Origin of the sequence: Halomonas sp. GT, from assembly GCF_002082565.1 — a bacterium.
GTDB lineage: Bacteria > Pseudomonadota > Gammaproteobacteria > Pseudomonadales > Halomonadaceae > Vreelandella.
Window position 1 is genome coordinate 227,582 of the sequence record NZ_CP020562.1, and the last position, 113,248, is coordinate 340,829.

The 113,248-nt window shown below is 52.8% G+C and carries 108 protein-coding genes, 1 tRNA gene and 1 other RNA gene (2 of these 110 cut by a window edge); 58 read left to right on the plus strand and 52 right to left on the minus strand.

Going from position 1 to position 113,248, the window contains the following annotated elements; all coding sequences use genetic code 11:
• The 5 genes from B6A39_RS01110 to B6A39_RS01130 form a co-directional block, all read right to left on the minus strand.
• Positions 1-16, minus strand: the 5' end (the start) of a protein-coding gene (locus B6A39_RS01110; protein WP_083000480.1) for a metal ABC transporter solute-binding protein, Zn/Mn family. It extends 1,016 nt beyond the left edge of the window; 16 of the gene's 1,032 nt are visible here — the first part of the coding sequence; its start codon is at positions 14-16; its stop codon lies beyond the left edge, outside the window.
• Positions 17-46: 30 nt separating this feature from the next.
• Entirely contained in the window at positions 47-937 is an 891-nt protein-coding gene (locus B6A39_RS01115) for a metal ABC transporter permease (protein ID WP_083000483.1), read from the minus strand.
• On the minus strand, positions 921-1,655 hold the full coding sequence (locus B6A39_RS01120; protein ID WP_083000485.1) for a metal ABC transporter ATP-binding protein: 735 nt from the start codon (positions 1,653-1,655) through the stop codon (positions 921-923). Before B6A39_RS01120 ends, B6A39_RS01115 begins: the two co-directional genes overlap by 17 nt.
• Before the next feature lie 340 nt (positions 1,656-1,995).
• Positions 1,996-2,658 (minus strand): hypothetical protein, encoded by a 663-nt coding sequence (locus B6A39_RS01125; protein ID WP_083000488.1) that lies wholly within the window; start codon positions 2,656-2,658, stop codon positions 1,996-1,998.
• Positions 2,659-2,780: 122 nt separating this feature from the next.
• Positions 2,781-3,095: a hypothetical protein gene (locus B6A39_RS01130; RefSeq protein ID WP_083000491.1), complete on the minus strand. Its 315-nt coding sequence runs from the start codon at positions 3,093-3,095 to the stop codon at positions 2,781-2,783.
• A 141-nt stretch (positions 3,096-3,236) separates the two neighbouring features.
• On the opposite strand from B6A39_RS01130, the gene B6A39_RS01135 reads away from it, so the two are divergent.
• Positions 3,237-4,859 carry a sensor domain-containing diguanylate cyclase gene (locus B6A39_RS01135; protein ID WP_083000493.1) on the plus strand — a complete coding sequence of 541 codons (1,623 nt, stop codon included), beginning with the start codon at positions 3,237-3,239 and terminating at the stop codon, positions 4,857-4,859.
• Here B6A39_RS01135 and B6A39_RS01140 read toward each other — a convergent pair.
• Positions 4,832-5,767, minus strand: a complete 936-nt coding sequence (locus B6A39_RS01140; RefSeq protein ID WP_083000496.1) for an alpha/beta hydrolase — start codon at positions 5,765-5,767, stop codon at positions 4,832-4,834. The two genes, B6A39_RS01135 and B6A39_RS01140, sit on opposite strands and share 28 nt — an antisense overlap.
• 117 nt (positions 5,768-5,884) lie before the next feature.
• Here B6A39_RS01140 and B6A39_RS01145 point away from each other — a divergent pair, with 117 nt between their 5' ends.
• Positions 5,885-6,910 (plus strand): acyltransferase family protein, encoded by a 1,026-nt coding sequence (locus B6A39_RS01145; protein WP_083000499.1) that lies wholly within the window; start codon positions 5,885-5,887, stop codon positions 6,908-6,910.
• A 30-nt stretch (positions 6,911-6,940) separates the two neighbouring features.
• Here the strand turns inward: B6A39_RS01145 and B6A39_RS01150 are convergent, their stop codons facing one another.
• Positions 6,941-7,564, minus strand: a complete 624-nt coding sequence (locus tag B6A39_RS01150) for a hypothetical protein (RefSeq protein WP_083000502.1) — start codon at positions 7,562-7,564, stop codon at positions 6,941-6,943.
• A 471-nt stretch (positions 7,565-8,035) separates the two neighbouring features.
• On the opposite strand from B6A39_RS01150, the gene glnA reads away from it, so the two are divergent.
• The 4 genes from glnA (at position 8,036) to glnG (ending at position 12,837) form a co-directional block, all read left to right on the plus strand.
• Positions 8,036-9,442, plus strand: a complete 1,407-nt coding sequence (gene glnA, locus B6A39_RS01155; RefSeq protein ID WP_083000504.1) for a glutamate--ammonia ligase — start codon at positions 8,036-8,038, stop codon at positions 9,440-9,442.
• A gap of 201 nt (positions 9,443-9,643) precedes the next feature.
• Positions 9,644-10,159 carry a DUF4124 domain-containing protein gene (locus B6A39_RS01160; protein ID WP_083000506.1) on the plus strand — a complete coding sequence of 172 codons (516 nt, stop codon included), beginning with the start codon at positions 9,644-9,646 and terminating at the stop codon, positions 10,157-10,159.
• 192 nt (positions 10,160-10,351) lie between these two features.
• Positions 10,352-11,410 carry a nitrogen regulation protein NR(II) gene (gene glnL, locus B6A39_RS01165; protein WP_083000509.1) on the plus strand — a complete coding sequence of 353 codons (1,059 nt, stop codon included), beginning with the start codon at positions 10,352-10,354 and terminating at the stop codon, positions 11,408-11,410.
• Positions 11,407-12,837: a nitrogen regulation protein NR(I) gene (gene glnG, locus B6A39_RS01170; protein WP_083000512.1), complete on the plus strand. Its 1,431-nt coding sequence runs from the start codon at positions 11,407-11,409 to the stop codon at positions 12,835-12,837. Before glnL ends, glnG begins: the two co-directional genes overlap by 4 nt.
• Before the next feature lie 94 nt (positions 12,838-12,931).
• On the opposite strand, the gene B6A39_RS01175 is transcribed toward glnG, so the two are convergent.
• From B6A39_RS01175 to B6A39_RS01185, 4 genes are all read right to left on the minus strand, one after another.
• On the minus strand, positions 12,932-13,780 hold the full coding sequence (locus B6A39_RS01175) for a ChaN family lipoprotein (protein WP_083000515.1): 849 nt from the start codon (positions 13,778-13,780) through the stop codon (positions 12,932-12,934).
• A 12-nt stretch (positions 13,781-13,792) separates the two neighbouring features.
• On the minus strand, positions 13,793-13,969 hold the full coding sequence (locus B6A39_RS18855; protein WP_156886185.1) for a DUF6435 family protein: 177 nt from the start codon (positions 13,967-13,969) through the stop codon (positions 13,793-13,795).
• A gap of 224 nt (positions 13,970-14,193) precedes the next feature.
• On the minus strand, positions 14,194-14,706 hold the full coding sequence (locus B6A39_RS01180) for a YqiA/YcfP family alpha/beta fold hydrolase (protein ID WP_083007824.1): 513 nt from the start codon (positions 14,704-14,706) through the stop codon (positions 14,194-14,196).
• Positions 14,707-14,711: 5 nt separating this feature from the next.
• Positions 14,712-14,846 (minus strand): entericidin A/B family lipoprotein, encoded by a 135-nt coding sequence (locus B6A39_RS01185; protein ID WP_083000516.1) that lies wholly within the window; start codon positions 14,844-14,846, stop codon positions 14,712-14,714.
• A 1,071-nt stretch (positions 14,847-15,917) separates the two neighbouring features.
• On the opposite strand from B6A39_RS01185, the gene B6A39_RS01190 reads away from it, so the two are divergent.
• Positions 15,918-18,188, plus strand: coding sequence for an acetate--CoA ligase family protein (locus tag B6A39_RS01190; RefSeq protein ID WP_083000518.1), 2,271 nt, complete (start codon positions 15,918-15,920; stop codon positions 18,186-18,188).
• On the opposite strand, the gene B6A39_RS01195 is transcribed toward B6A39_RS01190, so the two are convergent.
• Complete coding sequence (locus B6A39_RS01195; RefSeq protein ID WP_083000521.1) at positions 18,173-18,712, minus strand: phosphatase PAP2 family protein; 540 nt, start codon at positions 18,710-18,712, stop codon at positions 18,173-18,175. The genes B6A39_RS01190 and B6A39_RS01195 overlap by 16 nt on opposite strands.
• Positions 18,675-19,886 carry a glycosyltransferase family 4 protein gene (locus B6A39_RS01200; RefSeq protein WP_083000523.1) on the minus strand — a complete coding sequence of 404 codons (1,212 nt, stop codon included), beginning with the start codon at positions 19,884-19,886 and terminating at the stop codon, positions 18,675-18,677. Before B6A39_RS01200 ends, B6A39_RS01195 begins: the two co-directional genes overlap by 38 nt.
• 459 nt (positions 19,887-20,345) lie before the next feature.
• Here B6A39_RS01200 and B6A39_RS01205 point away from each other — a divergent pair, with 459 nt between their 5' ends.
• Positions 20,346-21,347, plus strand: coding sequence for a porin (locus B6A39_RS01205; RefSeq protein WP_083000526.1), 1,002 nt, complete (start codon positions 20,346-20,348; stop codon positions 21,345-21,347).
• A 151-nt stretch (positions 21,348-21,498) separates the two neighbouring features.
• Here B6A39_RS01205 and B6A39_RS18860 read toward each other — a convergent pair whose 3' ends face one another.
• On the minus strand, positions 21,499-21,639 hold the full coding sequence (locus B6A39_RS18860) for a hypothetical protein (protein ID WP_156886186.1): 141 nt from the start codon (positions 21,637-21,639) through the stop codon (positions 21,499-21,501).
• A 76-nt stretch (positions 21,640-21,715) separates the two neighbouring features.
• Between B6A39_RS18860 and B6A39_RS01210 the strand changes: the two genes are divergently transcribed.
• Complete coding sequence (locus tag B6A39_RS01210) at positions 21,716-23,338, plus strand: bifunctional metallophosphatase/5'-nucleotidase (RefSeq protein WP_083000528.1); 1,623 nt, start codon at positions 21,716-21,718, stop codon at positions 23,336-23,338.
• Between the two features lie 81 nt (positions 23,339-23,419).
• On the opposite strand, the gene B6A39_RS01215 is transcribed toward B6A39_RS01210, so the two are convergent.
• From B6A39_RS01215 to ugpB, 8 genes are all read right to left on the minus strand, one after another.
• Complete coding sequence (locus B6A39_RS01215) at positions 23,420-23,788, minus strand: DUF1428 domain-containing protein (RefSeq protein ID WP_083000530.1); 369 nt, start codon at positions 23,786-23,788, stop codon at positions 23,420-23,422.
• Positions 23,785-24,162, minus strand: coding sequence for a YciI family protein (locus B6A39_RS01220; protein ID WP_009723839.1), 378 nt, complete (start codon positions 24,160-24,162; stop codon positions 23,785-23,787). Before B6A39_RS01220 ends, B6A39_RS01215 begins: the two co-directional genes overlap by 4 nt.
• Positions 24,159-25,004, minus strand: a complete 846-nt coding sequence (locus B6A39_RS01225) for a VOC family protein (protein ID WP_083000532.1) — start codon at positions 25,002-25,004, stop codon at positions 24,159-24,161. The genes B6A39_RS01220 and B6A39_RS01225 overlap by 4 nt, the downstream gene beginning before the upstream one ends.
• Positions 25,005-25,099: 95 nt before the next feature.
• The gene (locus B6A39_RS01230; protein ID WP_083000534.1) at positions 25,100-26,326 is read right to left on the minus strand and encodes an RNA polymerase sigma factor; all 1,227 of its coding nucleotides are present in this window, start codon (positions 26,324-26,326) and stop codon (positions 25,100-25,102) included.
• Positions 26,327-26,466: 140 nt separating this feature from the next.
• Positions 26,467-27,519 carry a sn-glycerol-3-phosphate import ATP-binding protein UgpC gene (locus B6A39_RS01235; protein WP_083000536.1) on the minus strand — a complete coding sequence of 351 codons (1,053 nt, stop codon included), beginning with the start codon at positions 27,517-27,519 and terminating at the stop codon, positions 26,467-26,469.
• Between the two features lie 2 nt (positions 27,520-27,521).
• Complete coding sequence (gene ugpE, locus B6A39_RS01240; RefSeq protein WP_030074162.1) at positions 27,522-28,364, minus strand: sn-glycerol-3-phosphate ABC transporter permease UgpE; 843 nt, start codon at positions 28,362-28,364, stop codon at positions 27,522-27,524.
• A 31-nt stretch (positions 28,365-28,395) separates the two neighbouring features.
• The gene (gene ugpA / locus B6A39_RS01245) at positions 28,396-29,280 is read right to left on the minus strand and encodes a sn-glycerol-3-phosphate ABC transporter permease UgpA (RefSeq protein ID WP_083000538.1); all 885 of its coding nucleotides are present in this window, start codon (positions 29,278-29,280) and stop codon (positions 28,396-28,398) included.
• Positions 29,281-29,378: 98 nt separating this feature from the next.
• Positions 29,379-30,704: a sn-glycerol-3-phosphate ABC transporter substrate-binding protein UgpB gene (gene ugpB / locus B6A39_RS01250; RefSeq protein WP_083000540.1), complete on the minus strand. Its 1,326-nt coding sequence runs from the start codon at positions 30,702-30,704 to the stop codon at positions 29,379-29,381.
• Between the two features lie 202 nt (positions 30,705-30,906).
• Here ugpB and argE point away from each other — a divergent pair, with 202 nt between their 5' ends.
• The gene (gene argE / locus B6A39_RS01255) at positions 30,907-32,076 is read left to right on the plus strand and encodes an acetylornithine deacetylase (protein WP_083000542.1); all 1,170 of its coding nucleotides are present in this window, start codon (positions 30,907-30,909) and stop codon (positions 32,074-32,076) included.
• A 106-nt stretch (positions 32,077-32,182) separates the two neighbouring features.
• Here argE and B6A39_RS01260 read toward each other — a convergent pair whose 3' ends face one another.
• Positions 32,183-32,494, minus strand: coding sequence for a hypothetical protein (locus tag B6A39_RS01260; protein ID WP_030074158.1), 312 nt, complete (start codon positions 32,492-32,494; stop codon positions 32,183-32,185).
• A gap of 154 nt (positions 32,495-32,648) precedes the next feature.
• Here B6A39_RS01260 and B6A39_RS01265 point away from each other — a divergent pair, with 154 nt between their 5' ends.
• Entirely contained in the window at positions 32,649-33,122 is a 474-nt protein-coding gene (locus B6A39_RS01265) for a YchJ family protein (RefSeq protein ID WP_083000544.1), read from the plus strand.
• Positions 33,115-33,414 (plus strand): GIY-YIG nuclease family protein, encoded by a 300-nt coding sequence (locus tag B6A39_RS01270; protein WP_083000546.1) that lies wholly within the window; start codon positions 33,115-33,117, stop codon positions 33,412-33,414. Before B6A39_RS01265 ends, B6A39_RS01270 begins: the two co-directional genes overlap by 8 nt.
• A gap of 27 nt (positions 33,415-33,441) precedes the next feature.
• Here the strand turns inward: B6A39_RS01270 and B6A39_RS01275 are convergent, their stop codons facing one another.
• The 7 genes from B6A39_RS01275 to B6A39_RS01305 all read right to left on the minus strand — a co-directional run bounded on the left by B6A39_RS01275 (position 33,442) and on the right by B6A39_RS01305 (position 40,654).
• On the minus strand, positions 33,442-33,846 hold the full coding sequence (locus B6A39_RS01275; RefSeq protein WP_083000548.1) for a universal stress protein: 405 nt from the start codon (positions 33,844-33,846) through the stop codon (positions 33,442-33,444).
• An 85-nt stretch (positions 33,847-33,931) separates the two neighbouring features.
• On the minus strand, positions 33,932-35,410 hold the full coding sequence (gene nhaC / locus B6A39_RS01280; RefSeq protein ID WP_083000551.1) for a Na+/H+ antiporter NhaC: 1,479 nt from the start codon (positions 35,408-35,410) through the stop codon (positions 33,932-33,934).
• A gap of 62 nt (positions 35,411-35,472) precedes the next feature.
• Positions 35,473-36,660, minus strand: coding sequence for an acetyl-CoA C-acyltransferase (locus B6A39_RS01285; RefSeq protein WP_083000553.1), 1,188 nt, complete (start codon positions 36,658-36,660; stop codon positions 35,473-35,475).
• Entirely contained in the window at positions 36,657-37,940 is a 1,284-nt protein-coding gene (locus tag B6A39_RS01290; protein WP_083000555.1) for an ArgE/DapE family deacylase, read from the minus strand. The genes B6A39_RS01285 and B6A39_RS01290 overlap by 4 nt, the downstream gene beginning before the upstream one ends.
• On the minus strand, positions 37,940-38,593 hold the full coding sequence (locus tag B6A39_RS01295) for a 3-oxoacid CoA-transferase subunit B (protein ID WP_083000557.1): 654 nt from the start codon (positions 38,591-38,593) through the stop codon (positions 37,940-37,942). Before B6A39_RS01295 ends, B6A39_RS01290 begins: the two co-directional genes overlap by 1 nt.
• Complete coding sequence (locus B6A39_RS01300; protein ID WP_083000559.1) at positions 38,583-39,284, minus strand: CoA transferase subunit A; 702 nt, start codon at positions 39,282-39,284, stop codon at positions 38,583-38,585. Before B6A39_RS01300 ends, B6A39_RS01295 begins: the two co-directional genes overlap by 11 nt.
• 5 nt (positions 39,285-39,289) lie before the next feature.
• Positions 39,290-40,654, minus strand: a complete 1,365-nt coding sequence (locus B6A39_RS01305; protein WP_083000562.1) for an aminotransferase family protein — start codon at positions 40,652-40,654, stop codon at positions 39,290-39,292.
• A 111-nt stretch (positions 40,655-40,765) separates the two neighbouring features.
• Here B6A39_RS01305 and B6A39_RS01310 point away from each other — a divergent pair, with 111 nt between their 5' ends.
• The 11 genes from B6A39_RS01310 (at position 40,766) to B6A39_RS01360 (ending at position 52,818) form a co-directional block, all read left to right on the plus strand.
• Positions 40,766-41,671 (plus strand): LysR family transcriptional regulator, encoded by a 906-nt coding sequence (locus tag B6A39_RS01310; protein WP_083000564.1) that lies wholly within the window; start codon positions 40,766-40,768, stop codon positions 41,669-41,671.
• A gap of 199 nt (positions 41,672-41,870) precedes the next feature.
• Entirely contained in the window at positions 41,871-42,218 is a 348-nt protein-coding gene (locus B6A39_RS01315; RefSeq protein WP_083000567.1) for a hypothetical protein, read from the plus strand.
• Positions 42,219-42,250: 32 nt separating this feature from the next.
• Positions 42,251-44,008 (plus strand): VRR-NUC domain-containing protein, encoded by a 1,758-nt coding sequence (locus B6A39_RS01320; RefSeq protein WP_083000569.1) that lies wholly within the window; start codon positions 42,251-42,253, stop codon positions 44,006-44,008.
• A complete protein-coding gene (locus B6A39_RS01325) occupies positions 44,005-46,338 on the plus strand; it encodes an ATP-dependent DNA helicase (protein WP_083000571.1) in 2,334 nt (777 codons plus the stop codon). Before B6A39_RS01320 ends, B6A39_RS01325 begins: the two co-directional genes overlap by 4 nt.
• A 16-nt stretch (positions 46,339-46,354) precedes the next feature.
• A complete protein-coding gene (locus tag B6A39_RS01330) occupies positions 46,355-47,137 on the plus strand; it encodes a sulfite exporter TauE/SafE family protein (protein WP_083000580.1) in 783 nt (260 codons plus the stop codon).
• 455 nt (positions 47,138-47,592) lie between these two features.
• Positions 47,593-48,663, plus strand: a complete 1,071-nt coding sequence (locus B6A39_RS01335; protein ID WP_083000583.1) for a nucleoid-associated protein — start codon at positions 47,593-47,595, stop codon at positions 48,661-48,663.
• A 5-nt stretch (positions 48,664-48,668) separates the two neighbouring features.
• Positions 48,669-50,114: a hypothetical protein gene (locus B6A39_RS01340; protein ID WP_083000586.1), complete on the plus strand. Its 1,446-nt coding sequence runs from the start codon at positions 48,669-48,671 to the stop codon at positions 50,112-50,114.
• A 317-nt stretch (positions 50,115-50,431) separates the two neighbouring features.
• On the plus strand, positions 50,432-50,797 hold the full coding sequence (locus B6A39_RS01345) for a hypothetical protein (RefSeq protein ID WP_083000589.1): 366 nt from the start codon (positions 50,432-50,434) through the stop codon (positions 50,795-50,797).
• A 6-nt stretch (positions 50,798-50,803) separates the two neighbouring features.
• Positions 50,804-51,253: a hypothetical protein gene (locus B6A39_RS01350; protein ID WP_083000591.1), complete on the plus strand. Its 450-nt coding sequence runs from the start codon at positions 50,804-50,806 to the stop codon at positions 51,251-51,253.
• 121 nt (positions 51,254-51,374) lie between these two features.
• Positions 51,375-52,064, plus strand: a complete 690-nt coding sequence (locus B6A39_RS01355) for a DNA adenine methylase (RefSeq protein WP_198036750.1) — start codon at positions 51,375-51,377, stop codon at positions 52,062-52,064.
• 142 nt (positions 52,065-52,206) lie between these two features.
• Positions 52,207-52,818, plus strand: a complete 612-nt coding sequence (locus tag B6A39_RS01360; protein WP_083000594.1) for a hypothetical protein — start codon at positions 52,207-52,209, stop codon at positions 52,816-52,818.
• Between the two features lie 165 nt (positions 52,819-52,983).
• Here the strand turns inward: B6A39_RS01360 and B6A39_RS01365 are convergent, their stop codons facing one another.
• From B6A39_RS01365 to ispB, 3 genes are all read right to left on the minus strand, one after another.
• Entirely contained in the window at positions 52,984-53,247 is a 264-nt protein-coding gene (locus tag B6A39_RS01365; protein ID WP_083000597.1) for a hypothetical protein, read from the minus strand.
• A gap of 114 nt (positions 53,248-53,361) precedes the next feature.
• Positions 53,362-53,438, minus strand: a tRNA-Pro gene (locus B6A39_RS01370).
• Positions 53,439-53,564: 126 nt separating this feature from the next.
• Entirely contained in the window at positions 53,565-54,569 is a 1,005-nt protein-coding gene (gene ispB / locus B6A39_RS01375; RefSeq protein WP_083000599.1) for an octaprenyl diphosphate synthase, read from the minus strand.
• A gap of 285 nt (positions 54,570-54,854) precedes the next feature.
• Here ispB and rplU point away from each other — a divergent pair, with 285 nt between their 5' ends.
• The 4 genes from rplU to proB all read left to right on the plus strand — a co-directional run bounded on the left by rplU (position 54,855) and on the right by proB (position 58,011).
• Entirely contained in the window at positions 54,855-55,166 is a 312-nt protein-coding gene (gene rplU, locus B6A39_RS01380) for a 50S ribosomal protein L21 (protein WP_030071396.1), read from the plus strand.
• 30 nt (positions 55,167-55,196) lie between these two features.
• On the plus strand, positions 55,197-55,454 hold the full coding sequence (gene rpmA / locus B6A39_RS01385) for a 50S ribosomal protein L27 (RefSeq protein WP_009097313.1): 258 nt from the start codon (positions 55,197-55,199) through the stop codon (positions 55,452-55,454).
• Between the two features lie 141 nt (positions 55,455-55,595).
• The gene (cgtA, locus tag B6A39_RS01390) at positions 55,596-56,789 is read left to right on the plus strand and encodes an Obg family GTPase CgtA (protein ID WP_083000601.1); all 1,194 of its coding nucleotides are present in this window, start codon (positions 55,596-55,598) and stop codon (positions 56,787-56,789) included.
• Positions 56,790-56,850: 61 nt separating this feature from the next.
• Positions 56,851-58,011 (plus strand): glutamate 5-kinase, encoded by a 1,161-nt coding sequence (gene proB, locus B6A39_RS01395; protein ID WP_232318764.1) that lies wholly within the window; start codon positions 56,851-56,853, stop codon positions 58,009-58,011.
• Here proB and B6A39_RS01400 read toward each other — a convergent pair.
• Entirely contained in the window at positions 58,008-59,006 is a 999-nt protein-coding gene (locus tag B6A39_RS01400) for a DUF1853 family protein (RefSeq protein ID WP_083000604.1), read from the minus strand. The two genes, proB and B6A39_RS01400, sit on opposite strands and share 4 nt — an antisense overlap.
• 206 nt (positions 59,007-59,212) lie before the next feature.
• Positions 59,213-59,689 carry a PepSY domain-containing protein gene (locus tag B6A39_RS01405; RefSeq protein ID WP_083000606.1) on the minus strand — a complete coding sequence of 159 codons (477 nt, stop codon included), beginning with the start codon at positions 59,687-59,689 and terminating at the stop codon, positions 59,213-59,215.
• Between the two features lie 186 nt (positions 59,690-59,875).
• Here B6A39_RS01405 and B6A39_RS01410 point away from each other — a divergent pair, with 186 nt between their 5' ends.
• The 11 genes from B6A39_RS01410 (at position 59,876) to B6A39_RS01460 (ending at position 71,144) form a co-directional block, all read left to right on the plus strand.
• Positions 59,876-60,250, plus strand: a complete 375-nt coding sequence (locus B6A39_RS01410; RefSeq protein ID WP_083000609.1) for a PepSY domain-containing protein — start codon at positions 59,876-59,878, stop codon at positions 60,248-60,250.
• Positions 60,251-60,261: 11 nt separating this feature from the next.
• Positions 60,262-60,936 carry a winged helix-turn-helix domain-containing protein gene (locus B6A39_RS01415; RefSeq protein WP_009723795.1) on the plus strand — a complete coding sequence of 225 codons (675 nt, stop codon included), beginning with the start codon at positions 60,262-60,264 and terminating at the stop codon, positions 60,934-60,936.
• The gene (locus B6A39_RS01420) at positions 60,933-62,297 is read left to right on the plus strand and encodes a sensor histidine kinase (RefSeq protein WP_083000611.1); all 1,365 of its coding nucleotides are present in this window, start codon (positions 60,933-60,935) and stop codon (positions 62,295-62,297) included. Before B6A39_RS01415 ends, B6A39_RS01420 begins: the two co-directional genes overlap by 4 nt.
• A gap of 33 nt (positions 62,298-62,330) precedes the next feature.
• Entirely contained in the window at positions 62,331-64,250 is a 1,920-nt protein-coding gene (locus B6A39_RS01425) for an alkaline phosphatase D family protein (RefSeq protein WP_083000613.1), read from the plus strand.
• Positions 64,251-64,396: 146 nt separating this feature from the next.
• Positions 64,397-66,163: a bifunctional diguanylate cyclase/phosphodiesterase gene (locus B6A39_RS01430; protein WP_083000615.1), complete on the plus strand. Its 1,767-nt coding sequence runs from the start codon at positions 64,397-64,399 to the stop codon at positions 66,161-66,163.
• A 132-nt stretch (positions 66,164-66,295) separates the two neighbouring features.
• Complete coding sequence (phnD, locus tag B6A39_RS01435; RefSeq protein WP_083000618.1) at positions 66,296-67,273, plus strand: phosphate/phosphite/phosphonate ABC transporter substrate-binding protein; 978 nt, start codon at positions 66,296-66,298, stop codon at positions 67,271-67,273.
• Between the two features lie 91 nt (positions 67,274-67,364).
• On the plus strand, positions 67,365-68,240 hold the full coding sequence (gene phnC, locus B6A39_RS01440) for a phosphonate ABC transporter ATP-binding protein (protein ID WP_083000621.1): 876 nt from the start codon (positions 67,365-67,367) through the stop codon (positions 68,238-68,240).
• The gene (phnE, locus tag B6A39_RS01445; protein WP_083000623.1) at positions 68,237-69,064 is read left to right on the plus strand and encodes a phosphonate ABC transporter, permease protein PhnE; all 828 of its coding nucleotides are present in this window, start codon (positions 68,237-68,239) and stop codon (positions 69,062-69,064) included. The genes phnC and phnE (B6A39_RS01445) overlap by 4 nt, the downstream gene beginning before the upstream one ends.
• A 31-nt stretch (positions 69,065-69,095) precedes the next feature.
• A complete protein-coding gene (phnE, locus tag B6A39_RS01450; RefSeq protein ID WP_083000625.1) occupies positions 69,096-69,911 on the plus strand; it encodes a phosphonate ABC transporter, permease protein PhnE in 816 nt (271 codons plus the stop codon).
• Between the two features lie 24 nt (positions 69,912-69,935).
• Positions 69,936-70,565 carry a histidine phosphatase family protein gene (locus B6A39_RS01455; RefSeq protein WP_083000628.1) on the plus strand — a complete coding sequence of 210 codons (630 nt, stop codon included), beginning with the start codon at positions 69,936-69,938 and terminating at the stop codon, positions 70,563-70,565.
• 99 nt (positions 70,566-70,664) lie between these two features.
• Positions 70,665-71,144, plus strand: coding sequence for a C40 family peptidase (locus B6A39_RS01460; protein ID WP_083000630.1), 480 nt, complete (start codon positions 70,665-70,667; stop codon positions 71,142-71,144).
• Positions 71,145-71,195: 51 nt separating this feature from the next.
• Here B6A39_RS01460 and B6A39_RS01465 read toward each other — a convergent pair whose 3' ends face one another.
• Entirely contained in the window at positions 71,196-71,819 is a 624-nt protein-coding gene (locus B6A39_RS01465) for a putative metalloprotease CJM1_0395 family protein (protein ID WP_083000632.1), read from the minus strand.
• Between the two features lie 117 nt (positions 71,820-71,936).
• Between B6A39_RS01465 and B6A39_RS01470 the strand changes: the two genes are divergently transcribed.
• From B6A39_RS01470 to B6A39_RS01490, 5 genes are all read left to right on the plus strand, one after another.
• Complete coding sequence (locus B6A39_RS01470; RefSeq protein WP_083000634.1) at positions 71,937-72,164, plus strand: DUF2835 family protein; 228 nt, start codon at positions 71,937-71,939, stop codon at positions 72,162-72,164.
• A gap of 89 nt (positions 72,165-72,253) precedes the next feature.
• Positions 72,254-72,556 carry a hypothetical protein gene (locus tag B6A39_RS01475; protein WP_232318741.1) on the plus strand — a complete coding sequence of 101 codons (303 nt, stop codon included), beginning with the start codon at positions 72,254-72,256 and terminating at the stop codon, positions 72,554-72,556.
• A 142-nt stretch (positions 72,557-72,698) separates the two neighbouring features.
• Positions 72,699-73,277, plus strand: coding sequence for an antibiotic biosynthesis monooxygenase (locus B6A39_RS01480; RefSeq protein WP_083000639.1), 579 nt, complete (start codon positions 72,699-72,701; stop codon positions 73,275-73,277).
• Positions 73,278-73,509: 232 nt separating this feature from the next.
• A complete protein-coding gene (locus tag B6A39_RS01485; RefSeq protein WP_083000642.1) occupies positions 73,510-74,181 on the plus strand; it encodes a glutathione S-transferase in 672 nt (223 codons plus the stop codon).
• An 86-nt stretch (positions 74,182-74,267) separates the two neighbouring features.
• A complete protein-coding gene (locus B6A39_RS01490; RefSeq protein ID WP_083000645.1) occupies positions 74,268-76,784 on the plus strand; it encodes an EAL domain-containing protein in 2,517 nt (838 codons plus the stop codon).
• A 68-nt stretch (positions 76,785-76,852) separates the two neighbouring features.
• Here B6A39_RS01490 and nhaD read toward each other — a convergent pair whose 3' ends face one another.
• Positions 76,853-78,331 carry a sodium:proton antiporter NhaD gene (gene nhaD, locus B6A39_RS01495; RefSeq protein ID WP_083000647.1) on the minus strand — a complete coding sequence of 493 codons (1,479 nt, stop codon included), beginning with the start codon at positions 78,329-78,331 and terminating at the stop codon, positions 76,853-76,855.
• A gap of 454 nt (positions 78,332-78,785) precedes the next feature.
• On the opposite strand from nhaD, the gene B6A39_RS01500 reads away from it, so the two are divergent.
• Both B6A39_RS01500 and B6A39_RS01505 read left to right on the plus strand, forming a co-directional pair.
• Entirely contained in the window at positions 78,786-79,763 is a 978-nt protein-coding gene (locus B6A39_RS01500; RefSeq protein ID WP_083000650.1) for a TAXI family TRAP transporter solute-binding subunit, read from the plus strand.
• Between the two features lie 87 nt (positions 79,764-79,850).
• Positions 79,851-81,653 carry a TRAP transporter permease gene (locus tag B6A39_RS01505; protein WP_083000653.1) on the plus strand — a complete coding sequence of 601 codons (1,803 nt, stop codon included), beginning with the start codon at positions 79,851-79,853 and terminating at the stop codon, positions 81,651-81,653.
• Here the strand turns inward: B6A39_RS01505 and B6A39_RS01510 are convergent.
• The 3 genes from B6A39_RS01510 to B6A39_RS01520 all read right to left on the minus strand — a co-directional run bounded on the left by B6A39_RS01510 (position 81,558) and on the right by B6A39_RS01520 (position 84,231).
• Complete coding sequence (locus tag B6A39_RS01510; protein ID WP_083000655.1) at positions 81,558-82,193, minus strand: hypothetical protein; 636 nt, start codon at positions 82,191-82,193, stop codon at positions 81,558-81,560. The two genes, B6A39_RS01505 and B6A39_RS01510, sit on opposite strands and share 96 nt — an antisense overlap.
• A 10-nt stretch (positions 82,194-82,203) precedes the next feature.
• Complete coding sequence (locus tag B6A39_RS01515) at positions 82,204-83,160, minus strand: calcium/sodium antiporter (protein WP_083000658.1); 957 nt, start codon at positions 83,158-83,160, stop codon at positions 82,204-82,206.
• Positions 83,161-83,262: 102 nt separating this feature from the next.
• The gene (locus B6A39_RS01520; protein ID WP_083000661.1) at positions 83,263-84,231 is read right to left on the minus strand and encodes a LysR family transcriptional regulator; all 969 of its coding nucleotides are present in this window, start codon (positions 84,229-84,231) and stop codon (positions 83,263-83,265) included.
• A gap of 272 nt (positions 84,232-84,503) precedes the next feature.
• Between B6A39_RS01520 and ggt the strand changes: the two genes are divergently transcribed.
• From ggt to B6A39_RS01540, 4 genes are all read left to right on the plus strand, one after another.
• Positions 84,504-86,243: a gamma-glutamyltransferase gene (ggt, locus tag B6A39_RS01525; protein ID WP_156886187.1), complete on the plus strand. Its 1,740-nt coding sequence runs from the start codon at positions 84,504-84,506 to the stop codon at positions 86,241-86,243.
• A 256-nt stretch (positions 86,244-86,499) separates the two neighbouring features.
• Positions 86,500-87,441 carry a sodium-dependent bicarbonate transport family permease gene (locus B6A39_RS01530; protein ID WP_083000664.1) on the plus strand — a complete coding sequence of 314 codons (942 nt, stop codon included), beginning with the start codon at positions 86,500-86,502 and terminating at the stop codon, positions 87,439-87,441.
• 548 nt (positions 87,442-87,989) lie between these two features.
• The gene (gene nhaC, locus B6A39_RS01535) at positions 87,990-89,522 is read left to right on the plus strand and encodes a Na+/H+ antiporter NhaC (RefSeq protein WP_083000667.1); all 1,533 of its coding nucleotides are present in this window, start codon (positions 87,990-87,992) and stop codon (positions 89,520-89,522) included.
• A gap of 173 nt (positions 89,523-89,695) precedes the next feature.
• Positions 89,696-90,958 carry an NAD(P)/FAD-dependent oxidoreductase gene (locus B6A39_RS01540; RefSeq protein ID WP_083000670.1) on the plus strand — a complete coding sequence of 421 codons (1,263 nt, stop codon included), beginning with the start codon at positions 89,696-89,698 and terminating at the stop codon, positions 90,956-90,958.
• A 78-nt stretch (positions 90,959-91,036) separates the two neighbouring features.
• Here the strand turns inward: B6A39_RS01540 and B6A39_RS01545 are convergent, their stop codons facing one another.
• The 3 genes from B6A39_RS01545 to smpB form a co-directional block, all read right to left on the minus strand.
• Positions 91,037-92,353, minus strand: a complete 1,317-nt coding sequence (locus B6A39_RS01545) for a TonB-dependent receptor (protein WP_083000673.1) — start codon at positions 92,351-92,353, stop codon at positions 91,037-91,039.
• Between the two features lie 225 nt (positions 92,354-92,578).
• Positions 92,579-92,957, minus strand: a transfer-messenger RNA (tmRNA) gene (ssrA, locus tag B6A39_RS01550).
• A gap of 45 nt (positions 92,958-93,002) precedes the next feature.
• Entirely contained in the window at positions 93,003-93,494 is a 492-nt protein-coding gene (gene smpB, locus B6A39_RS01555) for an SsrA-binding protein SmpB (RefSeq protein WP_009723766.1), read from the minus strand.
• 126 nt (positions 93,495-93,620) lie between these two features.
• Here smpB and B6A39_RS01560 point away from each other — a divergent pair, with 126 nt between their 5' ends.
• A complete protein-coding gene (locus tag B6A39_RS01560; RefSeq protein WP_038480655.1) occupies positions 93,621-94,055 on the plus strand; it encodes a type II toxin-antitoxin system RatA family toxin in 435 nt (144 codons plus the stop codon).
• Complete coding sequence (locus B6A39_RS01565) at positions 94,045-94,356, plus strand: RnfH family protein (protein ID WP_083000676.1); 312 nt, start codon at positions 94,045-94,047, stop codon at positions 94,354-94,356. Before B6A39_RS01560 ends, B6A39_RS01565 begins: the two co-directional genes overlap by 11 nt.
• A gap of 1 nt (position 94,357) precedes the next feature.
• Here the strand turns inward: B6A39_RS01565 and B6A39_RS01570 are convergent, their stop codons facing one another.
• Positions 94,358-94,828 (minus strand): outer membrane protein assembly factor BamE, encoded by a 471-nt coding sequence (locus B6A39_RS01570; protein WP_083000679.1) that lies wholly within the window; start codon positions 94,826-94,828, stop codon positions 94,358-94,360.
• A gap of 72 nt (positions 94,829-94,900) precedes the next feature.
• Between B6A39_RS01570 and fur the strand changes: the two genes are divergently transcribed.
• Positions 94,901-95,353: a ferric iron uptake transcriptional regulator gene (gene fur / locus B6A39_RS01575; protein ID WP_009723762.1), complete on the plus strand. Its 453-nt coding sequence runs from the start codon at positions 94,901-94,903 to the stop codon at positions 95,351-95,353.
• A 108-nt stretch (positions 95,354-95,461) separates the two neighbouring features.
• Here the strand turns inward: fur and recN are convergent, their stop codons facing one another.
• Positions 95,462-97,135, minus strand: a complete 1,674-nt coding sequence (gene recN, locus B6A39_RS01580) for a DNA repair protein RecN (protein WP_083000681.1) — start codon at positions 97,133-97,135, stop codon at positions 95,462-95,464.
• Between the two features lie 202 nt (positions 97,136-97,337).
• Here recN and grpE point away from each other — a divergent pair, with 202 nt between their 5' ends.
• The 4 genes from grpE to B6A39_RS01600 all read left to right on the plus strand — a co-directional run bounded on the left by grpE (position 97,338) and on the right by B6A39_RS01600 (position 102,442).
• The gene (gene grpE / locus B6A39_RS01585) at positions 97,338-97,967 is read left to right on the plus strand and encodes a nucleotide exchange factor GrpE (RefSeq protein WP_083007826.1); all 630 of its coding nucleotides are present in this window, start codon (positions 97,338-97,340) and stop codon (positions 97,965-97,967) included.
• Between the two features lie 170 nt (positions 97,968-98,137).
• Positions 98,138-100,072 carry a molecular chaperone DnaK gene (gene dnaK / locus B6A39_RS01590; protein ID WP_083000683.1) on the plus strand — a complete coding sequence of 645 codons (1,935 nt, stop codon included), beginning with the start codon at positions 98,138-98,140 and terminating at the stop codon, positions 100,070-100,072.
• 110 nt (positions 100,073-100,182) lie between these two features.
• Complete coding sequence (gene dnaJ / locus B6A39_RS01595) at positions 100,183-101,337, plus strand: molecular chaperone DnaJ (RefSeq protein ID WP_083000686.1); 1,155 nt, start codon at positions 100,183-100,185, stop codon at positions 101,335-101,337.
• A 202-nt stretch (positions 101,338-101,539) separates the two neighbouring features.
• Complete coding sequence (locus tag B6A39_RS01600; RefSeq protein WP_083000688.1) at positions 101,540-102,442, plus strand: DMT family transporter; 903 nt, start codon at positions 101,540-101,542, stop codon at positions 102,440-102,442.
• On the opposite strand, the gene B6A39_RS01605 is transcribed toward B6A39_RS01600, so the two are convergent.
• Genes B6A39_RS01605 through B6A39_RS01615 form a run of 3 tightly spaced genes read right to left on the minus strand, consistent with a single transcriptional unit; the run spans position 102,420 to position 105,350 of the window.
• Positions 102,420-103,169: an ABC transporter ATP-binding protein gene (locus B6A39_RS01605; protein ID WP_083000691.1), complete on the minus strand. Its 750-nt coding sequence runs from the start codon at positions 103,167-103,169 to the stop codon at positions 102,420-102,422. The genes B6A39_RS01600 and B6A39_RS01605 overlap by 23 nt on opposite strands.
• The gene (locus B6A39_RS01610) at positions 103,163-104,233 is read right to left on the minus strand and encodes a FecCD family ABC transporter permease (RefSeq protein ID WP_083000694.1); all 1,071 of its coding nucleotides are present in this window, start codon (positions 104,231-104,233) and stop codon (positions 103,163-103,165) included. Before B6A39_RS01610 ends, B6A39_RS01605 begins: the two co-directional genes overlap by 7 nt.
• Complete coding sequence (locus B6A39_RS01615) at positions 104,223-105,350, minus strand: ABC transporter substrate-binding protein (RefSeq protein ID WP_083000696.1); 1,128 nt, start codon at positions 105,348-105,350, stop codon at positions 104,223-104,225. Before B6A39_RS01615 ends, B6A39_RS01610 begins: the two co-directional genes overlap by 11 nt.
• Before the next feature lie 274 nt (positions 105,351-105,624).
• On the opposite strand from B6A39_RS01615, the gene B6A39_RS01620 reads away from it, so the two are divergent.
• Together B6A39_RS01620 and dapB are read left to right on the plus strand one after the other, a co-directional pair.
• Entirely contained in the window at positions 105,625-105,906 is a 282-nt protein-coding gene (locus B6A39_RS01620) for a DUF2218 domain-containing protein (RefSeq protein ID WP_009723756.1), read from the plus strand.
• Between the two features lie 139 nt (positions 105,907-106,045).
• Entirely contained in the window at positions 106,046-106,852 is an 807-nt protein-coding gene (gene dapB / locus B6A39_RS01625; protein ID WP_083000698.1) for a 4-hydroxy-tetrahydrodipicolinate reductase, read from the plus strand.
• A gap of 136 nt (positions 106,853-106,988) precedes the next feature.
• Here the strand turns inward: dapB and guaD are convergent, their stop codons facing one another.
• The 4 genes from guaD to B6A39_RS01645 all read right to left on the minus strand — a co-directional run.
• Positions 106,989-108,338: a guanine deaminase gene (guaD, locus tag B6A39_RS01630; RefSeq protein WP_083000700.1), complete on the minus strand. Its 1,350-nt coding sequence runs from the start codon at positions 108,336-108,338 to the stop codon at positions 106,989-106,991.
• Between the two features lie 35 nt (positions 108,339-108,373).
• Positions 108,374-110,785 carry a xanthine dehydrogenase molybdopterin binding subunit gene (gene xdhB, locus B6A39_RS01635; protein ID WP_083000702.1) on the minus strand — a complete coding sequence of 804 codons (2,412 nt, stop codon included), beginning with the start codon at positions 110,783-110,785 and terminating at the stop codon, positions 108,374-108,376.
• On the minus strand, positions 110,769-112,253 hold the full coding sequence (xdhA, locus tag B6A39_RS01640) for a xanthine dehydrogenase small subunit (RefSeq protein WP_083000704.1): 1,485 nt from the start codon (positions 112,251-112,253) through the stop codon (positions 110,769-110,771). Before xdhA ends, xdhB begins: the two co-directional genes overlap by 17 nt.
• A gap of 104 nt (positions 112,254-112,357) precedes the next feature.
• Positions 112,358-113,248, minus strand: partial view of an NCS2 family permease gene (locus tag B6A39_RS01645; RefSeq protein WP_083000706.1) — the 3' portion only. The gene runs 468 nt beyond the window's last position; 891 of the gene's 1,359 nt are visible here — the last part of the coding sequence; its start codon lies off the right edge, out of view; it ends in the stop codon at positions 112,358-112,360.

Consider the following 113,248-nt stretch of genomic DNA (forward strand, 5'->3'; position numbering starts at 1 on the left):
AAGAGAAAAGCGACATGCAACGCTCCTTCAAAAAAATAACAAAGAGTTATGACGACTGTTCAAGCGCCAGCGGCGTTGTCTTACGCCGCAGCTTAGCGGCTAAGCTGTGATAGCGGCCGAACAGTGCCGACAGTAGATAACCCACCCCAGCCAGCAAAATAATGCTCGGCCCTGACGGGGTATCAAGATGAAACGAAATCAATAGCCCGCCGGTACTGGCGATCATGGCCAATACCACGGCAATACCTATCAAGCCTTCCAGCCGCTTACTCCAAAACCGCGCCGCAGTGGCAGGCAGCATCATTAAGCCCACCGCCATTAACGTGCCCAAGGTTTGGAACCCCGCGGTTAAATTCAGCACCAATAGCCCTAAAAAAACGCTATGTACCCAGCTGCTACGGCGGCTTTGCCCACGCAAAAACAGCGGGTCCAAACACTCTACGACCAACGCGCGGAAAATAATCGCCAGAATCACCACAATCAGCGTGCTGATAGAGGCAATAAGCAGTAGCGCTGTGGAGTTAATCGCCAAAATTGAGCCGAACAGCACATGGGTTAAATCCACACTGCTGCCACCCATGGAAATAAGTAACACCCCGGCCGCCAGCGAGATAATAAAAAAACTCGCCATAGCCGCATCTTCCCGCTGGCCGCCCATTTTCGACACAGCCCCAGCAAGTAAGGCCACCATTACGCCGAACAAAACGCCCCCGGCGCTCATCACCGGCAGAGAGAACCCTGCGAGTAAAAAACCCAGCGCCACCCCAGGCAAAATAGCGTGCGCCATCGCATCGCCAATCAGGCTCATGCCTCGTAGCACCAAAAACACGCCCAGCGGCGGGGCAGCCAGCGAAAGTGCCAAGCCACCCACGACCGCACGTCGCATAAAACCATAATCAAAAGGCGCAACAAACCATGCATCAAGCAGTGCCAGCATGACGACCTCCCAAAGCAAACGGCACTACCTTGGCCGATGCATGTTGGTGGCTAAGCGCACTAGGCGCCACCCAGCGACCATGGCCACCATTTAGCATCAAAACTTCATCGGCTAGGCGGCTTAGATGATCCATGTCGTGCAGCACAATAATGATTGTCACGCCTTCATCAGCCATTTGGCGCAAAATACGAATCAAGATATCCACCGTATCGCTATCCACGTTGGCAAACGGCTCATCCAGTAACAAAAGCTCCGCTTCCTGCATCAACGTACGGCCAATCAGTGCCCGCTGGCGCTGGCCACCGGAAAGCTCACCCAAAGGGCGGTGGGCCAAATGAGAAATGCCCAAGCGCGCCATGATGTCGCGCCCCTTGCGATAATGCGCGGCACAGTAGCCTTTCAACGCCCCGTGGCTTGGCCAACTTCCGGTCATCACCAGCTCTTCCACGCTCATCGGAAACGTAAGGTCCAGGGCCAATTGTTGCGGTAACCAGGCGCGGCGTGCTTTATCAACGGTGCAAATCACGTTGCCACTAATAGGCCGAAGTTCGCCCATAATTGCCTGGATCAACGTGCTTTTGCCCGCCCCGTTAGCGCCGATAAGCGCCGTAATAGCACTGGGTTTTATGTCACCATCGACATGCTCAAGTACCGTGCGTCCGCCTTGGGCAAGGTGCAGGTCATGCAACTGCAGGCGTGAAAGTGAACGCTCACTCATAGCGGCCACCCACTTGCCCACAAAACTAACCCCCATAAACCCAGCAATGGCAGTGACACTAAACCCAACCGTTTCGCGGCAGATAACGACATCAGCGAAAAATGACAAGGACCTTCCTTGTTATGGCGATGCATATGCTCACTCATTGAGTGTCCTCGCTAACCAATAAATAAGTTATAACATAACAATTAATGAAACCAAAAAAGAGGCCAATATTTTACGCGCTCCTGGTGTGCTGACAATCCTGTCGTACTGACAATGTTAAATCGTGCTGACAGCACCCAGTGCGCGAATAAATGTGCCTCTTATATTGGCATGGTATGCGGCGACCACTACGCGGCTAATAGCGCCAAGCAGCGCCAATTTGCTGGGGTGAGACAAGCAGGGCGTATTCACCGTTCAACGTGACAGGCCCAACTGAGAGGCGAGCAGGTTGAAAACGGTTAATTGCGCTAGAAGCCTGGTTGGGCTGCGTCCAAATCTGCAGCTCATTGATCAGCATGCCGGTGGCAAAGTTCACGGCACCATCCCGTTCACGGCCATCGGCGGCAATCACGGCCCCAGCAAGGCTATTGACCACCAGTGAACTAATGCGTGCATCAAACCCACGGCGCTCACGCTCCGCCTGGGCAAGCGCCAAGCCAAGTGCCTGTACGCCACTTAACTCACCACGTGCCTTCAACCGTTCAAACTCAACCAATGCCGCCTGGTGCGGCTGCCGATCGGTCAGCATACCCCCCAGCGCCAACGCCGACTTTACCACCCCCACCCGCGCATCAAAACGGTCATCACGGCTACTTGCTTCGCTCGATTGGTAAGCATTCAGCGCAAAACTTGCCGCATAAATGCCCGTCCAGCCTGCCTCCCACCACGCTGCGTGGTTCGCCCCACGCTCAAACACGTCATCGTAAGTCGTCCAGTCAGTAGACGATTGCGCCTGAGCTTGCGTAGACAGCGTGAGTAGCACCAGCGCGGAAGCCGCCAACACACGAAAAATCGGCATAGCGAATCACCCGAATAAGAAAAAGTAACGCGAAGCGTAGCACGTGCTTTGATAGAGAATAAAAGCGTTGCCGCCCAAGCGGTAAGAAGATGAACCTCTGGGGCGGCATGAGACCAAGCCCGTTACTCTTTGTCGTCCTCGTCGTCTTCCCAGCGTTCCATGGCGCGTTTGTCGTCGGGAAGTCGGACAATATCGCCAATCTTGAGTTTATGGTGGGTGTCGTGGTGGTGCCCTTGGCGGTCAAGTATGGCGGCGACGCTGCCGATGCTGACGGCATCTTCTTCGCGGTAGGCTTCTACTTTTACGCGCACAATGCGGCCTTGGTAACGGGCGGAGAGCATGGCGCCTGGGTAGGGTGGTTTATGATCCGGGTCATTTTTAAAAAACTCTGCGACGCTTGCGCTGCCTGGTTCATCCCATTCGATATGCTGATGCATTGTCAGTGTCCTTTTGCTGAGCGGTATCACGTAGCGTGAGGTTTAAGTGTAGTGTGCGTTGATGTAATAGAGCCAATGCACATAGACACTGGTTTGGTGGGGGCTTAACGTGGCTGTTCAAGAGATAGTGGAGGAGCTTTGATGACCAATCATCATGCGCTATTTGAACAGTCGGTGACGCCATTTTTTGTCGTTGAGCGTTCAATGCCTCGTTCGTCTAATGTGCATGGCAATAAGGCTTTTCGGCGTGTCGTTGGTTGGTTGTCGGAAGAGAGTGAGACGGCGCTGGGCCGTTGTTTTCCTCTTGACCATGCGACGGTGATGGCTGCCATTGACGCTTGTGATGAACAGCAAGAGCCGCAGTGGCTAAATGTCAGTTGGGGTAAATCATCGCGGGGATGGCAGTTGCAGCTCTCTCCAGTGGTCGAGGGTGATTACCGTGCGGTACAGGGGGCGTTGTTTCAGGCGTCACTGCCGTTCGGTGAATCGCTGGATGAGCTTCTTAAGCAACTACCTGGGTTTGTTTATCAGCTTCGTTATTCGTCAGATGACACATGGTGCTATAGCTATGTGGGTGAACGCGTAGAGGAGCTGTTTGGGGTGAGCGTGGCGGATGCGCTTGCTGATGCACAAACGTTGCTAGCCAATATCCACCCTAGTGATAGAGATGCAGTGATCGAAAGTTCGCTGGAGAGTGCGCGTACCCAGAGGCCTTGGCAGTACGAATTCAGAATGTTTCATCGTAATGGCAACATGATATGGGTAGAGGCGAATGATAGGCCGCACCGCCAGCCAGATGGCAGCGTGATTTGGACAGGCTACGCAAACGATATTACGCAACGTAAAGTGTTAGAAGCGGCATTAAAAGCCAGTGAGCAGCGCTTTCGCCAATTGGTAGAACAGGCTAACGATATTATCTACACCCTGAATGCGGCTGGGGACCTTACTTATGTATCGCCTAATTGGCCGCGTATTCTGGGGCATCGCGTGGAAGAAGTGCTGGGGCGCAATATGAGTTTTGTGCTTCATCCTGAAGATCTGGACGCTTGCCGTCACTATATTGCCAACGTGTTTCATACGGCTGAGCCGCAGGGAATGATTGAGTATCGGGTGCAGCATGCCAATGGTGAATGGCGTTGGCATTTTACGAATGGTGCGCCGGTGCTGGATGAGCAGGGGCAGGTCACCAGCTTTTTAGGTATTTCGCACGATATTACTCCGCGCCGCGAAATGGAGGAGCGGGTGCGCCGTTTGGCTCAGCAGGATTCCTTAACGCAATTGCCCAACCGGGCGCAGTTTTTTGCGCACTTAGCTGACGCGCTTGAGGGGTGCGAGCGGGAAAACCGCCAATTGGCGCTGCTGTTTATTGATTTGGATAATTTTAAACCTGTAAATGATCAGATGGGGCATGCGGTTGGCGACCAGCTATTAGTGCAGGTTGCTCAACGTATGAGACATCGGTTGCGTGTGGATGACTTGGTTGGGCGAATTGGTGGCGATGAATTTGTGGCGATGCTGAGTGGGCCAATAATGGCTAGCGAAGCGTTAGGTGTCGCTAGCCAACTGTGCGATTCATTAGCAGAGCCGTATTTACTGGATGGTTGTCAGGTCATTATTTCGGCAAGTATTGGTGTTGCCGTTTATCCGCTGCACGCCAGTGAAGAAGCAGCCTTGGTGCACTGTGCCGACCAAGCGATGTACGTTGCAAAAGCCAACGGTCGTAACCAAGCGGTACTTTATTCAGCCACGTCATCGGCAGGTTGATCGATATGCTGAAACATAAAGTTTAAGGCGGCAGGGAGGCTGGCTCGCCATACGCGCCAGGTGTGGCCACCGGGGTAAAGATCAAGTCGCACGTCGCCCGGTTGAATGCGTTCCATCGTTTGGCGTAACAAGCGGGCGTGAAATTCTGCATCGTAAACATCGCTACGCCCCGCACTGATATAAAGCGGCACGGGCGATATGTCGCGCTTTCCCGTGGTTCGCGGCGTGACGTGTAATCGGTAATTTTCTAGGTGGGCCGTGTAATTAAGCGCTTCCCAGCGTTCGCGGTCAAATTGACCTTGTTCATTTAAAAATGCTGGGTGTCGGCGTGCTGATGAATTAGCAGGCGGCGTTGGTGCGTAACTGGCCGGGCTTAGGGCGGCAGCGGCTGCGAACAGCTCGGGGCGCTCTAGGGCAAAATTAAGCGCGCCGTAACCGCCGGCAGACAATCCCGCAACGCCTCGCAAGTGGCGTTCACTCCCGACATGGTAGGTGCTTTCAATATGCGGCAGTAAGTCGTCAAAGAACGCGCTGCGTGCTGCCTCGTTGTAACCATCTACCCACCAACTGCGGCTGCCGGGCATGATAAATACCGTCGGGGGCAGGTGGCCAGCTGCGATTAAGCGGTCAGCTGTTTGGGGGAGTTTGCCCCGTGTCACCCAGTCTTTCTCGTTTCCAAACGATCCATGAAGTAAATAAACCACTGGGTAAGGCGTAGACGCTTCCGTGTCATAGTTATCAGGTAAATACACGGTATAAGGGTAGTCATGGCCTAAGGTGGGCGAGAAAAACTGTTGGTAAGAAACATCGCCTGCTAAGGCGTGAGTGCTTAATAAAAGCCAACTCACTAGGCCCGTAATATGTCGTGTTAGCAGGGTAACGGGTCTTGCTGTTGATGTTCCAAACACGAAGCCTCCCGGAATTTAATGGCGTTAGTGTAGTCGGACAACGCAGAGTGAGTCCCTGTTCAATTTACTGAAGGTAGCAGCCAACGGACTGATGCCAAGGAATCAGAGAGGGAGCGGATGCAAAAAATCGAGGAGATTTATTGGCTGCGTGCTTACGGGTGTATCGCGGTATTCCTGTTTCATTGGTTGGATCACTTGAATCAGCGCGTTGATAATGTAGTCACCGACCTAATGCGACTTCCTCTGGTGCTGGGTACACCCATATTTTTGTTTATCTCGGTGTTTGTTTTTGCCGTTCGATACGATAAACAGGTACCTCCTGGTTTTCTTCTTCAGCGCGTTAAATACGTCATGCTGCCTTATTTGGTGTACGGCTTTATTTACTCGACGGCAGAGTGGGTGCGGTTAGCGAATAGCGATAACCCTGTTGGTTTTATAAACAATGCTAAAGAGTATTTTATTTATGCGGGATGGCATGGCTATTTTTTGATTATTGCCATGCAGTTTTACGCGGCTTATTGGTGCTATACCCACTTCCGATTGTGGCGCTTTAATCCTGTGCCGTGGCTCTGGGGTGGGTGCTTAGTTAGCATGGCATACTGGGGGTTGGCGTATTGGTTGGACGTTGAGCCGCCTGGATATCTGTTATGGATTGCGCCGTTGGGGTGGATATATCTGTTTTTTCTGGCGCTGGTGTTAGTTCGCTATTACCCGCTGGCCCCTCAAGCTGATCCGTTTGAGCAACCTAAATGGATGCAAAGCTTGTCGCATCCCTTTTGGCTACTTGGGTTTGTGGCGTTGATTGTTGCGCTCACGTTCGCAGGTTGGATAACTTTCTCTTCAAAAGAGGTGTGGGTAATACCTTTCTTTGTACTGTTTACACTCTGGTTAATGCATTACTTAAAAGGTCGTAAAGCGCCACGCTGGATACGTTATATCAATGCGTATTCGTTCGGTATTTATTTGGCCCATCCTATGTTTTTTGCCTTAACTGATGTCGTCGTTGGACCTTTTACATTGCCGCTCATAGCCTATGCTGTGCTGTTAATTCTTGTCGGCGGTATTGGCTCTATCGTGTTGAATAATATGGTTAACACCACGACGGTGGGGGCAATGCTATTTGGCAAGCGTTTGAACGTCTAAGCAGCAGGAGATCTTAAGCCATAAGAGACGTTAAGTATCCGTATGTGAGTTCGGGGGAGGACGAGAAGGCTTATTACTCCTTGATGGCGAGTCACGGGTAAGTCCTGATGCTTCTAGGCTGAAGGTTTGTAAGCGGGTAGGACACGCATAAAGACGCTGTAATAAATCAGCAAGTGCTGTTTCATCTAGCTCTGGGTCTAAGCCTCCTAAGCGTTCTAACCACGTGCGCCGGATGGCTATGTAGGGAGGAACAGCAACACCAGAGCCTAGGAAGCACTGAAGTAACCGTTCTGATAGGCGGGGAGGTTCGCTGCCAATCAAAAAAGCATCCAGCGTGTACGTGTCTAGCTGGGGGTAGAGTAAACACCACAGTTTGGCTGCTAACGCCCGCTGCTGCATCGCAATCAGCAGCCAATCAGCTTGGCTGAGATACGCTGCTTGATTGATCCTTGCGCCTAATGGCTGGGAAGGCGTAACCAGAAAGTGAACGCGGTAGCGTTGCTCAATGTCTGGAATGCGTAGATCGGCGGTGGCGCTGGTCACGATAATGGGAAGTATGTGGTCTGCTAAGCCTGTTTGCCGAATAGCGCGTAGGTGACGTGGTAAAAGGGCACCTGTGACTGACGCATCAACAATAAAGCAGACCGTGCCCATGTGAGTGGCTTCCTGTGTTATGAAACCTGTTTGTTATAAAGCCTATCTATTTGTAATCAATTGTAGGTGTGAGTTTCTTTTGGTATCAAGCTAAAGTTTACGGTGATGAGGAAAATAATTGGCGCTTATGATGCACTATATTGGTGCTTATCGGTCTCTGATTGATCTTTATTGGTGCGATTTTCTCAGTAACGTGATTTTTTAGGGCTGGATCCGTTCTTTCTCAAAGCATTTTGCTACATGAAGAAGCACGATGTTTTCTTTTTTATTTTTTATAAAACAATGGCTTGCTATTTTTTTATGCCATATTGGTGCAGAGTTGGCATGTTCCGTGCTTTGTATTAGCCAGCGGCTAGCGGGTCGTAGGCAGATGCCTCTCGGCGTGCTACAACGATAGCCGGTTTGTTTAATAACTTTTTTATCGGTAGCTTACTGTCACAAGCTTAAGCCACGTTCATACCGGAGGACACTATGTCAGCCAAGACTCTCGCGCTAATCGAAGAACATGATGTTAAATGGGTAGACCTGCGTTTCACCGACACGCGCGGTAAAGAGCAGCACGTCACCGTACCGGCACGGGACGTGGACGAAGAGTTTTTCGAAAATGGTCAGATGTTCGATGGTTCCTCTATTGAGGGCTGGAAAGGCATCAACGAATCCGACATGATTCTGCGCCCTGAAGATGGTACTGCTTTCCTCGACCCCTTCACCGAAGACGCTACCCTTATCTTGCGTTGTGACATCATTGAGCCTGCTACTATGCAGGGTTATGACCGTGACCCGCGTTCCATTGCCAAGCGCGCAGAAGCTTACCTGCAGTCCACTGGCTTAGGCGACACCGCTTTCTTTGGCCCTGAGCCTGAGTTCTTCATTTTCGACGAAGTCCATTGGAAATCTGACATTCAGGGTTCCATGTACAAAATTACGTCTGACGAAGGCGCTTGGGCGACCAGTAATCAGGTGGAGGGCGGCAACTTGGGTCACCGTCCGCGCGTTAAAGGCGGCTACTTCCCCGTTCCCCCGGTTGATAGCTTCCACGATATTCGTGGTGCAATGTGTAACACCCTGGAAGCGATTGGCCAGACCGTTGAAGTTCACCACCACGAAGTAGCTAACGCGGGTCAGAACGAAATCGGCGTTAAATTCAATACGCTGGTGAAGAAAGCTGACGAAGTTCAGGAAATGAAATACGTGATCCACAACGTGGCCCACGCTTACGGCAAAACCGCTACGTTCATGCCGAAGCCGCTTGTAGGCGACAACGGGTCTGGTATGCACGTACACCAGTCGTTCTGGAAAGATGGTCAAAACCAGTTCGCGGGTGATGAATACGCTGGTCTTTCTGAAATGGCGCTTTACTACATTGGTGGTGTTATCAAGCACGCCCGTGCTCTGAACGCTTTCACCAACGCATCGACTAACTCGTATAAGCGTTTGGTGCCAGGCTTCGAAGCGCCGGTTATGCTGGCTTACAGTGCTCGTAACCGTTCTGCCTCTATCCGTATTCCGTATACCGCTAGCCCGAAAGGCAAGCGTGTAGAAACACGTTTCCCTGATCCGACGGCTAACCCGTACTTAGCATTCTCTGCCTTGTTGATGGCGGGTATCGACGGTATTAAAAACAAGATTCATCCTGGCGATGCTATGGATAAGAACTTGTATGACCTGCCGCCTGAAGAAGGTAAGTCAGTACCGACCGTTGCCAACAGTCTGGATCAAGCGTTGGAAGCACTCGATGCAGACCGCGCGTTCTTGACAGAAGGTGGCGTGTTCACTGATGAAATGATCGATGCATACATCGACCTCAAGATGGAAGAAGTAGAGCGCATTCGCATGACTACTCATCCAATTGAGTTCGATATGTACTACAGCTGTTAATAACGGCTATTAAGAGCAGGTTCTAAGAACAGTTTTTAAGAATAATGGCTTTTAAGAACGGCTTTTATGAACGGCTTTTAAGAAAGAACCGCTGCTAAAATCACCTTTGCGGTGTGATTAGCCTGAAAACCCCGCCAAGGCGGGGTTTTTTTATGGTAGTAAGCCAAGAAGGTGCGCCAGTAACGATGAGGGGGCTACGTTATGCAATATAAAGTGTGTTTATCCACAGGGGCTACGCTACTGCTATGCCTGTGGGTAAGCGCTGCGCAGTCGCAAACGGTGTACCGCGTGGTAGATGAGCAGGGTAATGTGACGTTTACCGATAACCCTGAGCGTGGCGGCGAAGTGATGACGCTTGCGCCATTGCCCAGTGTCTCCACGTCACCGCCCCCCGTCACATCGTCACCACGTCGACAAGGTCATCCTGGGCAGCCGTTTATGCCCTACGACCGTTTTGTGATCGAGGTTCCCCGGGCAGAGGCGTCACTTCAGAACGACCATACCGCGGTGGTGGTAAATGTTGCCCCACCGCTTCGAGAAGATCATCGTATTCAACTGCGGGTGAACGGTGAGATAAGTCAGTCGGCGCTGCATAGTGATGCTTTCTGGCTTGCAGGTTTAGCGGCTGGCCAGCACCAGCTGCAAGCAGAGCTACTAGACAGTGCAGGGCGTGTTCAGCACCGCACTGTTCAGGTGAGTATTTTTATTGCTGATTAGCCATATGCACTATAATGGTGCAATGGGTAGCGAGCTGACAGCCCGGACTGCGCTATAACAGCTCGCTACACCCCCGCCCCCTGCTCATTAGCCGTGCAAATCGTCGTTTGTGCTGAATTGGCGCGCTTTTTGCAGTTTCTCTTTCATACGCTCGATAACGCTAATTTTTACAGCGATGCTTCAGGATACGTCATGTACCAGCGCTTACTTGAACACCTCACCACCGCAGTCTTACTGCTAGACGGTGAACTCCGCGTTTGCTGGATGAACCCGGCAGCGGAAGCGCTGCTAGCGGTGAGCTTTAGCCGTGTGCAGGGCATTAGTTTAGACACGCTGCTAGGGGGCGATGAGAGTATTGATGATGTCCTCGCCAAGGCGCGGGATGCCTTTCATCCCTATACCCAGCGCGAAGCACGCATTACGCCGCTGAACAGCGAGTCATTGACGGTGGACTACACGGTGACCCCGCTTTCTGCCGATGAACTATTACTTGAAGTAGAGCCCCGTGATCGGCTAATGCAGATCTCCCGGGAAGAAGCGCTGACCACCCGGCAAGAGACGATCAAAGTATTAGCGCGGGGCTTGGCTCATGAAGTTAAAAACCCCTTAGGTGGGATACGCGGTGCTGCCCAATTATTGGAGCGCGATCTAGACGACCCTGCACTACGTGAATTTACCCACATTATTGTTGAAGAGGTGGATCGGCTGCGAGATTTGGTCGACTCCATGCTGGGCCCCAATCGCATTGTCAAACATGAGCCGGTCAACATCCATAAGGTGTTAGAGCGGGTGCGAGCACTGCTGATTGCCGAGCATCCTCATGTTGAAATTCGTCGTGACTATGACCCAAGTCTGCCGGATCTGTCTGGCGATGAATCTCAAATGATCCAAGCGTTATTGAATGTGGCACGTAACGCGGTACAGGCCATGAGTGATGCAGCAACACCTTCGCCGGAGCTTACGCTGCGCACCCGAGCACGCCGCCAATTTACGCTGGGGGCTGAACGCCATCGTTTAGTCAGTGAAGTGGGGGTCATTGATAATGGCCCTGGCATACCTGAAACGTTACGTGAAACGCTTTTCTATCCCATGGTTTCTGGGCGCGCTGAAGGTAGCGGCCTAGGGCTATCGATTGCTCAGTCGATTTTGCACCAACATCAAGGATTGATCGAATGCGACTCACGCCCTGGACATACCGAATTTCGTTTACTGATTCCATTGGTTGTTAATTTCACCGGAGAAGCGTCATGACTGAGGCGACACAAACCGATGTAGCACGAGTGGTTATTGTCGATGATGACCGCGCCATCCGTTGGGTATTAGAGCGGGCCTTAGCGCAGCCAGACCTGAAGGTAGAGTGTATTGAGCGTGCGGATACCGCGCTGGAGCGATTGTTAGAAAATCCACCGGATGTATTGGTGACTGATATTCGTATGCCTGGCATTGATGGGCTGGATTTAATGTCCCGGGTACGTGATGCGCACCCTGACTTGCCTGTGATTGTGATGACCGCGCATTCGGACCTCGACAGCGCCGTGGCCTCTTACCAAGGGGGGGCATTTGAATACCTGCCTAAACCTTTTGATGTGGACGAAGCGCTGGCGCTGGTGCGACGTGCGGTAGCTCATGCAAGAGAGCGTCAGCGCCCGGTCAGCGTGCCGGAAGGATTGAGCGCAGAGATTATTGGTGAAGCACCTGCTATGCAGGAAGTGTTTCGCGCCATCGGGCGGCTTTCCCACTCCCACATCACGGTGTTAATTAACGGTGAGTCTGGCACCGGTAAAGAGCGTGTTGCTCAGGCGCTGCATCAGCATAGCCCCCGGGCAGGCAAGCCGTTTATTGCGCTGAATATGGCGGCGATTCCCCGCGACTTGATTGAGTCCGAACTATTCGGCCATGAAAAGGGTGCGTTTACAGGGGCAGCGCAACAGCGCCAAGGCCGCTTTGAGCAGGCTAATGGTGGGACGCTGTTTCTTGATGAAATTGGCGACATGCCCGCTGAAACGCAAACGCGCTTGCTTCGTGTGTTAGCGGATGGTGAATTCTATCGCGTGGGCGGCCATACGCCTGTAAAAGTCGATGTGCGTATTATTGCCGCTACCCATCAGAATCTGGAATCGTTAGTTGATGATGGACGGTTTCGAGAGGACTTGTTCCACCGCTTAAACGTGATTCGCGTTCATCTGCCGCGCCTGTCCGAACGTCGGGAAGATATTCCACGTTTAACGCGTCATTTCTTAGCGGAAGCTGCCAAAGAGCTGACCACAGATATCAAGGTGTTAACGCCAGAAGCTGAAGCGCACCTTACCCGTTTGCCGTGGCCGGGTAATGTTCGTCAATTAGAAAATATTTGCCGTTGGCTAACCGTAATGGCTTCTGGCCGCGAAATTCTCATTGAGGACTTACCTCCTGAACTGCGTTCAGTCAATGCGTCTGAAAGCAGTGTTCATGGCGATTGGCGTTCCGCGTTCAGAGATTGGGCTGATCACGCCCTGGCAGAAGGCCATACCCATCTGTTGGAAGAAGCCGTGCCGGATTTTGAACGCATTCTGATTGAAACCGCGCTAAAACATACCGGTGGTCGCAAAGGGGAAGCCGCCGAATTACTCGGCTGGGGACGCAATACACTTACCCGTAAATTGAAAACACTGCTGCCTGCGCTAGCAGATGATGCCTAACCGGTCATACTTTGAGCAAACAACTTGGTAGCAAATAACCTGGTAGCGACCAATCTATTCGCAACCAATCTATTCGCAAACAAGCTGTTAGCGGTTAATCCGCCGCTGGCAGTAAAAAAACCGCATCTGCTAATGCAGGATCGGGTGGTTCACAGGCGTCTGTTGACCAGGGCAGTAAGCTGAAGGTGTGATCCACCCCTAGCCCATCAAGTTGATGTGGCACACCATCGTGATAAATGACATGGCCCAACCCCATTAAGCCAACGGCCAATTTACCCTCAGCGGCGGCGTTAGCCAGCCCTTCGGCCATAGCGACGTCCCAGCTAAGTTGAGCCTGTAAAAAGCGGTTCAGCATAGCGGGATCGTCGTCACCCATTGCATGCTGCTCAAAGACTTCTTTTAATCGCATTTCATAGCCATCACTTGGCGGTAACGGTGCAGGTATATGATGCCGCTGGTCGGCAGGCACGCTGCTAAAGCCGTCACGAGCTAAGCGCTGACGCAGTTCGGGAGTAATGTTTAGAGCAATCAGCGGAATCTGTTGAACACGCGCGAAATGGAAAATGGGTAAGTAAAGGTCAGCATCAAACCCCCAGGTTTCCTCCCAGCGTGACTTTTCCAACAGCTCTTCTTCGGATAACAAGCCTGCAACCCAATCATCAAGTACGGGTTGCGTTGCCCTGGGCAGCATTTCGAGCCCGATGACCATATCATCACGCAACGCGTGAAGCCCCGCTAGGGTGTGCAACTGCCAGCGGTGGTGGTCAACGTCATCATGTTGCTCGCCTAAGAGAACAACCTGGTGCTGTGTTGCTTGGGCCAAAACAGCGCTGTTAGCAACGACATGTTGCGATTGCCACCACTGGCCGGGAAGGGGGCAGCCAGCATGGGCTGCTAAAGGTAGCCAGCCTAGTGCCACGGCAGCGATGAAGTGGTGGCGCATGGGCGTTATGTCCTAGCGTTCTTCTGCTTTAAGGCGATTGATCTCAGTCAGAATAGCCTCTGCTTCTTCCGTTAATGTGGCGTTAGCTCTCATGTCACCATTGCGTGAAGCTTCCATTGCGGCCTGTAATTTACGCTCGTAATCTTGCTGGAGTTTTTTCTTGGGATCGCGCTTAAATAGATCAAACATGAGCATTCTCCTGTGACTTGTACACCATTTGTATAGCTTTGTTTGGCGTATGTCGACTATTTGTTGTAACACTTCGTTAGCAGAAGTGCGTTTACAGTCCACGTTGGGCTGAATAGCGCGGTTTTTAAGAGTAATGCCAGTCAGTTAAGGCTGACTGGTAATAGGCTTTAAGAACGCTATTGTCAAAGGCATCGTTTTTAATGACATCGTTTTTAATGACATCGCTATTGAAGACATAGCTCTAAAAACCGCTCGAAATCGGAAAGTATTGTATCGAGACTGTTCTGCAGGCGGTGATCATCGTCAATCATGCGTAGCGAAAGTCGCTGACAGCGGGCATGCTCAATGACTGGGCCGGGTGGCACGACATCATCTCGCCATCCATGAATGATATGCGTGTGTTGCGCTTGCAGTGTGATAGAGGTTTGCGGGTAATCTGGTAGGCCAAGGGCAGGGGCTAATAAAAAGCAGCCTAGCACGGGTTCATGAGCACTCACCGCTGCACTTAACCATCCGCCGAGGCTGGAGCCCGCCATAACGCAGTTAGCAAGCGTGTCGTTTCGCTCATCAATCACGGCAAGTAAATGCTCTAAACGCTCCTGCGGCTCCTTTAAACCACGGTAGTCCATGACGACGGGGACGCAGTTCTCAAACTTCTCAGCAACTCCTTTCAGCGCTTGCACCTTCAGGGCGCCAGGCCCGCTTTCCAGGCCGTGTGACAGGTAAACAGTCATCATGGCCATTAACTACTTGCAGAGCGCTGAATAGCTTCGCCGCCTCGTTCAATATCTTCGCCTGCGCCGCGAATAGTATTGCAGCCACTTATGACCAGAAGTGTCACCATCATCAATAAACTGATCGCCGTTGCACGCTTCATCGAATGAATCCTCATCAGCTGAGTGCTTGTAGAGCGGTTTTAGGTACGCTGTCATTAAAAATAATCGTTGCAAGCAGTTGGTGCCATCGTTTTCCCATCGTTTGAGCGCTTGCTGGCCGTGCGTTTTTGTCGCATGTGTCAGTTTTAGCCATGAAATAGCGACGTTTACCTCTGATCTTGGCACTGTTTATATATTTTAAGGCATTGTTATTTAAGTTTTTTTTAATTAAAGATGGCACTTGGCCTATTGTCTGCAACAACCTGACTATAGACGTAATGTTGTCACTTTTAATTTTTAAGTGAAATTGATCGCCAAAACGCTTCGCAGCAATTTGAGTAGTAATTATTTAGTAGTAATGAGTAAACAGCGTGAGCAGGCTGATAGGTAATTAGGGAAGGCATGGAGCCATATCAGTAAAAGGATGTGAAAGGACAATTAGCCTGCTCACCCTTATCAGTGTAAGGAAACGCTGATCATCACCGCCAGGGAATAGCATTGATGCAAAATCACCATCTCGTGAAAGCGGGGTGGTTTTTTTGCGTCAATTAATTCTTTTTAACACTTTGATTCTTATGAATATTTAACTTTGCCTGATTTTCTGGACAGCTTTTGTATCAATGGGCGTGACATTTTGGTCTATCCTCTGGTGTAAACCAAAATTCAGCGGTTAGAAGACGTCAACGTAGCAGCCGCACACTTCCAGGGACAAGCGCTATGGCGATGGTATTGATGTTATGCATGTTTGTGCTGTTTCTAGGGTTTTCGGGAGTCGGTCTTTACATGATGTTCAAGACATCATTTATGACCACAATAGAGGATCGTGACGACATGCCTCCCGATATGTGAGCCATCGACTACTTGTATTAAGATTTTCCACTAATGCCCGCTATTGCGGGCATTTTTGTTTGATGATGGCGACGTTTCCTTGCCATTTTCATCACCCATAAGGTCAAAAATTAAACAAAGTAAACTTGGCTTTTCTTCACTGTATACCTTAATACTCTATGTTATAAGAGTGTCCCGCATCGCTAAGCTGTTGTATCCGCTCGTTGATCGTTAGGTAAGCATTTATGTCTCAGAACCCACCCGCTGACCCTTCCTCAGCATCCAAGGCTTCGTCCTGTCATGTGCGTTTGGATCTTAGCGAGTTGCGCGCCACGCAGGGAGCAAGGGGGACGTTGGTGGAGCCAACGCTTACCTGCAGGGTCAAAATAAGTGGCAACATGGTACGCGCTGAATTACTGCATCAGCGGTTGCGCTTGATGGTACCGACACTTTGGCCTAGCCAGCCAATTTTGGAGGCACCGCCTGAGGTTTGGCCGCAGCATTTCATCGTCGCTGGCCAGCAGACTAGGTGGGTACAGGCATCACCAGATGACGTGGTTATGCACGAGACCCTTTGGGCGCTGGGCGAGTGGTTAGTTGCCTTAACGGTGGCTCTGCAGCGCACTGCTTACCAGTCTACCTATCAGGGGCAGGTGTTAGCCATTGAGAAAAATACGGTATTGATAGCCTTGCCATGGGCACGTTTGGCAACGGCGAAAGAGGCTTTGCGTTGGGCGGCACAGCACTTGATTGCGTGGTCAGCCACGGGTGGATCTGCGGATGATGAACCATGGCACAAGGACTTCCACGAGTGGTTAAAAAACGCTCAACAACGTGGCAATAATATCATTACCCAAGGTTTTATCATGGCGGCGCGGCAGCGCGAGCTGCCGGTCACTCGATTGTCGCCCGATGCTTTTCAGCTAGGCTGGGGGAGTGCTCAGGTGCACTGGGAGAGCTCTTGCTTCCGGGATTCAATGGTGGCCGGACGAATGGCCAATTATAAACACTTATCAACCCGGCGGCTTGAACAGGTCAGTATTCCTGTGCCGAAAACCCATGTGGTCACTACGCAAGAGGCTGCCGCACAAGCCGCTGAAATCTTGGGATACCCGGTTGTGGTTAAGCCCCTGAATAATGATCGTGGCGAGGGCGTCTTTTCCAACCTGCATAGCCAGGCTGAACTGATTAGTGCTTTTAAAAAGGCGGCAGAGTTTAGTTCGAATATTATTGTTCAGCGCCATGTGCAGGGTGAAGATTACCGTCTGCTCGTCGTCAACGGAAAATGCTTGGTTGTTACACGTCGTGACCCGGCAGCGGTGGTCGGGGATGGAAAGCATACTATTAAAGAACTGGTAGATATCGCCAACCAGGATCCTCGACGAGGTGATTCAACTCGCAGCTATCTGATTAAGTTGGCGTTGGACGATATCTCTCTTGAGGTGTTAGCACAGCAAGGTATCGAGGCAGATACCATTCCTGCAAGCGGTGAGAAAGTTCTCTTGCGCCAAATAGCTAATTTTTCTACCGGTGGCACGGTAGAAGATGTGACCGACCGAGTGCACCCTGATAATGCTCTGCTGGCCGTTCGTGCTGCTCGTGCCATTGGCTTAAGTATCGCGGGCGTGGATCTACTAATTTCTGACATTGAGCGTTCATGGCGCGAGGTGAACGGGCATATTATTGAAGTCAACGGTGGCCCAGGGCTTCGTTTGCATTGGCTGGGTAACCCGACGCGGGACCTTAACGGCGAAATTCTTGATCAAAGTCTCGGCAAACATCAGCTGAGAATTCCTACTGCCGCAGTGCTGGGCTTGGCCCGCAATGGTTGCGAAAATCCCGCCGCGCGAATTTGTCGAATGTTGCATCATTTACTTGTTGCTAACGATGGCAGCCCAGGGACTACTACATCACAAGGTGTTTTCATCAACAGTGAGCAAATCAGCACTCAAAGCTCTGTCTCTTCCGGAACAGTACCTGCGGCGTTGTGTGATGCCAGCGTTGATGCTGCTTTCTTCGAGCTATGGCCTACTCTATTGGAGGCATACGGCCACTTCTGTGATCGCTATGAGGTGCTGGCGCTGTACGAGGCGGATGAATCGCTTAGCAATAACGTGTCTGATTGTTTGGCCCGTGCTGGCCATTCAGTGGTGATTAATGCCGACTCAGAGAGTGTGCGGGCACTGCGTAAAGAGATATCGGCAGGCTGTCAATCAGTGTTGGTTTCTATCACCGCGGATAACCCTGACCTAGTCGCTCATCGTGCACAGGGTGGAGAAGGGCTCACCATTGCGTTTCACCAGGGAGCGCGCTGGATAGTGGCATGCCAAGGTAACGACGAGAAGCCACTGTTGTCAGTCAATGTCTTAAGCTACTTACATGATGCCTTGGGAGACGCTGGTTTACGCGAGGCGATGGTTGCGTTAGCGATTGCCCATGCCCTTGGTATGCGCTGGGAAAACCTGATTATGCCGATGGTCTCTTTCCCTTTGAAACAGCATTATCCCATCCAATAAAGGCTCAGTAGCGCAAAACCATAGCCCATCGCCGCGCCAGCAATGACATCACTGACATAGTGCAGTCCAAGCCCCACTCGTGAAATGGCGATCAGTAAGCTAAGAGGAATCACAATAGGTAGCAACCAGGGGGTATGAGCGGCGACTAACACGCTAAACATAACCGCATGCATGGTGTGACCACTGGGGAAACTGTATTTGTCTCGAGCAGGCTCGCCACAGTGGACGCCGCCTAGGTAGGTGATAAACGGACGTTCGCGACACAGCCGCGTTTTGACCAATTTATAAATAGCGACTGCGAATAGTGCGATGGCGCTGTACTGCATGATGCGCCAAGCGCCGTTAGGTTGTAACCAGGGCTGAGCAGCGATTAATAATACCCAGGCAGGCCAGTCTCCTAGCTTACTTGCCGTTTGCAGCGTTAGCCGCCAAGGGCGATAAAGCGTTAGGTGTGTTACCCGCTGGCAAAGCTGCCATTCAAAGACATCAAGACGATCGAATACGACAAGCGGACGCGGACGCATGGTGGGTCTCCTGAACGTTTTTTAAATAACGTAAAAGCTGCTCTGCGATTCCCGACCAGCTTTGCTCTAGCGCGCGTAGCCGAGCGACTCTACCTAGTCGGGCGTAGTCAGCAGGGTGTTGGCATAACGCGACGGCAGCCTGCTGAAAGGCAAGCGTATCGCCAGGGGGGACGGTGATGCCGTTATGCCCATTTTGGATCAGCTCAGCGCTGGCAGCATGGCGATAAGCCACGACTGCCAGCCCGCTGGCCATGGCTTCGGTCACCACATTTCCCCATGTTTCCGATTGAGAAGGGAAAATAAACATATCGGCACTGGCATAGTGACGTGCTAACGCGTGTTTATTCACAAAGCCGGTGAAGTGGGCGTCTGGTAGCGCTTTTTGCAACTGAGCGCGGCCTGGGCCATCGCCGACGATGACGTGTGCCATATCGGGGCGCACGTCACTCATGGCCTGCAGCGTTTCTTGTAGCAATGCCAGGTTCTTTTCCGGGGCTAAGCGTCCTACATACAGCGCTACCGGTTGATGTTCGCTAACCCCCCACTGTTTACGAAGGGTCTCGTCGCGGTGGGTTGGGGAAAAGTTATCGCCATCAATGCCTCGTGAGAGCACCTTTACAGCGTGGATATCCTGAGCGCGTAGTGCTTCAGCCTGCTGGTGAGTGGGCACAAGGGTAAGGTCACAACCGTTATGGAAGTAGCGTAAATATCGCCGTGTGGCAGCCGCTAGCCAGGGGACTCCATAATCATGGCAGTAGTGATCAAAGTTGGTATGCCATCCCGCCACCAAAGGTATGTTCAGTTGACGTGCTGCATGCCGAGCTGCCCAGCCCAGCGGACCCTGGGTTGCCAGGTAAATATAATTGGGACGCTGCTTCTGCCAGAAATGGCGAAGTTTTGAGGGACTGGCAAGGCCAATCTGCACATCGTTATAACCGGGTAGGGCTAGCCGCCGTACCTGAAGCTCTTGGGAAGGTTCTTGAGTAGGCTCTTGAAAAGGCCCTTTAGAAAGCTCTTGAGTAAGATTGTTAGTGCTAACAGCCATCTTGGATTTAGGGCGAATAACATCCACTGTTACCCCTAACTGCGTGAGTTCACGACATAGCCTATTCAAGGTATGCGCAACACCATTTATTTCTGGTGACCATGTTTCGCTAACGATACAGAGTCGCATGGGCGATCCATCCCTTTATCACGTTTTATCTCACTGTTTCATGCACTGTTTCATGCACTATGCGCAGTGACAGTGACACTGCCAAGACAGCCTAGTGAACATGAGATGACAGGCTGCCAGTTTTGTTGGTGATGTCCCAAGTGAAGGGATGATTGCTTAGCAGATAAAGATGTCGTTTAGATTGCAATTTTATAGTTATTATAAAAATTAGATAAAAAATAAAACTTTAAGGAGAATGAAATATAACACCTTTAAGGTAGCCAGCGACGAGGTAATCATCTCCTCGATTGTGCCTTCGCAATGCGCAATTAAAAACAAGTGAGAAGTTTTAATAATAATTTTTGTTTATCTAATTAGGCTTAGATCTAAAATAAACAAAATTATAATTATTTGGTATCTAGTTTAAATTGAAGTTGAAAGTGCTAATAAAAAGCACTAACTACCTTAATGGGATCAATTATGTTTAAAAAGACGACACTTGCTCTGGCTATTAGTGGTTTGTTGGGTGCCTCTGCTGCTCAGGCAGCGATGGTGTATGACCAAGACGGCACGACGCTGGATATCTACGGCCGCATCGCCATGGGGTTTGAGGGCGGTGGTGAAAAAGATGGCGTTGATAATGGAGAAGAATTCCGTAATTTTGGTTCTCGTTTGCGCTTTACAGCGGGCCACCAAATTAACGCCGACCTGCGAGCGTTTGCACGGGTAGAGTGGCGCTTTACTGGTGATGAGCGCAGCCGCCCGGGCTTTGACGAGGTGCGGAATAGTTACCTTGGTTTAGAGAGTAAACAGTACGGTACGTTCATGGCGGGTAACTACGACAGTTACTACGATAGCTACGTTATGACGCCGTTTGATGTGTATGTAGAGCGTGGCTATGAATTCGCTGGGGGTGGCCTTCAGGCGCGTGGCGACTCGATTGGCTATAAAACGCCTGAAATTAACGGTTTTCAGGCCGTTTTCTCAGCGAAACACTTTTCTGAGCGTGGGCTCACCGAAGCACAGCAGTCTAGCGACGGTAGCGTTATCGCCACCCAAGGTGGCGTCGTTTACGCGACAGGCCCCGTACGTTTAGCACTTGGCTATGTAGAAGATACCGTTCGTGGCGGTGGCAACGGCGAAACACGCTTTGGTACTACAGCCACGTACGATATTAATGACGCTTTTTCTGCGCGCTTAGGTTACGAAACCCGCGGTGACAGCGATACGCGGGGCGGCGGTTTTGACACGGTAGGCCTAGGTGGTAGCTTTGCCACCGGTGCTTGGACCTTCTATCTCGATTATTACAACATTGACGTAGATAACGCTGATAATGATCGTGACGCTTGGGCCGCTGCGGCGCACTACGATGTTTCTAAAAATCTTGATGTATTTGTCGAGCTAAATGATGCCAATCAAGATGCTATTAATGACTTCGAAGATGACCTTTATTACGCAGTAGGCGCACGCTATCACTTTTAAATGATAGATAGCTTCCTTAGCGTTTAATTAACTTATTAAGATCGTTTCGCCGATGTGCTAAAAGTACATCGGCTTTTTGCGTTATTCTGTCTATTATAATAGTCAAATGATTTTAGGAAGCGTGCATGGCATCCGCCTTGGTAAGGCGTGGTTAGTCTAAGGGTTTTTTTGCCGCTGGCGTCTGGCGCTTTTTCTCTCGACGACGCTGCTTGGCTAATGCGTTGCCGTTAGCCAGTTCCACTAAGTAGGCGATTTCTTCAGCGCTAAGCGGTTTGCGCGGTTGGTTTGCCATTGATGTCACCACTTTGTCAGGCCTTTATGGCACGCTAACGATGAACGATGACACCAATATGAAAGGAGCTATTAAGATGCGTTTTAGCTGCTATGGGATTGCGCTAGGGACAGCGTTGTTGATCACCGTTACTCCTGCCCTTGCTGACAACTACACCCTCACGTTGTTTCACACCAACGACTTGCATGGTCGCACAGATCAGTACCCGCAGCTGGTCACCACGCTAAACGAAGCGCGTGAGGCGTATGGTGAAGTATTACTGTTGGACGCGGGCGATATTTTTTCTGGAACGCTCTACTTTACTGAGTTTGCTGGCCAGGATGCTCTCGAATTTATGAACTTAATGGGCTATGACGCGTTTGTCCCAGGCAATCACGAATTTGACTTGGGCGATCCTGAAGAGGGGCACCAAGCGCTAGCCGCGTTTTTTGCGGATGCAGCGTTTCCTATTTTAGGCGCCAATTTGGATTTTTCGGCCGCGCCTGAATTTGCTGGCATGCTCGATGAGTCTATCAGCGGGGACCCGCAGTCAGGGGGGCTCTATGACGGTATTATTGTTGAGCACAATGGCGAGCCAATCGGCATCTTTGGGCTTAGTACCCAGGATAGCAAGACAATCTCGAGCCCCGGTCAAATCACGATCAGCGATTACCGCCAAGCGGCTGAGGCCATGGTGGCAAGCTTTGAAGAGCGAGGCGTTAATAAGATTATCGCCCTGACCCACCTGGGGTACGATAGTAACCCCAGCGTGGGCAACGACCTTTTGTTGGCTCAGCACGTAGAGGGAATCGATATCATTATTGGTGGCCACAGCCACACCCGCGTGTCGCCGCCTACGCTAATGACTGAAAACCATAAAGGAGAGCCCCAAGCACCGACAGTCATTGGGCAGGCGGGTGAGTATGGTCAGCATTTAGGTGTTATGCAGGTAACATTTGATACAGATGGTGTTGTTCAAGATGTCTCAGGCGAACTATTAGCGACCAGTGAGTATGATGCCGATACCGACGCGCTAGAGCGGCTTGAACCCTACACAGCGGCAATAGAAGAATTACGCGATACCCAGGTCGGTGCCACAGTAATGTCGGCACTGCCCAATCCACGTCATGGCAGCGGCGACTCGCGAAGCGTGCGTGCTAACGAAACCGCGCTGGGCAATTTGATCACCGATGCCCAGCTGTATGCCGCACGCAAAGTAGCGCCGGATACGATGCTGGCCATCCAAAACAGCGGCGGTATCCGTGAACCGGTCGAGACCGGCGATGTCTCTGTGGGCGATTTGATCGCCGTACAGCCGTTTGGTAACCGTTTGACGCTACTGGATGTTACTGGCGCTGAGCTACTCGAAACGTTCGAAATTGCCCTAACCAATGTGCCCGATGAGAATGGCGGATTTTTACAAGTGTCGGCAGGTGTTGAGCTGGTGTACGACAGCCGAGAGCCGGTAGGCGAGCGTGTGGTTAGCCTGACAATAACGCAGCAGGCTATTGACCCAGAACGCACTTACACCATCGCGACGAACAACTTTACTGCCGCTGGCGGCGATAGCCACGCAGTATTAGGGGCTGCTTACGAGGATGGCCGCAACACTATTGTTGGTAACACTGATTGGCAAATGCTGCGTGATTACCTAGTGTCGCTTGGGGAAGTAACTTACCAAGTGGAAGGGCGGATAGTAGATATTGCTGAAAGGGATTAGGTGAAAACAAGTCCCTGCAAAGAAGTCTCTGCAAAGAAGGGCTTTCGGGCCGTTTCTATTGAATGAAACGGCCCAGCGTTCTCACACAGTAATGATGCTTTCAAAGCCCCCATAAATAAGACGCTTACCATCAAAGGGCATGGGATTAACGTCCATTTGTAAACGTGGATCTTCCATGACTTTTGGCATAGCGACATCGCGTACCGCTTTGGAAGGCCATTCTATCCATGAAAAAATAACGCTTTCGTCGTTTTGGCGTTTAACCGCCATGGTGAACGAGGTGACCTCTCCTTCGGGAACATCGTCTTCCCAGCACTCCACCACTCGCAGTGCGCCGTACTCTTTGAACACGACGGCGGCAGCCCGGGCATGCTCAATAAATTCAGATTTATTATTGGTTGGCACGGCAGCGATGAAGCCATCGACATAGGGCGTGGCGGAAGTGTTCATGCTGTTTCTCCAGCGTTTGATTTCGGTGGGAGTTCTCGAGCGGGGCGTATTTCGATACTGCCGAATCGGGCAGGCGGGATGCGGCTAGCTAGCTGCAGTGCCTCATTCAAGTCGTGGGCTTCCAGCAGGTAGAAGCCAGCCAACTGCTCTTTGGTTTCGGCAAAGGGGCCGTCGGATACCAGTGTCTCGCCATCACGTACCCGCACGGTGGTTGCAGTCTCCGTTGGTTGTAATGGCTGCCCAGCGAGATAATTGCCGCTGGCGTTCAGGCGCTCGACCCCCGCGATACACTCCTGGTTGAGGTCGTGCCACTCCTGTTCACTCATGGAATTGATGATTTGCTCTTGGTAATACACTAGCGCAACGTACTTCATGGGACGTCTCCTTCGGTGGCTAAAGGACAGTTTTCTGACGAAACGTTAACCATCCAGTGAATGCCAAAGCGGTCGGTTGCCATGCCGAACCCAGGCGACCAGAAGGTGGCTTCGAAGGGCATAGTGATCTCGCCACCGTCCGCTAGGCGTGCGAACGTATTCGAGGCCTGTTCCTTATCTTGATACTCCAGCTGTACATGAACCCCTTGGGGAGCCATGTATTTCTCTGGGTCCATGTCGGCGCCCATTAAGCGTCGGCCACGCAGATTTAAAGAGGCATGGATAATGTGGTCATGGAGAGCAGGCGGGGTGTGTTCAGCGGCAGGCGTTTCAGCGTAAGTCATTAGGCATTCCAAATGACCACCAGTGACGTCGGCATAAAACTGCATGGCTTCACGGCAGGTGCCGGGAAAGGCAACATACACGTTCATTTCGTCCGGAATGCGGGCGTGGTGGCGGTGTTGTTCCAGGCCATCGCCCGGCTCGAAATCTTCCAGCGAAAAGTAACGCCTTAACTCAAGCGTCACATTGCCATCGGCATCCATGGCGGGCCACTGCTGAGCCCAATGAATGGCCTCTTCAAGTGTTGGCGCTTCTAGTACGCTGTAGCCTGCCATTCGTTCACTTGGCGGCGATAACGGGCCGGGGATGATGGTAGGCGAGCCATTCTCGAAACGAACCAGACATCCGTCGCTGGTTGGTCGAAGGCCATTGCCACTAACGAGCACTCCGGCCTTAATCATGCGTTCGTTATAGGCAGCCATGGCCGCTAGCATGTCCTGAGAAGGTAAGGTGCCATTTTCTGTACTGGCATCGGCACGGCGAATTAGCATGAATTTCATTGAGAGTCTCCTGGATGGTCAAGGGGTACTCTCACTAGTCGTTTAGGGCGAGCGAAAATCGACATAGCCAAACTGTTTTTTTATCAAATTTTTTATCAAGGCTGTTTTAGCTCAGACAGCCGCCTGAGCAAAAAGCGCTTCTCTGGATCAAGCGTCGTCAGCACAAGTGCCTGTTGATAAGCGCGTTGTGCTGCATCTTGTTGGCCTTGGCGGCGCAGTAAATCCGCTTGCGCAGCGTAAAATAAATAGTAGCGGGCCATTTGTGGGTGATGCGCTAACTCATCAAGAAGCTGCAAGCCGGTCGCCAGCGCACCATTCATAGCAATGGCCACTGCGCGATTCAGTGCCAGAATTGGTGAAGCGTTGCGGTGGCATAGGGCATCGTAGAGCCTAACGATTCTCCCCCAATCAGTCTGTTCGGCGCTGCTAGCCTGTGAGTGTTCCGCGGCAATCGATGCCTGAAGGGTGTAGTAGCCGGTTGGAGTGAGCGTCAGTGCCTGCTCAAGCCATTCGATGCCGCTACGAATGTCCTCTTGGTGCCACAAAGCTCTGTTTTGTTCGTCCAGGGTGACTAAGTCACCAGCGCTATCTTGGCGTGCATCGCGACGAGCATCATTAAGCCGCATCAGCGCCATCAATCCAAACACCTCGCCACTGGGTAGCAACTTTGCTAACGCCTCACCGAGGTGCATGGCTTCCTTCGTCAAACTGACATCAACGACATGGCTGCCCATGCTGCGTGAGTAGCCTTCGTTGAACACTAAATAGATAACCTGGAGTACATCTGGCAGGCGCTCGGGAAGTGCTTCGCTGTCAGGCACTGCGTAGGGAATACGGGCATCGCGAATTTTGCGTTTAGCGCGTACGATGCGTTGCGCGAGTGTAGAGGGTTTCATGAGTAACGCACTCGCCACCTGCTCGGTGGTGAGGCTGCACATTTCCCGTAGGGTTAATGCAACGCGAGCTTCCATGTTTAGGCTTGGGTGACAACAGGTGAACAACAGTCGCAGTGCATCGTCTTGGATCGACGCTGGTTCGAGATCCAGTGTCTCTTCAAGGGGTAGAAGCAAATGAGCTCGGCGGCGGGCCGTGCTGCGTTGACGAATCTGATTAATCCCACAGTGGTAGCCGGTACGAATTAACCACGCTTGAGGATTGTCGGGTGTACCGCTAATCGGCCATTGCTGAACTGCTGCCACAAATGCGTCCTGCATTGCTTCTTCGGCAAGTTCAAAATCCCCTAATAAGCGAATCAGGGTCGCCTGTACGCGCCGGGAATGATCGCGGTATAAGGTGTCGAGGCCATAACATGCTGTCTTCATAGACCAGTATTCATCACAGGGACCCATACGCTACTTATAAAAAATAGCTGAGCAGCGAGTCGTTGTTATTAGCTCAAACGTAGCGCATGAAGTCTCCGATGACGCTCTTTTCTTATATGTGCTTGTTTTCAGCAGCCATGTTAACCATCGGTGCGCTTTCTAGTGATGCTATTAAAAGGATGAAGGGCATCTCGGGTTACATAGAAGCGCAATGTTTCCCCTTCACGAACGGCTGGCTGGCCCGTGGTGCGAATCACCGTGGGTTGCTCGCTGTCGGCGAGATTAACGTAAAGATGGCTTTCCGCGCCTGCCGCTTCAAAGAGCATTAGTGTCGCGTCGATAGCTAGATGGGGTGCCTCGGGCGGGGTGAGGTGCATATCGTCTGGGCGAATGCCGAGAGTGTCGGTGCCTTCGGGAAGGTGTTCCAGCACGCCGCTGCTTTGAGTACGCAGATAATCCAACGGCAACATGTTCATTGCCGGGGAGCCAATAAATTCCGCAACGAACATCGTGGCCGGGCGGGCATAGATCTCCATCGGTGTGCCTACCTGCTCAATTTGCCCGGCATTTAGTACGACCAAGCGGTCTCCCAGGGTCATTGCTTCCAACTGATCGTGAGTGACATACAGGCTGGTGGTTTTTAGGCGACGTTGTAGCTGTTTAATCTCTACCCGCATTTGTACGCGCAGTTTGGCGTCTAGGTTGGAAAGCGGTTCGTCAAACAAGAAGGCTGAAGGCTCGCGGACCAGTGCTCGGCCCATCGCTACACGTTGGCGCTGGCCGCCGGAAAGCTTGCGGGGTTTGCGCTCCAGGAAGTCTTCAATCTCCAGCATCTTGGCCGCTAAACGCACGCGTTTATCAATGTCATCTTTTTTGAAACCTCGGTTCTTTAAGCCATAAGCGAGGTTGTTGTAGACGGTCATGTGCGGATAAAGCGCGTAGTTTTGGAACACCATGGCGATATCGCGCTCAGCGGGCTCTAGCTTATTCACTACCCGATCGCCAATTTTGAGCGTGCCTTCGGTGATGGTTTCAAGACCAGCGACCATCCGTAGCAGGGTCGATTTTCCACAACCGGATGGCCCAACGAGTACCACGAACTCACCGTCTTCAATCTGTAAGTCGATCCCTTTGACCGCAGCGACGTTGCCCGCATAGGTTTTTTTTAGCCCTTCCAGGGTAATGCTGGCCATCGTTATTTCTCCGTCTCGGTCAGGCCTTTTACAAACAGGCGTTGCATAAACAAAATCACCAGTACCGGCGGCAGGGCGGCCATTACCACGGCGGCCATAATCAAATGCCACTGGGGATTCTCTTCTGAGGTCATGCGCTGAATGCCCATCACAATGGTGTAGTAGTCAGGGTCGGTGGTGATCAGCAGTGGCCACAGGTATTGGTTCCAGCCATAAATGAACATGATCACAAACAGCGCCGCGATATTGGTAACGGATAGCGGCATAAGGATGTCTTTGAAGAACTTGAGTGGACCAGCACCATCGACTCGGGCCGCTTCCAGCATCTCTTCCGGAATCGTCATAAAGAACTGACGAAATAGGAACGTCGCCGTTGCCGAGGCAATCAGTGGGATTGAGAGACCCGCGAAGCTGTTCAACATATTGAGATCTGCGACGACCTGAAACGTCGGAATAATGCGTACTTCGACGGGCAGCATCAGCGTGATGAAAATTAGCCAAAAGAAGAACATCCGAAAACGAAAGCGGAAGTAAACAATCGCAAACGCCGACAGTAGCGAGATCGACAGTTTTCCTATGGTAATCGCCATGGCCATAACAAAACTGTTCCATAGCATCATGCCTGCTGGTGGGGCACCTGCGTTGGAAACGCCGGACTGCCACATGCGGGTAAAGTTCTCGATACCATGAGCGCCGGGTAGCATCGGCAGCGTGCCGCGTAGCAAATCGCCCGGTGCCTGGGTAGACGCCACGAGTGCAACGTACACAGGGAACACTACCACTGCGACACCAATCATTAACGTCAGGTGAGCAAAAAAATTCGCCCAGGGTCGGTTTTCAACCATTGAAAGTCTCCCAAACAATTAGCCAGCGGTATTAGTAGTTCACGCGGCGCTCAATAAAGCGGAACTGCACTACCGTAAGTGCGACCACAATGGCCATTAAAATCACTGACTGAGCGGCCGAAGAACCTAAGTTCAAGCCTACGAAGCCATCGGCGTAGACCTTATAGACCAGTGTGTTGGTCGCCTGAGCAGGGCCGCCTTGGGTAGTCGCGTGAATAATGCCGAATGTATCGAACATGGCGTAAACCACGTTAACCACCATCAAGAAGAAGGTCGTTGGCGTCAGCAGCGGGAAAACAATGGTCCAGAAGCGCTTCATGGGGCTTGCGCCGTCAATAGCCGAGGCTTCGATCAGTGATTGAGGGATCGACTGTAAGCCAGCGAGGAAGAACAGGAAATTATAAGAAATCTGCTTCCAGGCCGCGGCAAAAATCACCAGCATCATGGCGTCTGCGCCCGAATTACGGTGGTTCCACTGGTAGCCGACCATGTCCAGTATGTAAGGCACAATGCCAATCGACGGGTTGAAGATAAACCACCACAGCACACCGGCAATGGCAGGTGCAATTGCATAGGGCCATACCAGCAGCGTGGTATAGGTACTGCGTGAGCGGATCATGCGGTTAACCGTGCTCGCTAACAGCAGCGCAACGGACATGGAAAGCAGCGTGGTACCTACCGCAAACACCACTGTCACTGAGAGCGAATTAAGATAAGCGCCATCGCGAAAGAGTCGCGCAAAGTTTTCCAAGCCCACAAAGGTGGTGCGTAGCCCAAAGGCGTCTTCCCGCAGCAGTGATTGGTAAAGCGCTTGACCGGCAGGCCAAATAAAGAAAATCAGCGTGACAATGACCTGAGGAGCCAGCAGGGCGTAGGGCAAAAAACGCCCTGGGAAGGTCATGCGTTTGGTTTGCATAGGCGACGTATCCTGCGTCTATAAACGGCACCAATAAGTGGGGCACTTAAAAAAAGGCTCGCCGCCTGCCAGGGGCAGGCGGCGGAGCGGGTGCTTACTTACTGGTTGGCTGATTGGAAGTCGCGTAGCAACTGATTACCACGTTCAACCGCTGAATCGGCAGCCTCTTGGCCAGATTTAGCGCCAGTCATCACGGCTTCCATCTCTTCGGAGATGATGTCGCGGATCTGTACAAAGTTACCAAACCGCAGGCCCTTTGAGTTTTCAGTCGGTTCGTTTAGTGTCATCTGCTTCAGCGAAATATCGGCACCTGGATTCTCATCGTAGTAGCCCTGCTCTTTACTTAAGTCCCATGCTGCTTGAGTGATTGGCAGGTAACCGGTTTGCTGGTGCCACTCTGCTTGTACCTCAGGCTGTGAGAGGTACTCAAAGAAGGCGGCAACGGCTTCATACTCGTCATCGGTATGGCCTTGAAGTGCCCACAGGGTGGCACCGCCAATGATGGAGTTCTGTGGCGCGCCATCTACGTCGTCATAGTAGGGCTGCATACCGAAACCGACTTCAAAGTCGGAATTAGCAGCGACATCCGCACGTGATGCAGAAGAGCCAAAGAAAATCGCACACTCTTGTGAGTAAAACAGCGGTTCAGAGTCTGGCCCGGAACCAGGGCCGCCCCACTTAAAGGCATCCGCATCCTGCCACGTCTTTAAATTATCCCAGTGGCGGGCTACCAGTTCATTGTTGAAGTTGAACTCTGTTTCTATCCCGCCAAAACCGTTTTCTAACGTCCCTAGCGGAGAGTTGTGCATGGCAGAGAAGTTTTCCAGCATGACCCAGCTTGGCCATGAGGTGGTGAAACCACAGTTGGCAGCGCCCGACTCGGTGATTTGAGTTGCGTATTCCGCGACTTCATCCCAGGTTTGTGGCGGCTGTTCAGGGTCTAAACCTGCTTCCTCAAACACGTCACGGTTGTAATACATAATGGGCGTTGAGGAGTTGAACGGGAACGACAACATGTTGCCGTTTGTGTCGGTGTAGTAACCGACTACCGCCGGCAGGAAAGCGTCACGATCAAATGCACGGCCATGATCCTCCATGAGCTGATACACCGGATAAATGGCGCCATCAGCATTCATCATGGTACCTGTGCCGACTTCGAAGACCTGCAGAATATGAGGCTGCTCGCTTGCACGGAACGCCGCAATGGCACCGGTCATCGTTTCGGTATAATTGCCACGATAGCTAGGCGTTACGCGGTAATCATCCTGGGAGGCGTTAAACTCCTCCGTCATTTCTTCAAGGATTTCACCAAGCTGGCCTCCCATGGCGTGCCACCAAGTCACTTCAGTCGCTGAATGGGCAGAAAGGCTAAACGTGGCGGTCGCCACCCCTAGGGTAAGCGCGTGCAATGTGAAACGAGACATAACGGCTCCTTGTGGGTCGTTCGCAGTACATTTGTTAAGTTTTTTGGGTGCACTGAACAGTAGAAAGTGTAGATGACGTTTTCATGAATGCACGATGAACTCGACGTGACAGTCAACGTTTAGTTGGCAGTAAGTCTGCCAAGTAGGAAAAGGCGAATGGCGGTGATAGGGTAATATCAAGAGATTAACTAGCGAGAGCAGAATGACTGACGTGACCACCTTACTGGCGAAGCTAGTATCATTCGATACCACCTCAAGTGGATCAAATTTAGCCTTAATTGAATTTGTTGAGCATTATCTAGCTGATTATGGTGTTGCTTCAGAGCGGGTGATGAGCCCGTGTGGAACCAAAGCCAACCTGATTGCCCGCGTAGGCCCTGTTGCCCCTGGCGGCGTGATGCTTTCTGGCCATACCGACGTAGTGCCTGTGGCCGGTCAGCCATGGTCGAGTGACCCGTTTACCTTGCGTGATGGCGGCGATGGCCGTCTTTACGGGCGTGGCACCTGTGATATGAAAGGCTTCATTGCCTGTGCGTTAGCCATGGTGCCTACCTGGGTCAATGCGTCACTTAAGCAGCCTATCTATTTTGGGTTTTCTTACGACGAAGAAATTGGCTGTGTGGGCGCGCCGAGTCTTATTAAACGCTTTTACGAGCACTACTCCACCACCGCCCACGTCATTGTTGGCGAACCTACCAGCATGCAGCCTGTGGTCGCGCAAAAAGGCGCAACGAATCTGCGCACTACCGTGATTGGCCAGGAGGCCCACAGTAGCCAAGTGAATCAAGGCACGTCAGCTATCCATGTTGCGGCAAGGCTCGTCACGTTTATTGAAGACACGATGGCGGCATTAGTGGAAGAGGGGCGCGTTGACGAGGCATTTAATGTGCCCCACACCAGTCTGCATGTAGGCAAGATAAAGGGCGGTACAGCAATCAATATTATGGCGCGGGAGTGCCAGTTCGAGTGGGAAATTCGTCACCTGCCCACGGACACCTTCGACGAGATATACGCGCGCTTTAAGACTTATTGCGACCAGCTAAGCGTTGAGCTGCAGGCCAAAGGCAAGCACGTTGAAATTACCACCGAGCCGCTAAACGTGACCGTACCGGGCTTGGCCGACCGCGAAAACGACCAGGTGCTTCGCTTAGCCAAAAACCATTTGCCAGCAGGGTGCTGCGACCATGCGGTGGCTTACGCTACGGAAGCGGGGCAGTTCCAAGGCCAAGGCTTGCAGACAATAATTCTTGGCCCTGGCAGCATTGCCCAGGCGCATCAACCCGATGAGTATATTGAGACGGCTCAACTGCATGAATGCACGGCGTTTATGCAGCGATTAGGGCAGGCCTTAGAAACACCCTATTCGGGATGATGGCTGCTAATGAGTCTTTAATATAAATAGCGCACAATAAAAAACACCCGCCAATGGTTAAACAGGCGGGTGTTTTTCTAAAACGTTGCTGCGTTGCTTATTACGACTAATGCTGATGTTGCTCTTCGTAAAGCTCTGCTTTCGCATGGCGCATCACATCTTCGCAGGCCTGTTGGCGGGCAAGTTGGGTCAGCAGTCGCTGAGTCACCTCAAACCCTTTCCCCAAACAGGTATCAACTTCGTCTCGGCTAACGTGCGGAGAGACGTTATAGTCGATTTTTACCGTACGGCCACCGCCTTCAAGTCGATCGGCGATTTGTCTAAGCCGCCACGCGATTCGCTCTTTCCAGGTTGCTGATTCTACCGCGCCTTCGTTTACGCTAAACGTGCACTGCCATTCGGGTTTGTAAACCTTCATAGGAGAACCTCCACTGCGTTTGGAAAGAATGATCGATCGTGTGTCGTACTCCGTCTGTCTGATGATGTAGCTCTGGTACTATACCTAACTCTTTGCCAATACCGAAACAAAACGTATACCAAGTCTATAAACCAAAGAATACAGAGTCTTCAATATGACGCTTTCAACGCCAGCCTCAACGTCAAGCAACTGCCCGTGCGGCAGTGGCGCTGCATTCACGGCGTGTTGCCAACCTTATCATCAAGGTGCAACGGCACCGACGCCTGAAGCGCTAATGCGTTCACGTTATACGGCATTTGCGTTGAATAGCCACGACTACTTACTCACTACTTGGCACGCATCAACGCGGCCAGCGCAGCTGCAGCCTGACCCAGGCGCCCAGTGGAAAGCACTCACGATTGTGGCGGCATCGCCAGCAAAAGAAGGGCAGGGCACGGTACATTTTTTGGCTTATTTCCGTGAACAAAACCGCTGGCATGTGCTGGAAGAAAACTCACGGTTTGTGTTTGAAGATGGGCGCTGGTGGTATGTGGATGGCGTGCCGACCATCGAGCGCCTTAAACCACGGCGAAACGAGCGCTGCCTATGTGGTAGCGGTCGAAAAATAAAGAGTTGTTGCGGTGAGTAGTATAAATACCGATACCCAATGGTTCCTTTACTTACTTGAGTGCAAGCGTGGCACCTATGTGGGAATTACCAATAACCTAGCGAAACGTTACCAAGCGCACTGCGATGGTAAAGGTGCCCGCTATACCCGAGCGAATCCACCGATAGCACTGCTCGGCGCGCAACCTTTCGCAGATCGTGCCGAGGCCAGCCGCGCTGAATATGCGCTGAAGCGCCAAACGCCAAGTCGAAAACGGGAATGGGCCACTCAGTGGCCGATTAGCGATTTTTCCAGCTCGGCGTTGGATAGGTAACTTTTGCAGTTGACCGAATGACCGTATCTACCGAACTACCGTGACAGTACACACTGCCTGGCGCACAACATTTAAGGCGGTGGAGCCCATAAAGTGGTCAGGGAAGCCGGGGCGGTTAGAGGAAATAATGATGCAGTCGACGCCGTTGCGTTTGGCAAACTTGACCACCTGATGGGCGGCATTGCCTTCCACAACATGAATCTCGTAGCTTTCGTCGCCAATTTTCTTACGAATACCGTCCTTAATGCGCTGCGCAGTGGTTTCGCGGTAATCACTAGGCAGTGATGGAGCGATATAAGGGGGAATACGCTCCATCACCGAAATGATCTGTATGGTGCTGTCCGCGTCTGCCAGCTTGCGTGCCACGTCGATTTTTTGCAGCACATTGGAGTTATTGTCTGCCGCCGTGGTGATTAGAATATTCTTATACATGTTGCGTGCCCTCAGGTTGATAGGCGGTGGTGCGAGGCGACAAAGTGGCCGCCTCTGGCCACGTGTTGGTCTGATAGGTGGCGATCTACTTCGCTAGCTCGGCTTGCGGCAGACGTTCGGTGTATGGAGGATTGTAGGTGTTGACGTCGTTACGCTCGCCTTCACGCCAAATGCAGATATTGAACAGGCCATACACAATGGCAATCACGGGGGTGATAATGGCGAGGAAGGTCCAACCCATGTAATCCCACGCGGACACGCCGAGTACGCCCATGTAGTAAGCACCGCCTAGCCCCCAAGGAACCAGCGGTGAGGTCACCGTGGCCGAGTCTTCACAGGTGCGCGAGCATACCGATGGCAGAATCTTTAGCTTGCGGTAGGCGGGTACGAACATGCGCCCTGGAATAATAATGGCAATATACTGGCTGGCCGAGAACAGGTTGGTGGCTAATGATGAGACAACGTGGGTAACGATTAGCCCGCGTGAATTACTGACCAGTTTGCCCATCTTTTCCAATAACACTTCGAGCATCCGGGTTTTCTCTAGTAGGCCGCCCAGGCTAAGCCCGATAAAGCCCAGCGAGATCGTCCACATCATGCCTTGCAAACCACCACGACTTAATAGGCTATCAACGGCTTCAACACCGGTTTCCGATACATAGCCGTAGTTCATGTAATTCATCATGCTGCCCAGTCCGACGCCTTGAGTGGCGACAGCAAGTCCCGCCCCTAATAGGCTGCCAATGACCATGACTGCCAGGGCGTTGATGCGCCGATAGGCCAAAACAACCACCACCAGTGGCGGCAAGAAGGCGAGCAGCCCCACTGAGAAATTATCGCTGATGCCTGCTAGCAGTTCAGCGGTGCGGGAAATATCAGCGCCTTCGCCGTCAAACTGCATACCGATAAAAAAGAACAGAATAATGGTAATGATTAGCGCAGGGCCGGTGGTGTAGAACATCGAACGGATGTGGTCGAACAGGTTGGCCTCGGCAACCCCAGCAGCGAGGTTGGTGGAGTCTGATACCGGTGAAATCTTGTCACCAAAGATAGCGCCGGAAATAACTGCGCCTGCTGTCATTGCTGGTGAAATGCCTAGCCCGCTGCCGATGCCGATAAAGGCAACGCCGAAGGTGGCGGCAGTGGTCCATGAGCTGCCGGTGACCAGTGATGCAACAGCACACACGATGACGGCCGTGACCAGAAAATAGGAGGGATTGATCAGTTGAAGGCCATAATAAATCAGAGAGGGAATTGTGCCGGAGGCAATCCAGCTGGCAACTAGCACACCGACCATCATCAAGATCAGCATGGGTAGCATGGCGATTTCGCAGCCATACAAGATGCCTTTCTGAACATCCTGCCAGCTGAAGCCGGAATACAGCGCGATGATGGCGCAGACCACAATGGCAAAGATCAGCGAGATATGGGTGACCCAATCTTCACCAAGTAAAAAGATCTGCGCAAACATCATGAAGCATAAGAAACCGATGCCAATGATGGCGCCCCAAAACGAGGGTCGTTTGTTTTCGTCGTTCGTTGTTGTTGACGTTGTCGTCGACATTATTGTTCTCCTTATAAGGAGTTAGTGTTATTTGCCGTTTGGTTAAACGGCGTCCAGTTGTCTTAGCGTTCTAAAATGATGGCGATGCCTTGTCCGCCGCCAATACAGGCCGCCGCGCAGCCGTAGCGCTGCTGGCGGGATTGAAGAAGTCGGCCAAGGGTGCCTGCGAGGCGAATGCCGGTTGCGCCTAACGGGTGCCCCAGCGCCATAGCGCCGCCCCAGATATTGACGTTTTCAGGGTCAATCGAAAGTTCACCCATGGCATGCAGCGGCACTGCGGCGAAGGCTTCATTGATTTCCCATACGCCGATATCCTGTGGTGTCAGCTGGGCCTGTTTCAGTGCGCGTCGAATAGCGGCGGCGGCTCCGGCCCCCATCTCCTCTGGCTTGACGCCGCAGTCGGCGATGGCCACAACACGCGCCAAGGGACTAATGCCGTGTTGGCGTAGGGCAGATTCAGACATCAGTAGCGTGGCAGCAGCACCCGAGGTTAGCGGCGAGCTGTTGCCTGCGGTCACTACGCCGCCTTGCATAAATACCGGATCCAGCCCTGCCAGGCGCTCAGCGCTGGTATCCGCGCGGATATTGCTGTCCGCGCTGATCGGTTCGCCCGCCGCGTTGTTTAGGGTCAAACGCTCAGCGTCGAAGTGACCTGCTGCGTTGGCCTTGGCGGCACGCTGGTGGGAACTGAGGGCGAGGGTATCCATCGCCTCGCGCGAAATACCGGCTGCTTTGGCCAGCCGTTCGGCGGTCAGCCCCATGTTGAGCACCACATCCAGCGCCAGCCAGTCGGCTTTTTGCAGTGCTTGAGGGCTGGTCAGCACACCTTCCTTAAACAGTGCCGGGCCCATGGGCACACGGGTCATGTTTTCCACGCCACCGGCCATGCCAACCTCAACCGCGCCCGTCTGAATCTCCCGTGCGGTGCTGCGCAGCGCGGCAAGGCCAGAGCCACATTGCTGATCAATTTGGCGGGTTGCGCAGCCCTGGCCATGTGCTCCCAGCCGCTGGGCAAGCCACAAGGGGTAACGCCCACCAAAGCTCCACTGCTCTTTTACTGGCAGGGCGCAGCCAATGCTCAGGTCTTCTACCACCGCGCCGTCAACGCCGCTACGTGCTAATAAGCCATCGAGCACGCTGGCCAGTAGAGCATCGCTGCGGGTATCGGCCCAGGCATCGACCTCGGGTTTGCGGGGGTGCGCGCGGCTGAAGGCGCTGCGCGCATAGTCGGCGAGATAAACGTCTCTCATGAAGGAGTCTCTTGGCTGTCTGCCATGCGCGCCCAGCGATGGATGAACAGGGCATAGGTGGTCAGCACGTGGCGGATAGAGTCGATGTTGACGCACTCATCCACGCCGTGAATGCGCTGGGCAATCGGGCCATAGCAGGTGCCGTTGATCTCACCGGAAACGTGGAAGGCCCTCAGGTCAGTGGTGCAGGTGGATAGATAGTGGGCAGGTGGTTCGCCGAGCAGTGCTTCGTGGCACTCCGAGAGAAGCCGGATGCCCGGGGTATCGAGATCGACCACATGCCCTTCGGAACGAAAGCCATGGAAGCTGATCGTGGGTGGCGGTGTGGCGTCGTCAAGCTCAGCGTGGCGGACCATCAGGGTGTCGCGGACCCGCTGCATGGCCTCCTCTGGTGACATGCCGGGCGGGAAGCCAACGCGGCCTTCCAGAATGGCGTGGGCCGGTACGCTGGAGGCCCAGTTGCCCGCATCCACGCGGCCAACGCTCAGGTTGAACGGGTGAGGGTGGTCGACGTACAGCGCAGGCCGGGGAAGCTCATTCATTTCCGCTTCCAGGGCTTTCAGTGCGGGTAGGTAGTCCTGTAGGGCTTCAATCGCATTGCGCCCTGCGCTGGGGTCAAGCACATGGGCGGGCACGCCATCCAGGCGCATCCGGAACCACAGCACACCCACTTGGCCAGCGTAGATCTGAGCGCCGAAAGGTTCCGGTATCAGTACGAAATCACCGCTAAAACCTTGATGCAGGCAGGCCAGCGCACCGTTGCCGGTGCATTCTTCTTCAATGACGGTTTGTAGGGTGAGCGGAAAGTTGATCTCTACCCCCGCCTGACGCACGGCCTCAACCGCCATTACCATGGCAGCAATGCCCGCCTTCATATCACCCGCGCCACGGCCATAGAGCCAGCCGTCTTTTTGCCAGGGCTCCCAGGGGGGGCGGGTCCACATATCGACAGGCTCGGCAGGCACTACATCCAAATGCCCGTTGAATACCAGGTGCGGCCCTGGCGCGCCGGGGTTAAGGTCTGAAATGACATTGTAGCGGCCAGTACTGGGCCATTCGGTGGGAGCACGATGGGGGTGCTCCTCAAAGCCGGGGGCATCCAATGGCACGCGGGTCACTGGCAGGCCCAGGCGTTCAAGGTGGCGCTCCATGGTGTCCAGCGCGCTCCGTTCCTGGCCGATGACGCTGTAGCCCCGCACCAGATCACTGGTGAGCTCTATCGTGTCGTCCATCAAGGCATTGCAGCAGGCGATAATGCGTTGTTCGGTGGCGTTGAGCATCAGAATCTCCCTAAACGTGATTCATCGATCAGCAGGGTGGCGTCAGTCGCCTCACGCAGCGCTTCAACGCTCAGCCCTTCGGCGATTTCCACGACTTCAAGCCCTTCTGGCGTCACATCCATCACCGCTTTCTCGGTGATAATGCGGGAAATACAGCGGCTGGCGGTCAGGGGGAGTTGGCAGCGGGTCAGCACCTTGGGGTTGCCGTGCTTGTCGTTATGCGAACACAGCACTACCAGCCGGGCCACTTTCTGGGCCAGCTCCATGGCACCGCCAATGCCGGGTGAGAACTTGCCGGGAATTTTCCAGTTGGCCAGGTTGCCCTCCTGGTCCACCTCAAAAGCGCCCATGAAGGTCACGTCCACGCGGCTGCGGCGGATCATGGCGAACGAGGTGGCGCTATCGAACACGCTGGCCCCTGGGCGGGTGGTGATATAGGCGCCGCCGGAATCAATCATGTCGATATCGGGTGCTTCGCCTTCTTGGCGGGGGCGGCAGCCCAACACGCCGTTTTCGGAATGCACCAGGACATTCATGTCATCAGGCAGGTAGTGGAACAGCCGTGTTGGCAGCCCGATGCCCAGATTGACGATCTGGCCATCGATGACTTCACGGGCGGCGCGGGTCAGCATGCGTTGCTGATCAGAGAGCATGTGGGCGAACTCCTTGCTGGCTGGACGCGCGGTCGACCTGCACCACATGACCGATAAAAGCACAGGGCGTGTGAATGGTGTCGATAGGCAGGTCGCCGGGTTCGTCGATCTGGTAGGTTTGGGCAATGACCCGCTCGGCAGCCATGGCCATTAAGGGATTGAAATTGCTGGCCGTGGCGCGATAGATCAGGTTGCCGTAACGGTCGGCCCGCTCAGCGTGAATGAGAGCAACATCAGCCTGTAAAGCAGGTTCAATGGCCCAGGTGCAACCTTCGATATTGATTTCCTGACGGCCTTCAGCAATTTCCGTCCCTATCCCGATATCGGTCAGAAAGCCGCCATGGCCAACGCCTGCACAGCGGATTTTTTCAGCCAACAGCCCCTGAGGATGAAAAATGACCTCCATCTCGCCAGCATTCATGGCGTCAATGGCCGTTCGGTTGAGGCCTAAATGAGAGGTGATCAGGCGTTTTACGCGGCCCGCCTCAATCAGCTTGCCAATCCCGATGCCAGGCTCATTGGCATCGTTTTTAATCAGCGTTAGGTTGCGTTGGCCGCTGGCGAGAAGGGCGTCAAGCAACGCAAACGGCGTGCCTGGCGAGCCAAAGCCGCCGACCATGATGGTCGCGCCATCAGGAATATCGGCGATGGCCACGTCAATATCACAGACTTTGTGGTTCAGCAGCGTCATGGCGTTTAGCTCTCACTGATGGGGTGTGTATGTAGTGCAGAAGGCGGCGTGGTAAGCGCTTGATCAAAACGCGCCATGGCGCGTGCTAAACGTTCCAGCAGAACGTCGACTTCTTGGGCCTGAATGGTTAACGGCGGGCAAACCAGGAAGTGATCACCCGCGATACCATCCAGAGTGCGGCGGGGATAGATCAGAAGACCTTCCTGTTTGGCCAATGCAGTGATTTGGGCAAAGCGGTTTTGCTCAGCAGGGAAAGGCTGGCGCGACGCGCCATCGGCGACGAGCTCGATGCCCCATAACAGGCCAGCGCCGCGCACATGGCCGATCCAGTCGTAGCGCTCGGCAAGCCTGCGAAGCCCAGCTTCCAGCTGAGCGCCGCGCTGGCGGGTGTTGTTCAGTAAATCTTCGCGCACAATGGCCTCAAGCACGGCTAGGCCGGTGGCACAGGCTAACGGGTTGCCAGCATAGGTGTGACCGTGTTGGAACCCTCCGCTGGCCATGACCGTTTCGACGATAGCGCTGCGGGCGAGCATCGCGCCAATCGGGTAGTAGCCCGCGCCCAGCCCCTTGGCGGTGACCAGAATGTCCGGCACCACATCGTAATGCTGGCAGGCAAACCAAGTGCCAGTTCGGCCCACGCCGGTGAGTACTTCATCGGCAATCAGCAAGCAGCCGAATTCATCGCACAAGGCACGAATGCCTTGCAGGTAGCGTTTGCCTAATAGCCGTGCACCGGTGCTGGCACCGCCGATTGGCTCGATGACAAAACCAATCAGTGAGTCAGGACCAGCGGCTTCCATGGCGGCGCGGGTCTCTGCCAGGATGCGGTCAACGTGAGTGTCATCATCACACTCCTGATGACGATAGAAATCCGGCCCCGGTACTTTGATAGACGCATGGGTCATGCTGGTGAACGGCGCTTCCAGCGGCTGATAGCCGGTCATGCCCAGTGCCCCCATGGTGCTGCCATGATAAGACGGACGCAGCGATACAAAGCGCTGGCGCTGAGGCTGGCCAAGGGCGAAAAAGTATTGCCTCGCCAGCTTGAGAGCCGACTCCACCGCCTCGGAGCCGCTGGAGATGAAAAACACCTTGCCGAGTTCACCCTCAAATAGCTCGACCAGCCGATGACCAAGCGCAACGGCGGGGGCGCTTTCAAACTGGGTGCGGTAGGTGAAGGCCACCTTATCCATCTGGGCGAGCATGGCGTCACGAATATCCTGTCGACCATGACCAAGGTTGCAGGAGATAGCCCCAGAGCAGCCATCCAGATAATCCTTGCCCTGGGTATCCCAAAGCATAACGCCATCAGCGTGGCTGACTTCCGGCAGGGCAGGGCCTGCCTGGTAGAACAGCGGAGAGTCGGTCATCACGTTTTCCGTTTTTTTATGGTGTGGTGAAAAATCTCCCTTGCAGTCTAGGTAGGCTTGTTACTATATTTCAATATATGATCGTTTTTCGAATATCAATGAGTAAAAGTCATGCCTGAAGTCACCATTAACTCGTTGAAAGCATTAGCAACTTTCAAGACGCTGTATGAAGTAGGTAGCGCTTCAGGGACGGCACGCCTGCTTGGCATGACGCAATCGGGAGTGAGTCGTTCGCTGGCGCAGCTTGAAGAGAACCTGGGGATCCAGCTCTTTCTACGTGAAAAAAACCGCTTGCTGGCAACGCCTGAAGCACGAGAACTGTACGATGAGATTCTCAGGCTGATGGGCAATATTGAAGAGCTACGCCATAGTGTGCTGGCGCTAAAGGAGTTTGGTACATCACGCTTGAGAATTGCCGCGATTCCCGGGCTATGTTTTGGCTTTGTGCCTCAGGTAGTGGCTGCGTTACTGGCTGAAAACAGCCGGATAAGTATTAGTCTGGATATGATGTCGAGCCACGATGTACAAACGGCGGTGGAATCAAGCCATGCGGATATCGGCTTTATCACATTGCCAGCGACGTCTCCTCAGCTCTTAACAGAAACACTGCTGATGACAGAAGCCGTGGCGCTGGTGCCTGACAAGCTTGAACTAGCCACGCGTGACGTGGTTGAAGTCAGTGATTTACGTGGTCAACATTTAGTGATCAGCAACCAGCCAAGTGTCAGCACGAATCCACTGCTGGAACTTGTCGCCGAGCACGGTGTTAAAATCTCAGGTAAAACGGAAGCTAATATCGGTACCATTAGTGCGTTGGTGGCTAACGAGGTGGGTGTCACGGTGATGAACCCGATTACCGCGAAAGATCAACTGTCGCGCCACGACCATGTCAAGGTGCTGCCTTTTATGCCTGCGTTATCGTTTGGTTTTGGCATTGTTTATCGCCCAGAATGGCATGAGTCTAAAGTGCTGGCGTCGCTTAAACACAAAGCGAAAGAGACACTAATGAATTACTGACGTTTAAAAACAATTTCGCTCGATTAGCAGGTATAGTACTGGCATAGGGCGTTACGTCTTGGCTTAGGCTATGTCTGGGGGCCAGGAACAACCCGAAGATGACAGTTGCACCACAATCGGGCAATCTAATGCCCTTTTTAGCAAGTGCTAATGGGCGGAGCCCATCAAAATTCAATCACCATTCAGCATGGAGTGCAGTGTGGCAGTTTACGGCGGTATTCAGGCGCATGAATTGGAACGTTGGTTAAATGCATTAACCAATGCGGCCTATGATCGACGCTGCCCACTTTCCAAAGTGCACGGCGGCAACGCCCGTGCCCGTACTGCTCGCCAGGACTTGCTTTATCTCGCCCAGGCTTTCCGTAGCGGCGAACGAATTCGCGATGATGTGGCCGCTGGCTTAAGCCGCTGGTGCCAACACTATCTGACAGAAGCGGAATGGTATGTGCTGGTGGGCGGCCGCAAGCCCGTTGTGCAATCAAAGGCATCATCTCCTGCTGCCGATGACGATGCGCTGGACGTACTTTATCAACACCGGGTGGGTTAACCTGCTTCATCAAGCACTGCTATAATGGATAAATGAACAGTGCTCCTGTCGCGTCAGCGACCGCCTCCTTAGATGACCCTTTCTATTACCTGACGAATTTTCGTTATGTACTGGCGTGGGTAGAAGCCCGCCATCACGATCTACTAAGCGCTTCCGAGCGCGACGCTATTGGCCATTTTGAGACGTTACCCCAAGCCTCCCAGGCGCTATTGGTGCGCATGGTGATGCGCAAAGGGGAGTTGTTTCGCCTGGACAAACTGACCTATGCGGAAATCGGTGACGCTGAGCAGGCCTTGGCTCCGTTGGTGGTGCTTGGTTGGGTAGACAATGCGCCGCAGTTAAGCAGCCGCGAGCTGTTTCGACTATTGCGATTGAGTGAACTGCGCCAGGCATTGGCAGGCGAAATTACCAACGCAGGTCTAGCACGCAACAGCACTAAAGCTGCGCTTCAAGCAGCTTTGGAAGCGTCGCTAGAAGTGTCCGCCCCCCTTCAACAGTGGTGGCCAACGGCGACGACGCAGATTGTGCGGCTAACGGTGATGGCGCTTTGCGATCGGCTTCGGCTGATGTTTTTCGGCAATCTGCGCCAGGACTGGGCAGAGTTTGTGCTAACGGAGCTGGGCCTGCAGCGCTTTGAGCAGGTATCGCTTACCGCGAAGTCGCGCGCGTTCCAAAGCCGCTCTGACGTGACTACTTACTTAACGCTTCACCGCTTGCGCGAACGCTTGGACGACGGCGAGCTGCCGCAAGCGCTTTCCACACAGGTGCCACCTGCTTCCAGCAACCGTTGGTTAGCCTCTCGGCGGGCGCGGCTATTGCTTGCCATTGGCCGCGTGGCCGAGCGTGGCGGTGACGCAGAGTTAGCGTTAACACTTTACGCTGACGCCAATAACAGCGATGCGCGTATTCGCAGGTTGCGCGTGTTAGAGCGTCTGGGCCGTTATTCAGATGCCTATGAGCTCACAATCAGCGCGCTGGATGCGCAGCCAAACGAAGCCGAGAGCCAAGCACTTATGCGGTTGTTACCGCGCTTGGCACGTAAGTTACATCAGCAGGTTGAGCGCTCGACTGGGCCTGATCAACAAGCGACCCAGGTGCCTACCTATGTGCTTCATTTATCCGGACCACAGCCGGTAGAGCGCGCTGTTGCTGACGACATGGCGACCCCTAATGCGCCAGTGTATTACGTTGAAAATAGTCTGCTGACGGGGCTGTTTGGCTTACTGCTTTGGCCGGCTATTTTTAAACCCCTGCCGGGCGCGTTTTTTCACCCGTTTCACAGCGGGCCAGCGGATTTATACCGCGAGGATTTTGTCTCTCAGCGCCAAGTTGATATTACCGCCTGCCTGGCCCAGCTGGACGATGGTCGCTATCAGGACACGATCCTTCGCATGTGGCACGCCAAGCAGGGCATCGCCTCGCCCTTTGTTCACTGGGGAATCGTCAGTGAAGAGCTGTTAACGCTTGCGCTTAAGTGCTTGCCGCCTGCCCATTTGCGTGCCTGTTTTATGCGGCTATTAGATGACCTTAAACATAACCGTGCAGGCCTACCTGACCTGATTCAGTTGATGCCGGATGCACCGCCCGGCGAACCACGCTACAAAATGATAGAAGTGAAAGGGCCGGGGGATCGTCTACAAGATAACCAACGCCGCTGGATCAACTTCTTTTGCCGCCATGGTATGCCCGTTGAAGTATGTCATGTGCGCTGGCAGCCAGCATCTGAACCAGCAGGGTCTCAATCAGAAGGGCCTGAACGAGAAGAGTCTGAGCGAGAAGATGCCGAATGAGCCGTTACCGGGTGGCGGTGCGCACGCTCTGTGACTTTACCGCACGGGAGGGCGACCTTGATCACCGCTTTACGCCAGCACCCAGCGCTCAGGAAGGTATCGAAGGGCATGGGTTAGTGGCTAGCCGCCGGGGCGAGGATTACCTAGCCGAACTGCCGCTTTCCGGTGAGTATCAGGGGCTTCGCGTGGCAGGCCGCGCTGACGGCTTTGATCCCAATGCTAACCGTTTGGAAGAGGTCAAAACCTATCGTGGCAATCTAGATCGCATGGCGGCTAATCAGCGGGCGTTGCACTGGGCGCAGGTGAAAATATACGGCGCGCTGCTGTGTGCCGAGCGAGGCCTTGAGCGGGTCACGCTGGTGTTAGTGTATCTGGAGATTAGCAGCGGTCAGGAAACGCTGCTTACCCACGAAGCTAGCGCCACTGAGCTGCAGGCGTTTTTTACCGATCACTGCCAACGCTTTTTGGCCTGGGCAGAGCAGGAGTCTGCCCATCGCCAGCGCCGCGATAAGTGGCTGGCGATGCTGACGTTTCCCTATCCTGATTTCCGCCCTGGGCAGCGCCCGCTGGCGGAAGATGTTTATAAAGCCGCCAGCACCGGGCGCTGCCTGCTGGCCCAAGCCCCTACTGGCATTGGCAAAACCCTTGGCACGCTATTTCCGATGCTGACTGCAATGCCCCGTCAGCAGTTGGATAGGGTGGCCTTTCTGACCATGAAAACCCCGGGCCGCCGTGTAGCGCTGGATGCGTTGGCACGTCTTGCTACCTCCAGTTCATCACCTCCTACTGCATCACCTCCTATTTCATCTTCCCTCTCATCGCCTGCACTCGCATCGCCGCTGCGCGTGTTGGAACTGGTGGCCAGACAAAAAGCCTGCGAGTACCCAGGCACCGCCTGCCAAGGCGATGCTTGCCCGTTGGCAGCAGGTTTTTATGACCGCTTGCCGGCCGCTCGCCAAGCCGCGGTGGCACGTCGCTGGCTAGATCGTGACGGACTGCGTGAGGTGGCGCTTGCCCACAGTGTGTGCCCGTATTATCTAGGCCAGGAACTAGCCCGCTGGGCCGACGTAGTCGTGGGCGATGTGAATCACTGGTTTGATGGTCATGCGCTGCTGCATGGTTTGGCCCAAGCCAACGACTGGCGAGTAGGCCTGCTGATAGATGAAGCGCACAACTTGGTTGAGCGGGCGCGGGGCATGTACAGTGCTGAGCTTTCCCAGCAGCGCTTGAGCCGTCTGCGTCGCCGCTCACCTCCCGCGCTTGCTAAACCGCTAGCCCGTGTCGGTAGGCAGTGGCAGGCGCTAACGAAGGAAGTCACCACCGATGCAGCGGCGTCACAGCGTTACCATTTACTTGATGCGCTGCCCAACAAGCTGGTGGCCGCGATGCAAACCTTGGCTGGCGCGATCACCGATTATTTGGTTGAACACCCCGACGCCTCAAGCATTGAGCTTCAAGAGCTGCTGTTTGACGCATTGACCTTCTGCCGTTTGGCGGAGCGGTTTGGTGACCACTCACTATGCGACCTTGCCAGTTATGGCCGAGGCGACGCAGTGCTAGGGCTGCGCAATGTTATTCCGGCGGATTTTCTGGCGGCACGCTTCAAGGCTGCCAGCAGTGCTGTACTGTTTTCGGCCACGCTGACCCCGTTTCACTACTACCGCGATTTACTCGGGTTACCGGAAAGCAGTGTGTGGCGGGAAGTGGCCTCACCGTTTGCCGCACGCCAGCTGGAAGTACGTATTCGAGCCGATATTTCTACTCGCTATCATCACCGTGAGGCCTCTGTAGCGCCTATTGTGGAAGCCCTGGCCGATCAGTATCAGCGTCAACCTGGCCACTATCTGGCGTTTTTTAGCAGCTTCGCTTATTTGGAGCAGGTGATAACGCAGTTTCAGCATGCACACCCCGCCGTGCCGATGTTTGCCCAAACCCGTGGAATGCAGGAAGCCGAGCGCGACGCCTTTCTGGCGCGCTTTACCCCAGGTGGTAAGGGAATCGGCTTTGCAGTGCTAGGCGGTGCTTTCGCTGAAGGCATCGACCTTCCTGGCGAACGTTTAATCGGCGCGTTTATTGCTACCTTGGGCCTGCCGCCGTTTAACGACTTTAACGAAGCGCTGAAAGCCCGCCTGAGCGTCCGCTTTGGCCAGGGCGATGATTACACCTACCGCATACCCGGTATGATCAAAGTGGTGCAAGCCGCTGGAAGGGTGATTCGCAGCCCCGAGGATGAAGGGGTTGTGATATTAATGGACGACCGTTTTGCCCAAACCAAGGTGCGCGCATTGCTGCCACGCTGGTGGGGGCTAACCAACCAAGCATCTTCTTAAAGGCCCTGCACGAGCAATGACAGATTTACTCTGGTACCACTACCTTCTCATCGGACTTATTTTTGCTTGGAGCGGTTTTGTTCGCACTAGCCTTGGTTTTGGCGGCGCCGTGCTGGCGCTGCCTTTTCTGCTGCTGGTGGTAAACGAGCCGCTGGTCTTCCTGCCGATTGTGGCGATTCATCTGCTGATTTTTTCCAGTTGGATTGCCTGGAACGGTCATCGTCAAGTGCAGAAAGCGGGCGTGGGAAGTACGTCGCCGGAAAGTAATATCGATTGGGGCTATTTAACCAAAGCCCTGAAAATTATGATTGTGCCTAAGTTGATCGGGGTGGTGGGGCTGTTAACGCTGCCCACACAGATCATGACCAACATCATTTTCGGCATTGTGATCATTTATGCCATTGGCTATGTGCTGAATAAGCCGTTTAGAAGCAACAACAAATATGTTGATGTTGTGCTGCTTGCTCTCGGTGGCTATGTCAGCGGCACCTCATTGATTGGCGCACCGCTAATTGTCGCGGTGTTCGCCACTCACGTCGCTAAAGAGCAGCTGCGCGACACCATGTTCGTGCTCTGGTTTATCCTGGTGGTGATCAAAATGGCGTCGTTCATCATCGCCGACGTCGACCTCCAGCTGATTCATCAACTATGGCTACTGCCCTGCGCATTTATCGGTCATTTGCTAGGCGAAAAAGCCCACCGCTACATGCTGAAAACAGACACCGGGCTGTTCTTCCGCGTGCTGGGAGCCGTACTGATTTTGGTCAGCGTGGTGGGGCTGATCCACCCGCCAGGGTAGAGAAGGCTTTTACAGTTGTGTGGGCGGCAGACTTTTAAGGCCTAGTGCAGTCGCCCGTTAAATATGCCCAAAGGGCTGCATAATGTGAATTATTTTATTGTGTCAATGGTACTAAGCTAGGGGGAAAGGCTAGATGACGTAGCGATCTCTTTCAAAAAGTATAGCGAAAGGCTTACATCATTAGTTAAGTTAATTTGGCATATTGGATTTGTTATCTGTCAGTCGCGTTGCGTGATCTTTTTGCCAAAACCTCTCAACCATGTGGAGTGGCTGAGGGAGCACTAGCCCATGATTATTGCTTCTGTTACCTAGGCAGTAGCTAGCCCGATGATCAGGGCATGGACGGTGCTGGTTAGGGGGTAATGAATGAATCGCTTTAATTGGCCGTGTTAACCAGCAGGTGGAGTATTTGCTGCAAGCCATATTTTTAAATAACAGAGCACAAGGGATCAAACATGGCAGGACAACCATTAGACGGAGTACTGAATCAGTCGCAACGTAACTCTCTGGAAATTATCGACTTCATATTTCATATCATTGATCCTGATGCTCCCGGGAAGGTGATAAAGCTCGACGAGGTGCTGCTACAAGATAAACAAAAAACCTTCTTCCTTGATAGGTTGAGAGACATCGCTGAAGGTACGCAATACATTTTTAATTCTGATGTAGTAAACCTATGTGAGCAGAGCCATCAGCTTATTGATGACCGAGCTGGTTTCATTGAGCTCTCCTACCTGATGACTCAAGAATTTGCTCGCCTCCACCGTGGGCAAATGTCTGCAGGCGTATTCATTGTTTCGGTAGTAAGGTACTTGACTAATGCCCATGATTGGCAGCAATTAGCCTTCTTAGTGAAGATGGATCAGCAGGAGTCGTTTGCTTACAGCTACAAAGAGATAGACGGTCGTCGAGTTGCTGTTGTAAATGAAATTCCCAATTCTCTCAATGAAAACAAACGCGCGATACAAAAGAGCGCCTTGATTGATCCTTCAGCGCAGTTTGCATGGGATGTATTAGCTTTTGATCGAGTTAAAAAACCTGTATTGAGTGACTACTTTCAGTCTTTCCTTGGTGTGATTGAACGTCAGCAGGATGCGGTATTAACTCGTACTGCTTATACGGCAGTACGTAAATGGGCCAAGTATGTGCCTCAGGATCAATTGCCTTCGGGCGAAGATGTGAACACTTACCGAGAGAGAGCGCTTAATTACCTCAACGACCATGCTACTTTTGATACAGACGCTTTTCTTGACTCGGTTGTGAAAGATGAGAATGCTGAGCGGAAAGCAGAGCATATGCAGTCTCTTAGAGAGGTCTTAGCTGAAAGTGGTATAGCGGGCCAAACCTTCCGCTCTCGTCCAGACTCACTCCCTAAAAAGCAACGTAAGCAGATCTACGAGACATCAGAAGGTGTTACGATCATATATGAAGGTACCCGTGAGGAAGCAGGTATGCATATTGAAAATATGGATAGTGGAAGAACACGTATCACAATCGAAACCCACCAGCTGACGCCTAAAGGGTAGCCGTAATGCCCTCTGTTGTAGATCTACTACAGACTATTGATGACCTTCGCCCTCATATCTCGCAAGAAATGGATGAAGGGTTACGCTTGATCATGGATGGTAGGGAGCTGAACGGAGCAGTCCGAGAGCGGCTTCTAAAAGTATTTAGTCTCATTGATCAATTAGGCATTGAAGCACCAATGCTAAAAATCGTCAGTACTAACGACACAATTGATGCAGAAGACCTGTCTACGGCTGAGTTTGATGGCGACAGTTGGCGCTTGATTCTGGGTAAAACGCCTATCGCAGAACATCTGCGAGCAAGAGAAGATGAGATCACATTGGTGTTCTTCAGTGTAAAGGGCTTTCATCAGTGGCTTGAAAGCTGGGATCCTTGCTTGTACCCGACAGGCAATACTCCTGATTTTGCCAAACCAGTGACAATTCGAGTTCAAGGGCTTTCGCAAAGCGTTGGAGGGCCTCTTCTTTGGGTAATGCCTCCAGAGGCATTGCCTCCTATTGTCGAGCCAGTCGATTTACCGAGCTCTGAGGAAGTTCATCGATTAATTCATACTAACGCTACGCGAGGGTTACGTGTTTGTCCTAAGGGCTATGCACTAACCTGGGGAAATCTTGATAACACTGAGATAGAACCTCTGGTTAAACTAAGTTCAATTGTGCTGTCTGTTTGCCTTGTTCAAGAGCTACGGTGCATAGAAGGCCGTTACGAAGTTACCTTGAAAGGTACCAAGCGTATTTCTATGGCGCTATTCGATACCAACCAACATGCTAGCCCTAAAACACTAAAGCTTTTGATTGAAACTGTACTTTGGGTATATGAAGAGAGGCCTGAGACACGTCTCGGCTTGGTAATGGATCGCTTGTCAATCGATATTGAGAAAGAGCAGCCGTTGCTTTCGGGTATGGAGAATCATCTCGAAGCTGCGCTCGATCAAGCACGTGATAGCTATGCCTTCGTGATACTTGAGCGCAAAGATGCTTATCACAAAGAAGTTCGTGAGCTTATGAAAGACATGAAATCTCACGCCGACCTATACGCGGCTAAGGTACGGGAACTTGTCAATTCACTAACCCGTGATGCGCTGGGTATTTTGTTTTTTGTTGCTTTCTCATTCATTGCTAAATTTGACAAGCAAAATTTTACAGCTCTTTTAGAAAGTACTGAGTTGGCATTCTTGGTTAAAGTGTTGTCTTACTACTTGGTGCTATCATTTGTCCTACAGTTAGCAGCCCACTGGCGGGATGTTTCACTTGCTGATCAAGAAAGTGAGGCATGGCTCGATGTGTTGCAGCACTACTCATCGCAAGCCGATAAGAAAAGTCGCTTTCTTCAGCCTATTAATAAAAGGCGAACGACTTTTTACTGGGCTTTGTTTATTGCAGGTGGAGCCTACTTTTTATTGGCTTTTATAACATGGAATTTACCGAGTCTAATTGGCTCTTGGGTTTAGATGAGCTGTTATATAAGTATGGAAGGTTCTCGCACTTAGTGGAGGGCTTTATAGAGGGTGGCTGGGCGCGGAATTATCGTGTGACAGAAACAATTTCCGAGAAATACAATATAGGGTAATCCCCCTTATCAGCGGTTAAGCTATACCCGGATTCGCTAGGACGCGGAGAAAATCAAGGTTTTGCTACGCGCAGGTTCGAGCGTTAACGCGGCTATGGTTGGAGTAGCGCCAAGAAGTTTACGGTTGCAGTTCTTGGTAAGTTGCACTACCGAAACCAAACACAAAAAGACCATAAGTCATCATAAGTAAGGATCGTTATGAGAAGCGAATTCTGGGTAAAGGTTTTGGGCGCGCTTATGGTAGCCACAGGTATGGGGATTGGCAAGTTGGTCGATGACCCTGCTTTTCATATCCGTGTTGTTCAAAGTGGCAGTCATGAAACTGTTTTCATTCTGCTTGCGTTAGTGATTGGTTTTACTTTCAAAGATGGTAACGATAGCGATTCGGTTAGCGCGCTTGTGTGGGCCGTCTTCATGGCCGTGATGGGCCTTTTTATGAATGGGCTTAATGATTTAGAAGATTCATACGTACAGTATGTTGGGTTCATTTTGTACGGTGGTTTTACAATCTCATTGATGGGCACGCTGGTGTACCTAATGAGGGCTATTAAGTTCCGCCAGTGAAGCTGGGTGCTCCGCTACTACTTCAACGGCAGCCACGCGGGCTTCATCATGTACGTCAACGACCCGGCCCACGATCAAAAAGACATCGACGACATGCGCAAGGCGCTTAAACAGAGCAAAGGGCCGGGCAACTTCCGCAACCTGTTCCTTTACTCGCCCAGGGGGAAAAAGGACGGGGTGCAGATCATCCCGGTGTCAGAAGTCGCGGCCAAAGATGAGTTCTACAACATCAAAAACATCACCCGCGACGACCAAGTAGCCGGGCACCGTATCCCACCTCAGTTGATGGGCGTGGTACCTCAAAACGCCGCCGGATTTGGCGATGCCGAAAAAGCCGCCAAGGTGTATGTGGGCAACGAGCTGGAGCCACTCCAGGCCACCTTCAAAGAGATCAACGAGTTCGTGGGGGAAGAGGTGGTGAGGTTCGATCCGTATTTACTGGATCTTGAGGCATAAAAAAAGCGCCTGGTTACCCAGGCGCACCGCTCGTTTCATCCTTGAAAAAAAGGAGCTTACGGCCCCGCAAGCGATAAAAGAACTATACCCTAAAACTGTATGTATGAACAGGTATTCAAGGATGATGAATCGACCGATTTTGCCCTGGATGGGCGGCAAGCGACGGGTGGCTAAACAGATCCTGCCACTCTTCAAACCCCACACCGCTTATGTAGAACCTTTCTGTGGTGGGGCGGCTATTTTCTTCATGAAGGAGCCAAGCAAAGTAGAGGTGATCAACGATGCGCATGGCGAGTTGGTGAGCCTCTATCGTGTGGTGAAGCATCACCCAGATGAGCTGGTAAAGCAGTTCCGTTGGGGGCTGGTCAGCAGGGAAGAGTACCTCACGCAAAAAGAGATCGACCCACGCCACCTGACGGATATTCAGCGGGCAGCACGTTTCTTCTATCTGCAGAAGCTAGCGTTCGGTGGCAAAGTCAGCGGTCAGACGTTTGGCACCTCTGCAGTATCACCGCCGCGCATGAACCTGCTGCGCATTGAGGAAGATCTTAGCGATGCCCACCTACGGTTATCCAGGGCGGTGGTCGAGCATTTGGATTGGGCGGAATGCATCCGGCGTTATGATCGGGAAGGCACGCTATTCTATCTCGACCCGCCTTATTGGAGTACTGCTGGATACGGCTGCGACTTCTCGCTGGAAGAGTACTACCGGATGGGGGAGAGGGCAGGGGCAGTTTGTAATCAGCGTCAACGACACGCCAGAGATGCGCGATGCCTTCAAAGGGTTAACCCTGCAAACAACTTTAATTAGGTATACTGTGGGGCAGCAAGCGACCGAGCCACGCGGTGAATTGATCATCACCAACCGCTAAACCTCTAGCCAGCTATCTAACCAACGCCAAGCCGCTCCGAAAGGGGCGGCTTATTCACTGTCTTTTGGATGGAAGCTAAAAATGGTTGAAGTCTTACTTACTTTAATTTCTAGGCTTTTGAACAGAAAGCCAAAGCTCGACGAAGTGATTGAAGCGTTGGGTGTTTATCAAAATGATCGGAGAAAACTATGTTCTCAATTGCGGCTGGAGGATGCTTTTTACAACGCATTCAAAAAGAGAGCATCAGCTAAGCTGATTGAGAAAATAGCTTCTATTAATTGGGGGCCAAGGGAGTCATTGATGATTTTTGGTCAAGCCGGACCTGCCGTCATATGTGATTTCACAACCCACAAAATGGAAATTAAAAGAAGAGTAAAATTGCCAGAGAAATGGCGTATGGTTATAGAGTTTTTAAGCGGTGTTTTATTTCTTTTAGTAGGTGTAACGCTATTTTTTTTGGGTACATACACTTTGTACCTGCTAGTAGGGCACATTTACTTTAATGATATCAAAACGCTCTATGACACAGGGTTAAAAGGATTTGCTCTACTTTTCCAGTCAAGCTTAATGGGTTTCGGCGCGACAATTTTTGGAGCTATGTTCACTCACCTTGGCTGGAGTTTGATCGCCAGCTTAGAAAGCGATACTAAGATCCTCGAGTTAGAGAGGATGCTTAACCAGACTCCAGACTAGATCTTCATTACCCACGCCGCGCCATCGTCACCCCGCCCGCGCGCTAAATGTAGTGGTTTTTATGCACCATTGCGGCAGTCCCTTAAGCCGCGCCACTGCTGGGCGGGAAGGCGGTTCTAAGGCGTGTATTTTTTATGCGTTTTCATGAGCGTTTATGCACTTTATTTAGAGTGGTGGGGAAAAGTGTGAGGCGCGTAGTTCCATAATGGCTTTTCGATGAGCTTCCCAGGTTTGCTCATCCATTAGGTGGTCAATAACGTGGGGCATCTCGGCGTATGTCAGCCAGAGTTCAGTTGTGTCTGTGGGAGTCATGCCTACCTTCGCGCCTTGGTGCTGCAGGCGGATATCAAAAACGATAGTGGGCTCGCCTTTCGGCGTGTAGCGGATTGAGTAGGTGGATCGCGTTATCTTTTGGGGCGCTCTTTTCATTATTCACGTCCCCTTCAAGATTTTAAACTGCTACCTATTTGCTACCTAAAACCGCTACCAACAAAAAACGGCCACTTGCTATATTAGCTAAGTGGCCGTTTTTTCTGGAATTCTTGGTCGGAATAGCAGGATTCGAACCTACGACCTCTGCCTCCCGAAGGCAGCGCTCTACCAAGCTGAGCTATATTCCGAACGTTGTTGCAACAATGTTGCTGAAAGCGTGCTGAGCAGTGCTTAACAACGGAGCGAATCATACGCAGGCGAAGGTTTTTTTTCAAGTCCCTTTTTTCGCGCTGGGTTGCTTTGTTGCGCAGACTTTATGCTTTGCGATCAACCGCTAACCGAGCGATGTTAGCCATGCTATCTCGATAGGGGCTGGGTGGCAGAGCATCGAGTTCGGCCAGGGCTTTATTGGCCATCTCAACGGCCCGTGCGCGAGTGTATTCCAGTGCGCCAGTGGCATTGATGATCTCAAGCACCTCGTCGAGCTGTTCCAGCCCTCCCTTGCGAATCACTTGGCGGATTAGCTTGGCTTGTTCAGGCGTGCCGCGCTCCATAGCATGAATGAGCGGTAGGGTAGGTTTGCCTTCTGCCAGGTCGTCGCCGACATTTTTGCCCATGGCCTCGGCGTCGCCTTGGTAATCCAGCAGGTCGTCGATGAGCTGGAAAGCGAGGCCTAAATAGCGGCCGTAGTACTGCAGGGCGCGCTCTTGCTCAGCGGTGGCGTCGGCAAGCACGGCACCGCTGTGGGAGGCGGCTTCAAACAGCATCGCTGTTTTACCTTGAATGGTTTCAAAGTAATCCGCTTCAGAAATGCTGGGGTTACCGATATTGGTGAGCTGCAGTACTTCGCCTTCGGCAATGACGCAGGTCGCGCCGGATAGAATCGCCATAATGCGCATCGATCCTACGTCCACCATCATTTGAAACGAGCGCGAATAGAGGAAGTCTCCCACCAGTACGGATGGTGCGTTGCCCCAGGCATCGTTGGCGGTTTTTTTGCCACGCCGCATGTGCGATTCATCGACCACATCGTCATGCAGCAACGTGGAGGTGTGCATAAATTCGATCAGCGTGGCCAGAGTGATGTGTTTGTCGCCCTCATAGCCCAGTGACCGGGCAGCCAGCAGCACGAGTAAAGGGCGCAGGCGCTTGCCGCCGCTTTCAATAATATATTGGCCGATGGTTTCTACCAGCGGCACCTTGGAATTCAGCTGCGCGACAATGGTGCGGTTTACGGCGTCAAAGTCATCGGCCACCACGGCGTGCAGCGGTGAAGGCGTTGGGCTGGCAGGCGGGGTTTGAGAGACGTTGGCTGTCATGGGTTCCGTTCATCGCGGGGGTGAGATAATTGGAGCCATGCTATGGGGCTGTCTGTGAGGCGTCAAGGTAGCGATAGACGTTCGTGGTACGGTGTGTGATTGACAAAGCCCCGTAGTCTTGTGGTAAACCACGATAGTCGCTATAATTCGCGACCCACTCATCATGCTCCCTGTCAGATGGCTGCCAAAAGGGGCGCCACTCGCAGCAGGTCGATAAGAGCGGAAGGCGATGAGCGTTGGTTACGCGGGGCGTAATCGGCATTAACGACAAGTCCGGAGAGCGACATGTACGCAGTTATTAAAAGCGGTGGCAAACAGTACCGCGTTCAAGAAGGTCAAACCCTCAAGCTCGAAAAAATCGAAGTCGCTACCGGCGAAACGATTGAGTTTGATGAAGTGCTGTTGGTTGCAGACGGCGATGACGTCAACGTTGGCGCGCCTTTAGTAAGCGGTGCCAAAGTGTCCGCTGAAATCGTTTCCCACGGCCGTGGCGATAAAGTAACGATCATCAAGTTCCGTCGCCGGAAGCATCACATGAAGCGTCAGGGCCACCGTCAGTGGTTCACTGAAGTCAAAATTACCGGAATTTCTGCGTAAGCAGTCGATTCCCTTAAGGAGGATTTTGCAATGGCACATAAAAAGGCAGCCGGCTCCACGCGTAACGGTCGCGATTCCGAGTCCAAACGCTTAGGTGTGAAACTTTTCGGTGGCCAAGCAGCCAGCGCGGGTAGCATCATCGTTCGTCAGCGTGGCACTCGTTTCCACGCTGGCACTGGCGTTGGCCTGGGCCGTGATCACACGCTGTTCGCTTTGAACGACGGCTTCGTGAAGTTCGAGACCAAAGGTCCGAACAACCGTAAATTCGTTAGCATCGTTTCTGCCTAAGCAACACCTGTTGCGCAGAGCGAAGATGACGAAATAAAAGCCCCGCCATGGCGGGGCTTTTTTGTCTTTTCGATCCCTTTTGCCTGTTGTTAATGGGCGGGATATTGCAGTTAGGGCGGCGGAAGCGGCCGGGAGAATCCAATGCAGTTCGTCGATGAAGCCTCGATTATTGTTGAGGCAGGTAAAGGCGGCAATGGCTGTCTGAGCTTTCGCCGCGAGAAATATGTGCCCAAAGGTGGCCCTGATGGTGGCGATGGTGGCCATGGTGGCAGCGTCTACCTGATTGGTGACGACTCGCTGAATACCTTGATTGATTTCAAGTTTCAGCGTTTTTACAAAGCGGAAAACGGCCAGGGCGGTATGGGTCGCCAGATGAGCGGTAAAGCCGGTGAAGACCTGCACGTAAAAGTGCCGGTGGGTACCACGGTTATCGATGAAGATACCCTTGAGGTGATCGCCGATGTCACCGATATCGGCCAGGTGGTGTTAGTGGCTGAAGGTGGTCGTCGTGGTTTGGGCAATATTCACTTTAAATCTTCGACCAACCGTGCGCCACGCCGCACCACGCCGGGTACCGAAGGCGATCGCCGCAACCTGCGCCTGGAAATGAAGGTAATGGCTGATGTCGGCCTGCTGGGCATGCCGAATGCGGGTAAGTCTACGCTGATCCGTTCGGTATCTGCGGCCAAACCCAAAGTGGCAAACTATCCGTTCACTACCCTGGTGCCTAACCTGGGTGTTGTGAAGCTGGGTATGCACGAGCACTTTGTAATGGCCGATGTGCCAGGGCTGATTGAAGGTGCCTCTGATGGCGCGGGCCTGGGGTTACGTTTCTTGAAGCACCTGACCCGTACACGTCTGCTGTTCCACGTGGTGGATGTGGCACCGTTTGACGAGTCTGACCCCGTGGAAGCGGCGCAGGCGATTATTCACGAGCTAGGCCAGTTCTCGCCGGCGCTTTCTGAGCGGCCGCGTTGGCTAGTGCTGAATAAGTTTGATCTGTTGCCGGAAGATGAGCGCGAAGCCCGCGCCCAGGCGATTATCCAAGCGCTGAACTGGGATGGCCCGGTATTCCGCATCTCGGCCATTAGCAGCGACGGCACTGACAAGTTGGTACAGGCGGCGTATCGCTGGCTAACGGAGCAGCAGCGCCTGGAAAATGAAGATGAAGAAGCTCATGCCCGCGAGCAGGAAATGCGTCGCCGCATGGAAGAAGAATCAGTGGCCCGAACGGAAGCGCGCCTTGGCCGTCGCCGTAAGCGTGACGACGACGATGAAAATGACGACGACTTTGATGATGATGATTACGATGTCGAGGTAGAGTACGCCCCGTAACCGATTCGTCGGTCGAGTGGGAAGCATCAGCAGGGTTAACGGAATTAATCGCGTGAGCGGAATGGCTTGGGAGAGTCGCGACGTGGAAAGCAATGAGCAGTTGCCTGGCCGTGAGGCGTTAAGCAGCGCCCGTCGGGTGGTAGTTAAAATTGGTAGCGCGCTGCTCACCAATGATGGTCGAGGCTTAGATGAGCCGGCCATTGGTGGCTGGGTCGACCAGATTGCCATGCTGCATCAGCAGGGCAAAGAAGTTGTGCTGGTATCCTCGGGTGCAGTGGCGGCTGGCATGGTGCGTCTGGGGTGGCAAGCGCGCCCCAGTGCCGTTCATGAGCTGCAGGCGGCCGCAGCGGTAGGCCAGAACGGCCTTACCCAGTGCTACGAGCAGCATTTTGCTCGCCACGGTATGTTAACGGCCCAGATTCTGCTCACCCACGATGACCTTTCCAACCGCAAGCGCTATCTCAACGCGCTGTCAGCGCTACGTACCTTGGTTGAGATGCGCGTGGTGCCGGTCATCAACGAAAACGATACCGTGGTTACCGACGAGATTCGTTTTGGCGATAACGATACGCTTGGCGCGCTGGTGGCTAACCTGTTAGAAGCCGATGCATTGCTGCTGCTTACTGATCAGGAAGGGCTGTTTGACGCCGATCCACGCCACGATCCCAATGCCCAGATGATTGCTGAAGGCCGTGCCGACGATCCGCGCTTAGCCGCTGTCGCTGGCAGTGGAGGTGCTTTGGGGCGCGGTGGTATGAGCACCAAAATTCGTGCTGCACAGTTGGCTGCCCGTTCCGGCGCGGTCACGGTGATTGCGAGTGGCCGCCAGCCGGACGTTATTTCCCGCGTCATGGCAGGTGAGGCACTGGGCACCCTACTGCGCCCAGATCAAGCGCCCATTGCTGCTCGCAAGCGCTGGCTGGCAGGCCAACTGCAGGTGCGTGGCACCTTAGTACTGGATGCTGGGGCTGTGAACGTACTGCGTGGCAAAGGCTCTAGCCTGTTAGCGGTGGGCGTGCGCGAAGTGCAGGGCAGCTTTAAGCGCGGTGATATGGTGCTGTGCGTGGATGAGCAGGGCGCACGCGTGGCCAAAGGGTTAGTCAACTACGGCGCGGATGAAGCCCGTCAGTTAGCGGGCCAGCCGAGCCACCAGATTGAAGCAATTCTGGGTTACGTGGAGGCTCACGAACTGATCCATCGCGATAACTTGGTCGTTGTTTAATCGCGAGTACGGGGCGGTAGTGGTACTTGGCGTGGCCAGTCATCGGGTACGATGACTAGCCGCTCAAACGGCTTTTCCTCAGTGGTTTCTCTTTCCTGCGGGTCGTATAGCATCACTTGCTGCGGCCCGTAGCGATTGATAAGTGGCGTTACGTCTGCCATATAATCCTTGGCAGAGGAAAATGAATTTAATGGCGGCGGGGCTAGCCAGTGAGGCTTCTCAAGCCAAGCCATTTTCAGTGTCTCGCTTCGCTGGGCTGCGAATTGCGGCCAATCCCTTAAATAACACCATTTACCACGTCGATGATCGACCGTCGCACCGCTGGGCGGCGGTAATGTTGTGTGCCAGGGATAAAACAGTACACCTGGCATTGCTAGGCGCTGTGCCAGCGGATAATGGGGTGGTGCATGGCCGAGATCTCTAGGGGATAGCCATTGGGCGATGATCGCTTGCGCGATGGCAGTGCTCGAAATCGGCAACTGATGATGACGAAGATGGCTACATTTCAGTGCCAAGCTATCCAGCCCACCAGGGCCAATCCAGCGGCTTTGACAGGTGGCTTCACCTGGGCCTTCTGGTAGGCCAAGATAGAACTTTATCGCCACTTCCAGGTGGATGGGGTTGGGGTTGTTCCGCGTTCGATAGAGCATATCCAACTCGCCAAGGGTATTGCGCCGCTGGGTAATACGCAGGTTCTTGGCGAGCAGCCGTGTGTTAGGCGCGTTATCTAACATCAGGTGCCACAGCCGCTCATGATAGTGCCCCATGCGCGTCGCCAGCTTGCCATCTAACGCATTCACCAGTGGCGCAAGACTCGCTAACCAGTCATCAGCGGAATCTATTAAGCCAAGCTCCTGGCGTGTTGGCCTGCCTGGGTAGGTAATAGGTCCCGGTAGCTCAATCAAATCAGGCGTGGCTAGCAACCACGCAATATCACGCAATACCGTGTTTTCTAAGCGGTCGCTTACGCCTTCTGCGGTGGTGGGTAGCGTCAAAGGCATCTCCTAGAGGTACACAGTCAATGACTATTGATGATGCGTACCACATTACAACGCGTTGTTAGCAATGTCCCACTGGGTCAATTAAAAAAGTAACTTACGCCGCTTATTAGGCGTATCAAATATTATGAACTGCAAAAAAAGCGGGCCTACGTGGCCCGCATGATGTTTTGCGTTAGTTAATGCTGGATTGTGCTGGCCAGTTAATCGCGGTCAATTTCGCTCACTTGGAAGGAGCCTTGGCGTAGACTGATTTCTATTTCACGGCCATTTTCATCGCGGCCTTCAACATCGATCATGCCGCTTTTATCAATGTCGATATCTTCAAATTCGACCATGCCCTCTTGGCTTGCTACCTCGAGTGCTTGGCGAATGTCATCTTCACTCATGCCCCAGGCACCGGTAATTAGACGCTCACGCTCTTCTTGCAGTGTTTCGCCACTATCGATGGAGAATTCAATGTCAGCGTACCATTCGTCGTCAAGCCAGCCTTCCACCTCGGCACGGCCGCGGCTTTTAATGCTGATTTCTTCGTAATGGGTAAACCCATAGTCAGTGGCATGGGTTAGTACACTATCAATCTGATCAACGGGTAATGTATCAGCTTGCACGCTGCCTGCAGCCGCAGTGAGCAGCAAAGCGGAGGTCGGGATCAGCAGCATTTTTTTCATAGCGTTCATGTCAAATTCCTTCTTGGTTTCCTGAATGACTTGGTTTGTTAAATGACTTGGTCTGTTGAATGAGACAGCATTCGTCATAAGGCAAAACAGTTATAACACCGCGGTTCTTTCCGTAAGCTGACAAAGCCATTCATCTAACGTTCATGTTGCTTTTGGCATTCTAGTACGATGAATAAGATGCCCCTCATGCTAACCCTTTTACGTTATTGGCAGCGTCTGCCACGCATGCGCTTGCGCAAGGCGCTGCCTGTAAACGTTGTTGTCGCGGTGTTTGCCATTGCGCTGGCCGGTAGTGCCATTGGCGACCAGCACTGGGAAGCGTTGCACAGTGAAGTGCGGCGGGGCGACGTCGTGCCTTTAGAGTCCATTCTTGACTGGTTGGAAGCTAATTATATCGGCGAGGTAATAGAAGTAGAGATAGAGCGTGAGGATGGCCACGTGGAGTATGAGATCAAGCTGCTGGGTGCTCAGAATCAAGTGGTGGAGTTTGAGTTTGATGGCCATAGCGGGCAGTTAATGAAAATAGAAGGTGTGCGCATTAATGAGATGCGCCGCCAATAAGGTAGCTATTCATGAAGTGTTTACTGGTAGAGGATGACCAGGCGCTCGCCCGCGAGCTTATTCAAGCGCTACGGGAGGGCGACTGGCTGGTAGAGCATGCGGAAAATGGTCAGGAAGCAGATTTTCTAGTGCGTACGGAAGCCTATGACACGGTTATCCTTGATGTGGGCCTACCCGATGGTGAAGGCACCCGCTGGCTCTCTGCGTGGCGAGAAGACGGTATTGATCTGCCAGTACTGATTTTAACGGCACGCGAGCGCTGGGCTGATAAAGCAGCGGGCTTTACTGCAGGGGCTGATGACTATGTAACGAAACCCTTTGAACCTGCCGAGGTTATGTTCCGGCTGCGTGCTCTGGTGCGCCGTAGTCATGGTCATGCTCATCCCGTCCTGAAGGTAGGTGAGTTAAGCCTGGATACTCATACCCAGCATGTCACGTTGGCGGGCAGGCCGGTTAGCATAACTGCCCAGGAAACGCGTCTGCTCAGCTACTTAATGCATGCTGCCCCCCGCGTGGTTAGCCGCAGCGAACTTTCTGAGCATGTTTATGACCGTGACCATGAGCCCGACTCTAACGTGATTGACGTTCAAGTGAGCCGGTTGCGGCGTAAGTTAGGCGCGTGGCGGATTGCCACGCTGCGTGGCCAGGGATATCGCTTACTTGCTGAAGAGCCCTCCGACGCATGAGGCCAGCGATTACCCGCTGGGCGCAGCGTTGGTCGACCCGTTCGATTACGTTGCGTCTTCTACTGGCAGCACTGTTAATGGTGTTGCTAGCGTTGCCAATAGCGGGTTGGCTGCTCACCCACCATTATCGTACGTCAGCAATTCATGCCTTTGATGAACGCTTGGAGACAACGCTTAATGTGATCATTGCGGGTGTTACCTTTGACCCTATCGGCCAGCAGATAAGTTATGATCGATCACTGGGTGACCCGCGTTTCGATCAGGTTTATTCCGGCTGGTATTGGCAAATTACCGACCATGATCACCTTACGACAACGTCGCGCTCGCTGTGGGATCAGCGCCTACCGGTTATCGATAACAAAAACGTATCGGCTCGCACGATGAGCGGCCCGCGAGGCCAGCAGTTGCGCATTGTTGAGCGAGACATTTACCTTGCCCCGTTGGAAACACCGCTGCATGTTAGCGTGGCTGCCCGAGATGATGCGCTGCGAGAAGATATCCAGCAGTTTCAACAAGCATTATGGCTGGGGCTGGTAGGCTTGGGTGCGCTGCTGTTAGGGGTGCTGGCGCTGCAAGTGCGCTGGGGGCTGGCACCACTGCGACGCATGAATGCCAATCTCCGGGACGTTGAGCAAGGACAGGCTGAGCAGCTCGACACCCGCCTGCCAGATGAACTGGCCATGCTAGCAGAGTCAATGAATGCCGTGCTTGCCCGTGACCAGCGATTAATTGAGCGAGGTCGCCATACCGCAGGCAATCTTGCCCATGCGTTAAAAACTCCGCTGAGTGTTATGCGGCTACTGGTTAAGCAATTGCCTAACGAAAGCCGTGCTCATTGGGAGGTTGAGCTTTCGCGCATCGACAACGCGGTGCGCCACCACTTAGCGCGGGCGTCTGCTGCTGGCGAAGGTGCTCGCTTCGCCCCCATTGCCGTGCAGGATACACTGGCGGCGCTGATTGCTGGGCTTACGCGTTTGGCGCAGCGTCGTCATATTAGCCTCCAGCAAAACGTAGACAGCCGAGCGCGCGTCCATATGGATGGGCAGGATCTTCAAGAAATCGTCGGCAACCTGTTGGATAACGCACTTCGCTGGGCGACAGCCGAAGTAAACATTAGCTTGCAAGCCGATGGCCAACGGCTGTTGCTGCGAGTGAGCGATGATGGCCCAGGTATGTCTGCACAGGAGTGCCAAGCCGCCGTGCAGCGAGGAAAGCGTCTAGATGAACAGCGTTCTGGGAGTGGGCTTGGTTTAGCCATCGTGACGGATCTTGTCGCGCTTTATCAGGGCCATATGCACCTGCAGCGTGCCCAGGCGGGTGGATTAGAAGTGATTGTTGAGCTGCCTGTGGTTGCTGGATAGTCACAATGCATGACCTAACCAAGAGACGGTGACATGACGCAAATCGCCAAGACATTGCCGGACGTACTGGTGGGGCCTCTGCTGCGCCGCCTTTCGCCTTCGCGCCTAGTTCTGTGGCTAGTCGCGACCCGGCCGCTAACAATGCAACTGGTGCTTCACCCTGAGCAAATGGAAGTCCAGACGCATCCACTGGATAAGTCGCATCAATGTGTGGCGATTGGCCAACACGCCTATATCCATTTTATTGACCTGGGCTTGCCGACCGCGCTGCCCACCGATGAACGAATTGCCTACGATCTGCAGGTGCAGGGTACGCAGGGAGAATGGCAACGCCTGCCGGATTGGGCGCCCTGGTTATGTCATGAGGGTGAGACGTACCCAGGTTTTGTGCTGGCCTCTCGGCATCACCGGTTGATGCACGGCTCGTGCCGGAAACCTCATCACAACAGCGCCGATGGTTTGGTACGAGCAGATACATGGTTAGCCGAACGCCAATCAACCCCGGAAGAGTGGCCAGCCTGGCTGCTGATGACCGGAGATCAAGTCTATATTGATGACGTTGCCGGCCCGATGCTGCGCGCCGTACACGCACTGATTGAGCGTTTGGGGTTAGTAGATGAGCGGTTGGAAGGCGCCACGGTAAATGACAGCCAAGCGCTTTACGTCGCCCCCGAAAGCTATTATCACCGTGAAGCGTTGCTACCGGACGTGACCAGCAACGCTGCGCTGCGTGAGCGTTTCTTTGGCGGCGTTAAAAAGCCCGTATTTACCTCTGCAAATGCGCAAAATCACTTAGTGACACTGGCAGAAATGCTCGCCATGTACTGCTTGGTATGGTCCCCAACGCCCTGGCAACTCATTGCCGTTGAACCGCCAGAGCTGGGTGACAAAGAAACTGATGTCTACCAGCAAGAGCAGGCGGTGATTGATGACTTTGTTGCTGGGCTGCCCCAGTGCGCACGGCTAATGGCCCACGTTCCCAGCCTGATGATCTTTGATGATCACGATGTCACCGACGACTGGAACTTGACCGCAGACTGGGAGCGCTGTGCCTACGGTCATCCGTTTTCAAAGCGTATTATCGGCAATGCGTTAGTGGCTTATTTATTGTGTCAAGGATGGGGCAATGCACCGGATAAGCTTAATCCGCTGTTGCTTCAAGCCTCGATACTCTTTGAAGGGGATGGCCCGCTTAACGCGAGCGCCCAGGATAATTTCATAGAGCGATTACTGCGCTTTCAGGGCTGGGAGTACCAGGTGCCTGGCACGCCTGCCCTAATCGTGCTGGATACGCGCACCCGCCGTTGGCGCAGCGAGCGGAACCCTAACCGTCCTTCAGGCTTAATGGACTGGGAAGCGCTGATGGAAATGCAGCAGGCGCTATTGGGTGCTAAAAGCGCCGTTATCGTCTCCCCAGCCCCGATGTTCGGGGTCAAGCTGATAGAGATCATTCAAAAGCTGTTTACCCTGGCGGGCAAGCCGTTAGTGGTGGACGCTGAAAATTGGATGGCACATCGCGGGGCTGCCAATGTGCTACTGCATATTTGGCGGCACTCAAAAACGCCAGGTAACTACGTGATTTTATCTGGCGACGTCCACTATTCATTTGCCTACGACATTGTTGTACGTCGGCAAAAGCAGGCACCACACCTTTGGCAAATTACCTCCAGTGGGATCAAAAATACGTTCCCCAAACAGCTGCTGAATACCTTTGACCGCTTGAACCGTTGGCTCTATGCGCCATTATCACCGCTCAACTGGTTCACCAAGCGCCGCAAGCTGAGCATTCACCCCCGCGACCCGGACCGGGCCAGCGCCGGAGAGCGTCTATGGAATGCCAGTGGGATTGGGCTGGTAAGCCTGGATGAGCAGGGCCACCCGACAGATATTCGCCAGCTAGATGTCGATGGCGGCGATGTCGTGTTTCCGCCCCCCGAACTCTCTCGTTCTTAGTCGGCTGCTGCTAATTGCCTTGTCATACAAACGACATGGAAATGTCGCACGATTGCTGCCCGAATGCTTTCCTGATGGAATTTTAAAAATCAGATGGAGCTATAAGCATCAAAGGAACAGGCGACGCTTGATAGGGCAGCAGGTATATGACCGCACAAGAAGCGCAGTGGTTGAACCGGATTATCGCAACAGAAGAGCTCCATGTGCTGTTTCAGCCTATTGTGGATGCCAATCAGCAGGCTATTTATGGCTATGAAGCCCTTATTCGTGGTCCTAAAACATCGCCACTGCACTCGCCATTACGCCTGTTTGAGGTAGCCACTCAGGCCGGGTTGTTAGTCGATCTTGATTTACTGTGTCGACGACTAGCGATTCAGCGCTTTGCAGAACTTGAACTGCCCGGATTGCTGTTTCTGAACGTGATGCCGCTGACGATTGTTGAGCGAGACTTTCGTGAAGGCTTAACGTTGAGTTTCATCCAAGAAAGCGGCCTGCCCGCCGAGCGGGTGGTGATTGAACTCACTGAGCATGTGCCTATTCACGACTACGACCTAATGCGCCAAGCAGTGGCCCACTATCGAGACATGGGCTTTCAAGTAGCCTTAGATGACTTAGGGGCTGGCCACTCCAGCTTGCGGCATTGGTCTGAACTCCGTCCTGATTTCGTCAAGCTCGACCGTCACTTTATTTCTGGCATTGATCAAGAGCCAGCTAAGCGTGAGTTTTTACGCTCGATTCTCGATGTGGCGCGCAGCTTAGACTGCCAGCTGATTGCTGAGGGAGTTGAGACCGCCGCCGAGCACCTTTGTTTGTGGGAATTAGACCGCGGGCTGGCGTTGTTACAGGGGTTTTATTTTGCACGACCAAGCCTTCATCCGCCCTTGCAGCTACATATGCTGTTGCCTGCCACGACACAGCTAAAAAGCCCGGCGGGGCGCACCGCCCACTCTATTTTGCGTTCAATAAGTACCGTGACTCCGGCGTGCTCTGTGCCAGAACTTGCCGAACGTTTTCGTGACATGACAAGCCTACGCTGTGTTGCGGTGGTAGATGAAGGCGTGCCTATCGCTGTGGTGCGCCGCAATGCGTTTTTAACTCTGTTTACCAACCCCTACAGCCATGCGCTGTATGCTAAGCGTCGCGTGCTGGAGATTGCAGATCCTAAAATGTTAGTGGCCGAGGCAGATTTGTCTCTGGAGGCGCTGAGCCAGCAACTAACCGATAGCCGCGATATCGAACAGGAAGATTTCGTGATTGTAGATAGTCACGGCCACTATCTGGGGATGGGCAATATTGTTGACCTATTACGAGAGATTACCGCCATCCAGGTACGCCAAGCTCGCCATGCCAACCCGCTTACCGGTTTGCCGGGTAATATTCTAATCAACGAAACGCTGGTCGCTTATCTCGATCAGCGCGAAGGATTCGCGGCCGCCTACGTCGACTTAGATAATTTCAAAGCATTTAACGATGCCTATGGCTATGCACGCGGAGACCACGTGATTATTTCTCTGTCACGGTTGCTTCAGGCGCAGGTAGAAAGTGCTGGCGGGTTTATCGGTCATATTGGTGGCGATGACTTTATGATGCTGCTTCCCTTAGAGCAATGGGAGGGCGTCTGCCAGCAAATATTGCACTCTTTTGAAGTGCTGGCGCCCGGTTTTTATGAAGATGCAGACCGTCAGCAGGGGGGGATCCATATAGAAAACCGCCAGGGAGCGGTGGCTTTTATTCCCTTTGTGAGCGTTTCTATTGCCGTTAAGCCTGTTACCGATACCGCCAGATGCAAGGCGCTAGATATTGCCGCCCAACTTTCCGAGTTAAAGCGCCAAGCAAAAAAAATAGCGGGTAACAGTTTGTTCGTCGAGCGCCGAGGATGCTGTGTGGCCCCAGCGGGAAATAGGCGACGCTGAATTTTCAATTATTGAGTCTTCAATCACAGGGCTGTCATTGAGAGGTCACTGTCTTGTCATTTTAGTGTCCCTTCGCTGTCATGGTTGGGCATCACCATAGCGGCATTATTAAACAACCCGCTTAGGTGATGTATGCAACCCCTCTGTCTGTCTCAATCGTTTACTCGTACGTTGATTAGCGCTGCTGTGGTGAGTGCGTTTTCACTGGCAGCCGTTAGCGCCTCCGCTGACCTCTCATCGCGCTATGTTGATAATGACGGTGACATGGTAGCGGATGTGCCCAGTGACGAGTCTCAGTGGGTTGACCCGGACACGTTGGTGTTTGCCTACACGCCGGTTGAAGATCCCGCCGTATACGCTGATGTTTGGGCTGATTTTCTCGAACACCTAAGCGATGCCACCGGCAAGCGGGTGCAGTTCTTCCCAGTTCAGTCCAACGCGGCTCAGCAGGAAGCACTGCGTGCAGGTCGCCTGCATGTGGCTGGCTTTAATACGGGCGGCGTCCCGGTTGCCGTTAACTGTGGTGGTTTCCGCCCCTTTGCCATGATGGCCGCTGACGATGGCAGCTTTGGTTATGAGATGGAGATCATTACTTATCCCGGCAGCGGCATTGAATCGGTTGAAGATTTGGCAGATAGACAACTGGCATTCACCTCTGAAACGTCTAACTCTGGTTTCCGCGCGCCTTCTGCGCTACTGCGTTCTGAGTATGGTCTAGAGGCTGGTGAGGATTTCGAAACCGCGTTCTCCGGTTCCCACGACAACTCCATTTTAGGGGTGGTAAACAAAGACTACGAAGCTGCCGCCATTGCTAACTCTGTTGGTACGCGGATGATTTCTCGTGGCGTTGTTAACGAAGGTGATTACGAGATTATCTACACCTCAGAAACGTTTCCCACCACCGCCTATGGGCTGGCCAATAACTTGAACCCTGAACTGGCCGAGAAAATTCAAGATGCCTTCTTCAGTTATGACTGGGAAGGCACCGCTCTTGAAGCCGAGTTTACTAATTCCGGCGAAGCGCAGTTTATCCCGATTACCTACCAGGAAAACTGGTCGGTCATTCGCACCATCGCCGATGCCAATGGTGTGACCTACGACTGCGATTAATACGCTGGCAGTTTTGAAATCCTATCGGCCAGGAAGGCAACTTTCTGGCCGTATTGCTATGTCCCTGACTTCTCGTAAATGAGGCACTCTCATGTTGACTCTTACCGGCGTTGGCAAACGTTACCCTACTGGGGATCGTGCGTTAACCGATATACAACTGACGCTACCTAAGGGCCAAGTGATGGCGCTGATTGGGCCATCCGGTGCAGGTAAAAGTACGTTGATTCGTTGCGTAAACCGCTTGGTAGAACCCACACAAGGCAGCATTCGCCTAGAAGATGTAGAGCTGACCAAACTTTCGGGCAATCGTCTGCGCCACGCGCGCCGCTCCATGGGAATGATTTTTCAGGAGTATGCACTTGTTGATCGATTAACCGTGATGGAGAACGTGCTGTCTGGCCAGCTAGGTTATGTAGGGTTCTGGCGTAGCTTCTTACGCCGCTACCCACCAGAAGCCGTGGCCGAAGCCTTTCGCTTGCTGGAACGGGTTGGCTTACCCCACGCCATTGATAAGCGTGCCGATGCGCTTTCCGGTGGCCAGCGCCAGCGGGTTGGTATTGCCCGTGCGCTGTTACAAAGCCCCAAACTACTTTTGGTTGATGAACCCACCGCCAGTCTCGACCCGAAAACATCGCGGCAGATCATGCGTCTGATTCGCGAATTATGCGCCGAGCGAGAGTTGGCCGCGATTATCAATATTCACGATGTCGCGCTGGCGAAGCAGTTTGCTGACCGTATCGTAGGGTTGCGGGCTGGGGAAATCGTCTTTGACGGGCAGCCTAGCGAGCTTACCAGCGAGATCCTCACCACCATCTATGGTGAAGAGGATTGGGATACCACCCCAGAACCCGCGGATGATGATGAAACTGAAGAAAAAACGAAAGTGAAAGAGAGCGAAGCGCATATGCCTCGCGCCGGTCGCGAGCTGCCTCGCTTAGCAAGCCTAGCGAGTGAGGGCGCGCGATGAGCAGTAACAATTCGCTGGCGCGCCAACAGGCTGCGCGTGAAGGGCACTGGCGGCGCTTACCATTGATTGATGACCCGCGTTTGCGTTGGGGACTGGTACTAGGCGCGATGGTTTACCTGGTACTTGCGCTTGCCTCTGTGGAGGTTAACTGGGCACGTGTGGCGGAAGGGGCCGGACGCGCACTCAATTTTCTTGGTGCGTTTCTGCAGCCGGACTTCGTTAGCCGACAAAGCGACATTATCACGGGACTAATGGAAAGCCTGACAATGACGCTTACTTCCACCGTCATTGGTGTGTTGTTGGCCATACCGGTGGGGCTGGGGGCGGCGCGCAATATCTCGCCATTGCCAATTTACGCCGTATGCCGGGCGATTATTGCTGTCTCGCGCACCTTCCAGGAAATTATCATCGCGATTCTATTTGTGGTGATGTTCGGCTTTGGGCCGTTTGCGGGCATGTTGACCCTGGCGTTTGCCACCATTGGATTTATGGCCAAGCTGCTGGCAGAGGATATTGAAGATCTCGACTGGCGACAGGTAGAGGCCGTACGTGCCACCGGGGCGAGCTGGTGGCAAACCATGAACCACGCCATTCAACCCCAGGTGATGCCGCGCTTAATTGGTCTCTCGATGTACCGATTGGATATCAATTTCCGCGAATCGTCAGTGATTGGCATTGTCGGCGCTGGCGGTATCGGCGCCACCCTGAACACCTCGTTGAGCCGCTACGAGTACGGCACCTCTGCTGCCATCCTGCTGATTATCATCGCTATTGTACTGATGAGTGAGTATGCCTCCAGCTACGTTCGCCGCTGGACACAGTAACGGCGCACCACTTGTCATAAAAGGAAACGTTATGCCTGTTTCAACATCTCCCCAAGGGGCGCCGCTGTGGCAGCGGCGCACTACCCCTGCCCAGTGGCTGCAGTTTGCTGCCTGGCTTCTAGGCATCAGCCTGTTTCTACTGTGTTGGAAAGTGATTTCTGACAACACCATGTGGGTGTTTGTTGAAGATGCTGGCCGCCAGGGCAGCGATTTAATTAGCCGTATGCTGCCGCCGCGTTGGGAGTATGCCAGCGTGTTGTGGAAGCCCATGTGGGATACCTTGAACATTGCCACGATAGGGACGGCGCTGGGCATTGTTATGGCATTTCCCGTGGCGTTTTTAGCGGCACGCAACACCACGCCGCACCCACTGATACGCAGTTTGGCGCTCACTATTATTGTTTCGTCTCGCTCTATCAACTCGTTGATTTGGGCCATGCTGCTAGTCACTATTCTTGGTCCTGGCGTCTTGGCAGGCATTATCGCCATTGCGCTGCGTTCCATTGGCTTTGTGGGCAAGCTGCTTTATGAAGCCATTGAAGAGATTCATCCAACCCCCGTTGAAGCGATTAGTGCCACTGGTGCCAGCCGCCTACAGGTGATGAACTACGCTGTGTTGCCTCAAGTAATGCCTGCCTTTGCGGGTATTAGCGTGTATCGCTGGGACATTAATATTCGTGAATCTACCGTGCTGGGCCTAGTGGGCGCTGGTGGTATTGGCTTGCAGCTTAATGCCTCGATTAACAGCCTCGCCTGGAATCAGGTTAGCGTCATCTTTGTGATGATTTTTGCCACGGTGCTGGTGTCCGAGTGGGTCTCTGCCCGTGTGCGCCACGCGATCATCTAGTCAGCCTGTCGAGGAATAGAAACCATGCGCTTTCCAAATGCAGACATCACGACCATCGATATTATGCGCCATGGTGAGCCAGTAGGCGGGCGTATGTTACGTGGTAGCACTGACCACCCACTGAGTGAAGCGGGCTGGAAACAAGTGAGTGATGCCGTTATGCGCCACACCGAGGATGGCAGGCCACCTTACGATGCGATTGTCAGTTCGCCGCTGCTGCGTTGTCGCGAATTTGCGCTGTGGCTAGGCGAAGAGTTTGATGTGCCTGTACAAATCGATGACGACTTGGCTGAACTTCATCTGGGGCGCTGGGAAGGCAAAACCCATGCTCAGGTATTTGCTGATGAAGGTAGCGAGCCGATGAGCGCATTTTGGTTTAACCCCTGCCAATCCTCCCCCCCAGAAGGAGAAAAGCTGGCAGCGCTGGATGCGCGGGTTAGCGAATCTTGGCAGCGGCTGCTGGCTAATCCGCCCGGTCAACATGTGTTGGTGGTGGCACACCTGTTTGTTTGCAATGCGCTGCTGCGCCAAGTGCTGGAGCAGCCGCTTGGTAACGGCTTAGTGATGGATTTGCCTTATGCTGCGATGAGCCGACTGCGTCATGAGCGTCACGCGCTGGGAGAAACCACCTTTGTTGAGTGGATAGGTCGTTAGTCCCCGTGCGTTAGTAATAACAACCTACGAATCAGTAGCGGGTAAGTCGCGCATAGGCCATGATAAAAGCACTTATAACGTGCTGAGCCGGAGCGAAGTATGCCGTTTATCCGTCTGTCTTCACTGTTAACGCTATTCACGCTGCTGCTATTAGCAGGATGTGCCAGCAAAGAGATAACTAGTGCCCCCGCCTCAAGTTCTCAAGCGGGCATTTCAATGGAACGCGCGCTGATTCTGTCTCATGCCCAGCAAGCGATTGGCACACCCTATCGCTTTGGCGGCAATACACCGGAGGGACTGGATTGTTCGGGGCTTGTTGAAATGACCTATCGTGCTGCGGGTATCCGCGTGCCACGCACCGCTGACGATCAGTTCCGCGCGCTGCCACAGGTAGATGCGCCTCGCCCAGGCGATTTACTGTTTTTTGGGGAGGGTGCTAAAGCCACGCATGTAGGTATTTATGGCGGTAACCGTCAGATGATTCATGCTCCCGGTAGCGGCCGAGCCGTGGTCAGAGTGCCATTGGATATCGATTACTGGAATCAGCGTTTTTTAGGGGCTGCTTCACCAGCACCCTAAGCAACATTAAGAGGATGAGTAACTGCAATCCAATGTAGGAAAGCCAACGGCTCAGGCTGCTTGCTCATTAGGCGCTGCTGCCACATCTTCTGTAGTTGCTTCCCCAGCGCTTCGTGCGGCATTCATTTCGCTTTGCTCGCGAGCTGCTTCCAGCTTGGCTTCCAATAAATACTGTCTTGCTTGAGCAGCCACCTGTATATCTTTAGAAGACGGTTCTGCTGGCGCTAACGCTGCCGCGATGACCGTTTGCATTTTTTCAATGGTAGCCGTGGGGTTGCCTGGTACGGGGCCGTAATCAATAGGCACTTCACCCGCCACTGCATAGCGTTTGCCGTCTGGCCCAACTTCGTACTCATAGCTAGCCCCGCCGGTGTAGGGACCGCCTACCGTTTGGTGGGCCATTTCGTGCTGGCGGACTTCTCGATCAGTTTGCTTAAGCTGTTCTAAGTGCTGGATCTCTTCAGGTGCTAGCGGCGTGCCGTCGGGGCGCGTAGGACCGGTCGTTTCGCTACTGGCTGATGTCTCCGTGTCTTTCTCTTCACTTACTTGCGCATTTGATTCAGAGGGGCGAGCCTTTTGCTCCTCGGTGCTTATTTGAGTTGCCTTTGCATTGCTTGCTACAGGTTGTTGCCACGCAGATGCGGAAGAAAAAAGATTTAGTGTAGAGAGGTCCATAAGCAGTTACCGAAGGATAAGCCAATTGCGTTAGCATAGATCAACTATGAGTGAATCGCAGTACATATTCATTGTGCATTAAACGACTGCCTAGCAATCTTTTGGTTAATCATTACCATGCCTACTATCGATGTTGTTATCCATCTTTCAAAAAGCGAGTGCTTGGCGCATTACGAAGGGCGCTACACGAACGTGCGAACGCGTAGCGTCGATGGGCGCTGGGTCATTTTTCCTGCTGAAGCGCTGCGACGTGTAGTAGGACAAGAAGGGGTTCATGGTGTTTATCAATTGGAATTTTCTGACCAGGGCCGCTTTATCAACATTCAGCCTCTCTCAACGAGTTGACTTGGCATATGCACCATAGCGATGCAAATCTAACGCTCCATGAACTCATTTATTCCGTTATACCCAATCTAAATAGAGCCGAAAAATTAGTGCTCAATACTCTGGAGAGCCTAATAGAAGCGGCAGAAAATCCATTGGATGTCGTTAAGCGTAACGAACAAAGACATGCTTTTTCGCTAGAAGTGCATCGTGTGCGTATCAATATAGAACACCTTTTAGAACGCTATCGTGCTGATGTAGATAGTGTTTTGCGCGCAGGTGGGGAAGTGAAAGGGCCAGTCGTGGTACCTGATGCCCAAGAGGCCGATGCAATTCGCAGCGCCATTGATATTTACTTACATGTTAGGTCTTTTCAGCGTGGCGAACGCCGTCAGCCACTACCAGACCATTAGTTATCACCTTGTCTCCACTCCTTGTCACCACATGGCATCATCATTGCTTGTATAATGTGAGCGCAGCCTTCGGGGTTACCCACCTGAAGGCGAACAGCTTGCCTACCCGGCAATTCGCTGTGACCACATTAGGAGATATATCATGTCTGCCTCACCTGTCACGCTAATGGTCGCCCGTCGAGTGACGAGCGGTCGTTATCACGATTTTAACCGTTGGTTAAACGAAGGCCGCGACTTGGCGGCTGATTTTCCTGGTTATTTGGGCTCCGGTGTTTTAGCACCACCTAATAGCGATGACGAATATCAGATCATTTTCCGCTTCAGTAGCAGTAATACGTTAAACGCCTGGGAGCATTCGGCTTCACGGAATGCATGGCTACAGCGAGGTAAGGGGCTATATGACGCACCTCATGAGCATCGTGCCACCGGCTTAGATGCTTGGTTTCAGTCTAGCTCGGGCACGACGCCCCCGCGCTGGAAACAAGCCGTCGCTGTATGGTTGGCTTTCTTTCCTATTTCACTGTTGTTTAACTGGGTATTTGGTAGTGCCTTAGCGGACTGGCCCATGGTGCCCCGTGTATTAGTCAGTACAATGATGCTGACGCCTGTCATGGTGTTTTTGTTTATTCCGCTTTCAACGCGCTTACTTGCACCATGGTTAGAAGGAAAATGGTCGCCATTAGATCTATTGTCACGTTGGCGTCATGAACATAGAACGTAGTGCAGAATGGAGGAGTGCATATCCATATTATTAAAAATGAGTTAAAACATGAGCTTAATTTTAATCTGATAGTGTCTTAAGTCATGCTCTTTGCGTTTCTTTAATAAGATAAATAATTCCTAAGCTTCATGGGGTTCAACGCTGCAATAGTGCTAAGCTAAATACGCTTGCAGTAAAAGGATAACTGACGTTGGTGCAATGCTAGCGTACCAAGTCGCCCCATGGAGTAGTTATGATCCGCGTTCACCATCTCGAAAAATCCCGCTCGCACCGTATTTTGTGGCTTCTGGAAACACTTGGCCTTGATTATGACATTGAGGTTTACCAGCGTGATCCTAAGACTCAGCTAGCCCCGGAATCACTTAAAAAAATCCATCCGCTGGGTAAGTCACCCGTTATTACCGACGGTGAGCTGACCGTAGCAGAATCCGGGGCAATTATTGATTATCTCGTCAACTGTTATGGTAATAATAAAGATCCGCTCCTTGAAGAGAACCGTAATGAGTGGATGAATTATCGCTACTGGCTCCACTATGCAGAAGGTTCGTTAATGCCTCTTTTAGTGATGGGGCTGGTCTTTAGCCAACTGCCTAAGCAGTCTCCGTGGTTGATTAAGCCGTTGGCAAAAGGAATTAGCTCAACAGTGCACCAGCGGTTTATCCAGCCCCAATTAAAACAACATCTAACAATTATTGAATCACATTTAGGTGAAAGAGGTAATTTTGCGGGTGACTGGCCGAGTGGGGCCGATATACAAATGAGTTTTCCGCTACAGGCCATTGCCGCGACACGGTCGTTGGAACCTTATCCTGCGATCGCAGCGTTTGTGGCGCGCATTGAAAATGACCCTGCCTGGCAACGGGTTGTTGAGCGCGCTGGCCCTCTTAGTATGCCTGGTGTGTAGGTTCATCTATGTCCCAGACGTTGAGCTGTTTCGGATCTCGCTCATCTTCTACTCAAAAGGGAGCACTGTGCGCTCTAGCCCAGCTTATGTCGGGAACATTACTGCTGGGCGGATGTTTAGCAGCAACCCCGTTATCGGCTGAGACACTGATCGTTGGTGTGTATCACAATCCGCCAAAACTCTTCGCTGACGACGAAGGTCGCCCGCGTGGTGTGCTAGGCGATCTTTTACAAGCGATTGCCAAAGAAGAGCAGTGGCAGCTCGAAAGCCTTCAGTGTGACTTCCAACATTGTCTTACGCTGTTAGAGGAAGGAGATATTGACTTACTTCCTGATGTTGCCTGGAGTGAAGATCGTGCTCAGCGCATGATGTTTCATGAAGAGCCGGTGATGCATAGTTGGTCACAGCTTTACCAGCGTGAAGGGCCTGAGGTTAACGCGATATTTGATCTTGAGCAGCAGCGTGTTGCGGTGGTTTCTGGGTCGGTTCAACAGGATTATTTGGCAGCGGTAACTGAGCGTTTTGATATCAACGTTACTTGGCTACCCGTGAGTAGTTTCGCTAAGGGATTTCAGGCCGTTGCTGATGGCGATGCAGACCTTGTGGCCGCAAATCATCTATTCGGCGACTGGCGGGCTCACGATTATGGGTTGCGTGATACACCAGTTATTTTTCAACCAGCAAGGCTTTTTTATGCTGCCTCACCTCAACTTTCTGATGAGATACTTAATCGTATCGATGATGTTTTACGTCTCTGGAAGCAGGATAGTGGCTCTATTTATTATGAAACGTTAAGTGCATGGCGAGCTAAGTCAACCCCATCACAATTAACTCCCACATGGATATGGTGGGGGGGTGGTTTACTTATTTTGCTGCTTGTTTTAGCGCTTTTAGGCAACATACTGCTTAAGAAACTTAACCGAGACCAGTTAACTAATCATGAGGCGCTATTGGCGACTATTTTAGATAGTGTAGATGCCTTTATCTATATTAAATCTCCCTCGCTAAAGTATCGTTACGTCAATCGTCGAATAAGCGAACTTTTTAATCAGTCCACAGAAAATATTGTTGGAAAGCGTGATGCTGATTTTTTTGATGCCGAAAGCGCCGAGGCAACAAGAAAAATCGATCAAAATGTTTTAGATTCAGGCAAAAAAGTAACGATTGAAGAGCATAGTATGCTGCAGGGTGAGGAGCATGTACGCACTTTTCTTTCTATTAAGATGCCGTTAACCATGGCGCCAGGTGAAGCGCCTAGCTTATGCGGTATCTCTACCGAGCTTACTGAATATCTGGAAATGCAATCTAAAACCCATCGCCTAGCGTTTTATGATGCATTAACAGGTCTCCCAAATCGTCGGCGCCTTATGGAATTATTGGCTGATGTCACGGATCAAAGTAATTGCACAACAAACTTCAGCGCGATATTTATCGTTGATTTAGATAATTTTAGATTAGTGAATGACATTCAGGGCCACGAGAGTGGTGATCAATTACTGATTAATGTTGCCGAAAGATTGCAAATACACTTGCCCCAGGAGGCAACCGTTGCTCGTTTTAGTAGCGATGAGTTTGTCGTGCTCTTAAATACGTTAGGCGAGCAGCAAAGCAAAGCAACACACAAGGCTGAACGCCTTGCAAGACAGCTCTTAGAGGCGGTTGCTAAGCTGCGTAACGACCGTGCACTGCCGATTACTGCCAGCATTGGTATTTCATTGTTTAAGTGCTTGGGGTTGAGTGTAAACAGTGTTTTACAACAAGCAGACATGGCGCTACAACAAGCCAAAGCGGCTGGCGGTAATACGTTGCGCTTTTTTAATATGGAAATGCAAACTAGCGTGCTGGAGCGAGCCAGGCTTGAGGGGGACCTGCATCAAGCCTTAGAGCGTGATGAGCTGTCGCTACATTATCAAGTGCAGGTCGATCACCAAGGTGTCACTACGGGCGTTGAGGCTCTGTTGCGCTGGTATCACCCACAGCGTGGCTGGGTATCACCAGCCACCTTTATTCCTCTGGCGGAAGAGAATGGGTTGATCCTGCCTATTGGGTACTGGGTGTTGAAGTCAGCCTGTGAGCAATTAGCAAAATGGGCACAGCAACCTGCGTATTCAGCACTCACTATCTCAGTTAACGTGAGTTCGGTGCAGTTCCAGCAACCTGAATTTGTGCGCGATGTAGAAGGCTTGTTAGCACAAACCCAAGCCCCACCAAGCCGTTTAGTGTTGGAGGTAACAGAAAGTCTGTTGATGAGTGAGCCCACGCGAGTCCGCAGCACTATGCTAAAGCTTCGTTCCCAAGGCATTCGCTTCGCGCTGGATGATTTTGGCACAGGCTATTCGTCGCTGAGCTACCTAAAGCGCTTACCGCTGGATGAGTTGAAGATTGATCAGTCGTTTATTCGTGAATTGCTAACAGACAAGACCGATGCGGCGATTGTGGATACCACTATCCTTTTAGCGGTCAGTCTTGGCTTGACTGTGGTGGCTGAAGGCGTCGAGAAGAAAGAGCAGTTTGATTGGCTTAAAGGCCATGGCTGCTACCGCTACCAGGGCTATTTATTTGGTCGCCCGACGCCAATTGAGTATTTATTTGAGACGTACTAAAAAGCCCGCGCAGCACGTGTTAGCACTGGGCGCGGGCTTTTTGAGCTTGACCTGATTACAGCTGTTCGTTAACCAAAGACGGCAAAGCTATCGGCGTTAAGCCACAGATGTACAAGGATACTGGCGACGTAGCCGAGAAAAATAACGGGTGCCCAGCGTAGGTGGCCCATAAAGGTGTAAGCGCCGCGCGCTTGGCCCATTACCGCAACCCCCGCTGCCGAGCCGATTGAGAGTAAGCTTCCCCCTACACCGGCCGTCAACGTAATCAGCAACCAATGCCCGTGAGACATTTCCGGCTCCATGGTCAGTACTGCGAACATTACCGGAATGTTATCGACTACTGCTGATACAACCCCCAAGACAATATTTGCCCAGGTGGCGTTCCAACCGGTGTAAAGCGCTTCGGAAAGCAGTCCAAGGTAGCCCATAAAGCCAAGGCCACCCACGCACATAACAACCCCGTAGAAGAACAGTAGCGTATCCCACTCAGCACGGGCGACACGGTTGAAAACATCAAACGGTACCACGCCACCTAACTGCTCTAGCTTCTTATTGTCGCCTCGGCGGCTGTAGCGTTCACGTTTGCGCTCCAGCGAGCGGGGTAGGCTGCGGCGCAGGTAATAGCCGAAAAACTGTAGGTAGCCAAGACCAGTCATCATGCCGAGTACAGGCGGCAAGTGTAGTAGCGTATGGCACATTACAGCAGTGGCAATAGTGATCAAAAACAGCGCAATAATTCGCCGTGCACCGCGTTTGAGCCACACATCTTCATAAACGCTGCTTGGCTTCTGGTCCTTAATAAACATGCTCATAATGACAGCAGGAATCAGGAAGTTAACCAAGGAGGGCAGGAATAGGATGAAAAACTCCTGGAACTGAATAATACCTGCCTGCCAGACCATCAGCGTGGTGATGTCGCCAAAGGGGCTAAAGGCACCGCCAGCATTGGCTGCCACCACAACATTGATGCAAGCGACATTAATAAAGCGCTTATCACCTTCAGCAACTTTAGTGATAACGGCACACATTAGCAGTGCTGTGGTTAAGTTATCGGCAATTGGAGATAGCACAAAGGCAAGGCCGCCCGTAAGCCAGAACAGCTGGCGGTAGCTAAAGCCTTTACGCAGCATCCATGAGCGCAGGGCATCAAATACACGACGCTCCTCCATGGCGTTGATATACGTCATGGCCACCAACAGGAACAGCATTAGCTCGGTGAACTCTAAAAGCGTCACACGAAACGCATATTCTGACGTTTCGGACATGCCGTTTTGAACGTACACCCAGCCAATGAGTCCCCAAATAATACCAGCAGCAACCAGTACCGGCTTAGACTTGCGCATATGGATTTTTTCTTCTGCCATGACTAGCGCATAGGCCAGCACGAAGATCGCAACAGCGAAAAATCCAACGGTAGTAGAGGTTAGGTCGATATCTCCAGTTACTGCAAAGGCGGAAGGGCTAATAAATAATAGTAAGGCTGCTAACAAAAAAGGCCAGCAACGAGAGACTCGGAGCTGGCCTGGGTCATGATGTAACGTCAGCATGGCGTGTTTATCCTTATATTGGTTAAAAGGTAGGGGGAATAAGCGGCGTTAGTTTAACAAGCTATATTGCATTGCAATACGGAATTAAACCGAATGAAATGCTTTGATAAGCAAGTCATTACGTCTTTTTTTTGGAAATTATCCATTTAGCTAATAGTAATATGCTCAAATAAATGTAAAGAGTTTAATCGCAAATTAGATAAATATAAGAAGTTTTCGATACCTGTTGGCCAGTGGCGCTTTGTAGGTATATTTGCCGCTTGTGAGTCGGTCTTCAGGCTGCCTTAGACTTACGAAGTATGTTCATCAATATAGATGGCCAATATTGATGGTTGCGTTGGCATGGAGGATTATTATCACACACCCAAAGGCTTGGGTTTTGCCTTTTGTAACTGCTTTTAGTCAATAAAAACGAGGCCACGCAGTTGGCCACTGGACATGTTAAGGAACTCATATGCATCAATCAATTCGCTCCTTTTGCCGCACGCTAGGCGTCTCGGCCGCTACGCTCGCCCTTGCCACTGCTGCAGTAACAGCGCAAGCAGAAACACGGGTTACCTACAAGTCAGCATCGGCGGGAACTGCCTACTACCAGATGGGCGTTGAACTTTCCGAGGCGGTGCGCCAAGGCACTGACGATTCCATTATTCTGACATTAGAAGAGAGTCAGGGCTCGGTGCAGAATGTGATGGAGGTGATGGCGCGGCAAGGTCATTATGTATTCACTACGCCGCCAGCCTTAGTTGAGCAAGCCATGGCAGGCGAAGGGCCGTTTGCTGAGCGTCAGCATCCTCGCTTCCAGGAAATTCGTGGTCTGTTTCCTATACCTTCTATCACCATGCATTTTGTGATCGCAGGCGATGGCGGTGTAACCGATATGGCTGCGCTTGAAGATAAGCACATTTTGATTGGTCGCGGCACCTTTGGTGCTCGTGAAGCTACTCGGTATCTAGAGCTGTTTGGGCTGGAAGAGAAAGTGCGTATTGCTGACGCTTCTATTGGAAGTGGGCCGGATGCGTTAAAAAACGGCCAAATTGATGCCTTTGTAACAGCCAGTTCTTTCCCAACCCCGAATGTGATTGAAACGGCTGCCAGCATGCCAATCACCCTGGTCAGCTTTAGCGATGAGCAGATAGAGCAAACAGGCGCTGCTCGTCAGACGATTCCTGGTGGCACGTACCCAGGCGTGGATGAGGATGTTCAAACCACGTCGCTGCCGGTCATCGCTTATACAACCTCACAAATGGATGACGAGACCGCGTATGCCCTGACAAAAACCTTTTGGGAGCGTCGCGATGCCATGGCTGAAGAAACGGCTTGGTGGAGCAGTATCTCGCCGGACATGCTGAGTAATATGACGGGTACGCTGCACCCCGGTGCGCTGCGTTATTATGAAGAAGCGGGAGTCGATGTGCCTGACGAACTTCGATAAAAGTTGCCTTAGTAGCGTTTTTTGGCACTGATAATACGCAACGGTCTGTAGGCCGTTGCGTTGTTTTATAAGGATAGGCAACTCGGCATGCATGCTTTTTTTTCGTCTCAAACGGCTGATAACGCCACACCTAATGCGGTGGCGTCCCCTGGTTGGATTGCGTTAGGTGTCATTAGCGTTGGGTTTCATTTAGGGCTTATTTTTTACGGTTTAACGCCTGCCCTGGTGAGTAGGCCATTGCATATGGCGCTACTGCTGCCATGGGTGTTGATTTATATGGCTAAAACGCCTTTTCAGCGCATTAGTGGCTGGGGGCTGACGCTATTAGGGATAGCAGCTTGCGCCTACATCGCGCTTAACGAAGCCACGCTTGCGAATCAGTATGGCTTTATTGATACCCATCTGCAGATGGCGATTGGTCTTTTCTTAATTATGCTGGCCCTGGAGGCGGCAAGACGTGCGATTGGTTGGCCGCTGCCGTTGGTTGCACTAGTGGCACTGCTTTACGGGGCCTTCGGGCAGTTCGTGCCGGGGGCGTTTGGTCACCCTGGTTTGCCACTGCAAAGCATGGTGGGCTCATTGACGATTGCAGAAGGAGGGCTTTGGGGCTCGCTAACGGGGGTTAGCGTGGGTGTCGTGGCTATCTTTGTTATCTTTGGTGCGGTGCTTAATGCTGGCGAAGCTGGCCAAGGTTTCATGAATTTAGCGAGTGCCGTTGCTGGGCGCTTAACCGGCGGTGCGGCTAAAGTGTCGGTGATTTCGTCGGCGCTGATGGGGTCCATTTCAGGCTCAGCCTCAGCGAACGTTGCCTCTACTGGGGCAATTACGATTCCCTCTATGGTACGTTTGCGCTACCCGCGTTCGTTTGCGGGCGCGGTAGAAGCGGTGGCGTCTTCAGGCGGGCAAATAATGCCACCGCTGATGGGGGCGGGTGCATTTGTCATGGTAGAGCTGACAGGCACGCCCTACACACAAATCATGGCAGCAGCAACGCTACCGGCCGTGCTCTATTTTCTGACGGTATGGATGGGAATTAATGCCTACGCGACGCGTCATGATTTGCAGCCGATTGATGTCAGCGAGCAGCCAGCTGCCAAAGAAGTACTCATCACGTCACTCTTTTTTGCGGTGCCGTTTGTACTGCTGTTAGAGCGTATTTTTAACGGCGGATACACACCTCAATATGCCGCTAGTATTGCGATATTTGCTGGCGCAGCGTTGTTGCTGGTCGATGTTACGCTGCGTTTCTCAATCACTGGGTTTGCAAATCGCTTAGCGGATGCGGTGGTTACCGCTGGGCGGCAAATTGCCACCATTGGCGCGATTATTTTGTGTGCCTCTCTGGTGATTGGTGTGCTCTCGTTAACAGGCCTTGGCGTAAAGATCACGTCGGGTATCTTATCGCTCTCCAATGACCTGCTATGGCCTGCGCTGTTGTTAACCGCACTGGCCTGCCTGATTTTGGGAATGGAGGTGCCAACAACAGCAGCCTATGTGATTTGTGTGTCGGTGGCGGGGCCAGCGCTTATATCACTCGGATTAGAGCCGTTATTGGCGCACCTGTTTGTGTTTTGGTACGCGCTACTTTCGACGATTACGCCGCCTGTCTGTGGAGGCGTATTCATTGCGGCTGGAATGGTAGGTGAAAACTGGCTCAAAGTAGCGCTTAAAGCGATGGCCTTGGGAATAGGGCTGTACATCATTCCGTTGGCGATGGTCGCGAACCCTGATGTTATCCAGCTTGCCTTTAATCCAGCGGGCGCCTTGCTCGATGGATTAAAAATAGCCGTTGGATTAACGGCTATTTCGTTTGGTGTCATCGCCCGAAAAGCCATTTGGCTTCGCGTAATACTCGTGGTGACGGGCGCCGCAGTTATCTTTCTCGTTTAAAAGCAACGGCGAAGAGGTCGGTAACGGGGTGGTGGAATACACCACCCAGGTATCTAGCGCAGGTCCCAGTGACTGGAGAAGCTTAAGTTGTTCAGGCGCTTGATTGACGATTTCTTCAGCGCAAATCCCTGCCTCAAAGACACCCGCTAGCAAGCCTTCTGCCACGGCAACCGTCGTGGGTGCTTCGATAATATCGCCAAAGCTGCTTAAATCTGTGTAGTAGCGGGTAGCTGGTTGAATAGCCATATGACGAGGAGTGGCAATACTACGCTGAGCAACTAACGCTAAAGGCTTGCTGCCTGCAATAAAAACATCAACCGGATAGGCTCGGTGCATATAGCGGCCTACGCAATCGCTGTGGGCGAAGTGGGCGGTGCACTGGAGCACATGGCTCACTTGCCCCTCAACCAGCGCTTCAAACGCCTCTTCAAACTGTTCGAAAAGCTGAAGGTTCGTGGATGGCTGACCATGCTTCGCTAAATAGCGCAGAGCAATTAATTCATGATTGTTGCCGCTAGGACCGAGGGTGGCAATCTGCACAGCTAATTCCTCAGAAGATTGTAAAACTTAGCGTAAGGTAGGCTGCATAGCCGCTCAGCAGAGCAGCTCCTTCCCAGCGAGATAGCCGCATGCCTGTGTAAAGAAATAGTAGCAATGCGCCTGCTGCTCCCAGCATCATCCATTGGTCAAACTGACTTACTCGCTCGGCAATAGGCAGGGGCTGTAGAAAAGCTGATATACCTAAGATACCTAGGAGGTTGAAAATATTGCTGCCCAGAATGTTTCCGACAGCTACATCAGCGTGGCGGCGAAGCGCCGCAATCACCGATACCGCCATTTCGGGTAACGAAGTTCCCACCGCAACAATCGTTAAGCCAATAACTGCTTCGGAAATGCCCATGGCTTGGGCTAAACCAATAGCACCATAAAGTAACAACTGTGAGCCTCCTATCAACATAGCAAGCCCTACTATAAGTGCCGTCACTATCATGGTTGTTGAATTTGGAATTGCAGTGAGTTCGTCTGCTTCTGCGCTGTGCATTTCAGCCGCGGGAAGTGGTTGGGCACGTTCGGTGCGATATGCCCAAATGAGGTAAGCCGTCAACGCGGCTAGCAAAACTGCTGCATCCCAGCGGCCGAGGGCACCACTCCAGGCCAGAGCAATAAATAGCAGGCTAGCGCCGACGACCACGACACCGTCTCGTCTTAACGCCAGCGGTTGTACTGACATCGGGCAAATGACCGCGCAAAGACCAAGAATCAGCAGTATGTTACCTATATTGCTACCCACGATATTACCAACGGCAATATCTGGTTGTTGGCGAATGGCAGCATCTATGGAAACAACCAGTTCGGGAGCAGATGTACCAAAACCAACGACGACGAGACCTGTTAACAGCGGAGAGACCCCTATCCGTTTAGCGCCAGCAACAGCGCCACGGATGAGAGCTTCACCTCCCAGCGTTAATAGTACGATACCAGCGAGTAAACTTATTCCATACAGCATGCTATCCCTTCTCTTTTTGTGTTCACTCAGGCGTTATCCCAAGTGTCGGCTTCTCACACGTTAGTTGGGATCGCGGCGTCTGCAAGTCAATTTATCGACGTCTTATTCACGCAGGGGAAACGTCGGATAAGCGTTCAGTAGGGTGTCTAGTTCATTACATACAAAGCGCGGCTCAATCCACTGGGTCAGGTGTTCGTGAACGTAGTGTAGAAAGCGCTGTGCTGACTGGGGAAGGCGCTGATCATTACGCACTATAAATTGCCAGTGACTTTCAATAGGTAGCCCCTGAACGGGTAACACTACTAGATCAGGATGCTCATTAGGCAAAACATGCTCTGATAACACGGCAACGCCCATATTGGCTGCAACGCTTACTCGTATGGCCTCGTTACTGGCCATCTGTAATGTTTTTTGCATGGTCAGTCCGTGCTCTTGCAGCCAGCTGTCCAATAGCATGCGTGTGGCGGAGCCAGGCTCACGTAGTAGTAAGCGTTCACTTAGTAGCTGCTCCATCGTCACGGCTTTCTGTTTAGCCAAAGGGTGGTCGGCGGCGGCAATGGCAACTAATGGGTTGCGCATAAAGCGTGACGCGACCGCGTGAGCAAGCGCGGGTGGATGGCTGAAGACATACAAATCGTCTTCCTGGCGTTCAAAGCGTGCTAATACCTGTCGACGATTGCCGATATGAACGGTGACATCGACCTCAGGAAACGCTTGGCTAAAAGGGCCTAAAAGACGGGGTAAAACATACTGAGCGGTGTTTACTAGGGCAATACTAAAGCGCCCCTTACTGCCATGCTGTAAATCACTTAGCTGGTCCGAAAAGTCGTCAAAGCGCCCCAGCACATCCCGACTTGCCTGATAAAGGGCTTGCCCTGTAGCGGTCATCGTTAGTTGCTGGGCGTGCTGTTCTAACAATGGGCTGCCTACCGCTTCTCTGAGTCGTTTCAACTGCTGTGACACGGTTGGCTGGGTAAGATGCAGTTGCCTGGCGGCTTCGCTGATAGAGCCACACCTAACGACAGTCACGTATACCTGCAGCAGTCTAAAGGTCAGATGGCGAATGTTCATAGCAACCAAAACTCCTGGGGCGTTACTTAATAAGCCAATGTTGGGCGATTGTGGAGAGCAGCTTTATCAACGAACACCTGGCAAGGCGTCATCGAAAGACTAGACTATTTCTTGTCGTCAACGGTTAGGCGAAGTCTAGAGAGCTTACATTGCGTCTCGTTAACGTGGCGCATGTTGGGCGGCTTTATGGAACTAAAAGTCTAACGTGACAGCAGCGTATTCTTTTATGTTTTCACTATTTGTAAACTAATAACTATAAGGAACTCCCCCACATGATGACCCCCTTTTTAACATCGCGTCCGCTTAAGACGCTGGCGGCCAGTTTTTGTGTTGGCGCGCTGTTAGTTTCTCCACAAGCATTTACTCAGCAAGCGATTTTGGAAGGTGAGCGCTTTCATCCTCAAGAAAGCAGCCGTGGCATGGTCGCTACCAGCCATTTTCTTGCCTCCGAGGTCGCCCGAGATGTTCTTGCTGACGGTGGCAATGCCGTTGATGCTGCTGTAGTGGCGGGCTTTGCGCTAGCGGTGACCCAGCCGCGTTCCGGCAATATTGGTGGCGGCGGATTTATGTTAATTTCGGATGAAACCAGTGATGAAGTCATTGCCATCGACTATCGCGAGATGGCTCCTTCAGCCGCCTTTGAAGCTATGTTCCAAGACGACAATGGTGATGCGGTAACCGAGCGCTCTCGCTTTACTCACTTGGCTGCAGGTGTTCCCGGAACAGTTGCGGGGCTAGCTCTGGCGCTTGAAGAGTATGGCACGTTGAGTCTTGCTGAAGCGTTGGAACCCGCCATTCGTCTTGCTGAAGATGGCTTTGCAGTGCCTCCTCGGTTTGTTCAAGGATTACAAGAGACCAGGGAACGTTTCGAACCCTGGGAGGCTAGCATGGCTAAGTTCTTTAAAGAGGACGGCAGCGCCTATGAGGTCGGCGATATTTTCAAGCAACCTGATCTAGCCGCAACACTTAGGCGCATTTCTGAGCAAGGGGCCCGTGAGTTTTATGAAGGAGAAACGGCTGAGCTGATCGTTGCCGAAATGGAGCGTCACGATGGTTTGATTACGATGGAAGACATGGCTAATTACACCCCCATCATCCGTGAGCCTAGCCACGGCACTTATCGCGGCTACGATATTTATGCCATGAGCCCTCCTTCTTCTGGCGGTGCCCATATTGTTCAGATGCTGAATATTCTTGAAGAATACCCTATCGGTGAAATGGGCTTCGGCTCTGCTGAAAGCATGCATCTAATGGCTGAAGCCATGAAGCGTGCTTACGCTGACCGCTCGGAGTTCCTGGGCGATACTGACTTTGTCGATGTGCCTTTGGCCGGCATCACATCAAAGGAGTATGCAGCCGAACTGCGCAGCCAGATTGGCGACCAAGCCACCCCAAGTGCTGACATAGCGCCTGGCAATCCGCACGACTACGAATCTAATGAAACCACTCACTTTTCCATTGTAGATGATGGTGGTCTGGCAGTTTCAAATACGTACACCATCAACTTCAGTTATGGTTCTGGCATCGTGGTGGACGGCGCAGGCTTCTTGCTCAACAACGAAATGGATGATTTCTCGGCCAAGCCCGGCGTGCCTAACGCCTATGGCTTGATTGGCGGCGAAGCTAATAAGGTCGAACCAGGCAAACGGATGCTTTCGTCCATGACGCCCACTATCGTCAAACAAGACGGTAAAAACTTCCTGATCACCGGCAGTCCCGGCGGTTCACGTATTATCACCACAACGCTGCAGGTGTTAATGAACGTTATTGATCACGATATGAATATACAGTCAGCGGTTAGTGCACCGCGCATGCACCACCAGTGGGTGCCGGATGAAATTCGTGTTGAGGCAGGTTTTAGTCCAGATACGCTGGACTTACTTGAAGAGCGAGGCCACACGGTCAGCCAGCAGTCCGCTATGGGAGCGGCTCAATCAATCATGATCAAGGACGGTATGTTCTTTGGTGGCGCCGATCCTCGCCGCTCCACCTCATTGGCTATTGGCCTGTAACGCTACGTTAGGTTCCATCCACTCCGCCCTGAGCTGACAGGGCGGGGTTTTTCAGTCACTGCGCCTAGCGAGCTCTCCATTCCTAACGACATTCTTAATGCCCTGCTTTTAACTACCATCATTGCCCATCAATCAACACAAAAGATGATGCTATCTGCATAGATAATTATCTATGATTTTCTTTCAATATATTATTAGTTATCTAGTGTCATCGCTCGCAAAATGCAACCTCTTTTAATCCTAAGGAGCAGTGGTGATGCCAGATATTGTGGTGATGTTTTTTTTATTGGGGCTAGTCGCTGGGGCGGTGAAATCGGATCTTCAGGTTCCTAAAGCCACTTACGACACCCTAAGCCTGTTATTAATGCTCACCATTGGCTTAAAGGGAGGAATGGCGCTGCATGGCAATATTCATTGGGGGTTGGTGCCAGAACTTACCGGCGTAGCGCTGCTGTCAGCATTTATACCGCTGATGCTGATGCCAGTGTTGCGCCGCTGGGTGCGCCTTTCCGCCGCCGACAGCGCTAGCATTGCTGCCCACTATGGCTCGGTCAGTGCGGGTACATTTGCGGTGGCGCTGGCATATGTAGAAGCACGCCAGCTAGCGGTGGGTAGTGAAGTAACGCTCTACTTGGTCGCTATGGAACTGCCCGCGATTATGGTAGCGATTGCCCTGTTTAGGCGCTATCAAGGGGCTGCTGTTAAAGAGAGCACCAGCAAGCTATGGCATGAAACCCTGACCAATCGAGGCGTTATCCTGTTAGCTGGTGGGGTTGTGATCGGCACGCTATACGGGCCGTTTCAAGGAGAGGAAGTCACCGCACTGTTTACTGGTGCTTTCAAAGGCGTGTTGGCACTGTTTCTGCTAGAAATGGGGTTAACCGCTGCGCAAACACTGCGCCCAATGCCGTGGCATCATTGGCGCTTGGTGACCTTTGCTCTGGTCACGCCATTATTGCTGTCACTGCTGGGGATTTTGGTAGGCACACTCGTTGGGTTGCCAGTGGGCTCTGTGGTGATTCTTGCCGCGTTGGCCGCTAGTGCCTCTTATATAGCGGCGCCCGCTGCGATGCGTGCGGCTATCCCGCAAGCGAATATTGGCCTCGCCATGCTTGCATCACTTGGCATTACTTTCCCTCTCAACGTGATGCTTGGGATTCCCCTCTATCACATGCTGATTGAACGCTTGATGAGCTAGAGCTAGGGGCTCGCTATCATATAAATGTGATCGGCATGTTTGGGAGCAATATGTTAACTAATTGAAATTTAACGCCAGATTCTTATTCATGAGTCTGGCGTTTTTAGTTTATCTTGTGGTTATTTTGGCTATTAACGTTTTGTTTAAACTGCTTTGTGAAACGCTGCTATTAAGAAAATAGCTGTTTAGAAGATTTTGCAGATAAGTACGAATGGATTTCTAACGTATTTGTTAAAAACATTATTTGCTAACCCATGTAAATTTCCCCTGAATGCGGCACGAAAAGCCGCGGAATAGACACGTTAAGTCATCGTGACCCTCGTATTCTTTTGTTACAGGGACGTGATCGCAATATCGTTGAAGTGTTGAAAGCGCGATGACGCATTGTGATTAATTAGCTGATATAGATAAAAGGGCAGGGCAGTATACCTCTAGAACGTATGTCTATTGCCAATGCCTTAGATGATAAATCTAAGAAATTCTTGTTGAACGAAAATAATCGCTGCTGATAAACCTATCAAAAGCCCAATAATAATGAGGTCTATAAGATGGAAGAAAAACCAAAAAGGGTTCGTCAAAAACCCAGTCTCGGGCTTGCCCTTGTGCCCGTTGTGCTGACACTAATCGCCATCGGGGTGCAGATTTTTTATTTTGGCGATTTCACTCCACATATCCCGCTCGCCATTGGCTTGGCGATAACCTCGCTAGTGGGGGTCAAACTCGGCTTCCGCTGGAAGCGTATTGAAGATGGGGCGTTTCACGTTATTAATGTGTCTCTGCCATCGGTTTCGGTGTTGATCTTAGTGGGCATGATTATTGGCGTCTGGATTGCCAGCGGTACCGTGCCCAGTCTGATCTATTACGGCCTACTTCTGTTATCTCCTGCCTTTTTCCTTGCTGCGGCAATGTTGATTTGTGCAGTGGTCTCCGTTTCTTTGGGGACCTCCTGGGGTACCGTTGGTACAGTAGGTCTGGCGCTTGTTGGTATCGGTGCTGGGTTTGAAATTCCGATTTATTGGACTGCTGGTGCGGTTGTATCCGGAGCCTTCTTTGGCGACAAAGTTTCACCGCTTTCCGATACCACTAATTTGGCCGCGGCGGTTACCGGCAACGATGTGTTCTCGCATATCAAAAACATGATGCCAACGACGATACCGGCCATGTTGATCGCGTTAGCCATCTATCTGGTGGTGGGCTTCACCATGATTGATGATCAAGCGGCATCCTTTGAGCGCATTGATGCCATCACTGCGTCATTAGACGAACACTTTACGATTTCTATCTGGCTGCTGTTGCCAGCGGTGCTGGTTATTGGTCTAGCCATCAAGAAAATGCCGCCGATTCCCTCCCTGTTTGCTGGTGTAATGGCGGGTGCGGTAACCGCCATGGCGGTTCAGGGGGTAGGCCTGCACGATATCGTTACTTACGCTAACTATGGTTACTCCATTGAAACGGGCGTGGAAGCTATGGACAGCCTGTTAAACCGTGGTGGTATCCAGTCAATGATGTGGACTATCTCATTGATCCTAATTGCCTTGGCCTTTGGCGGTGCGTTGGAGAAAACGGGCTGCCTGGAGACCATCATCAAGGCCATTATGGCCAAGGTGCGCTCGTTCAAAGGCGTCCAAACCTCGGCAATTGCTACCTCCTTTGCAACTAACCTAGTGGCAGGCGACCCCTACCTATCCGTTGCGCTACCGGGGCGTATGTACGCACCTACATACCGTGGTCTGGGTTACTCAACCCTGAACCTATCGCGTGGTGTTGAGGAAGGTGGAACGTTAATGTCGCCGCTCATCCCATGGAACGCAGGTGGCGCTTTCGTCATTAGTGTATTAGGGCTTGGTATTGGTGAAGGTAACGTTGAGAATCTGCTGTATATTCCGCTGGCTTTTGCCTGCTGGCTGTCGCCTTTGATCGGTATTATTTATGCGCAGACAGGGTTGTTCTCGCCTAAAGCGACCGATGAAGAGCGCGCGCTGTGGGACAAGCAAGGAGAAGCAATTGCCTCTACCGAAGCATTGGGTGCTGCTGCTGATGCAGCCGTTGCTAGCCCGAATCCGGCTCCTAGCTCGAGTTGATCGTTACTAGCCGTTACGTGCTTTACTGATGAGACAAACACCCCGACCTGCGAAAGGCGGGGTGTTTGTCTTTATTGAGCTAGGCGTTTTCGTTAGCGTTGCTGCCGACAATTGAATTGCTAGTGCCTTGGGTTTGCTTGCAAGCATGCTTGAATAAAACCAGGAGGATAATAATGACGACAATGCATCCAACCGTAGTAATTGGTGGTGGAATCGTTGGTATTTGCTGTGCGTTATACCTGCAAAAAGAGGGGCTCGACGTCACGCTTGTAGAGCCTGCTATGTCTGGCGATAGTACCGCTAAGTGGAGCTGCGGGCAGATTGCGGTTAGCGAAATCATTCCCCAATCCAAGCCAGGTATTATAAAAAAAGTGCCAGGTTGGCTGCTTGATCAAAAAGGGCCGCTGGCGCTTCGGCCGTCAGCATTACCAGGGCTGTTACCCTGGATGCTGCGATTTATAACCCATGCGCGGCGTTCGCGTATCGACACTATTGCCCATGAGCTGGCGACCTTAACGCGCTGTGCCTTCCAGGATTATGAGCCCTTGCTTGCAAAGTGCCGTCGTGACGATCTAATTGGTCACCAACCAACCCTTGAGCTGTTTGATGATGCGGCTGGGCTGGCCCATGAGCAAACTTATGTGGAGCTACGCCGCTCGCTAGGGTTTATTTCCGAAACACTGAATGCCGAACAGATTGCCGCCATGGAGCCAGCGCTTGCGGGGCGTTTTTCTCACGGTCTGTTATTGTCGGATTGGCGCACGGTGTGCGATACCGAAACCTTCCTAACCGAGCTTGCTCACAGTTTTGTAGAGCAGGGTGGCAAGCTTGTGCAGGATAGTGTGTCGCGTATTGAGACCCTGGGGGGGCGTGCCGTTGGTGTGACACTGGCCAGTGGTGAGAGGCTGCCTGTCGAGCAGGTAGTGGTCGCCGCAGGTAACGGCAGTTCGGCGTTTTTTGAAGCATTAGGCATTAAGGTGCCGTTGATTAAGGTTGGCGGCTATCAGGTATTGCTACCCAACCCTGGTGTCGACTTAACCCACGCCACTTTTTATGCTGACGGCGGCTTTGGTCTGATTCCTATGGAGCGAGGGCTACAGATCGGCGGCACGATTGAATTCGCTGGCAATCATGCTGAACCGAACTTCAAGCGTGCGGAGATCATTCTTGAAAAAGCCAAGACGATACTGCCATCGTTGAATACAGCTGGTATGGAATTTGGCGCTGGCTGGCGCCCTTTCTTGCCAGACACCAAGCCTGTGATTGATAAATCGCCATTGCTTGAAAACGTGGCGATGGCTTTTGGTCATGGCCAATTAGGGCTAACGCTCGGTGCCACGACGGGGCGCTTGGTAGCCGACATGCTGCAAGGTCGTGATAGTCAGTTGAATATTAGTCCTTTCAGCGCATCGCGGTTCACGTTGGCTGGTGGTTAATTGACGTCATGCAGTGGTACAAGCAAGGGGGCACCCGTCTCATAAATATGAGACGGGCTCTTTATCATCGCCATTTAGCTAGTGATTATGTCCTGCATGACTGCCAAACGTTGCGTTGAACTGAACCATTCCTACCCACTGTTCATCATGCCCTGCAAAGTCTTCGCGAGTCAGTTGCGTGCGCACGAACATGTTATCGCGCACATGCCAAGTAAGCTGCGCGCTTTGTCGCCACGAAGTTTCCTCTGAAACGATCGCGGTAGGATGAGTGCCCATCACCTTATTGGTTAACCCTAGTGCCTCTGCGCGAAGACCGACTTCCCAGCGAGGCGCAATGCCGTAAATAGCGTCTATGTAAGCGCCATCTTGTTGCTCAGTGTAGTGGTCGTGTGCATGAAAGTGATCATGGTGTTGCACATGCTCTTGCAGGCCACGTTCGCTATAGAAGTATTCCGCACCTAATTGCCAGTTGCCCTGATAGCCGGGTTGCTCCGCATCGTAGTTAAACCGCGCGTCTAAACCCGCGAACCAGTTGTCGCCTTCAGCGGTATGGGCATGGTGGCCATGGTCATCGACACGCACATACTGACGGTTCATGCCCGCAGACGTTCCCAGCGTTAGCTGCTTATTCGCACCGAGATCTGGGCGGTATTTAGCGAAAATTGTGCCCACGCGAGGTCCGCTGGCGCGATCCTCATAGCCCCCTTCATCAAAGCGGCTGAAGCCTTCTCCCTCGCCTTGAAACAGCTCACTACCCAGCGTCAAGGTGCTGTTGGGTGACCAGGTTAGCTGTAGGCCTGTATCGAGCAGACCATGCTCTCCAAACAAATACTCATTGACCAGTGGGCGCTCAACAAAATCCCAAGCGTGAGGATGTCGGCTGTTGATATAGCCAATATCGGAAAGAAATTTACCGGCTTGTAAGCGCAGCCCGTTAGGCAGCGTACGCGTCGCAATAAAAGCCTCTTCCAGCGTGATATCGTCTTCTGTTAGCGAAACAACGGCCTTGCCCTCAAGGTGGGCGGTTTGCCCTTCAATGGCAACTTCAGAGTGTCCCAGGTTAAATCCATTGTCGAGATCATGGCTATGGCCGCTGTGGTCATGTCCTCCCTCATGATCGTGACTGCCTTCGTGCCCATTGCTAAAGCCTGTAGGCGAGTGCTCATCTCCTGAAAAACGATTGTGGTAGATACCTTCCACAACTAAGGAAACGTTGATGCTGTTTTCAGCGCCGCTATGTTCATGGTTGCTATGTTCATAGGCGTCGTGCTCATGAGTATGACCAGAATGATCATGGACGTGGTTGTGCCCATGATGGTGATCATCTGCATAGGCAGAGGAGCTAATAAGTAGAGCAGTGGCAAGCGGTGTAAGCAGAAATAAAGAGCGTGACACAGGTGTATTCCCGTAAATGTTAGAATTAAGCACATCTAATGATATGTTATATTATAACAATAATGCAATTATACTGAACTCTGTCGCTACACGCGGTTAGCTTCGAGGGAACTGGGCGCTTAAGAAAGGCTGACCAAAATGTTGACTACGCTATGCCTAAACAGGCCTTTTTCAGCCCACAGGCACAAAAAAAGCACCCGTAGGTGCTTGATTTGTAAGGGTGTCTGGTGGAGGCGGCGGGAATTGAACCCGCGTCCGCCAGCACGCGCCTATTGGCTCTACATGCTTAGATTTCGTCATTTGCTTTAACGCAACTGACTCCGACGATCAGGATTCAGCCACGCGAGCCTTCTAAGTTTAACGATTGATGAGAAGACACCACCAACCGCGGTCCTATCAGCTTTAGCTCGTATCCCATTAGTAATGAATAGGCACATCACCTTTGGGCCAGACAAGAAGCTAACAGTGTTTAAGCTGCTAGCGCGCCTTGAGCGTAGTTTTCGTCATTTGCGACTATTTTTCGTGATGTGGGATTTACGAGATACATCACGCTCTCGGCATGCACCGCAAGGGTTGTCACCGGCGTCGAAACCATGTCGCCCCCTGATTACAGATGAGCATTCTAACGTGCTCACAGCGAATTGACCAGTTATGCCTTGTTATGTTCCCTCATTATCCGACCTTTCTGACGGCTCCAGTCGCGATCCTTTTCGGTGGCGCGCTTGTCATGCAGCTGTTTGCCGGTCACCAATGCCAGCTCACACTTCACCTTATTGCGTTTCCAATAAAGCTTGAGCGGCACGCAAGTGTGGCCTTTGTCCTGAGTCACCGAGAAAATTTTGGCAATTTCCTTACGGTGCAGAAGTAACTTACGCGTACGCGTCGGGTCAGCAATTTCGTGGGTGCTTGCTGTATTAAGCGGCATGATATGGCTGCCTAGTAAAAAAGCCTCGCCGTTGCGAACCAAAATATAGGTGTCGGTAAGCTGTGCTTTACCAGCGCGAAGGCTTTTAACTTCCCAGCCTGCGAGTACCAAACCTGCTTCTAAGGTTTCGTTGATATGGTACTCAAACCGAGCCTTCTTGTTTTGGGCAATAACGCTGCTGCTAGGGCCCTTACTGTTACCTTTCTTAGTGGCCATGGAACCTCATCGTTGATCTGTCAGTAGCACCCCCTTCGTTATGTGGGGAGGCGTGATACCATTCAAGGTCTACAAAAATGTTTCCCATGATACGCTTTGGGCACTGTGAAGTCAGCGGAGAGGTCAATGCCAACCGTTAATCGTACCGCCTTGGTGCGGCACACCCCCCAACAAATGTTCGATCTGGTTAATGACTTCGAACGCTATCCCGAGTTCCTGCCGGGGTGTCGCCGTGCGCGCCTGCTAGAGCATGACGAGGCACATTTGATTGGTGAGATGACCCTTGGACGTGCGGGTGTGGAACAAACAATCACTACTCGAAATGATTTGTATGCCCCTGAGCGGATTGAGCTGTCGTTAGTGAAAGGTCCGTTCAAGCAGCTTAAAGGGCGTTGGTTATTTATCCCGATGGGGGAAAACGCCTGCAAAGTCAGCTTAGAAATGGAATTTGTGTTTGCGAACCGCTTACTTAGCATGGCATTTGGAAAACTATTTCAGCAAATCGCGGGGCAACTTGTCGATGCCTTCACGAAGCGTGCTGACGAGCGCTATGGCCGTTGATACGTTCGAGGTAGAGGTAGCCTTTGCCTTGCCGCACAAACAGCGCCTAGTGGCTCTGCAGGTGTATCAAGGCACGACTGCGCGCCAAGCGGTAGCGATGGCAGATCTGCCAAGCCTGTTCCCCGAGATTCCCAGCGACACCTTTGCACAAGCACCGCTGGGAATTTTTGGCAAAGCGCTGCGCCAGCCTGAAAAAGAGGCACTGCGCCCAGGCGACCGCGTTGAGGTTTATCGTCCATTGGAGATAGACCCCAAAGCTGCCCGCCTGGAGCGGGCAAAGCGTCAAGCCAGAAGCGGGTAATTTATTCGGAAGGCATCACTGGCTGTGGCGCTGGGGCATTTTCTGACGTGGGTACTCGCTGGCTAGGCGAGTTGATACCGCTGATTGGATCTGCTGTTTCTGTTGCAGGGCCTGCACCGGTATCTCTGCTGATCGGCAGATCACCAGAGAAATCACCTTGTTGTTCAACGTTTACTAAACGCCCCGCGTTGTCGAACGTGAGGGTTACACGCCGCTGCTCAACACCCGCGTATGCTTTATCAAGACGATAAACGTAATCCCACTCCCGTGTGTCAAAGGGGGCTTCCAGCAGCGGGCGACCCATTACATAAGTAACTTGTTCTTGGGTCATTCCTGGCTGTAATTGGCTGACCATTTCTTCGGTCACCAAGTTGCCCTGAGGGATGTCACGCTTGTAAACGCCAACGTAGCTGCAGCCGCTAACAACGGTTAGGGCAACGGAAAGAGTAATGATACGAGTCAATTTTTGCATTTGAGCCTATTCTTCACTATCGTGGTTTCGGTCGATCATACCCGACCTAACCTGTTACTGCGAAGAGCAACCATGGCCGATCAGAACCATGAACTGCGCAAAGCCGGGCTGAAAGTGACCCTGCCGCGCGTCAAGATCCTGCAGATTCTCGAAAATGCTTCGGGTCAACACCACCTTAGCGCAGAAGAAGTGTACAAAACACTGATTGATGCGGGCGAGGATGTTGGCTTGGCTACCGTGTACCGCGTGCTGACTCAGTTTGAATCAGCAGGCTTGGTGATCCGTCATAATTTTGATGGTGGTCACGCGGTGTTCGAGATGACTCAAGAAGACCACCACGACCATATGGTGTGTTTAGAAAGTGGTGAAATCATTGAGTTTGTCGATGAAATCATTGAGCGTCGTCAGCAAGAGATCGCCGAAGAGCACGGCTATGAACTTGTGGACCATGCCCTGGTGCTTTATGTACGCCCCCGTGGGTCGGACGTAACGCGACAGGACAGTGGCCCCACAAATAAAAAATAGTCGCGCTAAATAAGACGCCCCCAGGGTGCGAGTGATGTTTCATTCGCGCCCTGGGGGCGTTTTTTATAGCGTGTAGTGTTTACTAGTGATTGGCGATTGAACAAACGCTTAGTGCGGCGGCCGTTGGCTAGCGTGAAGCATTTCCCTGGCGTGAGCGAGTGTTTGGTCAGATAGCGTTACACCGCCCAGCATGCGGGCAAGTTCACTAACCCGGCCACGCTCGTCCAGCAGGGCCATATGGGTCAGTGTGCTATCTCGTTTGGCACGTTTTTCAATATGCAGATGCTGATGCGCCTGAGCGGCGACCTGAGGTAGGTGGGTGACGGTCATTACTTGCCCGTTTTCGCCGAGCTTGCGTAGCAGTTGGCCAACAATTTCGGCCGTCGCTCCCGAGATGCCTACGTCCACTTCATCGAAGACCAAGCTGGGAATAGTGGAGTGGGAAGCGGCCACCACTTGAATGGCAAGACTGATACGCGAAAGCTCACCGCCCGAAGCCACCTTGGTTAACGGCCTAGCAGGCTGACCCGGATTAGCGCTAATCAGGAATTGAACGTGGTCCAGGCCTTCCGGCGTAGGCGTTTCTCGCGGGGTAACGTCTACCTCAAAGCGTGCTTTACCCATGGCCAGAAAAGCCAGTTGTTGCTGCACCTCTTTGCCTAAGCGAACGGCGGCTTTTTGTCGCGCCTCACTTAGTTGTTTAGCGTCGCTGCGGTAACGCTCGCGGTATTCAGACACTTGGTTGCTTAACGACTCCAGGTCGTCGTCGCTGGCTTCTAGCAGTTCGACTTCCTGGCTGAGCCGGGCATGCAGTGCGCAAATCTCTTCCGGGGCAACGTGGTGCTTGCGGCCGATACGGTGGACATCGCCAAGACGTTCTTCTACCCAGGCTAGGCGTTCCGGGTCTAGTTCAGTAGTACTGGCAAGACGATTAAGCTCGCTGGAAGCTTCCTCTACTTGAATGCGCGCATCGCTAAGCATAGCCAAGGTATTGGCCAGTGTGCCTTTGTCACTGCCGGGTAGCGCGCTTAAATGGGTATAGGCTTGGTTTAACAGTGACAGAGCGCCGCCTTCATCGCTCGCGCAGCAGTCGGCGGCAAACTGGGTTTCACGCAGCGTCTCTTCCGCATGGGCAAGGGTATGCTGTTCTTCTTCGAGGGTTTGCAGCTCACCTTCGGCCAACCCTAGTTGATCTAATTCTTCTACTTGGTAACGTAGCAGCTGTCGTTTTGCCTCAACCTCACTGCCTTCTTCGCTGAGTTTTTTTAATCGCCGTCGAGCGCTGCGCCACTCGCGGAACGTTTCAGCTAACTGCTGGCTACGCTCACGTAGCCCAGCATAATCATCTAGCAGAGCAAGGTGGGTTTCTTCACGCATGAGTGCCTGATGAGCATGCTGTCCATGGATTTGAATCAGCTGCTCGCCCAGCGATTTTAGGTCAGCGATGGTAGCAGGGTGGCCATTGATCCATGCTTTGGAGCGACCGCTGGCTGTGACCACACGGCGCAGCAAGCACTCTTCAGCAGGCAGCTCACGAGCAGTCAACCACTCAGTGGCAGCGGGCAGGTGTTGAATATCAAAACGAGCGGAAAGGTCGGTGCGTTCACGTCCGTGACGTACACTGCCCGCGTCGGCACGCTCACCTAAACATAGGCCAAGGGCACCGAGCAGAATCGATTTGCCTGCCCCAGTTTCCCCGGTGATCGCCGTCATGCCCCGGGTTAGGTCGAGTTCAAGGCGGTCGACAATAGCGTAATCTTGGATTGCTAGCTGCGTAAGCATTAAGGCCTCCTGAGGCAGTGCGGCACAGAAGCTGGATACTTATCCAATAATTGTTGTTTTATACAGTAGTCTGTAACTCACTTCAATGCCCCTCTTGAGATGGCTTTTATGGCCCCCATATAGCGTTCATACGTGGTTAATACTCGTTACTTAACCGAGGTGGCCGTCAATGCCACCGCTGCATATTTTTCAGGAGCTAGGCATGGCAAAAGAACCGCAAACCCCATTAGAAGATGAGCTGGCCCGCCAAGAGCAAGAGGCGGAAGTCACCGAGCAAGCGGCTGAAGAGCGTCTGGTCGAGGGCGAGTTGGAAGGCTTGATTGAGGAAGAGGCTGCGCTAGAGGGCGAAGTGGGAAACCCTGAAGCCGATATGCTAGCTGCTCAGGTGGAAGAGCTTGAGCAGAGCTTGGCGGAAGCTAAAGACCAAGCGCTACGTGCCGCTGCTGAAGCTCAAAACGTGCGTCGCCGGGCTGAGCAAGAAGCTGAAAAAGCGCGCAAATTTGCTTTAGAAAAATTTGTTAAAGAGCTATTGCCCGTTGTTGATAGTCTGGAAAAAGCCCTAGAGAGCATGGAAGACGGAGCCTCTGACGTACATCGTGAGGGCGTTTCCATGACCCTCAAAATGCAGTTAGGCGTATTGAATAAATTTGGCGTGGAAAGCGTTGAGCCCCAGGGTGAGCCCTTCGACCCGCAGGTTCACGAAGCGATGGCGATGGTGCCGAATCCCGAGCTTGAACCCAATACCGTCATGGACGTGATGCAGAAGGGTTATTTGCTTAACGGCCGCCTAGTTCGCCCAGCGATGGTGGTAGTCAGCCAAAAAGCCAATTAAGCATTGGCTGACGCAAAGCAAAAAAAAGCCCCTTGAAATGCTGCGAGCGGCCCCCAAATAAAGGGCAACCCGCGGGAAAACCCGCAAACGCTTTAAATTTCAAAAAGCAGATTTTTTGACATCAGCTTTCAAACATCAGTTTTGTAACAACCGAATTCGAGGTTTTTGCTATGGGACGCATTATTGGTATCGATCTGGGCACCACCAACTCTTGTGTGGCAGTGCTCGATGGTGACAGCGCTAAAGTAATTGAAAATGCCGAAGGTGGTCGTACTACGCCTTCCATTATTGCTTACACCGACGATGGTGAAACGCTGGTAGGCCAGGCGGCAAAACGTCAGGCTGTCACCAACCCTGAGAACACCCTTTACGCGATCAAACGCCTGATTGGCCGTCGCTTCAAAGATGATGTCGTACAAAAAGACATCAAAATGGTGCCTTACAAAATCACTGAAGCAGACAACGGTGATGCTTGGGTTGAAGTAAAAGGCAAGAAAATGGCGCCGCCGCAGGTAAGCGCGGAAGTGCTGAAGAAAATGAAGAAAACCGCCGAAGATTACCTCGGTGAAGCGGTAACTGAAGCGGTTATCACCGTACCGGCTTATTTTAATGACAGCCAGCGCCAAGCCACGAAAGATGCGGGCCGTATCGCCGGTCTAGATGTTAAACGCATCATTAACGAGCCAACCGCAGCAGCATTGGCCTACGGTATGGACAAATCCCGTGGTGATAAAACCATCGCGGTATACGACCTGGGTGGCGGTACTTTCGATATTTCTATTATCGAAGTGGCTGACGTTGACGGCGAAACCCAGTTTGAAGTGTTGGCCACCAACGGCGACACCTTCCTGGGCGGCGAAGACTTTGATTTGGCGCTGATCAACTACTTAGTTGACCAGTTTAAAGCGGATAGCGGTATGGATCTGTCTGGCGATAACCTCGCTATGCAGCGCCTGAAAGAAGCGGCTGAGAAGGCTAAAATTGAGCTTTCCAGTGCCCAGCAGACAGACGTTAACCTGCCGTACATCACCGCTGACAACACCGGCCCGAAACACCTTAACGTGAAAGTGACGCGTGCCAAGCTGGAGTCGCTGGTTGAAGATCTGGTACAGCGCTCGCTTGACCCATGCAAAATGGCGTTGAAAGATGCTGGTTTGTCTGCGTCTGAAATCGACGAAGTGATTCTGGTCGGTGGCCAGACGCGCATGCCGATGGTGCAGAAGAAAGCCGCTGATTTCTTCGGCAAAGAAGCCCGTAAAGACGTCAACCCAGATGAAGCGGTTGCTGTTGGTGCGGCGATTCAGGGCGGTGTTCTTGGTGGCGACGTAAAAGACGTCCTACTGCTTGACGTGACGCCGCTGACCCTGGGTATTGAAACCCTGGGTGGCGTAATGACGCCGCTGATCGATAAAAACACCACCATCCCCACGAAGAAGACGCAAACCTTCTCCACGGCGGATGACAACCAAACGGCAGTGACGATTCACGTCGTTCAGGGTGAGCGTAAGCAAGTCGCACAGAATAAGTCGCTGGGTCGTTTTGATCTTGCCGACATTCCGCCAGCACCGCGTGGTGTGCCGCAAATTGAAGTGGCCTTCGACCTGGATGCCAACGGCATTCTAAATGTATCGGCCAAAGATAAGGCGACTAATAAAGAGCAGTCTATCGTCATTAAAGCATCCAGCGGTCTCACGGATGAAGAGATCGAGCAAATGGTACGCGACGCGGAAGCTCACGCGGACGAAGATAAAAAGTTCGAAGCGCTAGTGCAGCTGCGTAACCAAGCAGATGGCATGATTCACGCCACTCGCAAAACCGTGCAGGAAGCGGGCGATAAAGCGAGCGATGACGAGAAACAAGCCATCGAAAGTGCGATCAGCGAGCTGGAAGAAGCAGTGAAGACTGATGATCAGGACAACATCCAGCAGAAGCTGGACGCGCTGACCGAAGTGTCTGGCCAATTGGCGCAGAAAATGTACGCCGAGCAGGCGGAAGCTGCTCAGCAGGCGGACGGTGAAAGTGCTGAAAATGCTAGCACCAAGCCAGAGGATGACGTGGTTGACGCTGAGTACGAAGAAGTCAACGACGACAAGAAGAAGCAGTAAAACACCTCTATCTGCTAAGGAATGCGGTGACGCGGGAGACAACTCCCGCGTTGCTGTTTCCGAAGCAGACGCCTAATTAAGTGCGTAGCTAACCAGGAGGCGTAGGACCCATGTCCAAACGCGATTATTACGAAGTCCTGGGTGTCGAAAAAGGGGCTGATCAGAAAGAGATCAAAAAAGCCTACCGCCGCTTGGCGCAAAAATTCCACCCTGATCGAAACCCAGGCGATAACACCGCCGCGGAAAAATTCCGTGAGGTGTCAGAAGCGTACGAAGTCTTAAGCGATGGCGAAAAGCGCGCGGCGTATGACCAGTTTGGTCACGCTGGTGTTGACGGCCAAGGTGGCGGCTTTGGCGGTGGCGGGTTCGGCGGTGGTGGCGCTGGCGACTTCAGCGACATCTTCGGCGATGTGTTTGGCGATATCTTTGGTGGCGGTGGTGGCCGTCGTCGTGGCCCTAACGCCCCCGCGCGTGGCAGTGATCTACGCTACAACTTAGAGCTGGATCTGGAGAACGCAGTTTCCGGCACAACCGTTGATATCCGCGTGCCACGCCATATCGAATGTGACCGCTGCGATGGTGAAGGTGCTGAGCCTGGTTCTAGCAAAGAAACCTGCCCCACGTGCCATGGCCACGGCCAAGTGCGTATGCAGCAAGGCTTCTTTGCGGTTCAGCAAACTTGCCCGACCTGTCACGGCAGTGGCCAGCACATCAAGGTGCCGTGCCACAAATGTAACGGTGAAGGCCGCGTGCGGGAAACGCGCACGCTATCGGTGAAGATTCCGCCAGGTGTGGATACTGGTGATCGCATTCGTCTGAATGGCGAAGGTGAAAGTGGTATTAACGGTGGCCCGCCCGGTGACCTGTATGTTCAGGTGTCGATCAAGCCACACCACATCTTCCAGCGTGATGGCAAACACCTGCAGTGTGACGTGCCGATCAACTTTGTTGACGCTGCATTAGGTGGGGAGCTAGAAGTACCCACGCTAGACGGCCGTGTGAAACTGAAGATTCCACCGGAAACTCAAACCGGCAAACTCTTCAGGCTGCGCGGTAAAGGTGTGAAACCGGTACGTGGTGGCGCTCCTGGCGACTTGCTTTGCAAAGTGGTGCTGGAGACGCCGGTCAATCTCAATGACGAGCAGAAAGACCTGCTTCGTCAGTTGCAAGAGAGCTTTGACGGCAGCAATAGCCACAGCCACTCGCCGAAGAAAACTGGCTTCTTCGACAGTGTGAAGAAGTTTTTTGAAGAGATGAAACCGTAACGGCGATTCACTTCACAGCACATCAGCGCCCCGGCATTTTCTAGTGTCGGGGCGTTTTTTATATTGGCTGTAGACACCTAAATCATTGTGTTGCTTGGTGTAAAATAGTTGGCCTGATGGACTTATCGTTTAATCGCTAACCGATACCTTTTAAAGCAGAGTTATTTGCACATGAATTATTTGCACGTAAGGACGAGGGCAAATGCTAGCGGATGAAGAGTCTCGCCCTGGGTTGGGCATTGGGTTGCGGGTGCTTTCCGGCGTGCTGTTTACCGGTATGTTGGTGTGTATTAAAGCGGTGAGTGATGAGGTGCCAGTAGGGCAGTCGGTGTTTTTCCGCTCGTTATTTGCGCTGTTGCCGATTGTTGTTTTTTTGATGCTTCGTCGCGAATTTCCGCAGGGATTGGCGACGCGTCGTCCATTGGGTCATGCGTTGCGCTCGGGGCTTGGGGCGGCGGCAATGTTCGCGTCGTTCGCGGCGGTGGCCTTGTTACCTGTCGCGGAAACGACGTTGTTGGCCCAGCTAACACCTGTATTTATGGCGTTGGGTGGCGTCTTGCTGCTGGGGGAGCGCTTTTCGCTTTATCGGGTGGGCGCTATTGCGTTGGCGTTAGCTGGGGTGGCGGTGTTGGTGCTGCCAGGGCTTGAGGCCAGTCGCGAGCAAGGGCAGCTGGCTGGCTATGCGCTAGGGGCGCTGAGCGCGCTATTAACTGCGGGGGCGCTGCTAACCGTACGGCGCATTTCACGTACCGAAACAGCAGGCTCCATTGCCTTCTACTTTATTCTGGTCTCTGCGCTAGCGGGGTTGGCAACGCTGCCCTTTGGCTGGGCACCGCTTAAAGGTGATGTGGTGTGGTTGTTAGTGCTTTCTGGTTTGTTTGGCGGCTCGGCCCATATTGCGATGACGCTGGCGCTACGTTACGCCGAAGCGTCACGCCTAGCGCCTTTTGAATACATCGCGTTGGTGTGGCCTGTGTTAGCAGATTGGCTGCTGTTTGGCCTGCCAGTTTCCAGCGGCTTTTTGCTGGCACTGCCGTTTCTACTTAGCGGGGTCGGGCTGGCCACACTGGAAGGCCGCCGGATTAAACGGCTTCTTCGACGATAAGCTGAGGACGGCCCTTTGAGCATGGCTCAATACGCGCCGTCACTTTGTAAACTTGGCGCAGTAACTCAGGTGAAATTACTTCCTCGGTTGTGCCGCAGGCGATTAAACGGCCGTTCTCTAACACCATGGCTGCATCAGTGAAACGCAACGCATGCCCGAGATCGTGAAGGGCAACCAGAATGAGCATGTTGCGCTCATCGGCAAGACGCCGCAGTACGCTTAGCAGGTTGATCTGGCGGTTAAGATCAAGCGCTGAGGTAGGCTCATCCAGCATTAAAATTTCAGGCTCTTGAACCAGCGCCTGGGCGGCGCTCACCAATTGACGTTGCCCGCCGCTCAGATCACCAATATCGCGTTCGCCAAGCGCGCTGATATTGAGCTCTTCAAGCGCTCGGTCGACCTGGGTAAGGTCTTCAGCCTGCACTTTTAGGCTGCGCCCTTGCATGCGTGCCAGTAGCACTGACTCGTACACCGTTAGCACCGCTTTTGCCCCCGTATCTTGAGGCATATACGCCACTGGGCGTTCAGCACTAGTGCCACTGACAATCACCTCGCCGCCCCCTTTTAGCAGGCCTAAAATACGGCGAAACAGGGTTGATTTACCCGCTGCGTTAGGGCCAAGCAGGGCAACAATCTGACCGCCCTGAAAGCGCGGGGTTGTTATGTCCTGAATAATAGGACGACGCCCGTAGCGAGCAGAAACGTGGTTGAGTTGTAGGGTTACCATGATGCCTTCTTATGGTTGAGTACCAAAAATAGAAAGAAGGGAATGCCCACGAGTGATGTGATAATGCCAATGGGAATAATGGTGCCTGGAATAATGATTTTGGAAATCACTGAGCCAACCGAAAGGATAAGCGCGCCGCATAAAGCAGAGCCGGGAAGGAAGAAGCGCTGATCCTCACCCAGCAGAATGCGCGCAATGTGTGGCCCTACTAGACCGATAAAACCAATGGTGCCGACAAAGGCGACGGCAATCGCTGCAAGTAGCGACACCAGCACTAAAACTTCTAAGCGTAGTGCACGCGGGTTGACGCCCATGCTTTCGGCCTTGGCATCCCCCAGTCGCATAGCGGTTAGCGCCCAACCGTGGCGTGCCAGTAACGGCATGACTGCTGCCAGTACACCGAGTGCAATCCAAAACTTTGGCCAGGTTGCCTTGGTTAGACTGCCCATGGTCCAGAAGACAACGGCGGCGACAGCCTGTTGGCTGGCAAAAAACTGAATCAATGCCATTAATGAGTTAAAAATAAACACCATCGCAATGCCTAGCAGTACGATCGTTTCTACCGTAACGCCGCGCTTAAGGCTGAGTGCGTGGATTAAAAAAGCGGTCACCATTGCCATCAGGAACGCATTGATGGGGACGACATACTCAATGGCCGCAGGGATGATCGCAACGCCAAAAGCCAAGCCCAGGGCAGCGCCAAAGCTAGCGCCGGCCGAAATGCCTAGCGTAAACGGGCTGGCCAGCGGATTGCTTAGGATCGTTTGCATCTGAGCACCGGCCACCGAGAGGCTGGCACCCACCACTAACGCCATCAGCGCCACGGGCATGCGAATTTCCCACAAAATGACACGTGCCTGCTGGCTAACAGTATCCGGGGTAAACAAAGCAGCAACGACTTCGCCAAGACTGTAGCGTGCAGGGCCAAGTGCAAGGTCAATACACAGGCTTAAGAACAGCGCTATGACCAGCGCCGCCAAGATCAGTTGGCGGCGAAATACCTGGGTGCGATAGAAGGCGCGCCCGTGGGAAACGCTATTCATTGCAGTGCTGTCAGTCGTCATTTAAAGATATCCAATAACCGGGTGCATAATCGATAGGCAAAAAGCGATCGTGCAGCTCGCGCATTGTCGCTTCAGGGTCGAGATCGTCAAACAGTTCGGGGTGCAGCCATTTCGCCAATTGCTGCACAGCAACAAAATAGTAAGGGCTGTTATAGAACTGATGCCAAATGGCGTGGAAATTGCCAGTGTCGACTGCTTCAATGCCGGTCATGGCGGTGCGCTCGGTGAGTGCTTCGAGTTTCGCGCGAGCGTGATCCATGTTTGCGCCTGGTCCTACCCCTACCCAGGCGCCGCCGGGAACGTAAGCATCCCAATTGCCGCCCGTAACAACGACGTGCTCGGGGTTGGCGGCAATAATTTGTTCAGGATTCAAATTGCCGAAGCTGTTAGGAATAATGCCTTCGGCAATGTTGTTACCGCCAGCCAGGGTGACATACTCGCCAAAGTTAGCAGGGCCAAAGCTCATGCAGCATTCATCTGAATACCCGCCTGCCCGGTCAATAAACACGCTCGGGCGCTCTGGGTTGGCGCCTTCAATAACATCAGTAACCCGCGCCATCTGCTCTTCAGCAAAGGCGATAAATTCCTCGGCAGCGGCTTCATCTCCCATCAGCTTGCCAATAATCCGCATCGAGGGAATCGTATGTGCGATGGGGTCTTCACGGAAATCCACATAGACAATAGGGATATCCAGCTCGGCTAACTTATCGTCATAGGCGGCGTCTTCAGTGGCCGCTTTCGCCTCAATATTCATCAGGATGACGTCAGGGTTAAGCGCCGCTGCTTGCTCAACATCAAAGGTGCCATCTTTGAAGCCACCAAAGGTGGGGATTGCCTCAATGTCGGGGAAACGTTCCAGATAGCGGGCGTAATTATCGGGATCCGCCTGAGAAAAGTCTTCCCGCCAGCCAACCACATGGATAAACGGTGTTTCGGGTTCCAGCAGGCCAAGCAGATAAATTTGCCTTCCTTCGCCTAAGATAACCCGCTCGGCAGGAGCGTCTAAGGAGACTTGACGGCCTGCAACATCGGTAACGGTGATGCTATCTGCATTGGCAGCGGTGAACGTTAAAGCGGTTAGTGCGCTAAGTAGCGTCCTGAAAGCGTGGGAAGACATAACTATATTGATCACCAGTTGGTAAGTGAAACTAACCGAGGGTCGCCAGCGCGACTATTGAGAGGTAACGCCAAGAGGAAATTGATTATGCGTGTAATTCGTATTCACAAAGTTGAGCATTATTACGAAAACAGTATTGTTTGTCGAGGTGAGCTTTCATGAAGGGGCGTCGTTGGAACGCACTGTTGCAAGTCTTTATTATTTGACGCTTGGCGGTTTCTATTGTGAGGATTACGCTAGTAGGCATTAACTCGCTACCTTTGGAGAAAATACGATGCCTTTATCCCGTGCCGAAATCGTAACGCCTTCTGGCGAGCGCTTGATAAACCGCTTGTGCAAGCATTGGGCGCATAAGCTTGAGGTCGAACATAACGAGCAAGATGCCAAAATCATATTTGCCAGCGGCACCTGCCTAATGCATGTGGAGGCAGATCGCTTGATTGTTTCCCTTGAAACCTTGGAAGAAGAGCATCTTGATCAGTTAGAGGGGGTGGTGGAAAGTCACCTCATGCGCATGGCAAAAGATGAGCCGCTGGAAATTGTTTGGGAGAACTAGTCCGCTTGAAGCAGCGTGTACACTGCCTTAAGCAAGCGCCGCATCATTAAGAGGGGTCTGTTATAATTTCGGCCACTTTTTTATCCTTGTTTTTCTTATATCAAGCTTGGTGCCGAACGGCGCTCGCGCAGGAGTTCTCATGACCCGAATTGCCATTGTAGGCGTCGCTGGCCGTATGGGCCGCACGTTAGTAAATGCGGTAGAGCAGCAGGCAGATGCCTCACTTGCAGGCGGCATTGTTGAGCCAGGTAGTTCCTTAGCGGGTGCGGACATTGGTGAGCTGGCAGGCGTTGGCAAACGCGGCGTGGTAGCAGTCGATTCTCTCGATGCGATTGTGGACGACTTCGATGTTCTAATCGATTTCACCGCGCCGCAGGTAACTCTGGCAAATTTGGCATTCTGCGCCGAGCACGGCAAGGGCATTGTGATTGGCACTACTGGCATGAGCGATGACGAACTGGTCGAGCTGGACAGCTACCGCGATAAAGTGGCCATGGTGTTCGCGCCTAATATGAGTGTCGGTGTTAACTTGACTCTCAAGTTGCTTGAGACCGCTGCAAAAGCTCTCGGTGATGAAGGCTACGATATTGAAGTCATTGAAGCGCACCATCGCCATAAAGTGGATGCGCCTTCTGGCACGGCGATTAAGATGGGAGAAGTGGTCGCGGAGAGCATCGGCCGCACGTTAAAAGAGCACGGGGTCTATGAGCGGGTAGGCCAGTGTGGGCCGCGCACCGACAAAGAGATCGGTTTTGCCACCGTGCGCGCTGGCGACATTGTTGGCGAACACACAGTGATGTTTGCCACTGAAGGCGAGCGTATCGAAATTACTCATAAAGCCTCCAGCCGTATGACCTTTGCTAAAGGCGCGGTTCGCGCTGCTCGCTGGGTCGCTGATAAAGCGCATGGCCGTTACGATATGCAGGATGTATTAGGTTTAGAGTAATGTTTTAGTACAACAGGGCGCGTTTCGATATGCACTCTGTTGGCTGCTGAACATGGCTTTTTTTGATGGCCTCCGAACCTGCTAGCAGGGTGAGGGGGCTTGCTGCTTTTTGGCCCCCTCCTGATTAATTTTCTGCTTAATTTTGACGTCGGTGTTGTAGACGTCCTCCAGCCCAGGTTTCGAAGATAGCGCGGTCGTCGCCTAGCATCATTAGAGTGAATAACTCCTCTGCCAAACTTTCGCATCGTGCCATACGTCGTGCCATCAGCGGTGAGGCGGACAGGTCGATAACGACGAAGTCGGCATCCATGCCTGGTGCAAAACGGCCGATACGGTCATCTAGCGATAGGGATACGGCATTGCCTCTGGTCAGGGCATGGAAGCCTGACCAGGCCGTCAGTGGCTGGCCGAGCAGTTGCCCTACTTGATAGCCCGCCTTGAGAGTCGCTAATCCGGAAAGGTCGGTGCCAGCGCCAATATCGCTGGCCAGGGTTAGATTTAACCCGCTTTCATGGGCGGCGTGGCGGTCGAACAAGCCGCTACCAAGGAAGAGGTTAGAGCTGGGGCAAAAAGCGATATTGGCACTGCGTTCAGCCAGCCGCTTGCGCATGCCATTGTCCAGATGAATGCCATGGGCAAAGGTGCTGCGTGGCCCAACCAGGCCGGACTGCTCGTAAACCTCGAGGTAGTCACGGCTTTCTGGAAACAGCTCGGCTACCCAGTCCAGTTCGCCGAGGTTTTCCGATAAGTGAGTTTGCAGCCATAGGCTTTCATCGTTGCGTAGCAGGCCACCGGCGGCATCAAGCTGGGTGCGCGTGGAAGTGGGAGCAAAGCGCGGTGTAACACTGTAGCCAAGGCGATCGGTGCCATGCCAGTCGCTGATCAAGCGCTCGGTATCACGAATGCCGCCGAGGGTCTTGTCGGTAAGTGCTTCGGGGGCGTGGCGATCCATCAGTACCTTGCCAGCGAGCATACACAGGCCGCGGCGTTGGGCGGCGCTGAAGAAGGCATCTACCGAATTGGGATGGCTTGAGCAGAACACTTGGGCGGTGGTGGTCCCGACTCGCATCAACTCTTTGAGAAAAGCTTCTGCCATGTTGTCGGCATGCGCCCGCTGGGCGAAACGGCACTCTTCAGGAAAGGTATAGTCATTCAACCAGTCCAGCAGTTGGCGGCCATAAGAGGCCATGATATCGAGCTGAACGTAGTGAACATGGCTGTCAATAAAGCCTGGCATGACCAGCTTGTCACGCTGGTCGATGACGCTAATATCGACGGGGAGTTGAGGGGCCAGGGTGCGATAGTCGCCAACACCCTGAATGCGACCGTCGGCCCACCACAGGGCACCGTCTTGGTGGTAGACAACGCTACCCTCTCGGGGCGTGTCGCCATCTCCGGGGTCGGCATCGAAACTCAAGACCCGTGCACGTATTAACCAAGCTTGCCCCTGCTCTTGTTTCAGGCATTGTCCTTGCTCTTCATTCATGATGTTGCTCCTGAAGATAATTAGAGGGAGAAAGCTTAACGGCCATTGCTGTGTCGCTTGTCAGCGGGATGGTCAAGTTTGGCTCGTGCGGCTTCGGCGGCAGCCATGACTCGCTCCGGTGTGGCTGGCGTATCCAGAGGTATCGCCTGGGTGTATCCGTTTAGGCTGGCCAAGCCGTCGCGCAGGGCCGCCCATACCGACATGCCAAGCATAAAAGGGGGTTCACCCACGGCCTTGGAACGATAGATGCTGGCCATGGAGTTGGGGTGGCCTTCCATTAAGGAGGTATTGAAAGTAGCCGGTAGATCGCCGTAAGTAGGGATCTTGTAGGTCGCGGGGCCATTCGAAATCAGTTGGCCTTTACCATTCCATTTCAGCTCTTCACTGGTTAACCAGCCCATGCCTTGGATGAAGCCACCTTCGACCTGGCCGATATCGATAGCCGGATTCAGGGAGTCACCCACGTCGTGGAGGATGTCGACACGATCTACCAAGTATTCGCCGCTCAGGGTATCTATTGAAACTTCGGCCACCGCCGCACCAAAGGCATAGTAGTAGAAGGGGCGGCCATTGCCGCTGGTACGGTCATAATGGATTAATGGTGTGGCGTAGAAGCCTTTTTCCGATAGCGAGATGCGCGATAGATAGGCGGCTTGAACCAGCTCTCCCCAAGCGATGCGGCGTTCACTTTCGCCAAAGCCGGCTATTAGATAACCCTCTTTCATGTGGATGGTTTCTCGATCGAGATGGTAGTGCTCGGCAGCAAAGTCATAAAGCCGTGTTTTTAGTTTGAGCGCGGCATCGCGAGCCGCTTGGCCATTGAGGTCGGCGCCGCTGGAGGCGGCAGTGGGAGAGGTATTGGGCACTTTGTCAGTACGTGTAGCGGTGATGCGCACGCTATCAAGATCCAGGCCCAGCTCGCGCGCGACCACTTGGCAAATCTTCGTATGCAGCCCCTGACCCATCTCGGTGCCGCCGTGGTTGATCATTACGCTGCCGTCGGTATAAACGTGAAGGAGCGCGCCTGCTTGGTTGAGGTGCTGGGCGGTGAAGGAAATGCCGAATTTTACCGGAGTCAACGCCAAGCCTTTGCGAATGACGGGGCTCTTGGTGTTGAACTCTCGGATTGCTCGGCGCCGCTGCCAGTAGTCGCTAGAGGTTTCGAGTTGCTCAACCAGCTCATGCAGGAGAACGGTCTGATCCACCGTCTGGCCGTAATGCGTCGTGTTGCGGCCGTCGCGGTAAAAGTTGCGCTTGCGTATCGTCAGCGGATCTTCGCCTAGACGGCGAGCGATATCCTCCATTGCCGCTTCGATAACCATCATACCTTGAGGGCCGCCGAAGCCGCGGAAGGCTGTGTTAGAGGCAGTATGGGTGCGCGCTCGATATCCTGTAACGCGGACGTCACCCAGTGAATAGGCGTTATCCGAGTGAAACATAGCGCGATCAACAATGGCGTCGGAAAGGTCGGGTGAATAGCCACAGTCGCCGATCACATTGATATCGCCACCCAGAATCACGCCATGGGCATCGACGCCAAGGCGATAGTCGTTATGAAAAGGGTGGCGCTTTCCGGTCGCCCGCATGTCATCGACCCGCGGTAAGCGAAAGCGACAGCTGCGCCCGGTTCGCCTGGCAATTAAGGCGGCGAGGCAGGCCCAGGGAGAAGCCTGTGTTTCCTTGCCTCCGAATCCGCCCCCCATGCGGCGTGTCTCGACGGTAACGGCATGGAAGGGAATACCGAGTACCTCGGCGACCAGTTTCTGCGTCTCGCTGGGATGCTGGTTGGAGGTATGAATCATGACGCCTTCGTCTTCGCTGGGATGGGCGACGCAGGCTTGCCCTTCCAAGTAGAAGTGTTCCTGGCCACCGACAAACTGTTTGCCAGCAACGACAATGGCGGCGTCGGCAAAGGCTTTTTCCCAGTCTCCACTGATCTGTTGATGAGTGGGGCGAACCAGATCACCCGCGTTGGCGGCAGCAACGGGGTCGAGGCTTGCTGGGCGCTCTTCGATCTCGATAATTGCCTTTTCGACTGCTTGACGAGCCGCACGGTGGCTGTCGGCTGCCACGGCGAACAGCACTTGGCCCGCGTAGAGCACTTCGCCGTCAGCCATGATGGGATCCCCTGGGAAAACGGGGCCAATATCGGTATGGCCTGGCACGTCTGCCACGCTAATAACATCGACCACACCAGGAGCAGACCTTACCGCGTCCAGGTCCATGCGAGTGATGCGACCATGGGCGATAGATGACAGGCCTGCGGCTAGGTGGAGGGCATTGGCCGGAAGGGCTAGGTCATCAATATAAGCCGCGCGCCCGGTGACATGCTTGATAGCGCTCTCGTGGTTAGCTGACGTACCAGAAAAAATGCTGCCGACATGTTGTGCTGGCTGACATGCTTTCTGCTCAGGCTGTGTTGCTGGCAGATCAGTGAGCGTACGCATGGAGCATCACCTCCTGAGTGTTTGTTTGGGCGTGGGTAGATGATTCGATGACCAGACGCAGGCGTTCAAGTAGCGCACTCGCTGACCGCGTGCGGTAGTCGGCGCTGCCACGAACATCGCTCATCGGTGAGAAGTCATTCGCGAGTGCTTGGCGTGCAGCCTCGAAGACGGTTGGTGAGGGTGGATTCCCTTCGAGAGCCACTTCGGCCCCACGGGCTCGGGCAGGTATGCCGGCCATGCCGCCGAAGGCCAGGCGGACATCGCGTAGGCATCCATCCTCCAGATGCCAGGCAAAGGCACCCAGCACGGCAGAAATGTCATCTTCGCGCCGCTTCGAGAGTTTCCATACTTTCAGCTGGCGGCCTGCTTGCGGGGCCGGGGTGAAAACTGCGCTTAACACTTCATTGTTAGCTAAGTCGGTCTTTTTGTAGTCGATGAAGAAGTTGTTGGCGGCAATCTCGCGGGAGCCGTTAGGGCCTGCGAGGCGAAGCTGCGCATCAAGAGCCAGCAGCACCGGCGGGGTATCGCCGATGGGGGATGCATTAGCGACGTTGCCACCCAAGGTGCCGCGGTTGCGTACCTGAGCCGAGCCTAGGCGGTGTAGAAGATGGGCAAAGGTTGGATATTCACTCTCGAGTAAGGGCTCCAGGCGTGCATAGGTGACGGCTGCTCCGATCCACCAACCGGGGCGCCCGCTCGCATCCTGACCTTGTTCAATTTGCTGAAGCTCACTTACGCGCGTGGTATCGATAAGCCGTGGTAAGTCCTTCAGTTGTTGGGTGACTTCAAGCCAAAGGTCAGTGGCACCCGCAACCAAGCGTGCTTCTGGATGGGCTGCGCGTAGGCGCACTAGGTCATTCAACTGACGGGGCTGGTGGAAGCGGCTGCTAGCTTCGTCCAGGTTAGCCACGTGCTGATTATCTTGCGCATCATTCAGTGTTGCATCTAACCATGCAGGGCGATGGCCATCGATACTGTTCATTGCTAATGCCGCATCACGAATGGGGCGATAGCCAGTGCAGCGACACAGGTTGCCGCCAAGTGCGGCTTCAAGGCGCTCAGGGCTAAAGGGAGTGGCGAGCGGGTTAGTGTGCTGTTCTTCGTGCAGTGTGAACAATGACATCACAATGCCCGGCGTGCAGAAGCCGCATTGGCTACCATGACATTCGACCATGGCTGCCTGGGCGGGATGCAAGTATTGCTGGTCGTCAGCGAGACCTTCGACGGTGACTAAGTGGCGGCCTTGGAGCTGATGAGCGGGCATGATGCAGGCGTTGGCGCTGTGGTAGCGTAGCTCGCCATTGGCATCAGGTGCCCCGATGGCTACCGTACAAGCGCCACAATCCCCCGACGCGCAACCTTCCTTGGTGCCGGTCAGGTGTAGTTGTTCTCTTAGCAGTTCTAGAACACTAAGATGAACATCCGCCGCAACGCGGTGCGGCTGCCCATTGAGATAAAAATTAATCATAATTCGACCTGTATATTGTTATTGGTTGCTAATGGCTGTCCGATCGGTCAGTTGGCGCGTGAGAAACGGGGTATTTCTTGATGACTCAGCATGAGAAGAGTCGTCTATTGTGCTGTCAGCAGCATAACCACCGCTAACAGGGCGGAGACCCACATAGCAGGCTTAATCTCGTCTAGCTTGCCGGTGGCCAGCCGGATGAGCACAAAGCTGATAAAACCAAAGGCGATGCCCAGGGTGATGGAGTACGTCAGCGGCATTAAAATGATGGCCAGAAATGCGGGAAAGGCTTCCTCGAGACGGCTCCAGTCAATCTTTCCAATCGGTGCCATCATGAACAGCCCCACCAGGACAAGAGCGGGAGCAGTCGCGATGCTGGGAACTAGGGACAGCAACGGTGAGAGAAACAAGAAAGGCAGGAACAATACGCCAATAACGACGGCCGTGAGTCCTGTGCGGCCGCCCTGGGCAACGCCGGCACCGGATTCGATAAAGGTTTGTGCCGCGCTGGTGCCGAGGGGGGCCGCGATCATCGATGCGAAAGCATCCACCGTCATGGAACGCTTAAGGTTGCGTGGATTGCCGTTGGCATCCTTGAGATCAGCTGACTCGGATAGCGCCATAAAGCAAGACAGTGAGTCGAAGAAGTTAGTAAACAGCATCACGAAAATGAACGGCAGGTAAGCCACCTTGAGGGCGCCCAGAATATCGACCTTCATTACCGCCGAGAAATCTGGCCATGCGGCTAGGCCTTGCCAAGCCACCAATACGTCGTCACTCCACAGCCGCCCCATAGGGATTGCCAACAGAGTGGTTAGGGCGATGCCTAAGATCAGAGCGCCATTGAAGCCGCGAATGACCAGTATCGCGGTAGCCATTAGGCCAATAAAGAAAGTTATTAGGCTTGCGTTTAGATCACCGAGGCTAATCAGGGTCGCTGGGTTGGCTACGATGAACCCGGCATTCTTGAGCCCAATAAAGGTGATGAATAGGCCTAT

What these genes read in the sequence shown, in the direction of transcription:
- B6A39_RS01115 (WP_083000483.1), bottom strand. Translation starts at nt 937, where the DNA reads ATGCTGGCACTGCTTGATGCATGGTTTGTTGCGCCTTTTGATTATGGT.
- B6A39_RS01120 (WP_083000485.1), bottom strand. Translation starts at nt 1,655, where the DNA reads ATGAGTGAGCGTTCACTTTCACGCCTGCAGTTGCATGACCTGCACCTT.
- B6A39_RS01125 (WP_083000488.1), bottom strand. Translation starts at nt 2,658, where the DNA reads ATGCCGATTTTTCGTGTGTTGGCGGCTTCCGCGCTGGTGCTACTCACG.
- B6A39_RS01130 (WP_083000491.1), bottom strand. Translation starts at nt 3,095, where the DNA reads ATGCATCAGCATATCGAATGGGATGAACCAGGCAGCGCAAGCGTCGCA.
- B6A39_RS01135 (WP_083000493.1), top strand. Translation starts at nt 3,237, where the DNA reads ATGACCAATCATCATGCGCTATTTGAACAGTCGGTGACGCCATTTTTT.
- B6A39_RS01145 (WP_083000499.1), top strand. Translation starts at nt 5,885, where the DNA reads ATGCAAAAAATCGAGGAGATTTATTGGCTGCGTGCTTACGGGTGTATC.
- B6A39_RS01150 (WP_083000502.1), bottom strand. Translation starts at nt 7,564, where the DNA reads ATGGGCACGGTCTGCTTTATTGTTGATGCGTCAGTCACAGGTGCCCTT.
- glnA (WP_083000504.1), top strand. Translation starts at nt 8,036, where the DNA reads ATGTCAGCCAAGACTCTCGCGCTAATCGAAGAACATGATGTTAAATGG.
- B6A39_RS01160 (WP_083000506.1), top strand. Translation starts at nt 9,644, where the DNA reads ATGCAATATAAAGTGTGTTTATCCACAGGGGCTACGCTACTGCTATGC.
- glnL (WP_083000509.1), top strand. Translation starts at nt 10,352, where the DNA reads ATGTACCAGCGCTTACTTGAACACCTCACCACCGCAGTCTTACTGCTA.
- glnG (WP_083000512.1), top strand. Translation starts at nt 11,407, where the DNA reads ATGACTGAGGCGACACAAACCGATGTAGCACGAGTGGTTATTGTCGAT.
- B6A39_RS01175 (WP_083000515.1), bottom strand. Translation starts at nt 13,780, where the DNA reads ATGCGCCACCACTTCATCGCTGCCGTGGCACTAGGCTGGCTACCTTTA.
- B6A39_RS18855 (WP_156886185.1), bottom strand. Translation starts at nt 13,969, where the DNA reads ATGTTTGATCTATTTAAGCGCGATCCCAAGAAAAAACTCCAGCAAGAT.
- B6A39_RS01180 (WP_083007824.1), bottom strand. Translation starts at nt 14,706, where the DNA reads ATGATGACTGTTTACCTGTCACACGGCCTGGAAAGCGGGCCTGGCGCC.
- B6A39_RS01185 (WP_083000516.1), bottom strand. Translation starts at nt 14,846, where the DNA reads ATGAAGCGTGCAACGGCGATCAGTTTATTGATGATGGTGACACTTCTG.
- B6A39_RS01190 (WP_083000518.1), top strand. Translation starts at nt 15,918, where the DNA reads ATGTCTCAGAACCCACCCGCTGACCCTTCCTCAGCATCCAAGGCTTCG.
- B6A39_RS01195 (WP_083000521.1), bottom strand. Translation starts at nt 18,712, where the DNA reads ATGCGTCCGCGTCCGCTTGTCGTATTCGATCGTCTTGATGTCTTTGAA.
- B6A39_RS01200 (WP_083000523.1), bottom strand. Translation starts at nt 19,886, where the DNA reads ATGCGACTCTGTATCGTTAGCGAAACATGGTCACCAGAAATAAATGGT.
- B6A39_RS01205 (WP_083000526.1), top strand. Translation starts at nt 20,346, where the DNA reads ATGTTTAAAAAGACGACACTTGCTCTGGCTATTAGTGGTTTGTTGGGT.
- B6A39_RS18860 (WP_156886186.1), bottom strand. Translation starts at nt 21,639, where the DNA reads ATGGCAAACCAACCGCGCAAACCGCTTAGCGCTGAAGAAATCGCCTAC.
- B6A39_RS01210 (WP_083000528.1), top strand. Translation starts at nt 21,716, where the DNA reads ATGCGTTTTAGCTGCTATGGGATTGCGCTAGGGACAGCGTTGTTGATC.
- B6A39_RS01215 (WP_083000530.1), bottom strand. Translation starts at nt 23,788, where the DNA reads ATGAACACTTCCGCCACGCCCTATGTCGATGGCTTCATCGCTGCCGTG.
- B6A39_RS01220 (WP_009723839.1), bottom strand. Translation starts at nt 24,162, where the DNA reads ATGAAGTACGTTGCGCTAGTGTATTACCAAGAGCAAATCATCAATTCC.
- B6A39_RS01225 (WP_083000532.1), bottom strand. Translation starts at nt 25,004, where the DNA reads ATGAAATTCATGCTAATTCGCCGTGCCGATGCCAGTACAGAAAATGGC.
- B6A39_RS01230 (WP_083000534.1), bottom strand. Translation starts at nt 26,326, where the DNA reads ATGAAGACAGCATGTTATGGCCTCGACACCTTATACCGCGATCATTCC.
- B6A39_RS01235 (WP_083000536.1), bottom strand. Translation starts at nt 27,519, where the DNA reads ATGGCCAGCATTACCCTGGAAGGGCTAAAAAAAACCTATGCGGGCAAC.
- ugpE (WP_030074162.1), bottom strand. Translation starts at nt 28,364, where the DNA reads ATGGTTGAAAACCGACCCTGGGCGAATTTTTTTGCTCACCTGACGTTA.
- ugpA (WP_083000538.1), bottom strand. Translation starts at nt 29,280, where the DNA reads ATGCAAACCAAACGCATGACCTTCCCAGGGCGTTTTTTGCCCTACGCC.
- ugpB (WP_083000540.1), bottom strand. Translation starts at nt 30,704, where the DNA reads ATGTCTCGTTTCACATTGCACGCGCTTACCCTAGGGGTGGCGACCGCC.
- argE (WP_083000542.1), top strand. Translation starts at nt 30,907, where the DNA reads ATGACTGACGTGACCACCTTACTGGCGAAGCTAGTATCATTCGATACC.
- B6A39_RS01260 (WP_030074158.1), bottom strand. Translation starts at nt 32,494, where the DNA reads ATGAAGGTTTACAAACCCGAATGGCAGTGCACGTTTAGCGTAAACGAA.
- B6A39_RS01265 (WP_083000544.1), top strand. Translation starts at nt 32,649, where the DNA reads ATGACGCTTTCAACGCCAGCCTCAACGTCAAGCAACTGCCCGTGCGGC.
- B6A39_RS01275 (WP_083000548.1), bottom strand. Translation starts at nt 33,846, where the DNA reads ATGTATAAGAATATTCTAATCACCACGGCGGCAGACAATAACTCCAAT.
- nhaC (WP_083000551.1), bottom strand. Translation starts at nt 35,410, where the DNA reads ATGTCGACGACAACGTCAACAACAACGAACGACGAAAACAAACGACCC.
- B6A39_RS01285 (WP_083000553.1), bottom strand. Translation starts at nt 36,660, where the DNA reads ATGAGAGACGTTTATCTCGCCGACTATGCGCGCAGCGCCTTCAGCCGC.
- B6A39_RS01290 (WP_083000555.1), bottom strand. Translation starts at nt 37,940, where the DNA reads ATGCTCAACGCCACCGAACAACGCATTATCGCCTGCTGCAATGCCTTG.
- B6A39_RS01295 (WP_083000557.1), bottom strand. Translation starts at nt 38,593, where the DNA reads ATGCTCTCTGATCAGCAACGCATGCTGACCCGCGCCGCCCGTGAAGTC.
- B6A39_RS01300 (WP_083000559.1), bottom strand. Translation starts at nt 39,284, where the DNA reads ATGACGCTGCTGAACCACAAAGTCTGTGATATTGACGTGGCCATCGCC.
- B6A39_RS01305 (WP_083000562.1), bottom strand. Translation starts at nt 40,654, where the DNA reads ATGACCGACTCTCCGCTGTTCTACCAGGCAGGCCCTGCCCTGCCGGAA.
- B6A39_RS01310 (WP_083000564.1), top strand. Translation starts at nt 40,766, where the DNA reads ATGCCTGAAGTCACCATTAACTCGTTGAAAGCATTAGCAACTTTCAAG.
- B6A39_RS01320 (WP_083000569.1), top strand. Translation starts at nt 42,251, where the DNA reads ATGAACAGTGCTCCTGTCGCGTCAGCGACCGCCTCCTTAGATGACCCT.
- B6A39_RS01325 (WP_083000571.1), top strand. Translation starts at nt 44,005, where the DNA reads ATGAGCCGTTACCGGGTGGCGGTGCGCACGCTCTGTGACTTTACCGCA.
- B6A39_RS01330 (WP_083000580.1), top strand. Translation starts at nt 46,355, where the DNA reads ATGACAGATTTACTCTGGTACCACTACCTTCTCATCGGACTTATTTTT.
- B6A39_RS01335 (WP_083000583.1), top strand. Translation starts at nt 47,593, where the DNA reads ATGGCAGGACAACCATTAGACGGAGTACTGAATCAGTCGCAACGTAAC.
- B6A39_RS01340 (WP_083000586.1), top strand. Translation starts at nt 48,669, where the DNA reads ATGCCCTCTGTTGTAGATCTACTACAGACTATTGATGACCTTCGCCCT.
- B6A39_RS01345 (WP_083000589.1), top strand. Translation starts at nt 50,432, where the DNA reads ATGAGAAGCGAATTCTGGGTAAAGGTTTTGGGCGCGCTTATGGTAGCC.
- B6A39_RS01355 (WP_198036750.1), top strand. Translation starts at nt 51,375, where the DNA reads ATGATGAATCGACCGATTTTGCCCTGGATGGGCGGCAAGCGACGGGTG.
- B6A39_RS01360 (WP_083000594.1), top strand. Translation starts at nt 52,207, where the DNA reads ATGGTTGAAGTCTTACTTACTTTAATTTCTAGGCTTTTGAACAGAAAG.
- B6A39_RS01365 (WP_083000597.1), bottom strand. Translation starts at nt 53,247, where the DNA reads ATGAAAAGAGCGCCCCAAAAGATAACGCGATCCACCTACTCAATCCGC.
- ispB (WP_083000599.1), bottom strand. Translation starts at nt 54,569, where the DNA reads ATGACAGCCAACGTCTCTCAAACCCCGCCTGCCAGCCCAACGCCTTCA.
- rplU (WP_030071396.1), top strand. Translation starts at nt 54,855, where the DNA reads ATGTACGCAGTTATTAAAAGCGGTGGCAAACAGTACCGCGTTCAAGAA.
- rpmA (WP_009097313.1), top strand. Translation starts at nt 55,197, where the DNA reads ATGGCACATAAAAAGGCAGCCGGCTCCACGCGTAACGGTCGCGATTCC.
- cgtA (WP_083000601.1), top strand. Translation starts at nt 55,596, where the DNA reads ATGCAGTTCGTCGATGAAGCCTCGATTATTGTTGAGGCAGGTAAAGGC.
- proB (WP_232318764.1), top strand. Translation starts at nt 56,851, where the DNA reads ATGGCTTGGGAGAGTCGCGACGTGGAAAGCAATGAGCAGTTGCCTGGC.
- B6A39_RS01405 (WP_083000606.1), bottom strand. Translation starts at nt 59,689, where the DNA reads ATGAACGCTATGAAAAAAATGCTGCTGATCCCGACCTCCGCTTTGCTG.
- B6A39_RS01410 (WP_083000609.1), top strand. Translation starts at nt 59,876, where the DNA reads ATGCTAACCCTTTTACGTTATTGGCAGCGTCTGCCACGCATGCGCTTG.
- B6A39_RS01415 (WP_009723795.1), top strand. Translation starts at nt 60,262, where the DNA reads ATGAAGTGTTTACTGGTAGAGGATGACCAGGCGCTCGCCCGCGAGCTT.
- B6A39_RS01420 (WP_083000611.1), top strand. Translation starts at nt 60,933, where the DNA reads ATGAGGCCAGCGATTACCCGCTGGGCGCAGCGTTGGTCGACCCGTTCG.
- B6A39_RS01425 (WP_083000613.1), top strand. Translation starts at nt 62,331, where the DNA reads ATGACGCAAATCGCCAAGACATTGCCGGACGTACTGGTGGGGCCTCTG.
- B6A39_RS01430 (WP_083000615.1), top strand. Translation starts at nt 64,397, where the DNA reads ATGACCGCACAAGAAGCGCAGTGGTTGAACCGGATTATCGCAACAGAA.
- phnD (WP_083000618.1), top strand. Translation starts at nt 66,296, where the DNA reads ATGCAACCCCTCTGTCTGTCTCAATCGTTTACTCGTACGTTGATTAGC.
- phnC (WP_083000621.1), top strand. Translation starts at nt 67,365, where the DNA reads ATGTTGACTCTTACCGGCGTTGGCAAACGTTACCCTACTGGGGATCGT.
- phnE (WP_083000623.1), top strand. Translation starts at nt 68,237, where the DNA reads ATGAGCAGTAACAATTCGCTGGCGCGCCAACAGGCTGCGCGTGAAGGG.
- phnE (WP_083000625.1), top strand. Translation starts at nt 69,096, where the DNA reads ATGCCTGTTTCAACATCTCCCCAAGGGGCGCCGCTGTGGCAGCGGCGC.
- B6A39_RS01455 (WP_083000628.1), top strand. Translation starts at nt 69,936, where the DNA reads ATGCGCTTTCCAAATGCAGACATCACGACCATCGATATTATGCGCCAT.
- B6A39_RS01460 (WP_083000630.1), top strand. Translation starts at nt 70,665, where the DNA reads ATGCCGTTTATCCGTCTGTCTTCACTGTTAACGCTATTCACGCTGCTG.
- B6A39_RS01465 (WP_083000632.1), bottom strand. Translation starts at nt 71,819, where the DNA reads ATGGACCTCTCTACACTAAATCTTTTTTCTTCCGCATCTGCGTGGCAA.
- B6A39_RS01470 (WP_083000634.1), top strand. Translation starts at nt 71,937, where the DNA reads ATGCCTACTATCGATGTTGTTATCCATCTTTCAAAAAGCGAGTGCTTG.
- B6A39_RS01480 (WP_083000639.1), top strand. Translation starts at nt 72,699, where the DNA reads ATGTCTGCCTCACCTGTCACGCTAATGGTCGCCCGTCGAGTGACGAGC.
- B6A39_RS01485 (WP_083000642.1), top strand. Translation starts at nt 73,510, where the DNA reads ATGATCCGCGTTCACCATCTCGAAAAATCCCGCTCGCACCGTATTTTG.
- B6A39_RS01490 (WP_083000645.1), top strand. Translation starts at nt 74,268, where the DNA reads ATGTCGGGAACATTACTGCTGGGCGGATGTTTAGCAGCAACCCCGTTA.
- nhaD (WP_083000647.1), bottom strand. Translation starts at nt 78,331, where the DNA reads ATGCTGACGTTACATCATGACCCAGGCCAGCTCCGAGTCTCTCGTTGC.
- B6A39_RS01500 (WP_083000650.1), top strand. Translation starts at nt 78,786, where the DNA reads ATGCATCAATCAATTCGCTCCTTTTGCCGCACGCTAGGCGTCTCGGCC.
- B6A39_RS01505 (WP_083000653.1), top strand. Translation starts at nt 79,851, where the DNA reads ATGCATGCTTTTTTTTCGTCTCAAACGGCTGATAACGCCACACCTAAT.
- B6A39_RS01515 (WP_083000658.1), bottom strand. Translation starts at nt 83,160, where the DNA reads ATGCTGTATGGAATAAGTTTACTCGCTGGTATCGTACTATTAACGCTG.
- B6A39_RS01520 (WP_083000661.1), bottom strand. Translation starts at nt 84,231, where the DNA reads ATGAACATTCGCCATCTGACCTTTAGACTGCTGCAGGTATACGTGACT.
- ggt (WP_156886187.1), top strand. Translation starts at nt 84,504, where the DNA reads ATGATGACCCCCTTTTTAACATCGCGTCCGCTTAAGACGCTGGCGGCC.
- B6A39_RS01530 (WP_083000664.1), top strand. Translation starts at nt 86,500, where the DNA reads ATGCCAGATATTGTGGTGATGTTTTTTTTATTGGGGCTAGTCGCTGGG.
- nhaC (WP_083000667.1), top strand. Translation starts at nt 87,990, where the DNA reads ATGGAAGAAAAACCAAAAAGGGTTCGTCAAAAACCCAGTCTCGGGCTT.
- B6A39_RS01540 (WP_083000670.1), top strand. Translation starts at nt 89,696, where the DNA reads ATGACGACAATGCATCCAACCGTAGTAATTGGTGGTGGAATCGTTGGT.
- smpB (WP_009723766.1), bottom strand. Translation starts at nt 93,494, where the DNA reads ATGGCCACTAAGAAAGGTAACAGTAAGGGCCCTAGCAGCAGCGTTATT.
- B6A39_RS01560 (WP_038480655.1), top strand. Translation starts at nt 93,621, where the DNA reads ATGCCAACCGTTAATCGTACCGCCTTGGTGCGGCACACCCCCCAACAA.
- B6A39_RS01565 (WP_083000676.1), top strand. Translation starts at nt 94,045, where the DNA reads ATGGCCGTTGATACGTTCGAGGTAGAGGTAGCCTTTGCCTTGCCGCAC.
- B6A39_RS01570 (WP_083000679.1), bottom strand. Translation starts at nt 94,828, where the DNA reads ATGCAAAAATTGACTCGTATCATTACTCTTTCCGTTGCCCTAACCGTT.
- fur (WP_009723762.1), top strand. Translation starts at nt 94,901, where the DNA reads ATGGCCGATCAGAACCATGAACTGCGCAAAGCCGGGCTGAAAGTGACC.
- recN (WP_083000681.1), bottom strand. Translation starts at nt 97,135, where the DNA reads ATGCTTACGCAGCTAGCAATCCAAGATTACGCTATTGTCGACCGCCTT.
- grpE (WP_083007826.1), top strand. Translation starts at nt 97,338, where the DNA reads ATGGCAAAAGAACCGCAAACCCCATTAGAAGATGAGCTGGCCCGCCAA.
- dnaK (WP_083000683.1), top strand. Translation starts at nt 98,138, where the DNA reads ATGGGACGCATTATTGGTATCGATCTGGGCACCACCAACTCTTGTGTG.
- dnaJ (WP_083000686.1), top strand. Translation starts at nt 100,183, where the DNA reads ATGTCCAAACGCGATTATTACGAAGTCCTGGGTGTCGAAAAAGGGGCT.
- B6A39_RS01600 (WP_083000688.1), top strand. Translation starts at nt 101,540, where the DNA reads ATGCTAGCGGATGAAGAGTCTCGCCCTGGGTTGGGCATTGGGTTGCGG.
- B6A39_RS01605 (WP_083000691.1), bottom strand. Translation starts at nt 103,169, where the DNA reads ATGGTAACCCTACAACTCAACCACGTTTCTGCTCGCTACGGGCGTCGT.
- B6A39_RS01610 (WP_083000694.1), bottom strand. Translation starts at nt 104,233, where the DNA reads ATGACGACTGACAGCACTGCAATGAATAGCGTTTCCCACGGGCGCGCC.
- B6A39_RS01615 (WP_083000696.1), bottom strand. Translation starts at nt 105,350, where the DNA reads ATGTCTTCCCACGCTTTCAGGACGCTACTTAGCGCACTAACCGCTTTA.
- B6A39_RS01620 (WP_009723756.1), top strand. Translation starts at nt 105,625, where the DNA reads ATGCCTTTATCCCGTGCCGAAATCGTAACGCCTTCTGGCGAGCGCTTG.
- dapB (WP_083000698.1), top strand. Translation starts at nt 106,046, where the DNA reads ATGACCCGAATTGCCATTGTAGGCGTCGCTGGCCGTATGGGCCGCACG.
- guaD (WP_083000700.1), bottom strand. Translation starts at nt 108,338, where the DNA reads ATGAATGAAGAGCAAGGACAATGCCTGAAACAAGAGCAGGGGCAAGCT.
- xdhB (WP_083000702.1), bottom strand. Translation starts at nt 110,785, where the DNA reads ATGCGTACGCTCACTGATCTGCCAGCAACACAGCCTGAGCAGAAAGCA.
- xdhA (WP_083000704.1), bottom strand. Translation starts at nt 112,253, where the DNA reads ATGATTAATTTTTATCTCAATGGGCAGCCGCACCGCGTTGCGGCGGAT.